The 98,023-nt window shown below is 67.1% G+C and carries 93 protein-coding genes, 5 tRNA genes and 1 rRNA gene (1 of these 99 running past the window's edge); 56 read left to right on the top strand and 43 right to left on the bottom strand.

Translation table 11 applies throughout. From position 1 onward, the window contains the following. Together KMW22_RS11570 and KMW22_RS11565 are read right to left on the bottom strand one after the other, a co-directional pair. Window positions 1-95: ribosomal RNA gene (locus KMW22_RS11570) — 23S ribosomal RNA — on the bottom strand; the annotation flags it as partial. A gap of 230 nt (window positions 96-325) precedes the next feature. Further along, entirely contained in the window at window positions 326-793 is a 468-nt protein-coding gene (locus KMW22_RS11565) for an S-ribosylhomocysteine lyase (RefSeq protein ID WP_221090188.1), read from the bottom strand. 132 nt (window positions 794-925) lie between these two features. Here KMW22_RS11565 and lspA point away from each other — a divergent pair, with 132 nt between their 5' ends. Next, the gene (gene lspA, locus KMW22_RS11560; RefSeq protein ID WP_328774676.1) at window positions 926-1,465 is read left to right on the top strand and encodes a signal peptidase II; all 540 of its coding nucleotides are present in this window, start codon (window positions 926-928) and stop codon (window positions 1,463-1,465) included. Between the two features lie 73 nt (window positions 1,466-1,538). Here the strand turns inward: lspA and rpmB are convergent, their stop codons facing one another. Both rpmB and KMW22_RS11550 read right to left on the bottom strand, forming a co-directional pair. Then, the gene (gene rpmB / locus KMW22_RS11555) at window positions 1,539-1,754 is read right to left on the bottom strand and encodes a 50S ribosomal protein L28 (RefSeq protein WP_221090187.1); all 216 of its coding nucleotides are present in this window, start codon (window positions 1,752-1,754) and stop codon (window positions 1,539-1,541) included. Between the two features lie 219 nt (window positions 1,755-1,973). Further along, window positions 1,974-2,243, bottom strand: a complete 270-nt coding sequence (locus KMW22_RS11550) for a GlsB/YeaQ/YmgE family stress response membrane protein (protein WP_221090186.1) — start codon at window positions 2,241-2,243, stop codon at window positions 1,974-1,976. A 378-nt stretch (window positions 2,244-2,621) separates the two neighbouring features. On the opposite strand from KMW22_RS11550, the gene thrC reads away from it, so the two are divergent. Together thrC and thrB are read left to right on the top strand one after the other, a co-directional pair. Beyond that, window positions 2,622-3,662, top strand: a complete 1,041-nt coding sequence (gene thrC / locus KMW22_RS11545) for a threonine synthase (RefSeq protein ID WP_221090185.1) — start codon at window positions 2,622-2,624, stop codon at window positions 3,660-3,662. 112 nt (window positions 3,663-3,774) lie between these two features. Next, window positions 3,775-4,692, top strand: coding sequence for a homoserine kinase (gene thrB / locus KMW22_RS11540; RefSeq protein WP_221090184.1), 918 nt, complete (start codon window positions 3,775-3,777; stop codon window positions 4,690-4,692). A 300-nt stretch (window positions 4,693-4,992) separates the two neighbouring features. Here the strand turns inward: thrB and KMW22_RS11535 are convergent, their stop codons facing one another. The 4 genes from KMW22_RS11535 to KMW22_RS11520 form a co-directional block, all read right to left on the bottom strand. Next, entirely contained in the window at window positions 4,993-5,703 is a 711-nt protein-coding gene (locus KMW22_RS11535; RefSeq protein WP_221090183.1) for a c-type cytochrome, read from the bottom strand. Window positions 5,704-5,776: 73 nt separating this feature from the next. Beyond that, entirely contained in the window at window positions 5,777-6,130 is a 354-nt protein-coding gene (locus KMW22_RS11530; protein WP_221090182.1) for an MGMT family protein, read from the bottom strand. A 146-nt stretch (window positions 6,131-6,276) separates the two neighbouring features. Continuing rightward, window positions 6,277-7,947: an N-acetylmuramoyl-L-alanine amidase family protein gene (locus KMW22_RS11525; protein WP_221090181.1), complete on the bottom strand. Its 1,671-nt coding sequence runs from the start codon at window positions 7,945-7,947 to the stop codon at window positions 6,277-6,279. Window positions 7,948-8,103: 156 nt separating this feature from the next. Then, window positions 8,104-8,934, bottom strand: coding sequence for a peptidoglycan-binding domain-containing protein (locus tag KMW22_RS11520; protein WP_235692871.1), 831 nt, complete (start codon window positions 8,932-8,934; stop codon window positions 8,104-8,106). 246 nt (window positions 8,935-9,180) lie between these two features. Here KMW22_RS11520 and KMW22_RS11515 point away from each other — a divergent pair, with 246 nt between their 5' ends. After that, on the top strand, window positions 9,181-9,942 hold the full coding sequence (locus tag KMW22_RS11515; RefSeq protein WP_221090180.1) for a DsbA family oxidoreductase: 762 nt from the start codon (window positions 9,181-9,183) through the stop codon (window positions 9,940-9,942). A 130-nt stretch (window positions 9,943-10,072) separates the two neighbouring features. Here the strand turns inward: KMW22_RS11515 and ftsH are convergent, their stop codons facing one another. Continuing rightward, window positions 10,073-11,920, bottom strand: a complete 1,848-nt coding sequence (gene ftsH, locus KMW22_RS11510; RefSeq protein WP_221090205.1) for an ATP-dependent zinc metalloprotease FtsH — start codon at window positions 11,918-11,920, stop codon at window positions 10,073-10,075. Window positions 11,921-12,111: 191 nt separating this feature from the next. On the opposite strand from ftsH, the gene KMW22_RS11505 reads away from it, so the two are divergent. After that, on the top strand, window positions 12,112-13,911 hold the full coding sequence (locus tag KMW22_RS11505; RefSeq protein ID WP_235692870.1) for a copper amine oxidase N-terminal domain-containing protein: 1,800 nt from the start codon (window positions 12,112-12,114) through the stop codon (window positions 13,909-13,911). Between the two features lie 60 nt (window positions 13,912-13,971). Here the strand turns inward: KMW22_RS11505 and KMW22_RS11500 are convergent, their stop codons facing one another. Then, window positions 13,972-14,529 carry a peroxiredoxin gene (locus KMW22_RS11500; protein WP_221090179.1) on the bottom strand — a complete coding sequence of 186 codons (558 nt, stop codon included), beginning with the start codon at window positions 14,527-14,529 and terminating at the stop codon, window positions 13,972-13,974. 35 nt (window positions 14,530-14,564) lie between these two features. Between KMW22_RS11500 and KMW22_RS11495 the strand changes: the two genes are divergently transcribed. Next, window positions 14,565-15,113 carry a VOC family protein gene (locus tag KMW22_RS11495; protein WP_221090178.1) on the top strand — a complete coding sequence of 183 codons (549 nt, stop codon included), beginning with the start codon at window positions 14,565-14,567 and terminating at the stop codon, window positions 15,111-15,113. A gap of 47 nt (window positions 15,114-15,160) precedes the next feature. Here the strand turns inward: KMW22_RS11495 and der are convergent, their stop codons facing one another. Together der and KMW22_RS11485 are read right to left on the bottom strand one after the other, a co-directional pair. Further along, on the bottom strand, window positions 15,161-16,480 hold the full coding sequence (gene der, locus KMW22_RS11490; protein ID WP_221090177.1) for a ribosome biogenesis GTPase Der: 1,320 nt from the start codon (window positions 16,478-16,480) through the stop codon (window positions 15,161-15,163). Between the two features lie 225 nt (window positions 16,481-16,705). After that, the gene (locus KMW22_RS11485; protein ID WP_221090176.1) at window positions 16,706-17,113 is read right to left on the bottom strand and encodes a hypothetical protein; all 408 of its coding nucleotides are present in this window, start codon (window positions 17,111-17,113) and stop codon (window positions 16,706-16,708) included. Between the two features lie 437 nt (window positions 17,114-17,550). On the opposite strand from KMW22_RS11485, the gene KMW22_RS11480 reads away from it, so the two are divergent. Together KMW22_RS11480 and KMW22_RS11475 are read left to right on the top strand one after the other, a co-directional pair. Then, window positions 17,551-18,423 (top strand): sulfurtransferase, encoded by an 873-nt coding sequence (locus KMW22_RS11480; protein WP_221090175.1) that lies wholly within the window; start codon window positions 17,551-17,553, stop codon window positions 18,421-18,423. A gap of 61 nt (window positions 18,424-18,484) precedes the next feature. Then, window positions 18,485-18,958 (top strand): hypothetical protein, encoded by a 474-nt coding sequence (locus KMW22_RS11475; RefSeq protein ID WP_221090174.1) that lies wholly within the window; start codon window positions 18,485-18,487, stop codon window positions 18,956-18,958. Between the two features lie 212 nt (window positions 18,959-19,170). Here the strand turns inward: KMW22_RS11475 and xseA are convergent, their stop codons facing one another. After that, window positions 19,171-20,370, bottom strand: a complete 1,200-nt coding sequence (gene xseA / locus KMW22_RS11470; RefSeq protein WP_328774675.1) for an exodeoxyribonuclease VII large subunit — start codon at window positions 20,368-20,370, stop codon at window positions 19,171-19,173. Next, a complete protein-coding gene (locus KMW22_RS11465) occupies window positions 20,367-20,735 on the bottom strand; it encodes a fluoride efflux transporter FluC (protein ID WP_221090173.1) in 369 nt (122 codons plus the stop codon). Before KMW22_RS11465 ends, xseA begins: the two co-directional genes overlap by 4 nt. 66 nt (window positions 20,736-20,801) lie before the next feature. Here KMW22_RS11465 and KMW22_RS11460 point away from each other — a divergent pair, with 66 nt between their 5' ends. After that, window positions 20,802-21,716: a magnesium transporter CorA family protein gene (locus KMW22_RS11460; protein WP_221090172.1), complete on the top strand. Its 915-nt coding sequence runs from the start codon at window positions 20,802-20,804 to the stop codon at window positions 21,714-21,716. Window positions 21,717-21,953: 237 nt separating this feature from the next. Here the strand turns inward: KMW22_RS11460 and KMW22_RS11455 are convergent, their stop codons facing one another. The 3 genes from KMW22_RS11455 to KMW22_RS11445 all read right to left on the bottom strand — a co-directional run bounded on the left by KMW22_RS11455 (window position 21,954) and on the right by KMW22_RS11445 (window position 24,104). Beyond that, complete coding sequence (locus tag KMW22_RS11455; protein ID WP_221090171.1) at window positions 21,954-23,108, bottom strand: helix-turn-helix domain-containing protein; 1,155 nt, start codon at window positions 23,106-23,108, stop codon at window positions 21,954-21,956. Window positions 23,109-23,113: 5 nt separating this feature from the next. After that, window positions 23,114-23,788 carry a hypothetical protein gene (locus tag KMW22_RS11450; RefSeq protein ID WP_221090170.1) on the bottom strand — a complete coding sequence of 225 codons (675 nt, stop codon included), beginning with the start codon at window positions 23,786-23,788 and terminating at the stop codon, window positions 23,114-23,116. 239 nt (window positions 23,789-24,027) lie between these two features. Further along, window positions 24,028-24,104 (bottom strand) — tRNA-Arg (locus KMW22_RS11445). Window positions 24,105-24,268: 164 nt separating this feature from the next. On the opposite strand from KMW22_RS11445, the gene KMW22_RS11440 reads away from it, so the two are divergent. The 12 genes from KMW22_RS11440 to KMW22_RS11385 all read left to right on the top strand — a co-directional run bounded on the left by KMW22_RS11440 (window position 24,269) and on the right by KMW22_RS11385 (window position 39,368). Further along, window positions 24,269-24,988: a roadblock/LC7 domain-containing protein gene (locus KMW22_RS11440; protein ID WP_221090169.1), complete on the top strand. Its 720-nt coding sequence runs from the start codon at window positions 24,269-24,271 to the stop codon at window positions 24,986-24,988. Continuing rightward, window positions 24,985-26,592 (top strand): hypothetical protein, encoded by a 1,608-nt coding sequence (locus KMW22_RS11435; RefSeq protein WP_221090168.1) that lies wholly within the window; start codon window positions 24,985-24,987, stop codon window positions 26,590-26,592. The genes KMW22_RS11440 and KMW22_RS11435 overlap by 4 nt, the downstream gene beginning before the upstream one ends. Next, complete coding sequence (locus KMW22_RS11430; RefSeq protein ID WP_221090167.1) at window positions 26,592-28,583, top strand: coiled-coil domain-containing protein; 1,992 nt, start codon at window positions 26,592-26,594, stop codon at window positions 28,581-28,583. Before KMW22_RS11435 ends, KMW22_RS11430 begins: the two co-directional genes overlap by 1 nt. After that, window positions 28,559-29,014 carry a tRNA (adenosine(37)-N6)-threonylcarbamoyltransferase complex ATPase subunit type 1 TsaE gene (gene tsaE / locus KMW22_RS11425; protein WP_328774674.1) on the top strand — a complete coding sequence of 152 codons (456 nt, stop codon included), beginning with the start codon at window positions 28,559-28,561 and terminating at the stop codon, window positions 29,012-29,014. Before KMW22_RS11430 ends, tsaE begins: the two co-directional genes overlap by 25 nt. A 155-nt stretch (window positions 29,015-29,169) precedes the next feature. Then, window positions 29,170-32,358: an eCIS core domain-containing protein gene (locus tag KMW22_RS11420; protein ID WP_328774673.1), complete on the top strand. Its 3,189-nt coding sequence runs from the start codon at window positions 29,170-29,172 to the stop codon at window positions 32,356-32,358. Window positions 32,359-32,360: 2 nt separating this feature from the next. Next, a complete protein-coding gene (locus KMW22_RS11415; RefSeq protein WP_221090166.1) occupies window positions 32,361-33,326 on the top strand; it encodes a hypothetical protein in 966 nt (321 codons plus the stop codon). Window positions 33,327-33,350: 24 nt separating this feature from the next. Beyond that, complete coding sequence (locus KMW22_RS11410; protein ID WP_221090165.1) at window positions 33,351-33,647, top strand: hypothetical protein; 297 nt, start codon at window positions 33,351-33,353, stop codon at window positions 33,645-33,647. A gap of 95 nt (window positions 33,648-33,742) precedes the next feature. Further along, a complete protein-coding gene (locus KMW22_RS11405) occupies window positions 33,743-34,933 on the top strand; it encodes an acetate kinase (protein ID WP_328774672.1) in 1,191 nt (396 codons plus the stop codon). Further along, entirely contained in the window at window positions 34,930-37,035 is a 2,106-nt protein-coding gene (gene pta / locus KMW22_RS11400; protein WP_221090163.1) for a phosphate acetyltransferase, read from the top strand. Before KMW22_RS11405 ends, pta begins: the two co-directional genes overlap by 4 nt. Window positions 37,036-37,043: 8 nt before the next feature. Continuing rightward, a tRNA-Ala gene (locus KMW22_RS11395) sits at window positions 37,044-37,115 on the top strand. A 214-nt stretch (window positions 37,116-37,329) separates the two neighbouring features. Then, complete coding sequence (locus tag KMW22_RS11390; RefSeq protein ID WP_221090162.1) at window positions 37,330-38,589, top strand: SDR family NAD(P)-dependent oxidoreductase; 1,260 nt, start codon at window positions 37,330-37,332, stop codon at window positions 38,587-38,589. Then, window positions 38,586-39,368, top strand: coding sequence for a ribonuclease H family protein (locus KMW22_RS11385; protein WP_221090161.1), 783 nt, complete (start codon window positions 38,586-38,588; stop codon window positions 39,366-39,368). The genes KMW22_RS11390 and KMW22_RS11385 overlap by 4 nt, the downstream gene beginning before the upstream one ends. Before the next feature lie 276 nt (window positions 39,369-39,644). On the opposite strand, the gene KMW22_RS11380 is transcribed toward KMW22_RS11385, so the two are convergent. Together KMW22_RS11380 and KMW22_RS11375 are read right to left on the bottom strand one after the other, a co-directional pair. Beyond that, window positions 39,645-40,610 carry an NADP-dependent oxidoreductase gene (locus tag KMW22_RS11380; protein WP_221090160.1) on the bottom strand — a complete coding sequence of 322 codons (966 nt, stop codon included), beginning with the start codon at window positions 40,608-40,610 and terminating at the stop codon, window positions 39,645-39,647. 27 nt (window positions 40,611-40,637) lie between these two features. Beyond that, on the bottom strand, window positions 40,638-41,258 hold the full coding sequence (locus KMW22_RS11375) for an NAD(P)-dependent oxidoreductase (protein ID WP_221090159.1): 621 nt from the start codon (window positions 41,256-41,258) through the stop codon (window positions 40,638-40,640). 143 nt (window positions 41,259-41,401) lie between these two features. Here KMW22_RS11375 and KMW22_RS11370 point away from each other — a divergent pair, with 143 nt between their 5' ends. Next, window positions 41,402-41,779 carry a winged helix-turn-helix transcriptional regulator gene (locus KMW22_RS11370; RefSeq protein WP_235692869.1) on the top strand — a complete coding sequence of 126 codons (378 nt, stop codon included), beginning with the start codon at window positions 41,402-41,404 and terminating at the stop codon, window positions 41,777-41,779. Here KMW22_RS11370 and KMW22_RS11365 read toward each other — a convergent pair. The 3 genes from KMW22_RS11365 to ddrC form a co-directional block, all read right to left on the bottom strand. Continuing rightward, complete coding sequence (locus KMW22_RS11365) at window positions 41,763-42,857, bottom strand: LptF/LptG family permease (protein WP_221090158.1); 1,095 nt, start codon at window positions 42,855-42,857, stop codon at window positions 41,763-41,765. The genes KMW22_RS11370 and KMW22_RS11365 overlap by 17 nt on opposite strands. After that, a complete protein-coding gene (locus tag KMW22_RS11360; protein WP_328774671.1) occupies window positions 42,854-43,900 on the bottom strand; it encodes an LptF/LptG family permease in 1,047 nt (348 codons plus the stop codon). Before KMW22_RS11360 ends, KMW22_RS11365 begins: the two co-directional genes overlap by 4 nt. 290 nt (window positions 43,901-44,190) lie before the next feature. Continuing rightward, window positions 44,191-44,886: a DNA damage response protein DdrC gene (gene ddrC / locus KMW22_RS11355; protein WP_221090157.1), complete on the bottom strand. Its 696-nt coding sequence runs from the start codon at window positions 44,884-44,886 to the stop codon at window positions 44,191-44,193. 236 nt (window positions 44,887-45,122) lie between these two features. On the opposite strand from ddrC, the gene KMW22_RS11350 reads away from it, so the two are divergent. From KMW22_RS11350 to KMW22_RS11330, 5 genes are all read left to right on the top strand, one after another. Beyond that, window positions 45,123-46,004 (top strand): heme/hemin ABC transporter substrate-binding protein, encoded by an 882-nt coding sequence (locus KMW22_RS11350; protein WP_221090156.1) that lies wholly within the window; start codon window positions 45,123-45,125, stop codon window positions 46,002-46,004. Then, the gene (locus tag KMW22_RS11345) at window positions 45,983-47,056 is read left to right on the top strand and encodes a FecCD family ABC transporter permease (RefSeq protein WP_328774670.1); all 1,074 of its coding nucleotides are present in this window, start codon (window positions 45,983-45,985) and stop codon (window positions 47,054-47,056) included. Before KMW22_RS11350 ends, KMW22_RS11345 begins: the two co-directional genes overlap by 22 nt. Before the next feature lie 35 nt (window positions 47,057-47,091). Next, the gene (locus KMW22_RS11340; RefSeq protein WP_407928443.1) at window positions 47,092-47,901 is read left to right on the top strand and encodes a heme ABC transporter ATP-binding protein; all 810 of its coding nucleotides are present in this window, start codon (window positions 47,092-47,094) and stop codon (window positions 47,899-47,901) included. 132 nt (window positions 47,902-48,033) lie between these two features. Further along, the gene (locus tag KMW22_RS11335; protein WP_221090155.1) at window positions 48,034-48,363 is read left to right on the top strand and encodes a hypothetical protein; all 330 of its coding nucleotides are present in this window, start codon (window positions 48,034-48,036) and stop codon (window positions 48,361-48,363) included. A gap of 43 nt (window positions 48,364-48,406) precedes the next feature. Next, a complete protein-coding gene (locus KMW22_RS11330; protein WP_221090154.1) occupies window positions 48,407-49,369 on the top strand; it encodes a siderophore-interacting protein in 963 nt (320 codons plus the stop codon). 203 nt (window positions 49,370-49,572) lie between these two features. Here KMW22_RS11330 and KMW22_RS11325 read toward each other — a convergent pair whose 3' ends face one another. The 5 genes from KMW22_RS11325 to KMW22_RS11305 all read right to left on the bottom strand — a co-directional run bounded on the left by KMW22_RS11325 (window position 49,573) and on the right by KMW22_RS11305 (window position 53,314). Next, window positions 49,573-50,097, bottom strand: a complete 525-nt coding sequence (locus KMW22_RS11325; RefSeq protein WP_221090153.1) for a macro domain-containing protein — start codon at window positions 50,095-50,097, stop codon at window positions 49,573-49,575. Between the two features lie 58 nt (window positions 50,098-50,155). Next, complete coding sequence (gmk, locus tag KMW22_RS11320) at window positions 50,156-50,872, bottom strand: guanylate kinase (protein ID WP_221090152.1); 717 nt, start codon at window positions 50,870-50,872, stop codon at window positions 50,156-50,158. Window positions 50,873-51,105: 233 nt separating this feature from the next. After that, window positions 51,106-51,540 (bottom strand): hypothetical protein, encoded by a 435-nt coding sequence (locus tag KMW22_RS11315; RefSeq protein ID WP_221090151.1) that lies wholly within the window; start codon window positions 51,538-51,540, stop codon window positions 51,106-51,108. Between the two features lie 457 nt (window positions 51,541-51,997). Then, window positions 51,998-52,393, bottom strand: a complete 396-nt coding sequence (locus tag KMW22_RS11310) for an HU family DNA-binding protein (RefSeq protein ID WP_221090150.1) — start codon at window positions 52,391-52,393, stop codon at window positions 51,998-52,000. 171 nt (window positions 52,394-52,564) lie between these two features. Continuing rightward, a complete protein-coding gene (locus KMW22_RS11305) occupies window positions 52,565-53,314 on the bottom strand; it encodes a HesA/MoeB/ThiF family protein (protein ID WP_221090149.1) in 750 nt (249 codons plus the stop codon). A gap of 44 nt (window positions 53,315-53,358) precedes the next feature. Between KMW22_RS11305 and KMW22_RS11300 the strand changes: the two genes are divergently transcribed. The 5 genes from KMW22_RS11300 to KMW22_RS11280 are packed head-to-tail and all read left to right on the top strand — an operon-like array spanning window position 53,359 to window position 58,142. Continuing rightward, window positions 53,359-53,946, top strand: a complete 588-nt coding sequence (locus KMW22_RS11300) for a glycerol-3-phosphate acyltransferase (protein WP_221090148.1) — start codon at window positions 53,359-53,361, stop codon at window positions 53,944-53,946. Further along, complete coding sequence (locus KMW22_RS11295; RefSeq protein WP_328774668.1) at window positions 53,943-56,060, top strand: hypothetical protein; 2,118 nt, start codon at window positions 53,943-53,945, stop codon at window positions 56,058-56,060. The genes KMW22_RS11300 and KMW22_RS11295 overlap by 4 nt, the downstream gene beginning before the upstream one ends. Next, entirely contained in the window at window positions 56,057-56,635 is a 579-nt protein-coding gene (locus tag KMW22_RS11290) for a UbiX family flavin prenyltransferase (RefSeq protein WP_221090147.1), read from the top strand. Before KMW22_RS11295 ends, KMW22_RS11290 begins: the two co-directional genes overlap by 4 nt. Further along, window positions 56,632-57,291 (top strand): 2-C-methyl-D-erythritol 4-phosphate cytidylyltransferase, encoded by a 660-nt coding sequence (gene ispD, locus KMW22_RS11285; protein WP_221090146.1) that lies wholly within the window; start codon window positions 56,632-56,634, stop codon window positions 57,289-57,291. Before KMW22_RS11290 ends, ispD begins: the two co-directional genes overlap by 4 nt. Next, window positions 57,288-58,142: a 4-(cytidine 5'-diphospho)-2-C-methyl-D-erythritol kinase gene (locus tag KMW22_RS11280; protein ID WP_221090145.1), complete on the top strand. Its 855-nt coding sequence runs from the start codon at window positions 57,288-57,290 to the stop codon at window positions 58,140-58,142. The genes ispD and KMW22_RS11280 overlap by 4 nt, the downstream gene beginning before the upstream one ends. 33 nt (window positions 58,143-58,175) lie before the next feature. Here KMW22_RS11280 and KMW22_RS11275 read toward each other — a convergent pair whose 3' ends face one another. Continuing rightward, window positions 58,176-59,324 (bottom strand): MFS transporter, encoded by a 1,149-nt coding sequence (locus KMW22_RS11275; RefSeq protein WP_221090144.1) that lies wholly within the window; start codon window positions 59,322-59,324, stop codon window positions 58,176-58,178. Window positions 59,325-59,431: 107 nt separating this feature from the next. Next, the gene (locus KMW22_RS11270) at window positions 59,432-60,361 is read right to left on the bottom strand and encodes a hypothetical protein (RefSeq protein WP_221090143.1); all 930 of its coding nucleotides are present in this window, start codon (window positions 60,359-60,361) and stop codon (window positions 59,432-59,434) included. Window positions 60,362-60,858: 497 nt separating this feature from the next. Here KMW22_RS11270 and KMW22_RS11265 point away from each other — a divergent pair, with 497 nt between their 5' ends. From KMW22_RS11265 to KMW22_RS11230, 8 genes are all read left to right on the top strand, one after another. After that, on the top strand, window positions 60,859-61,236 hold the full coding sequence (locus KMW22_RS11265; RefSeq protein WP_221090142.1) for a hypothetical protein: 378 nt from the start codon (window positions 60,859-60,861) through the stop codon (window positions 61,234-61,236). Between the two features lie 88 nt (window positions 61,237-61,324). Further along, complete coding sequence (locus KMW22_RS11260; RefSeq protein WP_221090141.1) at window positions 61,325-63,694, top strand: penicillin acylase family protein; 2,370 nt, start codon at window positions 61,325-61,327, stop codon at window positions 63,692-63,694. Between the two features lie 138 nt (window positions 63,695-63,832). After that, the gene (locus tag KMW22_RS11255) at window positions 63,833-64,432 is read left to right on the top strand and encodes a single-stranded DNA-binding protein (protein ID WP_221090140.1); all 600 of its coding nucleotides are present in this window, start codon (window positions 63,833-63,835) and stop codon (window positions 64,430-64,432) included. A gap of 98 nt (window positions 64,433-64,530) precedes the next feature. Then, on the top strand, window positions 64,531-65,292 hold the full coding sequence (locus KMW22_RS11250; RefSeq protein ID WP_221090139.1) for a metallophosphoesterase: 762 nt from the start codon (window positions 64,531-64,533) through the stop codon (window positions 65,290-65,292). 89 nt (window positions 65,293-65,381) lie between these two features. After that, window positions 65,382-65,457 (top strand) — tRNA-Asp (locus KMW22_RS11245). A 5-nt stretch (window positions 65,458-65,462) separates the two neighbouring features. Further along, window positions 65,463-65,538: transfer RNA gene (locus KMW22_RS11240), tRNA-Phe, on the top strand. Window positions 65,539-65,663: 125 nt separating this feature from the next. After that, entirely contained in the window at window positions 65,664-66,560 is an 897-nt protein-coding gene (locus KMW22_RS11235; protein WP_221090138.1) for a tyrosine-type recombinase/integrase, read from the top strand. 243 nt (window positions 66,561-66,803) lie between these two features. Continuing rightward, on the top strand, window positions 66,804-67,358 hold the full coding sequence (locus KMW22_RS11230) for a hypothetical protein (RefSeq protein ID WP_221090137.1): 555 nt from the start codon (window positions 66,804-66,806) through the stop codon (window positions 67,356-67,358). Here the strand turns inward: KMW22_RS11230 and KMW22_RS11225 are convergent, their stop codons facing one another. The 4 genes from KMW22_RS11225 to KMW22_RS11210 all read right to left on the bottom strand — a co-directional run bounded on the left by KMW22_RS11225 (window position 67,359) and on the right by KMW22_RS11210 (window position 75,620). Further along, the gene (locus KMW22_RS11225) at window positions 67,359-69,380 is read right to left on the bottom strand and encodes a hypothetical protein (protein ID WP_221090136.1); all 2,022 of its coding nucleotides are present in this window, start codon (window positions 69,378-69,380) and stop codon (window positions 67,359-67,361) included. Window positions 69,381-70,357: 977 nt separating this feature from the next. Next, window positions 70,358-70,789, bottom strand: a complete 432-nt coding sequence (locus KMW22_RS11220; protein ID WP_221090135.1) for a hypothetical protein — start codon at window positions 70,787-70,789, stop codon at window positions 70,358-70,360. A 145-nt stretch (window positions 70,790-70,934) separates the two neighbouring features. Beyond that, entirely contained in the window at window positions 70,935-73,874 is a 2,940-nt protein-coding gene (locus KMW22_RS11215) for a type I restriction endonuclease subunit R (protein ID WP_221090134.1), read from the bottom strand. Window positions 73,875-73,934: 60 nt separating this feature from the next. After that, window positions 73,935-75,620, bottom strand: coding sequence for a DUF262 domain-containing protein (locus KMW22_RS11210; protein WP_221090133.1), 1,686 nt, complete (start codon window positions 75,618-75,620; stop codon window positions 73,935-73,937). A 103-nt stretch (window positions 75,621-75,723) separates the two neighbouring features. Between KMW22_RS11210 and KMW22_RS11205 the strand changes: the two genes are divergently transcribed. Continuing rightward, the gene (locus KMW22_RS11205; RefSeq protein ID WP_221090132.1) at window positions 75,724-76,512 is read left to right on the top strand and encodes a hypothetical protein; all 789 of its coding nucleotides are present in this window, start codon (window positions 75,724-75,726) and stop codon (window positions 76,510-76,512) included. 8 nt (window positions 76,513-76,520) lie between these two features. On the opposite strand, the gene KMW22_RS11200 is transcribed toward KMW22_RS11205, so the two are convergent. The 5 genes from KMW22_RS11200 to KMW22_RS11180 all read right to left on the bottom strand — a co-directional run bounded on the left by KMW22_RS11200 (window position 76,521) and on the right by KMW22_RS11180 (window position 83,809). Continuing rightward, complete coding sequence (locus KMW22_RS11200; protein WP_221090131.1) at window positions 76,521-77,093, bottom strand: hypothetical protein; 573 nt, start codon at window positions 77,091-77,093, stop codon at window positions 76,521-76,523. A 68-nt stretch (window positions 77,094-77,161) separates the two neighbouring features. After that, on the bottom strand, window positions 77,162-78,517 hold the full coding sequence (locus tag KMW22_RS11195; RefSeq protein WP_221090130.1) for a restriction endonuclease subunit S: 1,356 nt from the start codon (window positions 78,515-78,517) through the stop codon (window positions 77,162-77,164). Beyond that, a complete protein-coding gene (locus KMW22_RS11190) occupies window positions 78,514-80,361 on the bottom strand; it encodes an ATP-binding protein (protein ID WP_221090129.1) in 1,848 nt (615 codons plus the stop codon). Before KMW22_RS11190 ends, KMW22_RS11195 begins: the two co-directional genes overlap by 4 nt. After that, complete coding sequence (locus tag KMW22_RS11185; protein WP_328774667.1) at window positions 80,358-82,394, bottom strand: type I restriction-modification system subunit M; 2,037 nt, start codon at window positions 82,392-82,394, stop codon at window positions 80,358-80,360. The genes KMW22_RS11190 and KMW22_RS11185 overlap by 4 nt, the downstream gene beginning before the upstream one ends. A gap of 113 nt (window positions 82,395-82,507) precedes the next feature. Then, on the bottom strand, window positions 82,508-83,809 hold the full coding sequence (locus KMW22_RS11180; RefSeq protein WP_221090128.1) for a hypothetical protein: 1,302 nt from the start codon (window positions 83,807-83,809) through the stop codon (window positions 82,508-82,510). A gap of 374 nt (window positions 83,810-84,183) precedes the next feature. Here KMW22_RS11180 and KMW22_RS11175 point away from each other — a divergent pair. The 6 genes from KMW22_RS11175 to KMW22_RS11150 all read left to right on the top strand — a co-directional run bounded on the left by KMW22_RS11175 (window position 84,184) and on the right by KMW22_RS11150 (window position 87,870). Continuing rightward, a tRNA-Phe gene (locus tag KMW22_RS11175) sits at window positions 84,184-84,251 on the top strand. A 196-nt stretch (window positions 84,252-84,447) separates the two neighbouring features. Then, a complete protein-coding gene (gene queF, locus KMW22_RS11170) occupies window positions 84,448-84,915 on the top strand; it encodes a preQ(1) synthase (protein ID WP_221090127.1) in 468 nt (155 codons plus the stop codon). A gap of 1 nt (window position 84,916) precedes the next feature. Further along, window positions 84,917-85,327, top strand: a complete 411-nt coding sequence (locus tag KMW22_RS11165) for a 6-pyruvoyl trahydropterin synthase family protein (RefSeq protein ID WP_221090126.1) — start codon at window positions 84,917-84,919, stop codon at window positions 85,325-85,327. Continuing rightward, complete coding sequence (locus KMW22_RS11160) at window positions 85,324-86,016, top strand: 7-carboxy-7-deazaguanine synthase QueE (RefSeq protein WP_221090125.1); 693 nt, start codon at window positions 85,324-85,326, stop codon at window positions 86,014-86,016. Before KMW22_RS11165 ends, KMW22_RS11160 begins: the two co-directional genes overlap by 4 nt. A gap of 2 nt (window positions 86,017-86,018) precedes the next feature. Further along, window positions 86,019-86,714: a 7-cyano-7-deazaguanine synthase QueC gene (gene queC / locus KMW22_RS11155; RefSeq protein ID WP_221090124.1), complete on the top strand. Its 696-nt coding sequence runs from the start codon at window positions 86,019-86,021 to the stop codon at window positions 86,712-86,714. A 337-nt stretch (window positions 86,715-87,051) separates the two neighbouring features. Continuing rightward, entirely contained in the window at window positions 87,052-87,870 is an 819-nt protein-coding gene (locus KMW22_RS11150) for a class I SAM-dependent methyltransferase (protein WP_221090123.1), read from the top strand. Window positions 87,871-87,877: 7 nt separating this feature from the next. On the opposite strand, the gene KMW22_RS11145 is transcribed toward KMW22_RS11150, so the two are convergent. After that, the gene (locus KMW22_RS11145; RefSeq protein ID WP_221090122.1) at window positions 87,878-88,411 is read right to left on the bottom strand and encodes a hypothetical protein; all 534 of its coding nucleotides are present in this window, start codon (window positions 88,409-88,411) and stop codon (window positions 87,878-87,880) included. A 103-nt stretch (window positions 88,412-88,514) separates the two neighbouring features. Between KMW22_RS11145 and KMW22_RS11140 the strand changes: the two genes are divergently transcribed. Then, on the top strand, window positions 88,515-89,174 hold the full coding sequence (locus tag KMW22_RS11140) for a class I SAM-dependent methyltransferase (RefSeq protein WP_221090121.1): 660 nt from the start codon (window positions 88,515-88,517) through the stop codon (window positions 89,172-89,174). Here the strand turns inward: KMW22_RS11140 and truA are convergent. Next, entirely contained in the window at window positions 89,129-89,968 is an 840-nt protein-coding gene (truA, locus tag KMW22_RS11135; protein ID WP_221090120.1) for a tRNA pseudouridine(38-40) synthase TruA, read from the bottom strand. The genes KMW22_RS11140 and truA overlap by 46 nt on opposite strands. 66 nt (window positions 89,969-90,034) lie before the next feature. Here truA and KMW22_RS11130 point away from each other — a divergent pair, with 66 nt between their 5' ends. The 7 genes from KMW22_RS11130 (at window position 90,035) to KMW22_RS11100 (ending at window position 95,180) form a co-directional block, all read left to right on the top strand. Then, window positions 90,035-90,865 carry a M23 family metallopeptidase gene (locus KMW22_RS11130; RefSeq protein ID WP_328774666.1) on the top strand — a complete coding sequence of 277 codons (831 nt, stop codon included), beginning with the start codon at window positions 90,035-90,037 and terminating at the stop codon, window positions 90,863-90,865. Continuing rightward, window positions 90,862-91,104, top strand: a complete 243-nt coding sequence (locus KMW22_RS11125) for an antibiotic biosynthesis monooxygenase family protein (RefSeq protein WP_221090119.1) — start codon at window positions 90,862-90,864, stop codon at window positions 91,102-91,104. The genes KMW22_RS11130 and KMW22_RS11125 overlap by 4 nt, the downstream gene beginning before the upstream one ends. Before the next feature lie 126 nt (window positions 91,105-91,230). Next, entirely contained in the window at window positions 91,231-91,560 is a 330-nt protein-coding gene (locus KMW22_RS11120; RefSeq protein ID WP_221090118.1) for a PadR family transcriptional regulator, read from the top strand. After that, a complete protein-coding gene (locus KMW22_RS11115; protein WP_221090117.1) occupies window positions 91,557-92,852 on the top strand; it encodes a hypothetical protein in 1,296 nt (431 codons plus the stop codon). The genes KMW22_RS11120 and KMW22_RS11115 overlap by 4 nt, the downstream gene beginning before the upstream one ends. After that, a complete protein-coding gene (locus KMW22_RS11110) occupies window positions 92,849-93,496 on the top strand; it encodes a hypothetical protein (RefSeq protein ID WP_221090116.1) in 648 nt (215 codons plus the stop codon). Before KMW22_RS11115 ends, KMW22_RS11110 begins: the two co-directional genes overlap by 4 nt. 205 nt (window positions 93,497-93,701) lie before the next feature. Next, window positions 93,702-94,505: a guanitoxin biosynthesis heme-dependent pre-guanitoxin N-hydroxylase GntA gene (gene gntA, locus KMW22_RS11105; protein WP_221090115.1), complete on the top strand. Its 804-nt coding sequence runs from the start codon at window positions 93,702-93,704 to the stop codon at window positions 94,503-94,505. 63 nt (window positions 94,506-94,568) lie between these two features. Next, entirely contained in the window at window positions 94,569-95,180 is a 612-nt protein-coding gene (locus tag KMW22_RS11100) for a DUF1989 domain-containing protein (RefSeq protein WP_221090114.1), read from the top strand. Between the two features lie 131 nt (window positions 95,181-95,311). Here KMW22_RS11100 and surE read toward each other — a convergent pair whose 3' ends face one another. Then, window positions 95,312-96,103 (bottom strand): 5'/3'-nucleotidase SurE, encoded by a 792-nt coding sequence (surE, locus tag KMW22_RS11095; RefSeq protein WP_221090113.1) that lies wholly within the window; start codon window positions 96,101-96,103, stop codon window positions 95,312-95,314. Window positions 96,104-96,172: 69 nt separating this feature from the next. Between surE and KMW22_RS11090 the strand changes: the two genes are divergently transcribed. Then, window positions 96,173-96,601 (top strand): hypothetical protein, encoded by a 429-nt coding sequence (locus tag KMW22_RS11090; RefSeq protein WP_221090112.1) that lies wholly within the window; start codon window positions 96,173-96,175, stop codon window positions 96,599-96,601. 110 nt (window positions 96,602-96,711) lie between these two features. On the opposite strand, the gene KMW22_RS11085 is transcribed toward KMW22_RS11090, so the two are convergent. Both KMW22_RS11085 and KMW22_RS11080 read right to left on the bottom strand, forming a co-directional pair. Then, complete coding sequence (locus KMW22_RS11085) at window positions 96,712-96,885, bottom strand: hypothetical protein (RefSeq protein ID WP_235692868.1); 174 nt, start codon at window positions 96,883-96,885, stop codon at window positions 96,712-96,714. Window positions 96,886-97,230: 345 nt separating this feature from the next. Continuing rightward, window positions 97,231-98,023: the 3' portion of a tetratricopeptide repeat protein gene (locus tag KMW22_RS11080; protein WP_221090110.1), read on the bottom strand. The gene runs 377 nt beyond the window's last position; the window shows 793 of its 1,170 coding nt (coding positions 378-1,170); its start codon lies beyond the right edge, outside the window — the gene reads right to left on this strand; its stop codon occupies window positions 97,231-97,233.

Raw genomic sequence — 98,023 nt, 5'->3', positions numbered from 1 at the left:
CCTATCTCCAGCTCGTCGGGGCTTTTCGCAGGTAATCGCGTCCTTCGTCGGCTCCAGTGCCAGGGCATCCACCGTGGACCCTTGTTCTCTTGACCTTCTGTTCTTCATCAGCGCTCAGCGCTGTGATTTCGCAATTTCTCGCTCGCGTTCATCGGTTGTCATGCGTCCCGCCTCGCTTGAGGCTCAGAAAAGATACAGGCCTTCCCTGAACTTGTCAACACCTTCTGTTCGCCTCTCCTTTCGGCTTGAATGCCCCCTGAAAAAATGCCGTCTGGAACGAGCAAAGCGGCAGCCTGACGGCCGCCGCCTTTTCCCTCGGATGCCCTTAGCGCTGGATCAGCACCGTCTCCTGAACCTTCAGGCCCTGGTCCAGCGCCGTGCGGGCCAGCTGCCGGGCGGTTGCCAGATCATGGTCCTGGTAGTTGCCGCACTCCAGTTCGCTCACACCCGGAATGGGGCGGTCATGCTCGGCCGTGTCTCGCAGGGCGGCCTGAAAAGCTTCCAGCACCCCTTCCTCGTTGGGCGCACCAATCACGGCCATATAAAGGCCAGTGCGGCAGCCCATCGGCGAGACATCCACCACATCCTGCAGGTGGTCGCGCAGGTAACCGGCGAGCAGGTGCTCCAGCGTGTGAAGGGCAGCCGGCTCAATAACACCCTGGTTGGGCTGCAGCAACCGCAGATCATATTTGCTGATGCTGTCGCCCCGGGGCGTGGTCTTGACCCCAGCCAGCCGGATATAAGGCGCGTGGACCCGGGTATGGTCCAGATCAAAGGACTCGACGTTTGCCATACCTCTTATTGTGCCGCGCTGGCCCAGGGAGAACAGCGAACCTCCAGACGAACAGGCAACATTCGTTTGCAGACAGCCACTCCTGGCTGCGCCTGAGCCAGATCCTCCCAACTGGGCCGAAAGCGGCTCTTTATACTGCGCGGCGTGCCCACACTCACTGACCGTTCGCGCCGCACGCCGCTGTGGCTGCCGCTGCTCATCGTCGCGCTTCTGGTGGCGGCGGATCAGGCCCTGAAATCCTGGGCGTTGGCGACCCTTCAGCCGTACGGGACGGCCCAACCGTTTATTCCCGGGTTGCTGGACTGGCAGCTGACCTTTAACACCGGCGCGGCCTGGAGTCTGTTCAGCGGCAGCGCTGTGCCCCTGGCAGTGGGGCGACTGCTGGTGGGTTTGGGCCTGCTGGTGTATCTGGCCGTGCGTCCACAGCCTCGCCTCCTCAGTGTGGTGCTGGCCATGATTGCAGCGGGCGCCATTGGCAACGCCATCGACGGTCTGCGACAGGGAAAAGTGACTGACATGCTGCACTCGCCCCTGCTGAGCAGCGTGACGCGGGCGCTGTACGGCGACGGCTTTCCCATCTTCAACATCGCCGATATCTGCGTGGTGATGGGCACCATCATTCTGATTGTCCTGAGCCTGCTGAGCGAACGCCGGGCCAAAGCCAGCGCCTGAAGAAGGCCCACACCCAAAGCGAAGTGGCCCCGTCAGACTGACTGGGGCCACTTTCGGAGTTGAGGGGCTGCGTTCAGGCCACGGCCTTACGGCACTTCCCGCAGACGCGCAGGCGCAGGGTCACGCCGCCACGGGTCACTTTCAGGGGCTGGAGGTTGGGCTTCTGGGCCCGCTTGGTAATACCCGTGACCTTGCGTCCCACGCCACCCGCTGCGCGGGCCTTACCACGGCGGATGACCGAGTTCACCACAATCGGCCCCTTGCCGCACACTTCGCACACTTTCGCCATGATGATTCTCCTTCTTCAGTCCAACCTTTTTCCTTGGGGGTCAGGGGCGCCGCTCCGCTGTTGGACACCGCGCCGCGCCGAGGCCCCAGGTCAGACAAGCCGTCCGACTGTAGCACATGGCCAGCGCTGCAAGCAAAGGGCCCCGCACCCCTATGGCCCGCAGGCCAAAAAAGATGGACGGCGCACGCGGCGCCGCCCGGAAGAAAAGCCTGACAAGGGTTAGCGAAGGATGCGCAGGGCCTTGAGGATGGCAATCAGCACCACGCTGCCCACCACGCCCCACACGATGCTCCAGAAGCTGAAGCCGTTGCCGGCCACGTCGGCCGAGCCAATGTTGAGCCAGCTGCCGAAGACGGCCTGGGCCAGCAGGCTGCCCACGATCCCGATCAGAATGTTGGCGATGGCGCCCTGCTGCGCGTTCGTCTTCATGATCAAGCTGGCCAGCCACCCCACCAGAGCACCCACGAGAATCGTAATAATCCAACCCATGATCTTGACCTCCCTTTTCTTGGTTCTTCTGCGAATTTGAAATCAACGATGACGTTCGTTGTGAAGGCAGCATGCGACCCCGCCAAACGGGCAATTGTAGAGGTCCGTACTTTCTCAAGAGGGGTTGAAGGTGGGATGGATGTCCCCCAAATCTGGGCTAAGGAGTGGGGCCACTTTTGCCCCCGGCAACGCTCATTTCTGACCTGACCAATAAGTCAGAACGTGGGGAGTCGAGCGGCCCGGATCGGTGCGCCTGACCCCTTGATGGGTTGCCCTGAACCCAGGGGCCGTTAGGCAAGCGCGGGCATTTGTCTTACCCCGGCTGGGGCGCGGGAGCCTGTGGCTGGGTAGCATGCCGGAAACGGAGGCCCCACCCTGATGCCTGGATTACTTGAACGCTACCGCGCCTACCTGCCCATAACGCCGCAGACGCCCCTTCTGAGCCTGAGTGAAGGCAGCACACCCCTGATTCACGCCCCGCGCCTGAGCGAGCACCTGGGCATTGAGTTGCACCTGAAATACGAGGGCCTGAACCCCACGGGCAGCTTTAAAGACCGGGGCATGGTGATGGCCGTGGCCAAGGCCGCCGAGGCCGGGGCCGATACCGTGATCTGCGCCAGCACCGGCAACACCAGTGCTGCCGCCGCCGCGTATGCCAGCCGCGCGGGCCTGAAGTGCATTGTGCTGATTCCCGACGGCAACATCGCCCTGGGCAAGCTGGCCCAGGCCGTGGCCTACGGCGCGCAGATCGTGGCGGTGCGCGGCAACTTCGATGAAGCCCTGCAGCTGGTGCGCGAAATCAGCGAGCAGCGGCCCATCGCCCTGGTCAATTCGGTCAATCCCCACCGCCTGCAGGGTCAGAAAACGGCGGCCTTTGAAATCGTGGATGAACTGGGTGCCGCTCCCGACATTCTGGCGCTGCCGGTGGGCAATGCCGGGAACATCAGTGCGTACTGGATGGGCTTCCGGGAGTACCGCAGCGCCGGGCAGATGGAGACCTTGCCGCGCATGTGGGGCTTTCAGGCTTCGGGCGCCGCGCCACTGGCCCGGGGCCTGGAACGGGTCGAGCAGCCCGAGACCCTGGCCACCGCCATTCGCATTGGCGCGCCTGCCAGCGCCCACCTCGCCCGCGCGGCCGTGCAGGAATCTGGCGGGCTCTTTGACCATGTCAGCGACGACGACATCATGACGGCCTACCACCTTGTGGCACGGGAGGGGGTCTTCTGTGAGCCGGCCAGCGCCGCCCCAGTGGCAGGCCTGCTGAAGCTGCACGCCGAGGGTCGCCTGAGCCCTGGGCAGCGGGTGGTGGCGGTCCTGACCGGCAACGGCCTGAAGGACCCGGGCAGCGCCATGCGCGCCGTGCAGGCCCCCGCCGCTGTGGACGCCACCATGAACGCGGTGCTGGCGAGCCTGGCATGAGGGGGGGTGAAGGGTCTAAGAGTCTAAGGGTCCAAGGGTCTAAGGAAGAGTCCCGGTCGTTCTTAGACCCTTGGACCCTCGACCCTTTGACGGGCCTCCGCAGGAGGTCCCCATGACCTTTACCGTGCGCGCACCGGCCAGCAGCGCGAACCTGGGACCGGGCTTCGACAGCCTGGGCCTCAGTGTGCCGCTGTACACCACGGTGCGCGTGACCCCGCAGGCCGTGACCGAAGTGGTGCCACTGGGCCCCGAACTGGCCGCGACGCCAGCGGACGAGAGCAACTACGTATACCGGGCTATGCAGCTGGCAGCGCGGCGGGTAGGGCGGCCCCTGCCGCCGGCCCGCGTGGAAATCGAGACCGAGGTGCCGCTGGCCCGGGGCCTGGGCAGCAGCGCCGCCGCACTGGTGGCGGGCATCGTGGCAGGCAACGAACTGCTGGGCCGCCCGCTGGACACGGAAACGGTACTGGACGTGGCGGCGCGGGAAGAAGGCCACCCCGACAACGTGGCCCCGGCCCTGCTGGGCGGCATTGTGGTGGCCACGCTGGACCGCCTGGGCACCCATTACGTCCGCCTGAGCCCCCCGGCCCACCTGGGGGTGACGGTGCTGGTGCCCGACTTTGAGCTGAGCACCAGCAAGGCCCGTGCAGTGCTGCCCAAGGAATACAGCCGCGCCGACGCGGTTCACGCCCTGTCGCACGCGGCGCTGCTGGTGGGGGCGCTGGCCCAGGGCCGCCTGGACCTGCTGCGCCACGCCATGCAGGACTACATACACCAGACGTGGCGCGCGCCGCTGGTGCCGGGCCTGAGCGACATTCTGGACGAGGCGTGGCGGCACGGCGCCCTGGGCGCGGCCCTGAGCGGCGCGGGCCCCACTGTGCTGTGCTTTCACGACACCCGGCAGCCCACAGCGGGTCTGCACGCCTACCTGCACGGGGTCATGGCCCGCAACAGCCTGAGCGGCGAGGTGATGGACTTTCCGATAGATGAGGCCGGCACGCTGGTGGAGCACGCGGCAAATCCCGCTTGAAGAGGTAGGACACTGGGAGAAGGCTGGCGTGGGCTTGATGAGGGGTGAGCGGCTCTACTCTGCACACGCCGCCTCTCTGCTTTACCAAGGGCTCCTGGGGACAGCAGTTCGCCAGATGAACACACCGGCAAGCCAACGCTTTGCTTCTTCCTTGCCGGTGTGACCGCACGACGCTCCAACTGAACGCACACAGATACGTCGGGGGGCATGGCTTCAGGACCACGCCCTTGCCCATCCATCTCCCCTCTTCCAAAAGCAAGCACCCGCAGCCTTGGCCACGGGTGCTGGGGAACGCTGTGTTCAGTTCAGGGTCTTGATGTAGGCCAGCAGATCGGCCACCTGGGGATCGCTGATCTGCTCTTCAGAGAAGCGGGGCATGGCCTGGCTGAGCTGACGGGTGGGGGTGCGGCCCTCACGCAGGGTGGCGGTGAACTGGGCCACCGACCAGCTCTGCACGCCTTCCTCGTTGACCAGCGACGGACCCAGGGCCCCTTCGCCCTGCGCGCCGTGGCAAGCCGCACAGTTGGCCGAGTAGATCGTCCGGCCGGCTTCGACGTTGCCGCCCTCGCCTTCGGCCTGGGCCGCGCCAGCCGCCTGGGTGTCGCCCGCTTCGCCGCCGGTCTGGGCGGTGCCCGCCTGCTCCTGCCCGGGGCCGGCCGCGCCGCTGCCGGCCCCAGCGTCTTCCTGCTGGTCGGTGGGTTCCTCGCCCTCGGCGGTGGCGGGGTCTTCGCCCTGGTTGCGGCTGTCCTGGGCCTCACCCTGGTCGCCCTGGGCGTCGCCAGTTTCGTTGCTGCCAGCGGCTTCCCGGCCACTGGCGGCCCCCGCCGAGCCCGAAGCCCCACCAGACGGCGTGCCCGAGGCCTCGGTCTGTCCCTCGCCCGTGGCGGCCAGGGTGGGCTTGGCCATCAGGCGAGGGGTCACGATCAGCATGGCGATGCCCAGGATGACCCCCAGCGTCACGCCCAGCGCCCAGGACAGCACGCTGCCAGCAGTTCGATTCCGTGCGTTCATGCCGGGAGCATACTCCGCCCGCCCGGGGACGTTCCGGCAGAGCAGGGTTGGCATTTCTTCATGCGCGCCGCGTTTACAGCAGGCTGGGGGGCGGTGCCAGGGGGGTCCCCTCGGGCCACCACTGCAGCCGCGCGAGGTCGCAGCGGCCCGATTCGTCGAACGTCACGCCCTCGGCGCGCAGCAACCCCTCCTGCAGGTCGCCGAAGCCCACCTTGTGCGTGCTCACGCGGCCCTGGGCGTTGATCACCCGCTGCCACGGCAGGTCCGAGCCTTCCATCAGGCTGTTCAGGACGTACCCGGCCTGCCGCGCGGCGCCGGGCTGCCCGGCCAGCAGGGCCAGTTGCCCGTAGGTCATCACGCGGCCCCGGGGAATCTGGGCCACCAGGGCCAGCACGCGGTCACGAAAGCCCGGAGCAGGATCACTCATGGGGCCATTGTGGCGCAGCCGCCGCATTCGCCGCACACGCCAGAGCCAGCCTCAATAGGTCTGGGGCGAACGAGGCTGGACAAGGCAGCGGTGTGGTGAGCAGGCAAGGGACGCGGCGGGCGCCGGGGTGGAACGGGCCGCTGCGCTCAGGGGCGCTTGGCGGCGGGCTGCGCAGGCTCCACCTGGGCCGTGACCCCTGTGACCAGCGCCTCGCGGATGCCCAGGGCAATGCCCAGCGCCACGCGGTCCAGGTAATTGCTGTCCATCAGGTTCAGGCCGTCCACCGGGTGACTGGTGTACCCGATTTCCACCAGCGCCGCTGGCACCCGGCTGTTGCGCAGTACCGACAGCGACTGCGAATTCTTCAGGCCCCGGTTGAACGCCCCTGTCACCTCGGTCATGTGGCGCTGCAGCAGGCCCGCCAGCGCGCTGCTCTGGGGGTGGTTGGGGTTCCACCACGTTTCGATGCCGTAGCCTCGCAGGGCCACATTCGCGTCCATGGCGTTCACGTGAATGGACACGAACAGCTGCGTGCCGGGCGTGCCCTGGGCCGCGCGCAAGGCCAGGTCCGTGTTCTTGACCGGGTGCAGTTCGCGGTCGCGGTCACGCGTCAGGACCACGTCCACGCCCGCCGCATTCAGCAGGTCCCGCACCCGCAGCGCCACCGCCAGGGTGACTTCCTTTTCCACCACGGTGCCCACGGCCCCGGGGTCACGCCCGCCGTGCCCGGCGTCCAGCACCACCCGGGGCCGCACAAAGTTGGCGCTGAGGGCCAGGATGGCGGTGCCGCGTGTGGCCAGCACCGGGGGCACGGCCGCCACCGTGCGCTCGGCGGGGGCCAGTGGGCTCAGGTCGGCCAGGGCCGGCGACAGGTCAATCACCAGCCGCCACGCAGAGCCCGAGGCGGGGGGCAGCAACTGCGCGCGCCAACCACTGCGCGCCGTGACCGGTGACGGGGTCAGCAGCGACACCACGCCGCCTGCCATTCCTGGGGTGAAGCGCCATTCCCGCACCTCCGGGCTTACGCTGCGCGCGGCCTGGGAGGCCAGGGTCACCCCGGTGAGTTCCACGTTCAGGCCCGCGCTGCCAGGCACCAAGCGGTAGCTGCTGCCGGGCGGCAGGTCCAGCACCACGCGCGTCTGTCCCGGGTTCTTGCCGATGCGTGGGGCGGCCAGCACCGCCGCCGTGGCCGCACCCGGCACGCGCCCCTGCAGCGGCATGGGCCCGCTGAGCGCCGGGCCGGGCAGCGCCGGGGCGGGGGGCAGCACCTTGGCCGGGGCCACCGTGTCGCCAGGGGGCAAGGCGGTGGGGCCAGTCAGGAGGGCCTGGGCACCCGGGGTATCCGGGGCGCTGCTGAGCACCTGCCCCTGCACGCCGGGCGCTGCCCCGCCGGCCACGGCCGGCCCCAGGTCCAGAATAAGCACGCGGGTGCCGGTGGCGAGGGTGGCCTCGGTGGCCTGCCAGCCGGCCGTAAACGACAGGGGGAACGGGGTAAACAGCGTAATCTGCCCAGCCCCGGCGCGCACCTCATTGACGCTGCTGCCGGGGTTCGTCAGCACGCTGGGCTGCACGCGGGCGCCCTGCACGTCCAGCCGTAGGCCACTGAAGGTGGGGGTCAGGGTGTAGCGCACCCCGGCTGGCAGGTCGAAGACTACGCGGGTGGTGCTGCCCTGGGTGTTAAACCGGGGCGGCCCAAAGGTCACGTTCTGCACCCCGGTCAGGTTCAGGGGCGCAGCCGGCACGGCGGTCTGGGCCAGTCCGGCGCCGCACAGCGCAAACAGCAGGCCAGATGAGAACAGGATGGCCGTTCGCTTCATGGTGCTCCATACTCTACGGCCGGGCAGTGAGAACTCCTGGCGCGGTCTCATGGCGGCACTCAGAGGAAAAATACTGTTTAGGCGGCCTTTTTTCAGCAGAGTATGAATAGGTATGGCGGCGCACTGACCCCGCGTCTCATGCACGGGGCCTGCTGGTCAAGGCGAGGGCGGCGGCGTAAAGGGTTTGGCCGAGGCGCTGAACAGGGCGTCCCAGGTGGCGCGGTCCACGCGGCCGCTGGCCGGCAGCCCGGCTGAGGTCTGAAAAGCCTTGACGGTGTTGGCCGTGACTGGGCCATACCAGCCGTCACCCTTGCCACTGCGCGCTGGGCGCATCAGGGCGATCAGGCGGTTTTGCACCGCCAGCACATCCGCACCGTTCAGACGTGGGCTCTGGACCTGCAGGGTGCGGCGGAAGGCCAGGGGTGCCACCGAGCGGGCAGCAGGGGCCGGCGCGGCGCTTTGCCCCCCCGGGGCCGTGGCCGCCGCCGAACTGGCCGGGCGGCTGGCTGCTGTCGAGGCCGCCGCCGTTCCAGTCGCTCCAGTCCCCACTGTCCCGCTGGGGGCTGAAGCCGCCGCGCTGCTGCCCGGGGGCACGTCCAGGTACAGCAGCGTCTGGGCGCGGCCTTCGGGGTCGGGTTGCAGCCGCAGGTACACGGTGCCCGCCGGGGTGCGCAGCCAGTTGTACACGCTGCGCTGGTCATCCTTGCTGCGCCACACGCCGTACAGTTCCTCGCCCAGCGCCGCCGTGAGGGCCACCCGCGTCTGCTCGACTGTTCGGGTGACGCCCACGCACTGCTTCCCCGATGTACCAATGGCCTGAAAGCTGGCCGGGCAGTTGCGCAGCACGCCGCCCAGCGTCTGGGTGAGGCGGGTGGCCGTGCGCTCCAGCACCGGGGCACTGGCTCCCTGCGTGGTGGGCGGCGCGGCCAGGGCCAGCCCCAGCAGGACCGGTCCCAACGCGAACAGTGGCCGAACAGACATACTCATGGCTGCAGTGGTAGCACGCGCAACCTGACGGCAGCTGAGCCTCTTCCCATCCGCTGTTCACACTTGCAGCGAAAGCCGGAAGTTTCACTTGTGCACGGCTCTTGGGGCACGACAGAGGGAAGAAAAGGAGGTGCCCGCAGCCAACGACTTCTCTACAGCTCTTCACCGGCCAGCTGGGAGGACCACCCTTCTCCGTCCTCACTTTATTTTCTCAAGCCCTTCACAACTTTTTGATAGACTGGAGCCATGACGGCTCTCTTCTCTCCTTCGGCGCCCGGGCAGCTGCGTGTGGACATCTGGTCGGACATCGCCTGCCCCTGGTGTTACATCGGCAAGCGGCGGCTTGAAAGCGCCCTGGCGCAGTTTGAGCACCGTGACCGCGTCGAGGTGGTCTGGCACAGCTTCGAGCTGGACCCCACCGCGCCGCCCGTGCTCGACCACACCATGGGCGAGGTGCTGGCCAGGAAGTATGGCCGCAGCCCCGGGCAGGTGCAGGCCATGATGGACCAGGTGACCGATGTGGCCGCCGCCGAGGGCCTGACCTACCGCTTTGAGCAGGCGCGGCTGGGCAGCACCTTTCTGGCCCACCAGCTGATTCATCACGCCGCCGCCCACGGCCTGCAGAGCGTCATGAAGGAGCGGCTGCTGCGCGCCTATTTCAGCGAGGGGGCCCGCATGGGGGATCTGGAGACGTTGGTGGGGCTGGCGGCAGAGGTGGGCGTGGACCCGGCCGCCGCCCGCACCGCGCTGGAAGAGGGCCGCCACGCCGATGCCGTACGCCAGGACGAACTGCAGGCCCAGGCCCTGGGCATTTCTGGGGTGCCCTTTTTCGTGCTGGGCGGCAAGTACGGCGTGAGCGGCGCCCAGGACCCGCAGATGCTGCTGGGCGCCTTGCAGCAGGCTTGGGCCGAGGTGCAGCCCCCGGCGCTGGTGACCCTGGGCAGCGCCGATGACGCCGGCGCCTGCGAGGATGGGGCCTGCGCCGTGCCGGAGCCGGCCGCTCGGTAAAGGTGGCAGGTGTAGCACCGGGGGAATGGCGCTGGACACAACACCGCCGGCCAGAGCCTTTGAAGCTCTGGCCGGCGTTCGTCTGGGTGGTGGTTTGATCTTCGCGTTACAGGGGCCCTACCCCAACCCCTTACGCCGGGTCCGGGCTCAGGCGGGGGGTAGGGGCCGGGTTGTCCTCGGCGGGGCGGGGCTCGGCCTCCTGTGGGGGGAGGGTGCCCCCGGCCAGGACCGTCTGCAGTTCCTCGCCGCTGAGGCTTTCGCGGGCCACCAGTTCATCGGTCAGGCGGTGCAGGATATGCACGTGCTCCTGCAGCAGGGCAACGGCGCGCTCGTACTGGCCGTTCAGCAACCTGGCCACCTCGGCGTCAATGCGCTCGGCGGTGTGGTCGCTGTACTGGCCCTGCACCGGGCCCCCGCCCAGGTACGCGCTGCCCTCCTGCGCCAGCGCCAGTTGCCCCACGTCGCTCATGCCCCACTCGGTGACCATGCGGCGTGCTAAGCCGGTGGCCTGCTGAAAGTCGTTGGCCGCCCCGGTGGTCACCTGCCCGGTGGCGACTTCCTCGGCGGCGTGCCCGGCCAGCGCCACACACAGACGGTCCAGCAGCGCGGCGCGGGTGTGGTGCATGCGGTCCTCGGGGGTGTACAGCGCGCTGCCCAGGCTGCGCCCACGTGGCACGATGGTGAGTTTGTGGGCCTTGTCCGCATGAGGCAGCAGTTGGGCGGCCAAGGCGTGACCGACCTCGTGGTAGGCGGTGACCTTGCGGTCGGCTTCGCGCACCACCAGCGAGCGCCGCTCGGGGCCCATCAGCACGCGGTCACGCGCCTCATCCACATCCCGCATCGTGATTCGCCCCCGCCCCGAGCGCGCCGCCAACAGCGCCGCCTCATTGAGCAGGTTCTCCAGATCCGCCCCCACCATCCCCGCTGTGCGCCGGGCCACTACGCCCAGGTCCACCCCCGCATCCAATGGTTTCTTGCGGGCATGAATGCGCAGGATCATCTCCCGGCCCCGCACATCCGGCGCGTCCACCACCACCTGTCGGTCAAAGCGCCCTGGACGCAGCAGGGCGGCGTCGAGCACATCCGGGCGGTTGGTGGCGGCCAGGATGATCACCTCCTGTCCACTGCTAAACCCATCCATTTCGACGAGTAATTGATTGAGGGTCTGTTCGCGTTCGTCGTTGCCGCCCTGGAAGCCCAGACCGCGCTTGCGGCCCACGGCGTCGATCTCGTCAATGAAGACGATGCAGGGGGCCGACTTGCGCGCCTGCTCGAACAGATCGCGGACGCGGGCAGCGCCGACGCCGACGAACATCTCGACGAAGTCCGAGCCCGAGATCGAGAAGTAGGGCACGCGGGCTTCGCCAGCGACGGCTTTGGCGAGCAGGGTTTTGCCGGAGCCGGGGGGACCGACGAGGAGGACGCCGTGGGGAATGCGGGCGCCGAGCTGGTGGTAGCGCTCGGGCTGGCGCAGGAAGTCCACCACTTCCTGCAGGTCAGTCTTGGCCTCGTCGCAGCCGGCGACGTCGGCGAAGGTCAGCTTGATCTGCCCCTCCCCAATTACCGACGCCTTCGACCGCCCGAAGTTTCCGGCAGCGTCATTGCCGCCGCCCTGACGCCCGCGCAGCAGCAGGATCACCAGCCCCACGATCAGGGCCAGGGTCAGCAGCAGGCTCAGGGTGCCCAGCAGGCTCAGGCGCGGCGGCGCGGCGTAGGAGACACTGACGCCCTTGGCCTGCAGGGCGTCCAGGTTCAGCAGGGGGTCGGCGGCCAGGGTGCGGGTCCGGTAGGGCTGGTCACCCAGCTGCCCACTCACCACCGCCGTGCCGTTCTGGTAGGCAATCACGGCACTCTGCACCTCGCCCCGGTTCAGGGCCTGGGCAAAATCGGTGAGGTTCAGGTCGTCCTGACGGCCACGCGGCCACAGGGCCAGCACCAGCAGCACCGTGACGGCGGCCGCCACGCCCCACAGCCACATGGGCCGCTTCAAACGCCCCCCCTGCCCGCGCCCTGCTTGTCTGGAACCATGCCCCAAGTGTAGGCCGCCCCCTGTCCCCCCAACTGCGAGACACCTTCCCACTCGCCTGTTCCCTTAAGGGTTCGGTCACAGTAGCTGGACAGGGGACGAAGCGGAAGACGCGCGTCAGCTTGACAGGCCATACTCGGCCGATGCGGTTTGCCCGTCTGCCCCTTTCCCTGTCGCCCCTGGCGGCTCAGCGCTTCCGAACGCGCGCCCTGGCCCTGCTGGGCCTGCTGGCCCCGGCGGCCCCGACCCTGACCTTCACCCTGGCGGCGCCCGGCGCCCACGCCGCGCAGCCCCTGCTGGGCTCGGTGCAATTGACCTTTACCCCAGATGACCGGGCAGCCTACGTGAACGGCGCCCCCACCCAGTGGTTGGCCCCGCCCCGGCTGCTGGGCGGGCGCACCATGCTGCCACTGCGCGAAACGGCGGCCCTGCTGGGCCAGAGCCTGCCCGGCAGCGGCACCGTGGTCCAGCTGGCCCGCCTGAGCATTGACACCCGCGCGAACACGGCGGCCCTGGCTGGGGTGCCGCAGCCCGCCGGCACCGTGGCCCTGGTGGGCGGCGTGACCTATGTGAGCGCCCGCACCCTGGCCGACGCCCTGAACGCCAACCTGACCACCGACGACGGCCGCACCTTCACCCTGACCGCGCTGCGCGACGGCGGCAACCCGCTGATTCCCCAGGCCCGCTTTTCTACCGACAAGACGGTCTACGCCCCGGGCGAGCGGGTGGTGTACACCGAATATCCCTTCGACCCCGACGGCGCCGACATCACGGCCCGCAAGTGGAACGGCCGTCAGGAGGTGTTCTTTCAGCCCGGCACCTACACCGTGGGCCTGACGGTTATGAACAGCCGGGGCCTGCAAAGCGCGCCCTTTACCCGCACCATCCGCGTGGAAGGCACGCCCATTGACACGCCGCTGACCTACGCCCTGAAGTACGCGCAGCCCGGCGACGCTTTCCCCGACCCGCAGATTTTGACCTACCCCTCGGCGCTGGCCACGCCCGTGGAAGGGCCCAGCTACCCGCTGCTGTTCAGCGACAGCCCCGAGGTCCCCGACCAGAGCGGCGTGCTGTACCAGGACAGCGTGGTGGGCCGCGCGCGGCTGCTGGCCTACCACCTGAACGGTCTGGGCAAGCCCGCGCGCGTGTACGTGCTGGCCCGCAACCTGGAAAGCCGCCCCGTGGAGGTGCGCACCGAGCGCCTGGGCGAAACGGCGCCCACCCGCCTGGAAAGCATTCTGGGGCAGGTGACCCTGCTGGAATACTTCGCCTCGGGCGGCGGCACCACCCTCACCCTGGCGCCGGGGCAGGCGGCGGCCGTGTACGCCAGCCCCACCCTGAACCCCGGCAGCGGCGTGAACGCCATGCAGGACCTGAGCACCTCGGGCCGGGTGGAGCTGACCTTCCTGATTCTGGAAGACGGCCTGCCCCCCACCGCGCAGGTGGCCCAGCAGTTGCCGTACCTGAAGCCCGACGGGCGCCATGTGCGCGGCACCTTTCCGGGCGCGGTGCGCAGCCTGCGCGTGAACCTGGGCGCGCTGCCCACCCGCATTGTCATTGGCGACGGCCGGGTGGACCCCGCCCTGACCGGCACCGACGCCCTGACCGGCCAGGGCGTGCGGCTGGCGGGCAACTACGGCGTGCTGTACGACCTGGAGGTGAACGGCGCGGCCGGCACCGTGGTGGCCCTGAGTCCCCGGGGCGGCCTGTACCGGGGCGCCATGAACATTCAGGACGGCCCGATTAACCAGACCATCAAGCTGCCGCGCGTGGGCAACGCCCTGAAGCCCGACGAGCCGGTGCTCCTGTGGCGCGCGCAGTCCGACCGCCTGAACATTGATTTCGTGCCCAGCAGCGGCTCGAACCTGCCCGTAAGTCTGGTATTTTACCGCCCGCGCAACCTGAGCGGGTTTGGCGGCGTGCTCAAGACGTACCAGCCGTAGGGGTGGATGATTGAAAGGTGATGGAGAAAGGAGCGGGGGCGTGGGCCTCCGCTTCTGGCGTTAGGGGTGGGCGGCCAGCCACGCCAGCACATCGGCGGCGTTGCGGTCTGGGGGGAAGACGGGGTAGAAGACGTGCTCCACCACGCCGCCGCGCACGATCAGGGTGGTGCGGCGCAGCAGCGTTTCGCCGCCCGCCTGGAAGGTGGGGAGTCCTAGGGCGCCGCTCCACTGCTGGTCGGCGTCCGACAGCAGGGGGAAAGGCAGATGAAGGCGCGCGGCGGCCTCCTGCTGGTAGGCGGTGGACTGCACGCTCAGGCCAAAGACCCGCGCCCCTGCGGCCTGAAGTTCCGCGTGGTGGTCCCGAAACGCGCAGCTTTGGGGGGTACAGCCCCGGGCGCCGGGGATCTGGTCCCAGTCATCGGGCATGACCCCATCCGGGCGGCCTGTCTTGGGATACACGTACAGCACCGTGCGGCGCGGCCATGCCGACAGATCGTGGAACTGGCCGTCGGTGCCCGGCAGGGGAACAGCCGGCAGCCGCTGGCCCCGCAGGTGGGCGCAGGCGCCGTCGTCCACGGGCGCGGGCAGGTCGGCAAGGAGGGCATGCAGGTCCGTCATAGGGGCAGGATAGGCCACCCTACACTGACAGGCATATGGACGAGACCCGCACTGTTGCTCTCCCCATTCACCTCCTGAAAGAGGTTCAGAGTGCGCTTGAGCCAGATCAGTCTGTTGAGGATTGGCTTATCAGTGCTATCTATCAAAGCCTCACGTTGCAGGAGAACCACGCCAGCTCCCCCCTCAACAGGGCCTTCTTCGAACCTTTGGCAGAATTCACGCCCTCTTTGCTTCTCCAGAGTCACGATCCAGCCGCATGTGCCCTCTTCTATCAGAAGCTGGGCTTTCGAATCGTCCAGCGTGCGGATTGGTATTACATTTTACGGTCAAAGGGTATGGAGTTAACAATCACGAAGTCAAATGACAACTGTGATCTAAAAGAGGCTTCTGAACTCTGTTTCAACTCCAAGATTAACTTTCGGCTTCTGATCGTTCCCCTTGAACAGATGGGCATTCCTGTCGAGATCGAGGAGAATGAGCTTGATCCCTGTTGCCTCAGAATCACTGATCCAGACGGCCGCCATATTGCCATCTACTCGGTCTGGCTTGACGAGATCGGCCTTATGCGCGCCGGCTACATGTAAATAGGACGCGGCTCTTACATATAGCAGCCGCGTACCATCACTTCCTTTCACTCCTCGTCGTTTTTCTTATCCTTCTTGTACGGCCCCTTTTCCTTCCACTTCAGACGCACCGGAATGCCGGCCAGTTGCAGGTCCTCGCGGATGCGGTTTTGCAGGAAGCCTTCGTAGGCGCGCGTCACGAAATCGGCGCGGTTGCAGAAGATGGCGAAAGTGGGCGGCGCCGTTTCCACCTGCGTCATGAAATACATCTTCAGCTTCTTGCCGTGGAAGTTGGGCACGGCCTGGCGCATCTGCCAGACCTCCAGCCAGCGGTTGAGTTCGCTGGTGGGAATGCGACTCTGCCATTTCTCGTGCAGCTTCATGGCCTCGGCCAGCATGTCGTGAATGCCGTACTCGTTGATCGCGCTGGTGTATACGCGCGGCGCGTAGGAAATATGGTGCAGCTTCTGGTTCAGGTCCTTTTCCGTGCGCTTGAGCTCCTCGTCGGGCACAAGGTCCCACTTGTTCACCACCACGATCACCGGCTTGCCGCTGTCGTAGGCCAGATTCGCCAGCTTCAGTTCATGGTCGCCCAGGTCTGTGGCGTTCACCACCAGCCAGATCAGGTCGCTGCGTTCAATCGCCGCCTGCGAGCGCTGAATGGCGTAGTCCTCAATGGCGGTGTCGGGCTTTTTGCGAATGCCCGCCGTGTCCACCAGCACGAAGCGCTGGCCGCCGTAATCCCATTCCACGTCCAGGCTGTCGCGGGTGGTGCCCGGCTGATCGGCCACGATGGCGCGCTCGCTCTGGGTGATGGCGTTCAGCAGGCTGCTTTTGCCCACGTTGGGGCGGCCAATCAGCGAAATGCGAATGGGCGCGATTTCCGGCACGTCCTCGTCGTCTTCGGGCAGGTGGGTCAGCACCCGGTCCATCAGTTCGTCCAGGCCGCGCGCGTGCTCGGCGCTGATGGCAATGGGCTCGCCAAAGCCCAGGCCCCACAGTTCGGCCATATAGACCTCGTGCTTGGGGCTGTCAATCTTGTTGGCGACCAGAATCACCGGCTTGCCCAGGCGGCGCAGCCAGTCGGCCACCTCGTAGTCGGCCGCCGAGAGGCCCTCGCGTGGGTCGAGGACGAACACCACAGCCTGGGCGCCTTCCATGGCCCACTCGGCCTTTTCGCGGATGGCGGCTTCCCACTCGTCTCCGCTCCACAGCCCGCCTGTATCAATCAGGGTGATGCGGTGGTTGTGGTACAGCATCAGCCCTTCCTTGGCGTCGCGCGTGACCCCAGGGAAGTCAGCGACCACGGCTTCGCGGCGGCCAATCAGGCGGTTAAACAGGCTGGATTTGCCGACGTTGGGTCGGCCCACAATGGCAACTTTATGCATCTGTGACGCTCCTTTGCGGTGTCGGCCCTGGGCGGCGTCTGCCTGGGTCCGCCGAAACTGGCCGGTCTTCTCACGGCGAGAAGTCGCCAACGAAAGGAGAGTCTAGCATGGGGGCGTAAGGGTCGAATGGGGCTTTGGACAGGGAGAGCCGGTCTTCCCAGGGGACCAAAACTTCGGGCGGTTGGGAGCCTTCCATCGCCCCCAACCGCCCGCCCCGGCCTGCCTTTAAGGCACTGGGTTCAGAATCACGTCGTCGCAGGGCATGTACCACGTGGAGCCGCCAAAGTTGCCGGTGGCGGCCGTGCGCTTGAAGCCCAGCACGCTGTTCACGCCGCTGAGCGTCAGGGTCATGCTGCCGCCGCTGCTGATCTGGCCACGCGGCACGTCGGCCCAGGTGCCCTTGACCGTGTTGCCGGTGCGGGTGCCGTGAAACACATTGGTCCACGACTTCCCGCTGTCGCTGCTCATGCCCACCCACCACACCTGGTTGCCCAGTTGCCGCACGTAGTAGGTGCCGCCGTCGTTGGCGCGCCACACGCCGTTCATGTCCTTGGGGGCGGCACAGCTGGCGTGGGCAGTGCCCAGCACAGCGGCGCAGAGGGTCAGCGAAGCGAGGGTCAGCAGTCTGTTCATGGTGGTGCCTCCTGTGGAGTGGGCGCCCTGTGGGGGCCCCGGGAACTGCCAGCACCTTAGGGGCGGCCCCATGATCGCCCCGTGATCAGGCAGGCGCATGGGTGCATACAGCGGCCGGAGAACTGTGAGATTCCACTCCTCCTGCACGGCTTTTTTCGACCCCGCCGGCTGACCTTGACCCCGGGTGCATACCGCGCTATCTTGTTTTCATCACCGCCGAAGAAGGCGGCTTTTTTGTTTCTGGGATCAGGCCAGTTTGAAGAGGCTGGCGCTATGCAGAAGCTGGCCATAGGCATCACTGCCAATGCCGCCGGCAACAGTCTTTTTCACCCTCACCGGCTGAGCTTGACCCCGGGTGCATACCGCGCTATCTTGTTCTTATCACCGCCGAAGAAGGCGGGTTTTTTCTTTTGGTCCGGCTCGCGGTAGGCTGCCGCATGACCCCGCTGCCCACCCCACTGGTGCCCACGGACTGGCTCATGGCCCATCTGCACGACCCCCAGGTGCGGGTGCTGGACTGCCGGTATGCCCTGAGCGATCCGCTGCTGGGGCGGCTGGCCTACCTGGAAGGCCATGTGCCCGGCGCCATCTATGCCGACCTGGAAACTGACCTGAGTGGGCCCGTGCAGCCGGACGGTGCGGGTGGGCGCCACCCCCTCCCCAACCCAGAGACGCTGGCCGCATGGCTGGGCTCGGTGGGGATTGGCAACGACATGGCGGTGGTGTGCTACGACGATTCCCGTAATGGTCAGGGCTTTTATGCGACCCGGGCGTGGTGGCTGCTGCGCTGGCTGGGCCACATGCAGGTGGCGGTGCTGGACGGCGGCTGGCCCGCCTGGGTGCAGGCCAGCGGCACGGTAACGCTGACGGAAGCCGAGCATACCCCCGTCACCTTCCAGCATCAAGTTCAGGCCGACTTTGTGGCCACGGCGGCCGACGTGCAGGCGCGCCCCAGCGGCACCCTGCTGCTGGACGCCCGCGCCCCCGCGCGCTACCGGGGCGAGGTGGAACCCATTGACGCCAGGGCCGGGCATATTCCCGGTGCGGTCAACCGCGACTGGAGCGGCGCCCTGAACGAACAGGGCCACTGGCGCCCCGCTGGGGACCAAGCGGCGCGGCTGGCGGCCGGAGAACAGCCCACCATCACCTACTGCGGCAGTGGGGTGAGTGCCACGCCCAACCTGCTGGCCCGCGAACTGGCGGGGGTGCCCCTGGGCCCCGACAACCGCCTGTATGCCGGGTCCTGGAGCGACTGGATCAGCGACCCGGCGCGGCCGGTGGCGACGGGTGAAGACGTGAACAGCAAGTGACCCGCTGTCGCGCGTCAAATCCGCCCCATGGCTCTTCTCCCTTGTGCTTTCTTAGAGGGTGATGAAAAAGATTCTCATTTTCTCCACCCTTCTCCTGGCGGGCTGCGCCGCGACTCAACCTCAACCGCCGTTTAAGGTCGGTGAGGCCATTCAACTCGCCGGCACGACAAAGGAAGGCGCGAAAGTTCAACAACGCTACGTCCTGAACCGCCCTGGTACGTTCGCAGACGGGCTTTGGCGTTACCGCGTCCTGAATCTTGCGGGCACATTCGGCGTGGGGGAGGTCTGGGTTGATGATACGGACATCGTCGTTATTGAATACACCGATCTAGGCGCAGCCAATACAGAGCCCACGAAGACCTTATGTATCGCCTTTCCGCAAGATACCAACTGGCGCTCTGTTGATGGCGCTCTGATACACGGCGCACTCGACAAAATGAACAAGCTGAACGAGCAGCTTGAGGCTCTCAATGACGAGGCAGCAGTCGGCCGACTATTTTCTGATGCCGGCACCTGCACGCTGACCCGGCAATAGGTGCAGCCGACTCCCGTTCTGGTCCTGTTGTGGTTTACAGGGCTTCTCCACTTCCCCCAGCAGGTCACAACCCAGCAGGCCGCTCGTGCAGCAGGCTCTTTGATTCACTCAGCGCACAAGTTGAGAGGGTGTCTCTGACACTCTTATGATCGCTCGGCACAAGAGCATTTCTCCTGTGTCACAACCTCAATTCGAAATGGGCCTGCCCAACCCTAAGAACGCGTCATCACTTCTGTCTGACCATCGCTGAATTCCAGGGTCAGGGGCTGGCCGGGCTGCACCTGGGCCGCGCGGGTTACCGGGCGGCCCGCTGCGTCGCGCACCAGGGCGTAGCCCCGGCCCAGCGTGCGCGCGGGGGTCAGGCCCAGGGCCTGCTTCATCAGGGCGTCCACGCTGGCGGCGGCGGCGTCCACCTGCCGCCCGGCGGCACGGCGGGCGCGGTCCAGGACCCACTGCGCGCCGGCCTCGGCCTCGACCAGCGCCTGGGCAGCCTGAGTGCGGATGGTGCGCACGTCTTCCTGGGCCTGCGCGGCGGCCTCCACCACTGTTCGCACAATCAGGGCGGCCGCCTTGCTGGGCGTGTCGGTGCGCACACAGGCCACCTCGTCGGGCAGGGTGTCGTCGCGGGCGTGGCCCAGCCCGGTGATCACGGGGACCGGAAAGGTCGCCAGCGCGCGGGCAAACGGCAGGTCGTTCAGCCACGCCAGATCGGTCACGGCGCCGCCGCCCCGGATCACCACCAGAGCGTCCAGCGGCTCGGCCTCGTGCAGGGCCAGGGCGTCCTGCACCCCCCGGCGCAGGCTGGCGGCGGCGGCCGGGCCCTGAAAAGTGGCTTCCAGATACACCGGGCGCAGCACCCCGGCACGCTCCAGCGGATCAATCTCGCGGCGGAAATCGCCCAGCCCAGCGGCCTCGCGCGGCGACAGCACCGCAAAGCGGAAGAAGTCGGGGGGCAGGGCCAGCAGGCGATTCAGGCCGTACACGCCCTCGCGCACCAGGGTTTCGCGCCCCTCGGCCAGCCGCAGGGCCGCGTCGCCCAGGGTGAATTCGGGGGCAATGTCCAGCACGTTCAGCGCAAAGCCGTACTGCTCGTGAAAGGTGGCCTCGCCAAAGAGCAGCACCTTCAGGCCCGCTGTCAGGCCCCCGCCCGTGGCGCGGCGGAATTTGGCTTCCAGGCCAAAGCGCTCGCGGGCCCACACGGTGGCGCGGCAGCGGGCCACCTCGCCTTCGTCGCCGCTTTGCACAAGGTCCAGGTACAGATGGCGCCGGTCGGTCACGGCGGCAATCTCGGCGCGCACCCACACGGCGCCCGGCAGGCCCCGGGCAATCACCTGCCCCACGTAGGCCAGCAGTTCCGAGAGCTCCAGAAACTGCTCGGGGGGGCGGGTCTCCCCTTTCTTGCGCCGCGTCACAGCCGCCCTCCCCAGGCGCGGCCCAGCAGCGCCCCGGCCAGCCCCAGACCCACGCTAAGCCCGGCATAGCCCGCTGCCCGGACCGGGGAGGCCAGCAGGTCGCCCAGTCCGGCACTGAAGGCCGAAAAGGTGGTGAACCCCCCCAGCAAGCCGCTGCCCACCGCCAGCCGCGCCGCCTCGGGCCACAGGCCACGGTCCACCAGCGCCAGCGTGACGCCCAGCGCGAACGAGCCGCTCACATTGATCAGCAGGGTGGTCACGGGAAAGCCGCTGCGGCTGTCCAGCCCCGCGCCCAGCAGGCCCAGGCCGTACCGCGCGCCCGCACCCAGCGCGCCCCCCACCATGACCCACAGCCAGGACCCCATGCGCACAGGATGGCAGATTCCCCCCCGGCCTCCGTGGGGCCCGCGCACTCTGGCATCCTGGGGCCCATGATTCAGGCGCGGCAACTGAGTACAGGTCAGCCCCTGGCGTGGGCCGGGGAAACCCAGGATGTCTGGGTGGACGTGCAGGGGGCGACCCCGGAGGAACTGGCTGGCCTGCGCGCCGCCTTTCCCATCAACCGGCTGGCGCTGGAAGACGTGCTGGAACACGGCCACTGGAGCCGGGCCGAGGTGTACCCGGAGCACGCCTTTATCACGCTGCGCTCGTACGCCCGCCCCGAGGAGCTGGACGAGTTCACCGAGCGCCTGAGCATCCTGATTTTTGGCGGCGCGGTGCTGACCATGAGTACGGCGGGTACGCGCGCCCTGTCCACGGTGTGGCCCATGACCGGCCGCGAGAGCGTGAACACCCCCCAGGAGGTGGCCTATGAGCTGCTGGACGCCACCGCCGAGACCTTCTTTACCGTGGTTGACGCCTTGGAAGAACGCGCCGATCTGCTGGAGGAACGCGTTTTTCAGGGCCAGCAGAACCCGGTGGCGGATGTGTTCGCCATGAAGCACCTGATCACCCACGCCCGGCGCCTGACCTCGGAAGCGCGTGAGGCCACCGCGCTGCTGGGCCGCCACGCGAACGGCACCGCCAGCGACCTTGTGCGCTACCGCGACGTCCAGGACTCGTTTACCCGCGCCAGTGGGCAGCTGGACGGCCTGCGCGACCTGTTGACCAGCCTGCTGGACCTGCACCTGGGCCTGCAGGGCCAACGCATGAACGAGGTCATGCGCACCCTGACGGCCGTGAGCGTGGTCTTTTTGCCGCTCACCTTTCTGGCCGGGGTCTGGGGGATGAATTTTGAGCACATGCCGGAACTGAAAAGTCCCTACGGCTACCTGCTGGCGTGGCTGAGTTTCCTTGTGGTGGGGGGCACCCTGGCGGCCCTGTTCAAACGGCGCGGGTGGTGGTGAGAGGGAGGCGGGGCGTGAAAGGTGGCACCCGCACGCCTCTCTGACGTTGCGCCGGAGCGTGCTGCTGGAAGTAGTCAGCCAGAAGCTGGGGCACTCGCGGCCCAGCTTCACAGCGGACGTCTATCGCACGGTTTACCAGAGCGAGCGTGAAGAGTGGGCTGTAAATTTGTCTAATCTGCTGACTGCAGCCCAAAGGACAATAAATTAGAAAGGCTGACATCTTAGTCAGCCTTTATATTATCTTGCGAGCTTGAGGTTGACTGGCGACTGCTTAACCGAAACAACTGGCACTGGCCTGTAGAACTCAGGATCCAAATTGGTGAATTTGGCTAAGTAATTTTCGTCGGGGAAAAGTCTTTCTAGGAGTTGCATTCGATTATATGACTCACTTTCTATAAGCAACTCAACAGCTTCCTTCAACAAGACGGGAGATTCAGCTTCCCATTCCTTATCAAAAGGCTCTTCGGTTTTCCAGCCCCGCCTATTATAGTTAGCCCAGATCCTTCGAGATTCATCTTTGTCAATGATATTGAGAGATTCCAGTCTCTTTATCATGGCCGCAATAGATACTTTCCAGTATGCTTTTAAGGCACGCAGTTCGAGCATGGAGATTGTAAATAATTGCTGCTTAAAAGGCTCTTCTGGCAGTAGCAGGCATGAGGCAAAGTAATGCGCCTGCCTTTCGAGCTCCTTATCATATGCCTTTAAATCATCTTTCGAGATCCAACGGTGCATGACTAAATGCCCTAATTCATGAGCAGCATCAAACCTTGACCTAACGGCAGAAGCCTTATCTGAGTTAAGCACAACAATAGGCCTATCTATTTTCTTATCCCAAACAGAGAATCCATCAACATCGTGGGAATGAAAATTCATTCTTACAACGATAATTCCATTCGCCTCCAACAGCGCGATAACATTCTCCACTGGCAGATCTGCTAGGCACCAATATGAACGCAGATTATTTGCCGCCAGCTCGATCTCTTCATCGGTGATTTGAAGAGGGTTTTTATGCCGGATTAGGTTCCGCGGCAGATTAACTTCTGGAAAGTTAATCTCTTCATCTAAGAGGCAAACCACCTCTCCAATCCAGTCCGCAATTGACCTAGCGCTCTTGATCTCCACAGCCGGAGCTTTCTTCAGCTTTCTGAAGAAGATAGTCTCATCTGCGTAAGATGCGGTTACTGGCCTGACAAAGTAACTCGTAGGCTTGTTCAAGATTGAGCACAACTTTAGAAGAACTTCCAAACTAGGCTCTTTGCCTTTTTCAAACTGGTCAACAGCTTGTCTACTTACACCAAGCATGTCACCAAGGGACTCGACTGAGAGGCCAAAAACCTCACGAGCTTGTTTGAGACGAGTCCCAACGAAGGCGGTGGGAACCTCAGACATATACGTTACTCCTCGTTCTGCTGCTTAGCGCGCCTCTTAAGCGACACCTGACGCTCCAGCTGCGCGCCAGCAGCAGGAGTGATAGGGGTCTTTGGTGTGGGAATGACCAGATTCGTTCCAGGGTGCTGCCGCAGGTCGTACTTATCCAAGTACCGCGTGCCACAGGGACTGGGTTTGGTGGCCAAGATAAAGCCAGGCCGAGTCATATCACCCTTTGCTGCTCCGTGGGTTACCAAAATGTGCTGCTCGGGCCCGTCCCCAGTGATGGACTCGACCAACGTCCACTGGTTAAGACGGCGCAGGACTGCCCTGAACTCCGCCTTCCGAGGCAGGGCCTCTTCATTGCGTACGCAGGCAACACAGATTAAGGCGTTCAAAATACGGAGAAGAACGAAGCTGCCGTTGCCCGTCTTGTAGGGCTGATCGGTTGCAGTCACGTCTGAAAACCGAATGGACAGTTTCCTGGTCTCTTCCTCGATCAATGCTTGCCGAATATGAGGTATTACCCTCTTCCTATCCGGCAGAGAGCCAACCAGCTTTTTGCCCTCATCCACGGAAACGTCATAAACCCTCTCAATGATCCCTGCAAGGCCGAAAAACGCTGGATGGGCAACTACTGCCCTGAAAGCGAGGTCAGGTTTAGGGCCGAGGTCAGGAAACAAAGGGATAGAGGACGTCATGGACAAATGGTGATGATTTTCGACCAATTTGTCAACCAAAGTGCAGATATGCAAACCCAAGAGACTGCTTATGACGTATCCATGGTTTCAATTATGTCCGTACCATACGGACTTTTCTGTGGGCGTCTCGACACTGATTCAGTCTAGACAAGAGCCCAGGGGCAGGTATGGTTGGTCACAGAACCATTTAGGCAAGTAAACCTAACAGAAAAGAACCGCGCTCTAGGCGCGGTTCCTCGTGGTGCACTCGCCGCGATTCGAACGCGGGGCCTGCCCCTTAGGAGGGGGCCGCTCTATCCAGCTGAGCTACGAGTGCAGGCAGGTGAGGCTGGTCGTCGGCCAGTCGGCCCGGACCGCGCCGGGAGTATAGCAGGGCCCTTTTTCGGCGCGCGCCCCTGCACCCTGGGGGCCCAATTGCGGCACAATCCAGATGAGACAAAAATGTAAGCGCGGCCTTTCTATACTTCCTTGAGGTTCCTCATGACCAACGCTGTGTACACCATGATTGTCCGCGCCTTGTCGGGCGTCGTCTCTGATCGTGCGGCCGAGACCATGCTGCGCTCGGTGCTGCGCGAGCAGGGCCTCGCGGCCGAAACCGTGACGGCGCAGGACATGCAGAAGGTGCTGTCCGGGCCGCTGCTCGCGCGCCTGAGCACCGTGCTGCCCCCCGCCCGCGCCCGCAAGGAACTGCTGAGTCTGGCCGGGCAACTGGAAGCGCAGTACCCCAAAGCGCCCACCCTGTTCACCCAGAACGTGCCGCTGGCCACCTGGGACGAGCCCCAGACCGACACCACCTTCGACGACCTGGGCCTGAGCGCCGACGACTTCGAGTTCGACGATCCTGAATACGGCGCGCTGCCCACCGCCCGCACCTACGATCTGGCGCAGGCAGGTGACCAGGACGCCCTGATTCAGGCGCTGGGGCGCTTCAGCGGGGTGCAGGGGGTGATGGTCTGCCGCGCCAGCGGCGAGGTGCTGCGGGTCAAGGCGGTGCGCGACCCGGCGGGGCTGGGCGGCGTGGTGGCTGCCAGCGCCATGCTGTTTCAGAAACGGGCGCTGAAGCTGCTCTCGGCGGACCTGGGAGGCCAGACCGTCTGCGTGTGCCCGCTGGGCGGCTACTGCGTGGCGGTGGTCGCCACCTCGCAGGCCAATGTGGGGCGCCTGATCGTGGAACTGCAGCAGCTGCGGGTGGCGGCATGAAGCGCGCGGCCCAGTGGAGCCTGCTGGCCGCCCTGAGCCTGGGCACGGCCGGCGCCCAGGACCTCACGGCGTATAGCGCCCTGGCCAGCAACCTGGACGGCGCGGTGACGGCGCGCGCCCAGTCGGCGCAGGCGGCCCTGAACCGCCTGGACGCCGCGCAAAAGGCGCTGGACACCCTGGCGCCCACCCTGCGCAACCAGCAGATCGTGCGCGGCCTGACCGACGCCCTGGGCAGCGCCCGCGCCGCGCTGGCCCGCACCCCGGCCGAACTGGAAGCCCAGGTGCTGCTGGCGCGCGGCCTGATGCGCAAGGCCCTGTACGACCAGACCCTGGCCGCCCTGAGCGCCGCCCCCGAAAACGGCGACGCCCAGCTGCGCCTGCTGGCGCGCGAATTTGGCGTGGGCGGGGAAGGCGCGCAGGCGCTGGCCCAGGACGCCCGGGCCGGCCGCCTGGAACGCACCGCGTGGCGCCTGCAGCGTGCCGCTGCCGCCAAGGTCTCGGCCGCCCTGCAGGCCACCCGCGCCGAGCAGACCACCACGTCGTACGTGAATCTGGCGCGTGCCACGGGCTGGTTTACCACCGTGCAGGACGCCGAGGGCGTGGGCACGCTGCGGGTGTCACAGTTTGGCGACGCCCTGCGCCAGCTGGCGGGTGGCGACACGGCGGCCCTGGCCACCTCGCTGGGTACCCTGCGCCAGGGCACCGCCGCGCTGAACCGCACCCTGGCTGCCCCCCCAGCTGCCAGCGGCGCGGGGAACAGTGGCGGCACCGCCCAGACCACCACCCCCCCGGCCCAGGGCACCCCGGCGCCCACGCCCGACCCCACCCCAACCCCCACGCCCCAGCCCCGTCCGCAGCCGGCCCCGGCGGCCACGGCCAGCGCGGCGGGCGCCCTGGCCACGGCTTATGCCGAACTGGGCCGCGCCCAGGCGGCGGCTGGCCACAGCGACGCGGCCACGGCGCGCGAGGCCCTGACCCGCGCTTCGGCGGCGCTGGCACGCGTGCCTGCCCCGCTGCGCGACACCGAGGCCTTTGCCCAGGTCACGGCCGCCACCGAGCGCGCCCAGGGCCGCAGCGCCCTGCGGGTCAGCGACGTGCAGGCTCTGATCGGTGGCCTCGCGAACGCCGAGCGCCAGCAGGCCGGGCAGGGCGCCAGCGCCCTGGACACCACCTCGCTGGGCATCAGCCGCTGGTTCTCGGGCTGGCTGCGGGTGCTGGTGTTCCTGCTGCTGGCGCTGGCCACCGCTGCGCCGCTGTACCTGCTGAACCTCGCCTTCGGGGGCCGCAACACCTACTGGCGCGCCATCATGACGGGCCTGGCCCTGTTGATGCTGCCGCTGATGCTTGAAGGGATCTTTGGCTTCCTCGGCGCCCTGGGCGACGTGTTCGGGGCGGGCGCCCTGCGCGGCCTGACCAACCTGACGCTGACCCAGAGCGCCTACGCCCTGCCCATCTGGGCCCTGCTGAGCGCCGTGGCCATCGGCCTGATGGCCTTCGGGTTCCGGGGCCTGTGCGAGCAGTTCGGGCTGCTGGGCGCGGGCAGCTCGTCCAAGAACACCACCGTGGAGAGCGCCGCCACCGTTGATTGGGACGAGGAACTCTGATGGCGACCCTCAGCCGACTGCCGGTGAAGATGCTGGGCGATCTGGTCTCGCCCCGCGCGCTGGAACGCATTCTGCAGGACGCTGCCCAGGCGCGCGGCGGCTCGCTGGACACCATTGACCCCGGGATGCTTGAAGACATCCTGAAAAAGGAAGTTTTCAAACGGCTGCAGCTGAGCGTGCCCGCGCCGCTGGCCAAAAAGCGCGTCTCGGAAGTGCTCAATGAGATCATGAAGTCCACGCAGGAGCGCCTCTTGCCCAACCAGCTCAGCTCTTTGCTGGGGCTGGAGGAAGGCGCGCGGCGCTTCTCGCTGTACTTTGACTGGCCCGAAACCCAGCGCCTGCGCGGCGTGCTCAGTGTGGCCCGCCAGGAAGAAAAAGAGGGCCGCGACATCAGCGCCCTGGTGCAAGAAGGCCAGAACCTGATTGACACCATGGACCGCCGCCTGCAAGAAGGGCTGGTGGAACAGGGCCAGGACCTCGCGGAACTGCGCGCCACCTACGTGCGGGTGCAGGGCATGGGCGGCAAGGACGTGCGGCGCCTGGACACCTTGATCGGACAGATTGACGAGGCCCAGAAACAGGGCACGCTGCTGCCCGGCGAGGTGGAGCGCGCGCGCAACCTCACTTTCAATCTGCGCAAGGCCCTGGAATCCTCGGTGGTGCAGACGGTGGAAAACCCAGCCGTGCCCACCTCGGCGACCATTCTGGACCCGGATGCCCAGGCGCGCGTGCTGGCGCTGGAACAGGAGCACGCCGCGCAGCAGCTGGCCAGCGTGGAGCGCGAATTCACTGCCCTGCTGCAGGCCCGCCCTGACCTGCGCGAGCGCCACGAGGGCCTGCGCGCCCTGCAGACCCAGGCCAAGCTGACCGAGGATGTGGTGAGCGGCTGGCGCGAGGCCCTGAAGACCGAGCGCGACGCCCTGCTGGCCCAGCAGCGCGAGCAGTTTGCCCGCCTGGAAGCCGAACTGAGCCGGGTGCAGGCCGGGGCCGACACCCGCATTGCCCTGGATTCGGCCCGCCACCTGCTGGACAGCGGCAGCCTCGCCACCGATGAACTGCAGGAACTGCAGGCCATGCACGAGGCCCTGCAGGCCGGCGTGGACGCCCGCGCCCAGCTGGAACTGCAGCGCGAACTGCTGGAAATCGAGCGCTCGGCGCGCAACGTGCCCGGCGCCAGCGCCGAACTGGCGCCCCTGCTGGCCGAGGCCCGCGCCCGGCTGGCCCAGGGCGGCAGCGTGGACCCCGCCACCCTGTGGAGCGTGCTGGAGCGCCGCATGGGCGCCGCCGCCCAGGAACGCGAGGACTTCGACGCCCGCGCTGACCGGGTGGTGCAGGAGTACGACACGGTGCGTCACCTCGCCGGGGAAACCACCCAGCGTCTGGGGCGGCTGGCCGACACCCTGCGCGCCCAGCGCCGCCTGGGGCAGCTGAGCGCCCAGGCCCGGGAACGCTACGCCCAGACCCTGGCCGACGCCGAGGCCCTGCTGGCCGAGGCCCACGCCGAATACCGCGCCGCGCAGGAAGTCACCTCGACCTTCGGCCAGGACGCCCTGAGCGGCCTGCTGGACGTGTTCGATTTCGAGGAAAGCACCCCCCCGCTGGCCAGCAACCCGGACCCCGCCCTGGCCCCGCCCCCGCCACCCCCCAGCGGTGGCAGCAGCCCTGCGTCTATTTTCGACACGCTGCTCTCGGCCCCGGCCACGCCGCCCACCCCGGCGCCCGTCCCGGTGGCGAGCGCCGAACCGGCAGAAACCTGGACCCTGGAAGGCGGCCAGATTCGCCAGGGCGCCCAGACCCTCTCGGCGCAGGGCATGGCGGCGCTGCTGGCCCAGGCCACGGCACTGGGACTGCACCGCCTGGACATGGGCGACGCCACCCACGTCTGGTCGGCGCGCAGCACGGTGCCCGGCGAGTGGCGCCTGGGCCGCGCCCAGAACTGGACCGAACTGGATGAGCAGGTGGGCGCGTGGCTGGACACCGGGTTGCCGTGACCCTGCCGCTGGCCGTGGGCGAGCGCCGCGTGTTGCGTGGCCTGACAGAGCAGCAGGCGTTCGGCGCCGCCTGGACCGCCCTGGCCCCCGGCGCGGTGCTGTTTCTGGAAGGTGAACTGGGCGCTGGCAAAACCAGCTTCTCGCAGGGCCTGGTGGCGGCCCTGGGCTTTGACGGCGCGGTGACCAGCCCCACCTACGCCCTGATGAACCTCTACCCCACCCCGGCCGGGCCGGTGCTGCACGTGGACGCCTACCGCGTGCGCGACGTGGCCGAACTGTACGAGATGGACTTGGACGAGCAGGTGCAGAGCAGCCGCCTGAGCCTGATTGAATGGGGCGAAGGGCTGTATGCCGATTACCCGGACGCCCCGGTGCTTCGCCTGGACCACATGAACGATCCCGAAACGCGGCAGGTGACCCGGATTCGCTAAGCAGCCCATGCTTCCGGGGCGCAAATGACTTATTGTCAAGCTTAAGTCCCGGAGGTTACGGCATGTTTGAACACCAGGGTGCGTCCCTGACCAAGAAAGCAGCGCGGCGTGGCCCCGCCCCCGTGCAGGCCCCAGACCTTGCACCCCACCCGGCGGTGAGCGGCACCCAGGCCCACCTCTGGCGTCCCCAGGTGTTGCAGCGGCAAGCGGCGGGGCCGGTGCTGCGGGCGTCGGGGCTGGAACAGGCGGAGGTGGCACGAGTCCAGCTGCAGCGCCAAGCGGTGAGCGAGCAATTGGCCGCCCTGCCCCAGATGGAGGGTGTGGCGGTCCAGCGGCAGACCCAGCCCGTGCCGGCCAAGCCCCAAAGCCCAGCCGACTGGGTCACGGTGATGCGCCATCAGGCCGAGCAGGTCGAAGGCCAAGCCCTGGACACGCGGCAATACGCCCAGTTCACCGCCCTGCAACGGCAGGTGGCCAATACCTTGGTGCAAGGCTTCCGTTCAGATCGAGGCCCCGCCCAAGCGAGATACGACACCTACGGCGAGCATTTAGCGACGCTGCAGAGGCACGAGATCAGTGCGCCAGTCAGCCGGGTCGTTCTGGGCCTGGTGCCCGCTGGGGAACGGCTGGCCCTTCAGCGAGCTGTGGATACCGCTGTTCAACGCTATGAAGCCGAGGCAGGTGTAGCAGCGACCGCTGCCCAACGACAGACCTTGCAGCGGCAGTTGGTGGAACTGGACGCCGAAGCGACGCAACCCGTCTTGCAACGGATTCAAGCGAGACGAGGCGCAGGCAATCCCTTGCCCGAAGCGATTCAACGGCACCTCGAACAAGGCTTGAACCATGACCTGTCCCGGGTGCGCATCCATGATGATGCGGAAGCGGACACGCTGGCCAAGGGGGTCAATGCCCTGGCCTTTACGACGGGCAGTGACATTTTCTTCCAGAGTGGCAAGTTCAATCCGAACAGCCAGAGTGGGCTGGAACTGCTGGCGCACGAGGTGACCCATACCGTGCAGCAGTCTCAAGGACGCGTCGGACCGGGCGTGGACCCTGATGCTGGGCTGGAAAGCGAAGCTCGGTCAATGGGCGCCAAGCTGGCCGCTGCCCCCATGCCTCAGAAGGCGCACCCGGTGCAGCGTCAGGTGGCCTCCCCGGCCCCCGCAGCCGCCGTACAACGCTGGGGCCTGGGCGACCTGAAAAAGCTGGCCGGCTCTGCCCGGGACAAACTGAAGAGTGCGGTCGGCACCGTGCAGAAAGCTGCCCAGCAGCGGATTCAGAAGACGGTGGCCCGCGTGCAGAAGGCAGCGGCCCCAGCGATCAAAGCAGCGCGCGAGGCGGCCAGTCAGACACTGAAGCAGGCCCAGACGCTGCGTGCCAGGGTCCGCACCCAGATCAAGGCGGCGGGCAAGACCGCCCGCGAGTACGGTCGCAAAACGCTGCAAACAGTCAAAGGCAAAGCGCAACAGGCGGTACAGAGTGCCAGAGCTAAGGCCGCGCAACTGCGTGTCCGGGCGCACCAGCTGGCCTTCCGCGCCGCTTCCACGGTCGCGCAGGTGCAGACAAAGCTGAAAGACAAAGCGAGGACGATCTCGGGCACGCTGCGGCAAGCGGCGTCTACGGCGGCGCTCAACCTGCGAGACAAGGCCACAGCGGCCCGCACCAAGCTCAAGACGGCCGCCACGAGGCTGCTGAACAACGTCAAGACCCGTGCCCAGAACGCCTGGACGCAGGCCAAAGCGGCCGGGCAGCAGGTCCGCCAGCGTCTGACCGCAGCGGCAGCAAGCGCGAAAACCAGGATTGCTGCGCTGGCCAAGACCGCCACCACCAAGGCCCAGAGCTTGAAACGCCGGATTGGTGCCAAAGCCACCCGCGCGATACGAACGGCCAAGGGTGGACTGGGCAAGTTCCTGAAAAACCGCCCCGCCACCGCATTGCTACTGGGCACGGGCGCTGCGTTTACCGCTTTTCAAGCCATTAAGAAGGGCGGCGTGAAGGGCCTCTGGAATGCCGCCAAAGGCAAGGCCTCCGAAGCGTGGAAATGGGCCACCTCCACCGAGGGCAAGGCCACCCTGGCGCGTCTGGCCGTGACCGTGGGGGTCACTGTAGGCGCAGCGGCCCTCACGGGCCTCACTGGGGGCCTGGCTGCACCGCTGCTGATCATGGCAGCGGGCGGCGCGGCAGGGGGAGCCCTGGGCCGCCTTGCTCAGAACAAAGTCCTGCTGCGAGACGAGAAGTACCAGGGCAAGATGAGCCTGATGCAGGGAGTGCTGGATCCCAAGGCGATGGCGTTTGACGCTGCGCTGGGCGTGGTGATGGGCCCGGGCGCCGCACTGGCTGGCGGCCTGGCCAAAGGCGCTGCCGGCAACCTGGGCCGCTACGCACTGAGTCCTATGGGCAAGGGGCTGGCTCAGGGGGCACGGCGGCTGGTTGCTGGACGTTCAACAGTCGTCACTGGCCGTGCCGCGAGTGCGGCTGGGGCCCCTGCCAGATTGACCAACAGGGCCCTGACAGATCGTGCTCGTCTGGTCTGGAAAGACATGAAGCAGTACAACGCCAAGCTGGCCCGGGAGACCTGGGCAGATATGCAGCAAAGTCTGTATAGCAGCGCAGGCGTCGCCGGACGTGCCACGAAGGAAACGAAGCAGCTCCTCGGTGGCCGCAAGGCCCTAAAGGCCAAACAGTTCGATGCGGCCCACAGAGCCGTGGATGCCATGCTGCCCCGGCAGGTCACCCAGTTGGCCGCCTCCCTCAAACTTCCCACCCACTTCAGCCAGGACAAATTGAGGAAGTTGCTGGCGCAGCGACTGGTGCAGACCAATCACCGGGTTGTGGCGCGGCCCATTGCTCAGCAGGCTCTGGCAGCGTCTCGCAAGCAATCCTGGGCCGACTTGAAGCGTGCCGCTGTCGGGGCACCTCGCCGGAGAGGAGAAACGACGGGCCGTCGCGTGCTGCGGGGGATAGGAAGCCTCTTGGCCATCGGACCTCGCGCCACCTACCGCACCATTCTGGAAAAAGATGCTGGATGGAGCAAAGCCATTCAGTCGGGGGCAGGCACGGGCCACATGATTGCTTCAATCACCAGTGAGGCTACGAAAGGCGCCGTGCTGGCGGCTAAGACCGAGATGGTCAAGCCAGATGACCAACAGCAGCCGCTGAAACCACTCAAAATCGGCTGGGAGGCTTACCTCAACTCCCTGGGTTTCAATCCTGACTATCTGAATGAAAAGATGATTGGTGCAGGGCTGACTGACGCCGGGAAAGGGCTGAACACCAGTGTTGGTGCAGGCGGTATGAACGATCCGGTGCAGCTTGAAGACGGGCCACAGGTAGGGGCACCGTAACTATGTTTTGGAAGAAGAAGAAATTTGAAGTTGCCCCACCCTTCCTAGGTTCGGCTTTCGACTTGGCCGTCGACTACTGCCAAAGACATGAAGTGGTAAAGCACTTAGACGCTTCCGAGATTCATGTGCAACTTGGAAGACACATCATCTGCATTTACAAAGGCCATGATCATTCCTGGCTGAACGCCAAGGCGAAGCTGGCACCCGATAATCTTGATGTTGCCCAAAGGGAAAAGTATCTGAACCTAACCAAGGTTCAGTTCGAAAATATAACTGCCATTCTCGACCATGAGGGCAGCGGTCTGACTGCCAGATATCACCAAATGATGAGGTATCAGGGCAAGCCAGAGATGCACGTTTTCAATATGCTCTCGACCTTCGACTATCTTCTCAACAAAGATGACTCCAGGCTCTATCCCCCGGAAGAGGTTCGTTTCGTTTGCGACGGCCGCTCCTTTGATAATGCTTCAGAAGCCCTTGTTCACTATATGAAGCATGTTCGGCGTTGCCGGGTCAGGGAAGTTCAGCCGGAATACATTGCGTTTGATACCGCAGGAGCTTATGCGATAGTTGGACTGAAACACCTGTCACATGAGTTTAGTATCAGATATGGTTTTTCTGACTTTGTGCCTCTAATTGAAAAATCGAAGCACAGTCTCACGCCACATTACTTTGCCGCTGCGTACCGGAAAGCTCCCCTCCCCACTGCTTCCTATTGCTTCGACGATGGAGTCTCGGAGCTCGCCATTTCCGGCACCCTCACTGCAGGCACTGAGGCGCGGCCTATCTTCACCGCCACGCTCAGCGCCCTGTATCAGGTCCTTCTGGACAGCACCGAACGCATCAAAATGAACCCTGACCTGCTGACCGGCAAGCAACAGCTGCACTCGGAAGAAGAGTCCATTCAGCAGGCCAGGAAGTACGAAGGCGACAAGACCGGCGGCGTGGAATTTCTTTCCGACGCCTGATACCCAGCCCCCACAGGAGACCCCATGACCCAGACCATCAAATTTGGCCGTCAGGCCACCCAGCGCCCGCCCTTCGAGATCAATGGCCTCTCGTTTGCCTCCTTGCCCCTGTCGCTCGCAGAAGAACGCGACCTGGCCTCGGCTGGCCAGGACGCCGAGAGCGATGACGCCGTGATGGACGCCCTGCTGGAGAAACTGGCCGACCTGTTGAACACCCGCGCCCAGGGCCAGTCCGTGACCGTGGCGTGGCTGATGGAGCATCTGACCCCAGGCGATCTGGAAGGCATCGTGGCCCATCTGCGCGGCGAAGACACCGAATAACCGCACCGGCAGGCGGCGGGAGGACCCCCATCCTCCCGCCTTCGCCATTCCTTGAGAAATCCGCCTTGCTGGCCCCCGCTGTCAGAATGCAGCTCATGTGGACGCTGGTGCTCAACTGCGGCTCAAGCAGCGTGAAGTTTGCCCTGCTGAATCTGGACGATGATCGCGTGGGCCTCTCCGGGCTGGCCGAGCGGCTGGGGTCGGCAGGAGCCTCGGCACGGCTGGACGTGGGGGGTGAGCGGCGGACCGCCGAGCTGGGGGGCGGCAGCTACGCCGAAGCCTTTGCGGTGCTGGCCGGGGCGCTGGACGACCTGGGCGTGCGGGCGCAGGTGGGCGCGGTCGGCCACCGCGTGGTGCACGGCGGCGAGCGCTTTCACGCCCCGGTGCGCCTGACGGACGAAGTGCTGGGCGAGATCCGCGCCTGCGTGCCGCTGGCGCCGCTGCACAACCCCGCCAACATCGCTGGGATTGAGGCGGCGCAGGCGGCCTTTCCCGACGCGGCCCATGTGGCGGTCTTCGACACGGCCTTTCACCAGACCATGCCGGAAGTGGCCTACCGCTACCCGGTGCCGGGGGACTGGTACCGCCAGCATGGGGTGCGCCGCTACGGCTTTCACGGCACCAGCCACGCCTACGTGGCCGCCCGCGCCGCCGAGGTGCTCGGTCGCCCGCTGGCCGAGCTGAACCTCGTCACCGCGCATCTGGGCAACGGCTGCAGCGTGTGTGCCGTGGCGGGCGGGCGCAGCGTGGACACCAGCATGGGCCTGACCCCCCTGGAAGGGCTGGTCATGGGCACCCGCAGCGGCGATGTGGACCCAGGCTTGCACGATTACATTGCGCGGCAGGCGGGCCTGAGCCTTTCGGAAGTCACCTCGGCCCTGAACAAGGAGAGCGGCCTGCTGGGGCTCTCGGGCCTCAGCAACGACATGCGCGAACTGGAAGAGGCCGCCGGGCGGGGACACGCGGGCGCGCGGCTGGCGCTGGATGTGTTCGTCTACCGGCTGGCCAAGCAGATGGCCGGCATGGCGGTGGCCCTGGGCCGGGTGGACGCCCTGGTGTTCACTGGCGGAATTGGGGAGAACAGCGCACCTGTGCGCGCGGCGGTGCTGGCGCGCCTGGGCGTGCTGGGGGCAGCGGCCGACGAGGCGGCCAACCGGGCGGCGGTCCGGGGGCAATCGGGCCTGATCAGTGCGCCGGGGGCGCTGCCGGCGCTGGTGATCAACACGAACGAGGAACGCATGATCGCCGAGCAGACCCGCGCCCTGCTGGCCGAGGTGAAGGCATGAAAACCCTGTTTGTGGCGCCCACCCGCAACGGCGTGGGCCTGACCAGCACCGCCCTGGGCCTCACCCGCGCGCTGGAACGCCAGGGCCTGAAGGTGGCGTTTCTGAAGCCCATTGCCCAGACGCATGAGACCCGTACCGATGACAGCGTACATTTTGCCCGCACCCTGGCGCATCTGAGTACGCCTGACCCCATTGCCCTGGCGCAGGCCGAAGAACAGCTGAGCCACGGCGGCGAAGAAGACCTGATGGAAAGCGTGGTGGCCCTCGCCCGCGAGGCGACGGCGGGCAGCGCCGACGTGCTGGTGGCCGAGGGGCTGGCGCTGACCGAGCGCAACACCTACGCCGCAGCCCTGAATGCCAGCCTCGCGCGCAACCTGGAAGCCGACACCGTGCTGGTGTCGAGCCTCGCCGGGGTGGGCGCGGGCGAACTGGCCGACGAACTGGAGATCACCGCGCAGGGCTACCGCCGCAGCGACGGCAGCGGCCTGAGCGGCTACGTGCTGAACTTTGCGCCGCCCGCGCTGGACTACGGCACCCTGATGGCCGAGTTGCGCTCCCGCAGCCGCGTGCTGGCCAGCGGCGAACTGCCGCTGCTGGGCGTGGTGTCCAGTTCGGCCGACCTCACGGCCCCGCGCACCCTGGACGTGGCCCGGCACCTGCAGGCCGAGGTGGTCAACGAAGGCGAGGCCGCCCTGCGCCGCGTAACCAGCACCGTGGTCACGGCGCGCACGGTACCCAAGATGGCGCACCTGTTCGTGCCCGGCGCCCTGGTGGTCACGCCTGGGGACCGCGAGGACGTAATCATGGCCGCCGCCCTGTCGCACCTCAGCGGGGTGCCGCTGGCGGGGCTGATGTTCACCTCGGGCAGCGCACCCGAGGACTCCATTGACCGGCTGTGCCGCGCGGCGCTGGGCAGCACCCTGCCGGTGCTGCGGGTGGAGACAAACTCGTTTCAGACCGCCTCGCGGCTCTCGCGGCTGGACGCCCGGGTGCCGCACGACGACCTGAGCCGCATGGAACGCATTCTGGACTTCATGGCTGACCGCCTGGACACGGTGCCGCTGGGCACCCGCCTGCGCGCGCCTGTCCGCAGCGGCGAGCGGCGCCTGCCCCCCAGCGCCTTTCGCTACGAGCTGATTCAGAAGGCGCGCGCCGCCGGCAAACGCATCGTGCTGCCCGAGGGCGACGAGCCGCGCACGGTCAAGGCCGCCATTCGCTGCACCGAGAAGGGCATTGCCCGCTGCGTGCTGCTGGCCAAGCCGGACCGGGTGCGGCAGGTGGCCGAGGGGCAGGGCCTCGTGCTGCCCGATGGTCTGGAGATTCTGGACCCGGACACCGTGCGCCACCAGTACGTGGCCCCCATGGTGGAGTTGCGCAAGAACAAGGGCCTGACCGCCCCGCAGGCCGAAGCGCAGCTGGAAGACACCGTGGTGCTGGGCACCATGATGCTGGCGCTGGGCGAGGTGGACGGGCTGGTGTCTGGCGCCATTCACACCACCGCCAACACCGTGCGCCCGGCCCTGCAGCTGATCAAGACCGCGCCGGGCGCCGGGCTGGTGAGTTCGGTGTTTTTCATGCTGATGCCTGAACAGGTGCTGGTGTACGGCGACGCCGCCATCAACCCCAACCCGGGCGCCGAGGAACTGGCCGATATCGCCATTCAGAGCGCCGACAGTGCGCGCGCCTTCGGGATTACGCCCCGGGTGGCGATGCTGTCGTATTCCACCGGGGAATCGGGCAGTGGCGAGGACGTGGAGAAGGTCAAGGCCGCCACCGCACTGGTGCGCGAGCGCCGCCCCGACATCGTGGTGGACGGCCCCATGCAGTACGACGCCGCCAGCGTGCTATCGGTGGGCCAGCAGAAGGCGCCGGGCAGCCCGGTGGCCGGGCGCGCCACCGTCTTTATCTTCCCGGACCTGAACACCGGCAACACCACCTACAAGGCCGTGCAGCGCGCCGCCGGGGTGGTGGCGGTGGGCCCCATGTTGCAGGGCCTGCGCAAGCCGGTCAATGACCTCTCGCGCGGCGCGCTGGTGGATGACATCGTGTACACCATCGCCCTGACCGCTATTCAGGCGACACAGGTGGCGGGGCAGGGGTAAAATGAAGCTGTTCGGTAGCTCAGGGGAAGAGCACTCGCTTTGCAAGCGAGGGGTCAGCGGTTCGAGTCCGCTCTGAACGCCGGGGGCCGCCCACCTTGCCAAGGTGACGCGGCCCCCACCTTTTGGGCAAACGAGCGCCGCAGACGACCCGGGCCCGCTACACTGCAGAGGTCCGGTAACTCAGGGGAAGAGCATCCGACTGCAGATCGGGTGGCCGGCGGTTCGAGTCCGTCCCGGACAGCGGAGGTGGCCCGTTTTCATAAAGCGGTGCCCACCTCCACCTCTCTTTGACCTATGGACCCCGATCTGACCCCCCTTGACTGGCAAACAGCGCAGCGCGTGTTGAAAGCGGTGCTGCGTAACCCAGCCCTGGCCGATGATCAGCCCGCCTTCCGCACGCTGGTGGCCGGCGTGAATCGCCTGGGGCGCAAGCACGCCCGGCAGGCAGAAGAGGCCGCCCGGCGCCCACCGCCAAAACCAGACGCGGGGCAGCGCTGCTACATGTGCCGGCAACCCTTCGGGCTGGCCGACGCGGGGAATCCGGCCCTGTGCGCTCCATGCGGTCAGCTGAACCACCGCAAGCGCCATGCGCGCGCCGACCTGAGCGGCCGTGTGGCCCTGCTGACCGGTGGCCGGGTGAACATTGGGCACGCGGCGGCCCTGCGGCTGCTGCGCAGTGGGGCCCAGGTGATCGTGACCACCCGATTTCCACAGGACGCGGCGCGGCGATTTGCCCAGGAGCCAGACGCCGCCGAGTGGCAGGGCCGGCTGACCCTGTACGGCCTGGACCTGCGGGATCTGCGCGCTGTACAGGCGTTTATAGAGGAACTGAGCCGCACCCAGCCCCATCTGGACCTGCTGATCAACAACGCCGCGCAGACCATTGCGCGGCCACCCGGCTTCTATGCCGCGCTGCTGCAGGGGGAGCGGCAGGCCCTGCCCGGCTCCCGGCTGGCCCTGAAGATCGCGTGGCCTGCGCCCAGCTTGCCGGACAGCTCTGGTGCCCCTTCACTGTTCACCCCACCCGAGCCCCTGGACCGCCACGGTCAAGCCCTGGACCTGCGCCCCCACAATAGCTGGACAGCCCGGCTGGACGAGGTCGAGGCCCGCGAGCTGCTGGAGGTGCAGCTGGTGAACACCACGGCGCCCTACCTGCTGTGCAGCGGCCTACTGCCCCTGCTGCGGCGCTCGCCATTCGAGCGGCGGTTTGTTGTGAACGTGAGCGCTGTGGAGGGCCAGTTTTCACGGGCCGACAAGAGTGACCGCCACCCCCACACCAACATGGCCAAGGCGGCGCTGAACATGTTGACCCGCACCAGCGGGCCACGGCTGGCACGCGAGGGCATTTACATGACCAGCGTGGACCCCGGCTGGGTGTCGCACCAGGAGCCGCATCCCCAGCAAGAGCGCATGGCGGCTCAGGGCTTCCGGCTACCCCTGGACCTGGACGACGCGGCGGCCCGGCTGTGCGATCCCATGTTCAGCGGTCTGAATGAGCCTGGGCGGCCCCTGGCCGGCGTGTTCCTGAAAGACTACCGGGTGCAGCCCTGGTGACCGTTCCCCGCCACCAGCGCGCCACCCTCAGCGTGGCCGAGACCCCGGATGGCGCGGGCTACGTGTTGGACGGCGTGCCTTACGGCCTGCCTTCTCCCCTGCCCCTGAGCGCCGCCGAACTGGCGGCCCGGCACGCGGCGGCGCTGGATTTCCGGGCGCTGATCCCAGGAGCAGGGGAAGAGGACCGCGCCCAGCAGGCCGCCGCACTGGCCGGGGCCCTGGCACGACTGGCGGCTGGACAGCCCCTGGACACGGCGGCGCAGGCGGCGCTGCAGGCCGACCACCCCCACGCCACTGGCCCTGTCCTGATTCGCACCGATGGCAGCGCCGACAAGCAGAGCGGCTCGCTGAGCCTGGGCTATCTGCTGGGGGACCGCCCCTACGGGGCCGTGCTGCGCGGGGCCCTGGGCCACGAAGGGCTGGCCGAGCGCGAGGCCATCCGCGTGGCCCTGACCCACGCCCGCGCGCTGGGCCACACAGCCTTTCAGGTGCAGAGCGACCACAAGTTTCATGTGCGCCGCTACGACGAGGCCCTGATTCACCGGGGCCGCCGCAAGTCGCCGTCGCTGGAGCGGCTGTACGCCCTGGTGGACGAACTGGGCTCAGCCGTGACCTTCACCTACACCCCCACCCTGGACACCGACGCCCCACACCGACTGGCCCTGCACGCCCGCGCCCTGGAGCGGCTTTCGCGCGGGCTGCCGCTCTCGCGGGCACAGGCAGTGGCGCTGCGCCGGGTGCACTACGCACTGAAAGCTGGAGGAAAGGGGCTGTACTGAAGAGGGGAATGCCGGCCGCCCTGGGGCCACGTGAGCGACAGCGAAGGGCTCTCGTTTGGCCCGCAGGCAGAAGGGTCCACTGCCGTGAACAGCAGGTTACACGAACTGCGGTTCATCTCAGGCACCTCCAGAGGAGAACTGGATAGTTCCCATCTTTGGCGCTCTTCCAACTCCACTCCCGGAAAGCCGTCGTTTTGCCTTCCTGCTGCGTCACGCTGCAAGTCCTTTCAGTCAGAACGCTGCCGTCACGCATTGCGGCATGTATCGGAAGGCCTCTCAGTTCTCAGCCACCCCCACCACCACCTTGCCGCGTACTTCGTCGCCCTCGGCGTAGCGGTGGGCTGCAGCAATATCCTGCAGTGGAAACACCCGGTCTACCGGCACGGACAATTCGCCGCCGTCAATCAGGCGGGCCAGAAAAGCGAGGTCCAGGCCGCGTTCGGCGGTGTGGATGGTCGCCAAGCGGGGGTGGGGGCCGCGCCAGGGCAGCATGGCGGCTGCGTCGCCCAGGCGGGTGGGCAGCGGGCGGGTGCTGACCAGAACGCCGCGCGGGCCCAGTGCCGGGCGCACCGCCGCAAAGCCCAGGGCGGGTGGCGTGTCCAGCACCACGTCCCAGGGGCCAGCCTGGGTCCAGTCCAGGTCAGCCGGCGCCAGCACCTCGTCGGCACCCAGGGCCTGCACGAAGGTGTGCTTTTCAGGGCGGGCCACGCCAGTCACCTGGGCGCCCAGCACGCGGGCCAGCCCCACGGCGAAGGAACCAATGCCGCCCGCCGCGCCGTACACCAGCACCCGGGGGCGGGGACCCGTGCTGTGGGGCTGCAAGCCACCCTGGGCACGCAGGGCCTGCAGGGCCGTCAGACCGGCCAGGGGCACGGCCGCCGCCTGCACCGCCGACACCGTGGCAGGCGCCCGCGCGGCCCGGCCCTGCCGCACGGTGACATACTCAGCGCTGCCGCCAGCGCGCAGGCCCAGCAGGGCGTACACCCGCTCGCCGGGCCGGAAGGCCGTCACACGCGGCCCGCAGGCCACCACCTCGCCGCACACGTCAAAGCCCACGGTCAGGGGCAGTTGCCGCGCGGCCAGTGGACCCAGGCTGCCTGAGCGAAGTGCCAGATCAGTTGCGTTGATGCTGCTGGCCGCCACACGCACCAGCAGTTCGTCGCCCTGGGGGGCGGGCCAGGGCACCTCCTCCACGCGCAGCACCTCGGGGCCCCCGAAGTGGTGCACCCGGGCGGCCCTCACCGGCCCCCCGGGCCCAGGCACACCGGGCTACGCACTGACGGCCGGCGCCTGGCGCGAGAAGGTGCCCTGCTCGGCGGCGTCCAGCATGAAGGCGGCCACACTGGCGCGCGGCACACGCGGGCCCGTGCGCCCCACCGGCCCGGAGCGCACGGGTCCGGCCGGCCCATCGGTGAGCATCGGCGCGCGCACCACGGTCCAGTCCAGGTCCGAGGTCCTCAGCAGACGCACGTGTTCCGTGGCGTCACGCAGCACGTCGCCCTGCAGGACCCTCAGCAGCGTGCGGAAGATGTGGTCCACCGGGCCCGGCACGTCCCCGGCGAAGGGCACGCCAGCCCCGGTCAGGCTGACCACCCGGCGCACCCCCGCTTCGGGCATACGGCGCACCAGCACCTGGGCGGCCTGGGTCATCACGCCGCCCGCATCGCCCTTGACCGGGCCCAGCGCGCTGAGCACCGCGTCGGCCCCGCGCAGCACGGCCTGAAGGGCGGCCTCGTCCTTCAGGTGACCCGCCACCACCGTCAGCCCCGGGCGAGTGCTCAGCACTTCGGGGCGGCGTGCCAGCGCCTGCACCTCGTGGCCCCGGGCCAGCGCCTGATCCAGCACCAAGCGCCCGGTGCGGCCAGTGGCACCCAGCAGGGCCAGCTTCATAGGAAACCTCGGACAGGAAAAAGGCTCATGGCCCCACGCTAAAGAACATCCCCCCGCCAGCGGAAGCAGGGGGAAAGGCAAAAGCCAGTATGGTTTTGGAAACTGTCATGACTTCCGTTACGGAAGCGGTCTAGTCTGGGCCCATGAAATACGGCCATGCGGTGGTCAGCCGCCCGGAATGCGGCGTGGAGCGCACCATGCAGGTGATCGGCGGCAAGTGGACCACCCTGATTCTGCGCGACCTGCTGGGCGGCCGGCGGCGCTTCAGCGACCTGAAACGCACCCTGGGGCGCGTGTCGCCCAAGACCCTCACCGAGCGGCTGCGGCAGCTCGAAGCCCAGGGCCTCGTGACCCGCACCGTTTACGCCGAGGTGCCCCCCCGGGTGGAATACGCCCTGACCGAGCAGGGCCAGAGCCTGGGCGAGATCATTGCGGCGATGGCCCGCTGGGGCAGCCGCTGGACCCCGCCCGGCGGCCCCGGGGAAGCGGCAGAGCACCAGCCGGTCAGCGCCGCGCCATGAACCACAGCAGGCCCAGCCCCGCCAGCACCGCGATCAGGTCCGGTGCGTAGGCGGCCACGGCACCGGGCACCGCGCCGTTCTCGCCCATCACGCGGAACACGCTGAAGGTGGCGTAGTAGGCAAAGGTGAGCAGCAGCGCCCACACCAGCCCCAGGTCACGCCCGCTGCGGAAGGAGTACACCGCCAGGGTCACAGCAAAAAAGGCCAGGGCCAGCGCCGCCAGTGGCCCGGCAAACTTCTGGTGCAGGGCGGTGAAATCGGCCGGCGCGCTGATGTTCTGCTGGCGGTAGGTCTGCACCCGGGCCCACAGCACCGGCAGGGTGTCGTAACGGGCCAGCGATCCCTGGCCCTGGCCGCCCAGGTCGGTGCCAGTGTCCTGCAGGGGCAGTTCGCCGCGCTCGAAACTCAGGATGGTGGAGGGCCGGGGGTCGCCGTTCTGGTAGGTCATGCGCTGGCCCTGACGCAGCTCCAGCACGTTGGTGCCTGGGCGCAGCCGCCCTGCCTCGGCTGTGATCACCTCACTGGGCAGGGTGTTTTCCACCATGGTCACGATCCGCAGGTCGCGCAGTTCGCCGCCCGGGCGCACCTGGCCCACGCTGATCGCGCGGTTCAGGGTGTCGCGCAGCACCACGTTCTGGCCCAGGCCCAGCACCCGGGGGTTATCCAGCACGATCTGGCGCTGCACGGCGCGCGCTTCCACCTGGGCGCGCGGCACCAGGCCCTCGCCCAGCGCAAAGGCCAGCAGCGCCACGGCGGCCCCCAGGCCCAGCACGGGCCGGAACAGCCGCGACGCCGGAATGCCCGAGGCCACCGCGCTCTTGATCTCGCTGTCGGCCGCCAGCCGCGACAGGCCCAGCAGCACGGCGAACATCAGGGCGATGGGCAGGGCGGTGGCGGTGGCCTCGGGGACATTCAGGGCCAGCAGGCGGGCCACCAGCAGCGGATCGGCGCCCTTGGCCAGCAGCGGGGCAATCACCCCTTCCAGGCCGGCCAGCAGCAGCAGCGTGATCACAGCCGCTACCCCCCCGGCCAGGAACGGCAGAATTTCCGAGAGCACGTACCGTTCAAAGGTCTTCACCGCAGCCTCCAGGCCAGGGCGGCGGCCAGCAGCACAAAGACCACATTGGGCAGCCACGCCGCCAGGGCAGGCGACAGCGCCCCGGCCCGCGCCAGCCCCGGCACGGTAGTCCACAGCACGTAGAAGCTCACCAGAAACACCAGCACCGCCGCAAAGGCCGCCGCGCGGTTGCGCAGCAGCAGCCCCAGGGCCCCGGCTGCCAAGGCGAACACCACAGCCGTCAGCGGGTCGGCCATGCGGCGGACAATCTGGAAGGCCGCCTCGCGCTGATCAGCGGGCAGCATCTGGGGATCGGCGGCGCGCGCGCGCAGTTCGGGGGTGGTGGTCTGCTCGGCCTTGGCGGGTGGGGGGCGCAGGGCGTCGGTCTGGGGCACGGTGACGGGTTTGTTCAGCGGTTGGGGGTTCTGGCCGGGGACAGCGCGCCAGGGGTTCAGCAGGGTCCAGGTCTGGGCCTTGCTGTCCCAGGTGCCGCTGCTGGCCGTCAGCACCGCGCCGTCCCGCTGCACCATCACGCCCTGCAGCTGCGCGGTGGTGCCGTCGCCCGTGCTGATCACGCTGCCCGCGTAGTACAGGGCGCCGGGGGGGGCATAGGTGTACTTTTTCTGCGTCTGCGGGGGCAGCGGCATGTTGTAGATGTTGAACCAGGTGGCGTCCCAGCGGGCCAGATTGGACGGCACGATGCGGTCGCCGTTCACGTACGCCAGCGCCGCCACCAGGACAAAGGGCAGGGCCAGCGGCCACACCAGCCGCAGCGGCGCCACCCCCCCGGCGCTGATCGCCTTGAGTTCGCTGTCGCGCTGCATCCGCGAAAAGGCCAGCAGAATGGCAAACGGCACCGCCAGCACCAGACTCTTGTTCAGAATCCCCGGGCCGATGCTGAAAAAGGCCAGGGCAGCTTTATCCAGGGGTGGGCGGTACTGGATCAGCTTGGCCACGGTGCTGCTCAGGGCGTCCACCATCTGCAGCGACATGAACAGCGCCACGCCCGCCACATACCAGCGGGTGACCTCGGCCAGGACGAGGCGAATCAGGAGGAGCGGCACGTGCCGGATTCTAGCGGGGCTGGATGAGGGATAGGGCGGCAGATGGCGGGTGTCAGAGGGTCTATGGCAGAGGGCAAAAGCGAACACCACGCAGACCCGGGACGACTAGGACGCTGCTTTGCCCTCCTTGCCGGGGCCTGCAGAGGGTGGAGCGTGCCCTGCGTCCCAGACGACATTCCACCCATACCCCGCTTGCCTCACTTGACCACTGGCCCGACCACTGGACAAAAGAGAAGGCAGACGGCCTGTGTTCAGCCATCTGCCATCTGCTTTCCGCCATCGGCCCCTGCTTAGCTCGCCTGGGTCGGAATTGGCGTTTCCCAGCCGGCGCGCTCGCGGCGGGCGACATGCTCGTGGAGCTTCAGGATCGCATCGTTGCCGTGGGCGCCGCGCTCCTGAATGGCGCGGGTGGTGGCGGTGTCCAGGTAGGCGAGGCGCAGCAGCTCGGTGGCGCTCAGGCCGTCGCGGGTCTGCTTGACCCCGCGCTCGCGGCGGATGGCCGCGCTGTTGGTGCCCAGCACGCTGCGGTTGCTGATGCTCCCCAGTTGCCCGAACACCGGGCCCTCGCCACCGTGGCGGGCGACTGTGCTCATCAGTTCGCGCCGGGCCTGGGTGCTTTCCAGGCGGGCGGCCAGCCAGCGCCGGGCTTCAGGGTCGGGGTTGCGCTCGGCAATCTGGGCCGACAGGCGCACGTCGCCCTGCAGGGCGCGGGTCAGCAGGTCCTGGGCCCGCTTGCGCCAGCGCCGGGCCTGCGGGGTGTCCAGCGTAAAGGCCAGACGGGTGAAGTCGGGAATAGACAGGGCCAGTTCGGGGCCAGCGCCGTAGTCGCGGGTGTCGGTCTCTACCTTCAGGGCGTCCAGGGTGGCCTGGAAGCGGTCATCGGACAGGCCCAGGTGCTTCAGGGCCGTGGGGGCGTGCAGCAGTCCGTCCGCGCTGATGGGCAGCCGGACGGTGCCAAAGTCAAGGGTCAGCGGAGCGTTCTTCATACTCAAGAGTTTAGCATATTTTCTGCCAAAAACATAATGACTCGATGAGGATTTGGGGACTTTTGGACGCCAATTTAGACTGCTCCAGACGGGTTTTTTCGAGCAAACATTTTGAGGCTTTTCCGACGAGCTCAACAAGGCTCCTACTCAGCTTTTTTGCTCAATCCAGAATCCACCCTCCAACCACCATACACATATTCTTGACTAATTAACTCGGATTACTTAGGTTTTGGAGGATGAAACGAACCCTTCTGGCGCTGTCTGCCCTCTCCCTGCTTTCGTCTGCTCTGGCCGTCACCGTCAAGGGGGCCGACGGCGTGACCGTCGAGTTGGGCACACCCCGGCGTGTGGTGGCGCTAAATGCCACGACTGTCGAACTGATCTACCGCCTGGGCCAGCAGGGCAGCCTCGTGGGCACCGATGTCACCGGCACTTACCCGCCCAACAAGCTGCCCAGCGTGGGGCACTGGGCCCAGTTGCCCGCCGAGGGCATCCTGGCGCTGCAGCCTGACCTCGTGATTGGTACCGCCGACAACTTCGCCATGCCCAGCAACGTCAAGACCGTGCAGCAGCTGCGCGCGGCGGGCGTGAAGGTGCTGGTGCTGCCCGCCAGCGACACCGGGGGCCTGGACGGCGTGAAGGCGCGGCTGAACCTGCTGGCCCAGGTGTACGGCGTGCCCGGCGCCGCCGCCAGCCTGACCCGCAGCTTCGACACCACGGTGCAGGCGGTCAAAGCCAACCGGCCAAAGGTGGCCCCCAGGGTCATCTTCCTGTACGCCCACGGCCCCAACGACGCCAGCATCTACGGCACCGAGGGCGGCGCCAACGATCTGATCACCCTGGCGGGAGGGCGCAACATTGCGCCGTTCAAGGACACCAAGACCCTGACGGCCGAGGCCCTGGTGGCCCTGAACCCCGACGCGATCATTCTGCTGGAGCGCGGCCTGGAGGCCGTGGGTGGCGTGGACGGTGCCCTAAAGCTGCCCGGCGTGGCCCAGACGAACGCGGGCCGGGCCCGGCGCATCTATGCGGTGGACAACTCGGTGCGCTGGATCGGGCCGCGCCTGCCCGAATTTGCCCTGAAGCTGGCCCGGCAGTGGAAGGCCGACTTCCGGTGACCGTCACGGCCGCCCCCGCGCCCTGGCCCTGGCGCGCCCGCACCCTCACGCTGCTGGCACTGCCGCCGCTGCTGGTGGGCGCGGCGGTGCTGGCGGTGGGCACGGGCGCCGTGGGCATCGCGCCGGGGCAGGTGCTCAGCATTCTGCTGGCGCCACTGGGGGTGCCGCCGCTGCAGACCTACGAGCCGCAGCAGGCGGCGGTGCTGTGGGCCATTCGTCTGCCGCGCGTGGTGCTGGGGCTGCTGGTGGGCGCGGGGCTGGGCGCCGCAGGCGCCGCCATGCAGGGCCTGTTTCGCAATCCCCTGGCCGACCCTGGCCTGCTGGGGATTTCCAGCGGCGCCAGTCTGGCCGCTGCCGCCAGCGTGGTGCTGGGGTTTCAGGCCTTTGGCCCGTACTCACTGCCCCTGGCTGCCTTTACCGGTGCACTGCTGGCGACCGCGCTCATTTCTTTGCTGGCGCAGGAACGCGGGCGGGTGCAGGTGGCCACCATGCTGCTGGCCGGCATTGCGGTCAACGCGCTCTGTGGGGCCGGCACCGGCCTGATGACCTTTCTGGCCACCGATGACCAGCTGCGGTCCCTGACCTTCTGGAACCTGGGCTCGCTGGGCGGCGCCACCTGGCCCACGGTGCTCAGCGCGCTGCCGCCCCTGGCGGTGGGGGTGCTGGGCCTGCCCCTGGCCGCGCGCGCCCTGAACGCCTTCATGCTGGGCGAGACCGGCGCGGCGCACCTGGGCCTGCCGGTGCAGGGCGTGAAGTGGCTGATCGTTTCGCTGGTGGCCCTGGGCGTGGGCGCCGGGGTAGCGGTGGCAGGCACCATTGGCTTTGTGGGGCTGGTGGTGCCGCACCTGCTGCGGCTGCTGACCGGGCCCAACCACCGCACGCTGCTGCCGGCCTCGGCGCTGCTGGGGGCCACGCTGCTGGTCCTGGCCGACCTGCTGTCGCGCACCGTGGTCGTGCCAGCCGAGTTGCCCCTGGGTATTGTGACGGCCCTGCTGGGGGCGCCCTTCTTTCTCTTTCTGCTGCGGCCGGGCCGCCAGGGCGCAGGGCTGTGAAAGGCGCGCTGCTGGACCACCCCCGGGCCGATGCACTGCCGACCCATGACGCGCCGCCGGCCACCCCGCGCGCCCCGGTGGCCCAGGTGGCAGCGCTGGACTACACGGTGGCCGGGCGCGAGGTACTGCGCGGGGTGTCGCTGTCGCTGCAGGCGGGCGAACTGCTGGCTGTGCTGGGGCGCAACGGGGCCGGCAAAAGCACCCTGCTGGCTCACCTCAGCGGCGATCTGCGCGCCCGGGGGGTACAGCTGTTCGGCCAGCCGCTGCCCCCGCGCCGCCCCCGCGAACTGGCACGGCGCCGCGCGGTGTTGCCGCAGCACACCGCCGTGCCCTTTGCCGCCGAGGTGCTGGACATAGTGCTGCTGGGCCGCATTCCGCACGGGCGGCGCGAAACCCCGGCCGACCGCGCCATGGCCGCCGACTGTCTGGCCCGCGTGGGGCTGGCGGGGTTCGGTGCGCGCTCTATTCAGACGCTCTCGGGCGGGGAGCAGCAGCGGGTGCATCTGGCGCGCACCCTGGCGCAATTAAGCGGCACGGCGGGCGACCGGGTGCTGCTGCTGGACGAACCCACCGCCAGCCTGGACCTGGCCCACCAGCACGCGACCCTGCGGCTGGCCCGCGACCTGTGCGCCGAGGGCGTGGGCGTGCTGGCGGTGCTGCACGACCTGAATCTGGCCGCCCAGTACGCCGACCGGGTGCTGCTGCTGGCCGGGGGCGAGGTGCTGGCCTGGGGCCCGCCCGCCGCCGCCCTGACCCCCGCCCACATTCAGGCTGCCTACGGCCACGAGGTGCTGGTGACCCGCCACCCCTGCCTGGACTGTCCCCTGATCGTCAGCGCCGGCTGATCCGGGCGCCCTCGCCCCTGGCCAGGGTATCCGCCCCTCCCTCCCTGCTCCTTTTCCCTGAGGTGTTCCCATGAAGCTCCTGCAGCCCATTGTTTCCCTGCTGGCCCTGCCCAACCCCCTGGAGAGCGCGCCATGTGCCAGAGCCTGACGCCCCTGGTGATCCACGCTCCACGCCGCAAGGTGCTGCGCTGCTCGTGCGGGGCGCTGCATGTGGTCTGGGAGAGCCTAAATCTGTCCCTGCACGACGAGGAGTTTCTGGACCTGCAAGCGCTCACGGCAGACCCGCATGACCGCCTGCTGGGCCACTGGCAGACCCACCACACCGCGCAGGGCGTGGGGCTGTGGTACGGCCCCATGGGCACCACCCTGCGGCCCGATGACTGGCAGGCCCTGCGCACCCTGCTTCAGGCCACGACCGTGCTAACCCAGCCACCACACCGGCCGCTGTACGCCCTGAATTGATCGCTTACCCCTGGCCCGGCCTAGGGCCCAAGGAGCACCCACCATGACCACCCTGACCCCCACCCGCCCACTGCCCATGACGGACGAGATGCAGGACCTCATCCTGCATGTCAACGAGGGGCATGTGCCCGAACTGCTGCACTGTGTCAGGGCCTTTACCCCGGTGCAGGACGCCACGCAGGCCCAGATCACGGCCCTGTTCGAAGACGGCATGGAACTGGCAGTCACAGCCCCGGCAGGCGTGTCGCGCCGCTTCGTGCCCTTCGCCGTGCCGGGCCCCGTCCACGAGGCGATTCGCGGCACCGTGGGGGCGGCCATGAAGAAGCTGGGCCTGAACCCCGAAGGCCGCGTGGCCGCGTGGCAGGTGACCGACAACCGCCCCCTGACCGCCCATATGCGCCGCCTCGTGCTGCACCTGGATCAGGACGAGCGCCCCGCCTGGCGCCCGGGGGACGCCTGCCGCTTTGACGTGCCGGGCCAGGACCACGGCCGCCCCTACACCCTGCGCCGCGTGCAGGGCGCGCTGGCCCACGTTGACGTGTATTGCCATGACCAGAGCCCCGGCAGCGTGTGGGCCCAGGGCCTGCAACCCGGCGACCTCGTGACGGTGCGCGGCGAGCGCCACGAGCCCTTCCCCGACTTCACAGGTGGCCCCGCGCTGCTGCTGGGCGACGAAACCGCGCTGCCCACCATTGCGGCCCTGCTGGAAGGCTGGGCCGATGAACACCCTGTCCGCGTGCTGCTGGAGGTGGGCGACGCCGCCGAGCAGCGTTATCTGGACGAGGTGCCGCTGCCCGCCGGAACCCACGTGAGCTGGCTACCGCGCGTGGGAGACAGCGGCGCCGCGCTGCTGGCTGTGCTGGACACCCTGGCCGTGGCCCCGGCGGCCGTGTGGGGCGCCCTGGAAACAGGGGCGGCCAAGCGCCTGCGCAAACATCTGCGCGCCGAATACCCCCAGGCCGATGTCCGCCTCACCGGCTACTGGCGCCGGAGCGAGGGCTCATAAAGGGCGGCTCTGCCGCGTTGCCCTGAGGTTGCGCGGCTCTACCCTCACTCCAGGCAGAGCGGTGGCCTCGCTGCCGAGCCGGGCAGGCCGGCCAGGACACCGAGGCACACAGGCCCCTCTGCGCCTCCCTTCCCAAACAAGAAAAACCGCCTCTTGGGCGGTGATGTCGAAAACTATAGCGTGATATGCAGGCGCGGTCAAGCCTATGCGGACGGTGCCACCCGGGCCAGCGCCCGCTGAAACACGTTCAGGGGCCCGGCGCCGTACAGCACCAGCCGCACCTGAAGGGCGGGGTGATCCCACAGGAACGTGGTGATCGCCCGCAGGCTCACCTCGGCGGCCTGATCCAGCGGATAGCCGTAGACCCCGGTGCTGATCGCCGGAAAAGCCACGCTGTCGCAGCCGTGCTGCACGGCCAGTTCCAGGCTGTGGCGGTAGGCGCTGGCCAGCAGGTCGGCCTCGCTCGCGTGGCCACCGCGCCAGATGGGGCCCACGGCATGAATCACGTGCCGCACCCCCTGGCCAGAGAGCCCAAAAGCAGGCGTGATGACGGCCGTGCCCGTGGGCGTGCCCCCCAGCTGCCGGATGGCGCGCAGCAGTTCGGGGCCAGCGGCGCGGTGAATCACGCCGTCCACGCCCCCACCGCCCATTAATTCCTTGTTGGCAGCAGTCACCACGGCGCAGGTGGTCTGCGCGGCAATATCGCCCTGGATCAGTTCAAGTGGCATAAGGTTCCCTCGGGTCTGGTCGTGCAAAGAAGGGCCGGGCCGCACCGTGGGCCACTTCTCAGTGGGTCGCCACCTCGTTCAGCTGGGCGTCGGTCAGGGTATAGCTGCGCAGGGTGTCGGCACGCACGCGGGCCTCGCGGTCTTCCTCGGTCCATTCGGTCTCGGGGCGCTGCCGGGCCCGCTCGGCGCGCTGAATGGCGTGCAGGTCATCCACGGCGCGGTCCAGGTCGTCGTTGACCACCACGTAGCGGAATTCGTGGGCTTCGCGGATTTCCTCGCGGGCGCGGGCCAGCCGCTTTTCAATGCGCTCGGGGGTCTCGGTGGCGCGGCCCTCCAGGCGGCGGCGCAGTTCCGAGAGGCTAGGCGGCATGATGAAAATCAGGATGGCCTCGTCGCCCATGCGCGCCTTGACCTGCATGGCGCCTTCCACCTCAATTTCCAGAATCACGTCCTGCCCACGCGAGAGTGCCGCTTCAATAGGCTCCATGGGCGTGCCGTAGCGGTTGCCCACAAAGGCGGCGTGTTCGAGAAAGCCGTTCGCCTGGGCCTTGGCCTCGAAATCGTCGGGGGTGACGAAAACATAGTGCACGCCGTGCTCCTCGCCGGGCCGGGCCTCGCGGGTGGTCCAGGAGGTGCTGTAAAACACGTCCTGACCCGCCAGCCAGCGCTCGCGCAGGGTGCCCTTGCCCACGCCGGACGCGCCCGTCATCACGAGCAGCAGCCCCCGGCGCGGCGGGGTGCTGAGGGGCATATCAGAAAAGGGGCCAGCCGTCATCCCGCCACGATAGCGAATGCTGGCGGCCCAAGAGCACAGACGAGAGAACAGGCGGCCTCCGCAAGGGAAGGCCGCCACATAGGAGACAAGCTGCTTTGGGGGACGCTGGCTGGTGGCTGAACACCCTGGACCAAGCTGGTCACGCGACGCCCCAAGCCCGCCAAACTTCTGCTCGCTTCGCCCTAAGAGAACCGTCGAGGTTCACGATTTCAAGCGAAGAAATCTTCCTGCTCTTACTTCTTCTTGCCTTTGCTGGTGCTGGCCTTGGAACGGCTCTTGCCCAGGGCCTGCCCTTTTTCATAGCTGGCCTGCATCTTGCGCCGGGTCTCTTCGGCCATCGTCTTGAAATCCACAAGGCCCGCTTCAATGGCTTCCACGCTGGGCTTTACGGTGCCGCCGCGCCGGGCCGAAGCCAGCGCGCGGTTGGTTTCATCAAACCACGCGTCGAAGGCTTTGGTCTGTTCAAACAGCATCTCGCGCGTGTCACGCTCGTAGGTGCCTTCGGCGCCGCGCCGGCTGAACTGCTTGGGCATGGTGAAGCGTTCAGGCATGTACGCCGCATCGAATTTACCCTGACGCACCGCTTCACGAAACAGTTTGATAAACGTATCGCTGCGCTGGGGGTTGCTGAGTTCCTGCACCTGTTCACTGAGTTTTTTGTAAGCCATCTTGGACGCCTCCTTTTCAGGAGTATGCGGGTCTGCCCTCTTCATTGTAAAGACTGGTCTTTTCAATACAGTCCTGGGGCCTGAAAAACAGCGGGTCGCAAACCAGTGGGGAACACGATGAACAGCTTGTTTCTGAGCACGGCGATTAGGAGGCACCGTACCCTTGATCAGGCCTTTGCGGTCGTCACTCGTCGTGGCTTTCCCATTCTCGTTTTGAGTCCAGAGAATGGAATGAAGCTCGCAGCGGGTCTGGGCACCGTCTTCTTATTCAGTCGGCCCTTGAGCAAGGACCAGCGCGTGTGAGCGCATCTTCAACACACTTTTGCCAACATTCAACAAGGGTCTCGTCTTACTGTCATGGCACCCCCAGAACTTGAATACACGAACCAAGATTGACCTCCACACGTCATAAAAAAGAGCGGCGCCACGTGGGCGCCGCTGCGGCCGAATGCAGACTTTACAGGCTGCCTTTGAGGGTGGTCGCCACCTTGAAGCGCACCTTCTTGCCGGCCGGAATGGTGATGCGCTCGGAGGTGCCGGGGCGCACGCCGCTGCGCTCGGCGGTCTGGGCAATGCTCAGGGTGCCCAGGCCGGGCAGGCCCACGCTCTGGCCCGAACGCAGCGCCGAGACCACGCAGTCGAGCATGGTCGCCACCGCGTCGCCCGCCTGCTTCTTGTTCAGCGAGGTGCGCTCGGCCACCATGTCAATAATCTGGGTTTTGGCGATCTTGCCGTCGCCGCGCGCGTTGTCCTCGCCGCGTGACGAGGCGGCGCTCCCCCGGCGGTCGGCGCTGCCGCTCCGGGCGGCATTGCGGGCGGGCTGCTTCGCGGCGGACTTGGTGCTCTTGGTCATGGGAAGAACCTCCGAGAACTGAAGTCGAGCTGGATTGTCGGCTCAGGCGCACAGTAACACACCCGTACGGCGCGTCAAGCCGCCCTGGACGGGGTCTTTAGGGGGGATGAAGGGGGGATTGGCCTCCCAGGTGGGCACTGAGTCACCAGCAGGCCACCGATTGGCCTTAGCTCAAGTCGCCCGGCCATCTGCCTGGGGCACCCCCAGGCGCAAAACCCGCGTGTGGCCGCTCAGGGCGTCATAGGTCCACAGGCGCCCGCGCAGGGGCTCGCCCACGCCCCCCAACACCTTCAGGGCCTCGGTCGCCATCAGGGCGCCCACCACGCCGGGGACCGGGCCCAGCACCCCCGCCTCGTCGCAGGAGGCCGCGTCGCTGGGTTCGGGGAACACGTCGCGCAGGCCCAGGGCCGGGCCAAACACGCTGACCATGCCACTGGTACCGCTGGCCGCGCCCCACACCCATTCGCGCCCTAGGGCGGTGCAGGCATCGGCCAGGCGGTAGCGGGTCTCAAAGTTGTCGGTGGCGTCGATGAGCAGCGTGGCGCCCGCCAGCAGTTCTGGCAGGTTCTGGTCGTCCACAGGCGGCGATGTGCGCACCCGCACATGGGGATTGAGCTGCTGGGCGCGGGCGGCGGCGCGCTCGGCCTTGGGGCGGCCCACATCCGGGGTGGTGTACAGATTCTGGCGGTGCAGATTGCTGAGGTCCACGGTGTCGCCCTCGGCAATCACCAGTTCGCCTACCCCGGCGCCCGCCAGCGCAGCAATGACCGGGCTCCCCAGGCCGCCGGCCCCCACCACGACCACCCGTGCGGCCCCCACGCGGGCCTGCGCCCCAGCCTCCTGCCATTCCGGCACCAGCAGCGCACGGCTGTAGCGGCGCAGTTCGGCGCGGCTGAGTGGGGGCGGCGGCAGGGCACTCATGCGGCCAAGTCTAGAGGGCGCGGCCCCGCTAGAATGGCCGCCGTATGCCCCCAACCGCCGCGCCCGTGCTTGTGGCCCTCGCCGCGTACCTGCTGGGGTCCCTGGTGGCCGGGGTGCTGTACTCGCGGGCCCAGGGCGCCGATATTCGGGACCGGGACCTGCCAGGCGGCAGCGGCACCTTCCGGCAGTATGGCCGCCGGGCCGCCATACTGGTGACCGCGCTCGACATCGCCAAGGGTGCCCTGGCGGCCCTGCTGGCGCGGGCGCTGGCCCCGGAATGGGGCTGGCTGGCCATGGGGGCCGTGGTGGCGGGCCACTGCTATCCCCTCTTTTTCGGCTTCCGGGGTGGCGGGGGCATTGCGCCGCTGCTGGGCGCACTGCTGGTGCTGGCCCCGGTAACCCTGCTGGGCACCCTGGGCACGGCGCTGCTGTTTATCCCCCTGTACCGCGCCACGCTGCAGCGCCGCGTGGGCCTGAATGCGGTGCCGGCCGCCACAGTGGTGGCCTTGCCGGTGGGCCTGCTGCTGGCCACCCGGTACGGTGGCCTGGGCGAACTGCTGGCCGGCGGCGTGGTGATGGCCGTGCGCAGCGCGCACCTGCTGGCCCGCCCCGGGCGCCCGGAGGGCGCGTGAGGCGCGCACCCAGCCCTAGGGGGCTGGCGCGCGCAGGCCTGCTGCTGGCCCTGCTGACCGGCGCCGCCCAGGCCACGGCCACGCTGAACGGCCGCACGCTGGTGGTAGAGCCGGACGGCACTGGCACCCGCTGGCAGCGCACCTTTCCGGCCTCGTGGGGCCCCCTGACTGGGCCGCTGGAACTGGACGGGCGCCTGCTGCTGGGCGCCGGGCCCACCGTGTACGAACTGGGGGCAGGCGGCGTGGCCGCCGCCCGCGCCGACCTGAGCGGCGTGGTGACCTCGCTGGACGCCTCGGGCGGCGTGGTGCGCGTGAGCACCGAACTGAACGGGCTGACCGAGCGCTTCACCCTGGACCCGGCCAGCGGCCTGACCGTGCAGGAGCGGGTGGTGCCCCCACCCGTGCCGCAGATCACCGGCTGGCTGGCGCGCACCGCCGACACCACCCCCGCCGCCGAGGTGGCGCGCGCCGCTGCCCTGGACCCGCTGAACCCCTTCCTGGCGGTGCGCGAGGCCAGTGCCCGGCGGGCCGACCCCTACGCCGCCCTGAGCGCCGTGCGCCGCGCCCTGGGGGGCAATCTGCCCTTTCCCGCCTGGGTGGCGCTGGCCGCGCGGCTGGACAGCGCAGGCTTTCCCTCGGCGGCTGATCTGGCCCTGGACCGCGCCCGGCGCGACGCAGCGGCGCGCGGCTTCGACCCGGCGGTAAGCATGAACCGGGAGGCGCTAAAGGCCTACGGCGACCCGGCGGGCTACGTGAGCACCCTGCTGGACCAGCGGCGACTGGCCCGCGCCGGGGTGTGGATGGCCTACCTGCGCGAACTGCACCCCCGCTTTGAAGGCGGCGAGGCGCTCTACGCCCGCTACGCCCTGGCCCTGGAGCAGCAGGGCCGCGAGGGCGAGGCAGGCGAGTGGCGGCAGTTCTCGCGTTCGCTGCGCGCCGGCACCCTGTACAACCTGGGCCCCGAGGGCCTGCGCGAGGTGCGCGACGCCGCCCGGCTGGCCATGCTGGGCTTGGGCGCAGCCCTCCTCTCGGGGCTGCTGGCCCTGGCGGTGCGCGCGTGGCGGCCCCAGGCCCAGGACACGCGGGCCCTGGGGGGCCGCTACCGCTCGTGGCTGCGCCATCCACTGTCGCGCGCGCGGCGGGTGTTCGTGGCCTACGCCACCCCCGGCGAGCGCCTCACGCTGTTTTTGCTGGCCCTGAGCCTGCTGGTGGTCACCGGCGGGCTGCACTGGGCCAATCTGGCGGGCGCGGGGCTGCGCTCGCCCGCGCTGGCCAGCGGCACCTACGGCGGCGGCTGGGGCGGAGCACAGCTGTCCGCGCTGGCCCTGCGCCCCGGCGCCGACGCCGCGCTGCTCTCGGGCCTGAGCGCGCAGCTTGACGGCGAGGACGCCCAGGCCAGAGAGCGCTACGCCGCCGCCGACACCGACCCCTGCGTGCGCAACAACCTGGGCGTGATTGCCCAGACGCGCGGCGACGAGCCCCAGGCGCGCGAACTCTACCGCGCGGCCCTGTCGGCCCGGCCTGATCTGGAAGCGGCGGCCTTTAACCTGGGCCTGAACCCCGGTACCCCCGAAGCCGCCTTTCAGCGCACCTACCGCCCCGGGGCGCCCCGGCTGTGCTACCCCGACCAGCGCCGCCTGACCCGCGCCGTGACCGGCGACCTGAGCGTGACGCTGCGCGGCGCCCTGCGCGAGCCGCTGTCGGTGCTGGACCCCTCGGGCGGGGGCTCGCCGCGCCTGGGACTGGCGCTGCTGGGTTCGGGGCTGCTGGCCGCGCTGCTGGCGCTGGCGCTGCTGCTGCCGGCCTCGGCGGTGGCCCTGGCGCAGGCGCGGCCACTGGCCTACCGCGCGCTGGCGCTGCTGCTGCCGGGGGCCTCGCTGCTGGACAGCCCCTGGGGCAGCATGCTGCTGCTGGCCTGGGGCGCGCTGATTGCGGCGCTGTTTCCCGCCACCGGGCTGGTGACGGTGCCCTTTCTGCCGGTGCTGGGTCAGGAGAACACGCGCGCGGCCCTGGTGGCGGGGCTGGTGCTGGTGTACGCCCTGAACCTGCTGGCCTTTATTGCCGCCGAACTGCGCCACGCCCGCCGCCTGCGGCGCGAAGCGAGCGGCGCATGAGGCTGGTCGTGGGGGTCTCGGGCGGCAGCGGCATGCCGTATGCCCTCTCGGCGCTGCAGGCCCTACGTGCCCTGAACGTGGAGACGCACCTCGTGGTGAGCAGCGGCGCCAAGCGGGTGATGACCGCCGAGGGCGCTGGGCCCCAGCTGCCCGACCTCGTGGCCCAGGCAGCCTATGTGCACGAGGACCGCGATCTGGCCGCCAGCGTGGCCAGCGGCTCCTTTCGCACCGACGGCATGCTGCTCATTCCCTGCAGCGCGGGCACCCTGGCGAAGGTGGCGCACGGCTTTGCCGACACGCTGCTCACCCGCGCGGCGCACGTCACCCTGAAAGAGCGCCGCCCCCTGGTGCTGGTGGTGCGCGAGGACCCGCTGCCCCGCCCCATGCTGGTGAACCTGCTGGCCGCCCACGACGCGGGCGCCACCGTGATGACCGCCAGCCCCGGCTTCTACCACGCGCCGCAGGATGTGGACGAACTGCTGCATTTCGTGACCGCGCGGGTGCTGGACCAGTTCAGGCTGGACGTGCCCGGCTTTCGCCGCTGGCGCGAGGACGACCCAGGACCAGCCCGGTGAAGGTCGCCGCCCTGATTCCTGCCGCTGGCAGCGGCACCCGGCTGGGCCTGGGCCCCAAGGCGTTCGTGGAGGTGGCCGGGCGCTCGCTGCTGGCCCGCAGCGTGGCCGCGCTGGCCCCCCACGTGGCCGAGGTGCTGGTGGCGCTGCCCGAAGGCAGCGCCCTGCCCCCAGGGGTGCCCGCGCGCGCCCTGACCGGCGGCGCCACCCGTCAGGCCACCGTCCATGCCCTGCTGGGGGCCACCGACGCGGACGTGGTGCTTATCCACGACGCCGCGCGGCCCTTCGTGCCCACCGCCGTGATTCACGCGCTGCGCGGCGCCGCCGACACCCAGGGCGCCGCTACCGCCGCCCTGCCAGTGGCCGACACGCTGGTGCAGGCCGGAGAGGGGGCGCAGCACTGGGGCCACCTTGTGCCGCGTGGGGGCCTGTGGGCGGTGCAGACCCCGCAGGCGTTCCGGCGCGAACTGATCCTGCGCGCCCACGAGGCGGCGCGGCGCAGCGGCGAGAGCGCCACCGACGACGCCGGGCTGGTGGCGCGGCTGGGGCACCCGGTGGCACTCATTCCCGGCGACGCGCGGCTGTTCAAGGTGACCACCCCCGGCGACCTGCAATTGGCCCTGGCCCTGGCCCCGGTGTGGGATGCTGAGGCCCCATGACGACCGGCCCCTCCGCCACGGCTCCCGTCACGTACTTCGCGCCCGCCAAGGTCAACCTGGGCCTGAGCGTGCGCTCACAGCGCGCTGACGGCTACCACGACCTGCACTCGCTGATGGTACCGCTGAATGTGGGCGACGACCTGGAGATTGCCCCGGCCTCCACCCTGAGCCTGCGCGTGGAGGGCGCCGATCTACCCACCGACGAGGGCAATCTGGTCTACCGCGCGGCGCGGGCCTACCTGGACGCCGCCGGGGTGAGCGGGGGCGCGGCTATCACGCTGCACAAGCGCCTGCCGCTGGCTTCCGGGCTGGGGGGCGGCAGCAGCGACGCCGCCACCACCCTGATGGCCCTGGCGCGGCTGTATCCGTCTGGGGTGGCCCTGGCCCCGCTGGCCCGGCGCCTGGGGGCCGACGTGCCCTTTTTTCTGCTGGGCCACGCGGCCACCGCCGCCGGCACCGGCGAGATCCTCTCCCCCACCCCGGTGCCGCGCACGGCACTGGTGCTGGTGAACCCCGGCGTGCCCGTGAGCGCGCGCGACGCGTACAGGTGGCTGGACGCCGAGGAAGCCTTTACCACCGCCCTGGATATTGAGGCGATTGTGGCTGCCCTGTCCAATGGCCGCCCGGTGCCCTACCTGAACGCCCTCCAGGGCCCGGTGGCCGCCCGCCACGCCCCCATCCGCGAGGTGCTGCGGGCCCTGGATCACGCCGACCTGCACTCGCCCCTGATGAGCGGTTCAGGCAGCACCTGCTTCGCCCTGGCCCGCGACGACGCCCACGCCCACGACGCCGCCCACGCCCTGGCCCGCGCCCACCCCCACTGGTGGGTGACGGCCGCCTGCACCCTGTAACCCGCTGAGGAAAACTGGCTCATGGCTCATGGCTCATGGCTCATGGCTCATGGCGGCCCCTTGCTGCCCAAAGGCCACGTACAGCAGCGCCCCGCCAAAGGCCAGCGTGCCCAGGCCGAACACCCCGGCCACGCCCCACACCTGCCACGCCGCGCCGCCCAGCATGGGGCCAGCGGCGGCGCCCAGGGCCTCGGCCGTCATGACCGCGCCCCAGGCGGCGGCGCGCTGCCCCTGCGGCAGGGTGCGGGCCACCAGGCCATTCCAGCCGGTGAGAAAGGCGCCGAAGCCCACGCCCGCCAGCGCAGCCAGCCCCCACAGGAACTGGGCGCCCGTCAGCGCGGCCAGCGCAAAGCCAGCGGCCAGCAGCGCCAGCCCCGGCAGCAGCGCCCGGCGCGGGTGGTCGCGGTCGGCCACGCGGCCCAACAGGGCGGCGCTGGCGCCAATCAGGGCCCCAGTGAGGGCGCCCGGCAGCAGCAGGTCATCCAGGCCCAGCCCCAGCGCGGCCAGCATGGGATACAGAGTGGTCACCAGCAGGCCCGGCGCCAGCGTCTGCACAAAGGCGGTGGGCAGCAGCGCCGCCACTGGTCGCCACTCGCGCCAGGGCACCGGCACCGGGCGCAGCGGCACGGCGGCCCGCCACAGGCTCAGGGCCAGGGCGGCGGCGGCGCCCTGCAGCAGCAGCAAACCGCTCCACACCGCCTGCGGCCAGTGCTGCATGAGGGGCCCGGCCACCAGCGCGCCCGTCAACACGGCGGGCACGGCCGTCAGGTTGGTCACCGTCAGGGCGCGGGCGGTGCGCGCCGGGTGGGCCAGCGCCTGCGAGGCACTCATGACGGCCGGCCACAGCGCCGCCGTGCCCAGCCCCCACAGCGCACACACCAGCACCGCGCCCAGCGCCCCCAGGCCCTGGCGGGCCAGCAGCAGCGTCAGGGCCCCCAGCAGCGCGCCTGCCAGCAGGCTGGGCCCCAGGCCCAAGCGCGCCACCAGCGCCCCGGCCGGCCCGCGCCCCAGGGCGTCGGCCAGGTAGTGGGCGCCGGCCATCAGGCCAATCACGGCGGCGCCCAGCCCCAGCCCCGGGCCAGCCAGGGGCAACACCCCCACGAACAGCGCGGCGCGCACCGTCTCGCTCAGGGCCAGCAGCGCCAGCAGCCGCAACATGGTCAGGGGCCGCTGCCAGAGCATCGCGCCGATTGTACCCGTGGGCGCGGTCGGCTGGGGCCTGCCTTGCACACCAACCACACCAGCCGCCCCATAAGGCGGCCGGTGAAGGGGCGGGGGTTCGGGGCCGGTCAGGGCTGGGCAGGCCCGCTGGGTGCGCCGGGTGCCGGGGTCGTTTCCTCTGACGGCCCAGATGTAGTGGTGTCCGGCTCCGTGCTCTCGGGAGCCGTTTCGGAATCCGGGGCGGGCTCAGCATCGGGGGCTGTCTCTTCCGGTGCCGCTTCGCCTTCCCCGGCGTCCTCTGGGGCTGCAGGCGCGCTCTGGTCAGGCGTCGCCTCTGATTCATCGGCGGGCGTGGTGGCCGGGGCCGGTTCGCTGGATTCGGGTGCGCTGGCGTCTGGCTCACTGGCGTCTGGGGAGCCTTCACCGGCAGCCGGGGCCGGGCTGTCCATCACCCGGGCCAGGGCCACCACCGTCAGGCCCACCTGGGTGCGCCCGCTCAGTTCGTAGGTCTGGTCCTCTTTCTGCAGCCGAACCGTCTGCGCGTCCTCGCCGCTCATGCCTTCCGTCACCCGGGTGTAGCCCTGGGCCTCCAGGGCCTGCACGGTTCGGGTCAGCGCGTTCTGGGTGGCGGGGGCATAGATCACCGCCTCGCCCAGCACCGTGGTCACCGTTTTCAGGGCCCGCTCGCCGTCCAGCACGGGCACCTTCACCTCACCCGTGGCCGGAAGGGGACTGTCCGGTGCTGTGCTGGCGGGGGCCACGTCGGCCGCTTCCGGGGCCGTGGTGTCGGTCTCGGCGGCGTCGGTTGGCTCGGTCGCGGGGGTCTCGGTGGGGGCCGCGTCGCCGCTGGGCTGGGCGCTGTCTGCGCTGCCGCTCTGAGAGGTCGCCGGCGCACTCTGGGTCGGGGCGGCGCGGCCCGGCAGGCCCAGGTTGGGTGTGGTCTGGGCCGGCACTGGGGTGGTCTGCGCCTGTGCAGCGGGGGCAGCCAGCAGGCCCAGGGTCAGGGACGCCAGCAACAGGCGGGGAAGAGCGGTCGAGCGGAAACGGGGTTGACGCATGCAGGCACCTCGGCCAGCCGCACCAGAAAAGGGCAAGCTGGCGGTGAACAGGGAGTGGCCAGGGTGGCGCTCCTGCCGCCTACCTTGCGGGGCGAACCCCCGGCTTTTTCTGCAGGGACAGCCAAGGTCGCCTGTGGCCTTTGCTCAGGGCCCTGTGGGGTGGCCCTCACGCCCCTCAGTACTGGGTCAGGGTCCACTCACGGGCGCGGGGTGGGGCCGGGCTGCAGACAGGGCCAGCGGGCCGCCCGTTACCACACCCGCCCGCCCAGGGGATGCGCCGGTTTCTCATGGCCGGGCCGCGTAGACCACGCCCCAGCGCCGGTTCCCACGCTGCGTCCTTCTCATCCTCGGCCCTCGCTGTATTCATTCCGGCGGCCTTGAACTTGTGCGCCGTAAGGCCCATGTCAGTTGCGCAGCGCAAGATTACTCAGACTGACGGTGCGCAGTTCCGGTGACAGAAACCGGCGACAGGCCGGCAAAAGGAGGCGGTTTTCACCATGACCCTGCATGACCCGAGCGGGTTTTCGATCAACCCTTTGCTGTTCGTGCCGGCGGCGGCCTTTCCCCAGGTCACGGCCCTGCCCGAGCGCCACACCCTGCCCGGCGCTGAGCTGCTGGTCTTCCGCTTTGCCAACGGCTACGGTGCCGCCGTGACCCGCCAGATGTCGCGCCCCGAGGACAGCGCCTTTGAGTTCTGCGTGCTGGACTGCACCCTGCCCGAGCCGCAGCCCTGCTTTACCACCCCGGTGGCGGCCAGCTTCCGCTCCGGGCTCTCGCACACCGATGTCCACGCGCTGCTGATGCTGGCCGAGCGCCTGCCGCTGCATGGCCGCTGCGCCCAGGCCAACGCCGCGCTGGCGAGCGAAGAGTTCTAGGCCAAAAGGGGGTCGTTCCCGGCCCACCCTGCCGCGCCGCTCCACCCACCGGGGGCGGCGCGAACTTCGCTATGCTGCCCGGTACCACATGAACAGTACACAGGGCACAAGGCGCCCCTCCTGGGGCAAGCGGGCCGCGCTCGGGCTTCTGGTCACGCTGGGGCTGCTGGGGGCGGCGGGGGCAGGCGGCTACGCGTGGCTGCGCGCCACCTCGGAACCCCGCACCGCCGGCACCCTGCAGGCCCCGGGACTGGGCGGGCCCGTGCAGATTACCCGCGACGCCTGGGGCGTGCCGCACATCCGCGCCCAGCGCGACGAGGACGCCGTGTTTGCCCTGGGCTTCGTGCACTGGCAGGACCGGGCGTGGCAGATGGATTTTCAGCGCCGCGTGGCGCAGGGCCGCCTCGCGGAGGTGCTGGGCGAGGCGGCCCTGCCCCAGGACAAATTCCTGCGCACCTGGGGCTTTCAGCGCGCCGCCCTCTCGGCCCTGCCGGCCCTGGAAGACCGCTCGCGGCGCCTGATCCGCGCCTACACGGCGGGCGTGAATGCCGCCCAGGCCCAGGGCAAGGTGGCCCCGGAATTCCGCATTCTGGGCTACACCCCTGAACCCTGGCAGGACGTGGACAGCCTGTCGTGGAGCAAGCTGATGGCCTTTGACCTGGGCGGCAACTACGACGAGGAGGTGCTGAATGCCCGCGTGGCGCAGCGCCTGGGCGAAGGCGGCCTGGATCAGGTCACCGCACCCTATCCAGCGGGTGCCCCGACCATTCTCAGCGAGGATGAACTGCCCGCCCGCACCGGCCGCACGGCAGCGGCGCCCACGGCCCCTGTTCTCCCCGAGAGCACGCTGGCCGAGCTGCGCGCCCACCTCGCCGCCGCGCGGGCCCTGGGCCTGCAGGCTGTGCCGGGCAAGGGCAGCAACAACTGGGTGGTGTCGGGGCGCCGCACGGTCAGCGGCAAACCGCTGCTGGCCGACGATCCCCACCTCGCCCTTACCGCGCCCATGCTGTGGTATCTGGCCGACATTCAGGGCGGCGCGCTGAAGTCCATTGGGGCCAGCATTCCCGGCCTGCCTGCCATCGTGATTGGGCGCAATGACCGCGTGGCCTGGGGCGTGACCAACGTGAACCCCGACGTGCAGGACCTGTACCTGGAGCCGGAAGGCGCCCCCCTGCGCAGCCGCACCGAAACGATCCAGGTCAAGGGGCAGCCCGCCGTGACGCTAACGGTGCGCGAAAGTGCGCATGGGCCGGTGATCAGCGGCGCCGGGGCCGAGGACCTGGGCCCGCGCGTGGCTCTGAAGTGGACGGCCCTGCAGCCGCGCGACACTACGATGGACGCCTTTGTGGGCCTGAACTACGCGCAGAATTGGAGCGACTTTACCCGGGCCCTCTCGCGCTACGTGGCCCCCAGCCAGAGCTTCGTGTACGCCGATGTGGACGGCAACACCGGCTACTACGCCCCGGGCCGCGTGCCCATCCGTGCGGGCTGGGACGGCAGCCTGCCGGTGCCCGGCGACGGCACGCGCGAGTGGCAGGGGTTTATCCCCTTTGCCCAGCTGCCACACGTGTACAACCCCGCCGACGGACTGGTGGTCACGGCCAACAACCAGGTGGTGCCCCAGACCTACCCCTTCAATCTGGGCAACCCGCGCAACTGGGCCGAGCCCTACCGCGCCGAGCGCATCACGCAGTTGCTGAGCGCCAAGCCCAGGCTCAGCGTGGCCGATTTTCAGGCCGCCCAGCTGGACACCCAGAGCCTCGTGTGGCGCGATTTCCGCACCCTACTGCTGGCCACGGCCCCCGGCAGCGACGACGCCCGGCGCGCCCTGGCCGACCTGCGCGCCTGGGACGGTCAGATGACGGTGGACAGCCGCCCGGCTCTGCTGTTCGAGGCGTGGCTGATGGGCCTGCAGGAGATGGCCCGCGACGAACTGGGCAATGACACGGTGATGAACAGTCTGTCGGTGCTGCGGCAACTGCAGGGCGGCGGTGAACTGTGCGCCGTGCAGGGCCGGGGCGACTGCGCCGCGCTGCTCACCCGCAGCCTGGACGCGGCCCTGGCCGACCTGCGCACGCGGCTGGGAGACGACATGATCCGCTGGACCTACGGCCGGCTGCATCAGGTGGCCAGCAACCACCGCGCCTTTGGCAAGGTGGGCGCCCTGGCGTGGCTGTTCAACCACGCGGCCCCCACCCCGGGCGGCACGAACACGGTGAACGTGGCCCGCCCCGAACACGGCACCTTCCGCCAGACCCACGGCGCCAGCTACCGCCAGATTGTGGACCTGAGCGAGCCAGACCGCAGCCTGTACATCGGCAGCCTGGGGCAGGCGGGCAGCCCGCTGGCGCCGCATGCCGCCGACCAGATGAACCGCTGGATTGCCGGTGAGTACCTCCCCATGAGCACCCGTCCCGCCGACTGGGGCAAGACCCGCCTCCTGACCCTGAAGCCGTAAACCGGGGCCGGCTTTGGGCACGGTCGGGCCTGCCCCGCCGGACCTGCAGGGTGCAGGGAAAAGGCACAGACGGCAGCCCTCTGCAGAATCTGGAAAACCTTCAGCTGGCCTGGGCCCGGAAGCCGGTACACTGCCCGCATGGCAGAACCTCACCGCGTGCGCGACGCGCTGCGCGCCAGCATGACCGCCTGGGCCACCCTGAGCGTGCGGGGCGACCAGGCCCGCGTGACCCTGGCCCCCGATCTGGACGTGCTGGCCCCGCAGCTGGACGCCATTGACCCCGGCTGGAGCCTGACCTGGGCCTGCGACCACCCCGAGCCCCCCATCGTGCGCGCCCGCCTGAGCGTGCTGGGCGCCACGCGCGAGGGGTTGGCCACCGCCCACACCCTGGCCGACGCCAAACTGGCTGCTCTGGCCGAACTGGCACGCACCTACGGCGTGCAGCCCAGCAGCGATCCGGTCTGGGTGGAATACGACCCTGAAGACGGCGCCAATACCTCGGAGCTGGAAACCGAGACCCCGGCCCCCCGCGCCGCCTCGGCCCGGCCCCTGCCGAAAGAACCCCCCCGCGATCCCCAGATGGACAAGGCCCGGCGCCACATTGAAGACCTGCTGGAGCAGTTGAAGGTGGCCGGCAAGGGCGGCGACGCCGCCCGCATTCTGATGCGCGGCTACGGCGAGACCGTGGAAGAGAGCCGGGCGATTTACAAGGAACTGCACGCGCTGCTCAAGGGGTAGCCCGGGACATTCACTGCCCCGCTTCACAAATGACAGGTGAATGATGGCCAGGCCCTGGTCCATGCCAGCGGCCTGGCGCACCCGCTATGCTGGGGGCAATGCGCAAGTTCCTGGCTTTCGGTGACGTGCACGCCGATTTCGACACGCTGTGGGCCGCGCTGCGCGCCGCCAGCTGTGTGGACGGCAGCGGGCAGCCCACGCCGCCGGTGCTGGCCGGGCTGTATCAGGTGATTCTGATTGGCGACCTGGTGCACCCGAAAAACGAGCGCGAATACAGCCGCCTGACGGGGGTGCCGCGCTTCGATCCCCGCAACCCGGACCACCTGTTTCTGGCGGCGCGCGAACAGGTCAAGCACCTCGAGCGCCTCAAGGCCTACCAGGCGGCGGCCCCGCACGCCATTCACATCATCCTGGGCAACCACGACGACGCGGTACTGAACACCAGCTACATGCTGGGCACCAGCGGCGGCCTGATTCACGCCGAGTTCGACCCGGAGCACGGCGGCCTGCACCTGCCCGACCATCTGGCCGCCTGGATGCGCACCTTTCCCCGGGAAATCCGCGTGGGGGGCGTGCAGTTTGCCCACGTCTCGCCCCTGCCGGCCCACGCGTACTATGACGACCTGTTCTATGCCGATCACAGTTCCAAGCGCTGGTACAAGCAGTCGCCCGAATACGTGCAAATGGCCGGCCTCGCTTTCGGCGTGTACGGCCACACCCAGATGGAAGGCGGCATCCTGCTGCCCGAAGAGCACCCCTTCGCCATGATTGACGCCCTGCAGAGCCGCGAATATCTGGAACTGATGCTGGACCCCACTCAGGACCACCCGGTGCAGAATGTCCGCGCCGCGCCGTTCTGAAGCGGGGCCTGGGCGGGGGCGCGTTGACAAGGGCCGCCCCCCCCAGTATCCTTAACCCCGCTGCTTTTGCAGCTCCTTTCAAGGCGACTGGTCCGGTAGTGTAGCGGTTAGCATATCTGCCTGTCACGCAGAAGGTCGCGGGTTCAAATCCCGTCCGGACCGCCAAGGAAGGCTAGGTAGCTCAGCTGGTAGAGCAAACGACTGAAAATCGTTGGGTCGCCGGTTCAAGTCCGGCCCTGGCCACCAAGCGAAAGAATCCTCGTCTAAGACGAGGATTTTTCGTTTTGAACCAAGTTCATGAACTTGGTCCAACGAGCAGTGATCGTTTGCTCCAGAACCTGCCAGCTCAGGCTCGTCAGAGGAGGGTCGCCATGACCTGGGATGAACTCTGGGAGCACTTCTACTACCACCTGCGGATCAAACGCCGCGCCAAGACGACGCTGCACTTCTACAAGACCACCCAACGCTCCCTGGCGCGCTACGCCAAGGCCACAGGCGCGCTGCCGGCCTCCCCGGAGGCGCTGACGGTCGCCCACCTGCGGGCCTTCCTGATCTGGCTGGAAGGGCAGGGATTGGCTCCAGGCGGCATTCACGCCTATGTACGGGGACTTAAAGCGCTGTGCGGGTGGGCGCACCAGGAGGAATTCCTGTCACGCAACCCAGCGGCGCGGCTGGAACGCCCGACCCTGCCGCGCCGTCGCCTGCCGACAATGACCCCGCAGGCTGTGAGTCGCCTGCTGACAGCCGCCAGGGACACCGACCAGCCGCTTCGTGACACGGCGATCGTGATGACCCTGTTCGACACCGGCATCCGCCTCGCGGAACTGATCGGCCTCACCTTGGAGGACCTGCAACCGGACCGGGGCGTGCTGCGCGTGATCGGCAAGGGCGACCGGGAAAGGTCTGTGCCGATCGGCACCCGTGCGCTGAGTGCCGTCACGGCATACATCCGCCGGGAGCGGCGGGCGCGCCATGCGGGCGTGAAACACCTCTTCCTGAGCCGGCACGGTCAGCCGCTGACCCGGAGCGGCATCTCCATCCGTCTGTCCCGCCTCGCAGAGGCGGGGGGCTTCGCCCGGGAGGAGACCTCGCCCCACACGTTCCGGCGCGGTTTCGCAGTGGAGTTCCTCCGCAATGGCGGGGACGTGTTCACGCTGCAGCAGATCTTGGGGCACACCAGCCTGGAGATGACACGGAAGTACGTGAACTTCCTCGACGAGGACTTGAAGGCCGCGCACCTGCGGTTCTCGCCGGGGGACCGGCTCTGATCGGAAGGAAGGCGCCCTGCGGGCGCAAGAACAATCGTGAGTCCCTGTGCGGACCTGGTCGCCAGTACTGTTGAAAGAACAACCGTGAGGCATGTCCCCGCGTCCTGCTGATTGCAGGTCGGACCGGTCAGCTCAAGAACAACATTGGTGGCCTCGCGCCACGCCATCCCATCACTGAGGGGGAAGCCGTTTTGGTTTCCCCCTTCTGCTCTGGCGGTCACGTCAGCGCGGAAAGGAGGCCCCATGGCCATTACTCAAGTTCAACAGCAGGCCCTCATCGACGCCTACACCCTCGGCCACCCGGACGCACGTGTGGCTGCTCTGGCCGGGATCAGCCTCTCGACGGTCAAGCGGTACCGGTCGAAGCTCGGCCTGACGACCCGCAATCTCAAGGCCCGCCGCGCCAGGTTCGGCGAGCAGTTTGTGGCTACGCAGGCGTGTCGCCTCGGCTTACATGTGAGCTGGCGGGAAGAGGAGAATGGTCCCTTTGACCTCAGGGTTGAAGGTCTGCGAATCGACGTGAAAACCGCGGCAGTTGGAAAGGACGGAAAGTGGCGGTTCCGCCTCAATCGGGAGCGCAGCAGTTTCCATAACCGCTACCGATACCGGAAGAATTACGCCGTTGACTGCGACGTGGTGGCGCTGGTGTGCCTCCAACCTTCCGGTGAGGCGCCGGAGGTCTATTTCCTGGCAAGCGGGCAGCTTCCCACCGACGTCCGCATCAAACCAGGGGGACGCTGGGAGGCGTACCGGGAAGCTTGGGAATTGTTCCGCCCGAGGCTCCCTCAGGCCGCGTGACTAGCTCCGGTGCAGCAGCTTCTTGCAGGCGGCTTCCGCCGCCTGTTGGGAGACCGCGAGGACCGGGTGGTGGCGCAGGGGGTACCGGGCGTGCGGGAGCGTGACGTGAAACCGGCGCAGCCCGCGCTCCTGCTCGAGTCGTTTCAGGTAGTCGTCTGGTATCCGCGCGAGCGGGTGAACCAGCTCGTGCCGGCTGAGGCTGCCTCGCAGCTTCCAGTCATGGAGGAGTGGCGTGGAGCTCCGGGCCAGGCGCTTGAGCTGGCTGGCCGCCCGCCGCGTCAGGTCCGGAGAGGTGGCCTTGACCAGGCCGAGGGCCTGCAGGCTGGCCAGCGGGACGCCATCAAGCCGGTTCAGGAGTTCCGGCAGGATCTCTTGGAGGGCCTGGCGTGCTGAGGGATTCTTGCTGTTGCGCGTGTACTCGATCTGAGGGGTGAACGCCTCGACTTGCACGTCCTTCACGTGGTCTGCGCCGAGCACAGCCTGAACATCGAACCCAGCCACGATCAGCGGAGCGTGCTCTGCGAAGGGCTGGCGGGTGCGGTGCAGCATCTGCAGGCACTCGCTGCGCAGGTCATGGGCGTAGAGCCTGGCCCGCGCGTCCGCATCCGTGGGCGCCAGCGCAGCGAGGGTGTGGTCCTCGTGTCGGCGCGGCAGGTGCGGCTGCTCCAGGGCGAACAGGTGGTAGCCCTCGTAGGCGTTCACGCCGCGACCGGCATGCCAGTGCGCGAAAGCGATCCGGTCTTCGGCCAGGTCGGCGGCCGTCAGTTCCTTTCTCGCGAGGGCGCGCAGGTGACCGGAAGCGACGGCCTTGCTGGCCAGCAGCAGAACCGGGCGGCGCTGGGGGTCCTGCTGAATGACCCGGATCGCCTCCCTCACGATGCGCTGCCGGTGCGCCTGACGGCGGGGTTGCCGCCCGGAGCTGCCCTCGTCGCGGGCATCCATTCTCAAGGCCGAACTGACCCTGACCTTGAGGGGGGTTGGGGGCTGGAATCCGTGCCAGGTCAGGTCGGCGTTGGGGAATGTCAGTGCGTACGCTTCCCGGTTGGCGTACGCATCAAGCACAATGACCGGCGACGGAAAGGACACGTCCGGTTTGACATCGTACCGGAGGCTGCACTCGTCCTCCTGCCCCTGCGTCCACTCGATGCCGAGGGCGTGGCTGTCGGGTGACTGCTGCCTTAGTAGGGCCGTGACCCACGGGAGGGGTGCCTGCCGTTTCTGCTTTTGGGCGAGCTCTTCCAGCGTCTGGATGAAGAGATTCCAGTCGCTGTCATCCGCTCCTTCCAGGACGGCGCGGAAAAACGCTTCCCCGCAGAGGCTGTAGCGTTCCCGCGTGCGTCCTGGGAGCGCGGCGTAGGTCCTCACGCCGGGAAGCGCGGCGCCTTGCTCGACCTGCTCCATCAGGGCCAGTAGTCGGCTGCTGATGGAGCCTAGAGCATCGAGGTCTCGCAGCGCCTGACGGGTCACCCGCACAGGCTGGTACTGCCGCTCAGTACCGGCGTCGTTGACGGGTGAGCTGCGCAGCAGCGAAGTGCGCGGATCCTCGTCGATGACGATCAGGTCCACCGTACGCAGAAGAAGGTCTTCCTCGCTGGAAGGTGGTCCGAACACTCGGCTCAGGCGGGCGTGGCTGATGACCTTGATGGCCGGGGTTCCTGCAGGCCAGGCGAAGCGTGCTGCGCGCTCCACAGGCTTCAGTTTCTGTTTTCGGGCGATGTGCTGGCCGACAACCAGGGTGACCTCTGCACTTGCCCCCTGGTCCTGCAAGGTCTCCTGAAGCTTGCGGAGCGCTTCCTGCCCGAGAGAGCAGTCCTGCGCGAGGTCCTTCACGGCCCACAGGACGCGGGTGTACCGGCCTTCTCGCAGCGCCTGCGCGAGGGCGAGCATGGCGGCCTTAGATTTTCCGAGGCCGGGAGGCGCCTGGATGACGTGCATGCCTTGCAAGGGGGCGCCAAGCAGGCTTGAGAGGCAAGCATTGAGGGTCTGGCGTTCGTGCATGAGTTCGGATTTCAGGGATACCACCTCCGGGGTGTGCGGCGCCGCCGTGTTCGTGGAGGGCGGACCGGTGAGAGAGCGTCTGTGGCTGACGTGTCTGACCCGCACTCCCGGAGCACTGGCCGGTAGAGTCGCCGGAGGGCTGGGGAAGCGCGGGAGAAAAACCCGCGGCGGCGGCTTTGCCGTCGACGCGATCTTTTTGGGTCAGGCACAAAAGCGGCTGCGTACAGGAAAAGATTGCCGGTGGCGGAACGTCCGCCAGACACCGGCAGGGGAAAGAAGGAGCGGGACGGCCGCCTTCACGCTTGTTCTTCTCTGGCGGGCAGACTAAGAACCGGAGATTGGTAATCAGAGAATAAGAGGGCATGAAACGCAGGGAAGATCTATAAAAATCACGTGCTGGTGGAATTTTTTCCAGATCTGCTTGGTTGAATTCTGAAGTGGCTGACCGTTGAGGCCCCCCTACCCTCCGCCACGTTGTGGGGACGTTGCCTCGCAACCCTCGCGGGACAGGGTTGTAGGGATGCCCCCCTACCCAGGGGGGTCACCAACGAAGCACACTGCCTGACTTGGAGAGCCTTTCTCACAGCATGTGCGGCAGCACTGGCTGGCTCCCAATCAAGGCCTTCGGCCTTATTCACCTTGCTTGAGGCCATACACGGCCTGGCATTGCCAGCGCCCCCTGCTCCTGAGAGGCCAGACGCGATGTACAGCGCACGGCGCTGTCTCCTGCAATGCGTACGTCTCCTGCCCTTGCCCTACGGGAGTGGTAAGCCGGTCACTTCAGCTCAGCTGCTGGAGACTGAAATGCGCGAGGACAACCCGTGAAGCGCCTGCGGAGCATCCAGGCAGAGGTCATGCGCTGCCTCTCTCCTGCTGCCCCAGGCAGGCTGCTCCACGCCCCTGTTTTGCCTTCTTCGTGGCGGAGCCACACCTTCCAGCCGTCAAGGCTGGAAAAGGCGGGCAAAGGCGGTTTTCCTACAGGAAAGGAGTCCTGCCTTGCTTCAGCTGGGTTCCGGTGTGGCGGGCTGAGGTTTCAGCCGTTCCAGGCGTTGCTGGTAGGCGTCGAACATGGCCTGAAAGGCGCTGGTGCGGGCTTCTGCGGTGACGTCGTCAATGCAGGCGTGGAAGTTTCCCAGGTCGTCTCGCCGGACAGACCAGGTCAGGCCGAGTTCCTGACAACACCACTGCAGTTTGCCCTGGAGGAGGAGCAGGATGCCGTCGTCCGGTGTGCACCAGCGTCCCTGAGGATCAAGTTCGAACCTGAAGGTCAGGGGCTGCCACTGGCTGCCATACAACCCGTCGGCTTCCTCTCCGGTGGAGAAGGTGATGGTGACGGGCAGGATGCTGCGCTGGCTGTTGACATACTTTGATGGCTGGCAGGTGACGGTCGCTTCCAGGGCGCTCCAGGCGTGCAGGCGATCACGCATGTACATGGGGTCGGTTGTACGGCATTTCAGCCCTCAACCAACAAATGCAGCACACGACTTTCGTCGTGTGCTGCTGAGGATGCTGTTAGCTCCAACTTCGTGAGGCGGCGTCTGTAAACGCACATCACCTGGGGCGCTGGGCCGTATCGGCTTACCTCGGCTCAGGACCCGCCGGGCTCGGCTCTCCTTTCAGGATCTGCGCGTACACCAAGCCGAACACGGCTTCCTTCACATGACGGTTGAACTTCTCGTCATCGACGAACCGCTTGTACAGGTCGAAACTGCGGGTAATCACGTCCTGGAACTTCTCCTCCAGAAGCTCGTCATGCACCAGTCGGGCATTGTCCTCGGAGTTCACCCGCACGGATTCCACCAGCTCCGGGTCGGCGATCAGGGAGTCCATGACCTGCTGAATGGTGACCCGGTCCTCCGGCGTGAAGTCCGTCCCGAACCGGTCGTTGAGGCTGTGAATGATCTTGGAGAGCTGCTCCTTCTCGTCCTCTGTGAGCCCCTGACCGTCCCCTGGCGCGATGGGCTTGAACGGCTCACCCCCCTGAAGCTTGATGGCCTCCTCGTTCTTGCGCTGCACGCGGTAGGACTCCATGTCTACGCGTTCCAGCAGATCGTGCGGGAGCGTGTCGTCCTTGAGTTTCGGGAGCTTGGGCAGGAGAAGCCTCAGGAAGCTGTAGCTGACTTCCAGGTCCTCGTCCTTGAAGGTGATTACCTGGGAGAGGAAGGCGTAGAGCCGCAGGTAGTCCCGCGTGCGGGCCTTGAAGTTCACCTGCTCTTCTAGCGGCAAGAGACGGAACTCCTGCGTGACCTGATCGAGCACGGGATGCAGCTTGGCGACGCTGGCGTCGGAGTAGAACACGGTCTTGAAGGCTTCCAGCGTGTCGGTATCGTAGATGCCCGCGTCCTGTAGGTGGCTGAGCAGGTCGTACAGGAGGTTGGGGTCCGTGTCACCACTCAGGATCGTGGTTTCGTAGTACGGCGTGAACGCCTTCTTGATGTCCTCTGCTTGGTTAGCGAAGTCGAGCACCATCGTGTCGTCCTTGCCTGGGTGGATGCGGTTCAGCCGGGACAGGGTCTGCACAGCAGCGACGCTGGAGAGCAGCTTGTCCACGTACATCGTGTGCAGCAGCGACTGGCTGAAGCCCGTTTGGAACTTGTTCGCGGCGATCAGGATGCGGTACTCAGGCTTCTTGAACTCCTCGGCTGTGCGGGTTTCGGGAAGATCGCCGTTCATACTGAACTCGGTGTGGTCGATGCCGCCGTCCGTAACAGTCCCGGAGAACGCCACAAGCACCTTGAAGGGCAGCTCGCGGTCCTGGATCAGCTGGTCGAACATCTTCTTGTACCGCACGGCGTGCAGGCGCGAACTCGTGACCAGCATGGCCTTGGCCTTCCCGCCGATCTTCGCCTGGGTGTGGTGCTGGAAGTGATCCAGCATGATCTCCGTCTTCTTCTTGAAGGCATGCTCGTGTAGATCCGCGTAAGCCGTGAGCGCACGTACCGCGGCGCGGGTGTTGTATTCCGGGTCGTCTTCCAGGCGCTTGTGAAGGGCGAAGTACACCTTGTAGGTGGTGTAGTTCGCCAGGACATCCATGATGAACTTCTCCTCGATGGCCTGCCGCATGGGGTAGAGGCTGTGCGCTTCGAAGCCCCCGTCGCTCCTCTGGCGGCCGAACAGCCGCAGCGTCTTGGGTTTAGGGGTAGCGGTGAAGGCGAAGTAACTCAGGTTCGCCTGACGCCCCCGCGCCTCGATGTCCTGCTGGATGCGCTCCGCCACGTCCGGCTGCTCCGCCTCGTCCTCGGTGTCCGCCATGTCTGGCCCCGCGCCGCTGCCGAGCGCGCTCTTGAGGGCCTTGGTGCTCTCCCCGGTCTGTGACGAGTGCGCCTCATCCACGATCACCGCGAAGCGCTTCCCGGCCAGGCCCAGCTCCCGGAGTTTTTCCAGGGCGTATGGGAACTTTTGCAGGGTGGTGACGATGATGGGCCGGCCCTCGTTCAGGGCGGCGGCGAGTTGCGCCGCGTTCTGATCGATGGCCTCGACCACTCCACGCACCTGCTGGAACTGCTGAACGGTTTCCCGCAGCTGCCGGTCCAGGATGCGGCGGTCCGTGATCACCAGCACCGAATCGAAGACCTTCTCGTCTTCGGCGTTGTGCAGGCTGCTCAGGCCGTGTGCCAGCCAGGCAATCGAGTTGCTCTTCCCTGACCCGGCAGAGTGTTCGATCAGGTACGAGTATCCGGCCCCGCGCGCCTGCGCGTCGTCGAGCAGCTCACGCACGACCGTGAGCTGGTGGTACCGGGGGAACAGCACCTTCTGGCTCTCCCCGTCGACGTACAGGAAGTTCTGCAGCAGGTCCAGCCAGGAGTCCGGCTGCCAGATCTGCTCCCACAGGTACGCTGTTTTTGGACCGTGCGGGTTGACGGGGTTGCCTGCACCGTAGTTCACACCCCGGTTGAATGGGAGGAAGAACGTGGCTTCCCCCGCCAGGTGGGTGGTCATGTAGACCAGATCCGGGTCAACCGCGAAGTGAACCAGCGTGCGCCGGAACAGATCCTCTTTTGGACTGCGGTCCGTGCGGTACTGCAGCATGGCGTGCTCGACCGTCTGCCCTGTGTGGGGATTCTTCAATTCGGCCGTGGCGAGCGGAAGGCCGTTCAGGAAGAGGGTCAGGTCAAGCGCGTCCCCGCTCGTGGCGCTATACCGCAGCTGGCGCACCACACTGAACCGGTTGCGCTGGTACAGCTGCTGGTGGTGCGGGTTCTTGCTGTTGGCCGGTTTGAAGAACGCCAGGCGCAGCGTCACGCCGCGGTCTTTGACGCCCTTGCGGAGCACGGACAGCAGGCCGGACTTGGTGATCGCGGCGTGCACGCGCTCCCCGACTTTCTGCATGGTGTCCGGGGCGTACTGTGTATCCAGCTTCTGCCATTCCTGAGGCTGCGTTTCCTTGATGAACGTGACCAGCAGCTCGAGGTCAAGCTGCAGAGGCTGCACGAAGTCCTTCGGGAGCCTCTTGGCGTACCCGCTGGCGAGCAGCTGCTCTTCGATCAGCGTTTCAAAGGCTTTCTCGGTGGTGTCCATGCGGCTCCTTCGGAATGCGGGATGAGGGTAAGGGTTGACCGGCGTTCAAGTGCTTGGCGCCTAGAGCTTCCAGAGCCTGGCCAGCACGGCCACACTCTCCTGTTGGCGCTGCTGCAGCACCTGCAACGTCCACGTGGTGGCGTTCGTGACCTGTGACGTCAGGGCGAACGGCGTGACGCCGCCCTTGCCCTGGAAGTATGTGGTCTTCTTCTTGTCGAAGTCGTAATTCCCTGCCTGACTGTTTTTCGTCTTGGCCAGCAGCACGAGGTTTCCGAGCCGGTGGGTCCAGGCCTCCCGCTCCTCAGGATCCGGGAACCATTGCAGCCACAGGCTCCCAGGCTTGGGGTTCTGCGGGAGGACGTGCTCGATCGTGATGATCTTATGGTCGTACGTGGCCCCGGCGCCGCTCAGAGCACTGTCAAGGCGCATCAGCACGTATCGGTTAATCTTCTTGGCGTTGTACATGTCGGCATTCAGTGCCGCCAGCGCGCGGCTCACCTCATCCGCGCGGAGGTCCATCGGCCCGCCTGGCCGCGTGACCGGGCGGCCTGATTCGATCTCGCCAAGCACCTCGGCATACCGGCCGATGCGTTTGTTCACGTCGGCGCGAATCACCATCATCACCGCCGCAAGCCGTTCGAGAGCCTGAAAAAACTCTGCGAGAGCCGGGGGGTTGTTGCGGTGCCGCACGAAGTATGCCAGCGCAGGCGGTACCCAGTCCTCGTTGTCGATGCGGCTCAGCCAGCCGGTCAGTTCGTTCACAGCCTCAGCGCCGTGCGTCGCCTCGTACTCTTGGTTCCGGATAATCCGGTAGACGTCCGCGTATGGCTGCAGGGTGTCGTCCATGAAGCCGGCCGGGTTGTCCTGCGGCCGGACGAACTGTCGGATCTCCTTGAGCAGGGTGTCCTGCGCCTTAACCTTCCGGAACACGGTCCGCAGGTGCGAGAACAGGTTCTCGAACGACGCGCGCCCCAGCGTCTCCTCAGTCGACTCCCATGTCTGCGTGTACGCCTCCCGCTTCGCTTCGGGAATTGCGCCGATGATTTCCGACTTCAGGATGTCGGTGTACGACAGGTCCATCCCCCGGTCGTTCATGACCGAGAAGATCCGGTACGCCGACTCCATGTTCGGCGTGCTGACCGCCACAAGGAAGCAGTTGGTCAGGATGTACCGGCTCAGCCGCAGGCAGGTCTCCTGCCCCAGCGCCTCCAGGCGCCTGCGGAACAGCTGGTGGTTCTCCAGAATGTTGCGCTGTGGGTCCGGCAGGACGACCGCCTGCAAGGAGGCTAGGTCGAGGCTAGCGTCCTGCACGGCCTTGCGGAAGAACCCGTTGTCACGCTCCCGGATGCTCAACCGCGGCTGATCCGGCGTTCCCGTAAAAGCGTCACCCTCCTGGAAGAGGTATTTGTTCAGGCCCTTGGCACCGGTATACCCGAGGGCGCTGAGGGTGTCGCGCATGGCGGCAAAGAGGATGGTCAGCGTGGTAAGGCGCTGCTGCCCGTCAATCACCTCGGCCGGCGGCTTTCCGTCCTGCTTGATGAGGACGATGCTTCCCAGGAAGTACGGCTCCCCCTCCTGAACCTGCTCGTTGGTGGCAGGCAACGCCTCGATCAGGTCACTGAGCAGCTCTTCGGCCTGCTCGGTCGTCCACGAGTACGGCCGCTGGTACAGCGGAATGGTGAACGCGAATTCGTCACTGAAAATCTTCTGGATCGGGTGCTCGCCCCCGTGAATGCGTGCGCTCATGTGCCGGGCATTCTTTCAGGTTCCCAGAATCGTTTGTTGCACAAAAAGCCTGCTGGTACACGTAGACAGCAGGTCGGCGGACCCGCCCCCCTTACCATGAGGTATGCGTGCACTCCTCCTCGTCTCACTGATGACCTGCTCTGCGCTGGCGGCCCCTGCCCCCGTCACGTACAAGATCTCGTCAGATATGAGGCGGCTGACAGCAACTGCCGGAGGACAGACATTGACGCTTATCGACACGATAAAACAACTGCCGCGCGCGTACTTCCATGAAGATCGCGCGGACGGGTTTGTTGAGGGCATGGCGATTCTTGACCTCGTGGTACGGGATTTCGATGGCGACGGTATCAACGACGCGCTGATTTCCTACAGTCTCGGAGGCAATTGCTGCGCACCCTCCTACGCTTTTGTGTCCTACAAGCCTGGCAATGTTCAGCGCATCTCCAACTCCTTCACCTCCTGGCGCACTCCCCCCATTGAACTCTTCAAAGGCAAAGTGGCCGTCAAGGTGCGCGACGAGGAGGAGGGAGTAGTCACCCGCTTCGGGTTCGCTGGTGGGAAGGCTGTGGTCCTAGATGAACAGCCTATTCCTGAGCTGACAGCACTGATTGAGATGCGTATTGAGTCGTTCAATGTGGCGAAATCCTCAGTGAGTTTCAACGTCGGCGGTGACTCGCAGAAAGAACTGATGACCTGTCGCGTCTGGGACCGCTGGAATACCCTCCTGTGCGGTATCAAGGACCGCCAGGGCCGCGTCCTGCTAGAGGAAAGCTTGGGATGCGACCGGTACGGCATCTTGGCCAGCAAGACCCGCGGATACAACGACCTCGTGTGTGGCCTCGACAGCGTGGGTCGCTGGAACGGAAAGACTTGGGTGTTCCCACAGAACTGAGTGGTACTTCAATCAGTCGCTTCCTGTTTCGTTGGCTTGACGCCTGAAGCAAGCCCTTCGTCAAGCAGAAGAGCGAACCATGCGAGCAGCAGCTTGCGAAAATCCTGGACTGATAACGTCACAAATTCGTAATCGTCGCTGTCTCTGATAACGCTTTGACCAAAGGTCAAAGAAGCAATCTCTCGGTTGGGATCCCCTTTCACAAAGATGTTGCCGTGAGCAAGACCATTCCTCAGGATGTCAAAGAAACGCTCCGTGATCATGTTGTCGGGTATCGCGCCGAGAGCAGATAACTCGACGCCAGCGGGCCTCAGGAGCTTCTGATATTGCACAGATGGCTGTACCAACGCCCAAAAGCTTCCTGCCTTAAGTGGAAGTTTGAATTCCTGATGAATAGTATCGGCGAGACCCAGGAAAGCGGCCACATCAGGATGATTGGCGACGATTGCCCCGCCGGCTCGACGCTTTGGTCTGTGACCCGGCTCCAGGGTGTTATTCCGGTCCTTGAGCCGTTCGCGTGGGATGACGAATCCGCTAGAGGCCACCAGCAAGAGCTGAGTTACTTCAAGGTCGAAGTTCATCCTCTCGCTTCGCTGAAGCAGATCAAGGCACCGTTTGGGAAAATCTCGAACGAAATCCTTGTATACACTCATCCCTGATTTGTCGCCTCTCTTACGTCAATCTGGCCGGTGACTGCCGCTGTGATTAGCGCGGCGCGGTACTCCCGCAAGCGCGTAATACTCTGCTCAAGCTTCTGCCCTAGCGCGTCGAGTTTAGCGTTCTCCACATTGAGATAAATGGCGATGGCTTGCTGCTCAGAAGTAGGAGGCAGCGGTACAGGAAGTGTACCTAAGACCCCCATACCGATATTGGGCTGTGTACCATAGCTTGCTGAAAGTGAGACGTTTATTTGGAAAAAACTGGATCGTAATGCGTAATAAGCATAACTAGAAAGCAAATCTTTTTGATTTGCTCTAATAAGCGCTAATGGAGACCAAATACTGAATTCTTCATCTGTGTCGACCAGTGCAACATTCCCAGTAGTATTACCTGACTTAACCATCAGCAGATCATTGCGTTGGACTCTGGTCTTTTTACTATATGACAGATGCATCTCGCGGGAGATATTTCCCCAGCGCCTGGAGAAGTCGAGGCGGCCATTCTTTACAGCCTCTGCAGACACAAACGGAACACCATCCTCAACTGCCTCAGGAGTCTCATGTGGGCCGTCAGAGATAGGTACCGCAAGAACATGTTTGAGGGCGGTACGACGCCACCCCTCCGGCACCGGTCCCAGCCAGGACACACCGGAATCCTTCAGTGCCACATCTGGATTCAGGCCTCGTGTTACTGCCTGTGAAATCACGGCCTGCCGTTGCTCCTCCAGCAGCTCCAGCAGCCGCTCCTTGCGCTTGATCAGTCCGTCAAGGTGTACTGTCTCACGATCGAGAAAGGCAACAATGGCACGCTGCTCGAGAAGCGGTGGAAGGGGCAACTCTAGGACCTTGAACTCTGAGAAACGAAAGTCTGTGGAGCGCTCACGAATACCTTTCGAAAGAGATGTGATGAAGCCTGTCCGCGCCATGTTTTGGAGCATGTACCCATAGAAGTGCGGGAGTGCATCGGAGGCTGGCTTGCACACTGAATACACAGGTGAGCATTTGCCGTCTGAATCAGATACCCCGATAGCGCCTGCAAAGGCATCCATAGCGCTAATCACCAAGTCGTCTTTGCGGACACCCTGGTAACCAATCTCTTTGGCCGCAAATGTGTAACCCTCTTCACGGCGCAGCCGCCGCAATGTCACCTGCCCATCTCGGAACGCGGTAATAACTTCATCTTCATTCCGCGTTGGGCGCTGCATCCTAGTGAATAAATACTGAGCCTTTCTAGAATCCCAGTGTGTAGGTATTTCTTTGAGCCAACTGATACTAGATGGCTTATATGTGGCGTAAGGTTGAATGGACTGCAAATGTTTTTCGTTTTTGGGGAGTGTAATCGTCATTCTTCGTCCTTCTTTACAGCTCTATACGCCTGCTTGGGGTGCTTGGGCTGATCTGGGATGGTGTACTCCAACACGGCAGCGTGGAGTAGAGGGCGCACGTACTCAGCTAGGACGTAACGAGGGTTGCGACCCACCATTTGCCCTAGGGCTTCAGCAGTCTGCGGCGCGAGTCGGCACAGCTCCACGATTACGGCGCGGATGCTGTCGCGGTCGCTGCGCTCCCCCAGCTCGGCAATCTGCTGTGTCAGGGACTCAGGCATAGCAGGTAAGCCACTAGGCATGGCAGGTAAGGTATCGGGCATGGCAGATAGCAATGCAGCATCTGCCTGAGTTGAACTTATGGTGACCTGTGCCCACCCGTCTGCTAGTTCGTAGTAGGTTGCACGGCCCTTGTGCCGGGACTCCAGCACGCCTTGACTGCATAAATACTTCAGGCGCCTGCTGGCAGTTAGGGTATCCACCCTGTTCAGATCGCGGTATGCCGCGTTTGTGACGGCCCCTGTCTCACGGGCATAGATCAGCGCACGGGCATCCTCATCTGTGAGCTGCGCGCCCTGAAATTGCCGGAGCCATTGCTGATCCTCCGCACTCAGGAAGTGGTGGAACAGGTACGTGGCGATGAATCGGTTGTCAGGGCGGTCTGACTCGAAGTGGGGCGGCGTGAGTCCGCTTGCCTCCATCAGTTTGCGCATCACGCGAATGCCGCTGCCCTTGGTTTCCGCGAAATTCGTATCGTGCAGTGCGGCAGCAATCTTGGGGTTACGCGTCTCACTGCCAGGCTCTCCCAGTCGCTCCTCGTACTTCAGCGAGTAACCGGGGTTGCGGAACTCTAGGCGGTTGGCATACCGGATGACCTGTACTGGGCTGTGCTGCCGGTAGCTACGGTGCATTAGCGCGTTGACCAGCCCCTCGCGAATCACCCGCTGAGGGATGGCTGGTGTGTGCTGTGCCTGAAGCTGGCCTTCTGGCAGACGGAAGCTTTTCACCAGGTCGTCGAGGATGGCCGCTTCGGTGCGGCGCACCAGCCGCATCAGGGGCGCGCGGAGCTCCACGGTATCGAACCGGTGTTCAGGGTCTTCGATCCACTGCTTGCCGATGATACGGATGTAATCCACACGCATTAGCGGAAAAAAGCGCCGCAGGGCGATGCCCGTTCCGAACAGCAGAAGGCCCGCAACCGTGGGCCGCCAGCTGCCCTTGCTGTCCTGGCGAATGCCACTCAGGGCTTTGAGTAGATCTGTGTCGCTGTACTCGAGTTCCTCCGCAATCGGATTCACCTTGCGCCGCTCGGCGCGGTAGTCTTCCAGCGCAGCCGGATCAATGTCCTCAAGCGTGGCATCAGGAACGATGGTGTCGTCGTAACTCCCCGTGGCCCGGCCCTGGTACAGCTCATTTAAGTCTTCCTCGGTGCAGCGCTGGTCGCTGTTTCCGATCCGGCGAAAGGCTCCGCCGGGCAGCCCGGTTTTCTTGAAAAACACCGGCTTCTGCTCCGCGGATGCCTCGCGCACATACAGGCCGACGACGAGCTTGCCCCCAATACGCTCCTGCCACACCTCGGGCCGGACCGGGACATTGAACGCCTCCCGCGTCTGCGTGACTAGGGTGTTAATCAGGTTGTCGGGGTCCTCTACGCCCACAGGCGCATATACATCCAGGAGCGCGCTACTGTCCTTCTCGACCCCGAGGAGGATGAATCCCCCGTCGAGGCCTGGCTCGTTGCTGAACGCGCAGATGGTCTCGAGGATGGACTTCCCAGCCTGCTGGCCTCGCTTTGCCTCAATGCGCTCCCCTTCATCCAGCTCTCCGAGGCGTTCTAAGAGTTCAGCGATGCTGGGTCGGGTCATACGTTCAGGTCCCGCAGCATCTCCATAATCTCCGCCTCCAGCGTGCGGATGTCTGCCTGAATGGCCTCAAGGGGCCGCGGCGGGGTGTAGGTGTAGAAGTACCGCGTGAAGCTGATCTCGTACCCGACCTTGCCGGGAAGTCCGTCCTTATGGTCACAGATCTCTGTGTTGATCCAGGCATCTGGCACGTAAGGGCGCACCTCACGCTCGAAGTACGCCTGCACGTCTTCGTTCAGCGGCACGCTCTCGGTATCCCGCAAATCAGGGTCGGGGAGGGGGCGACCGTCCTTATCGGTCACGATCTCCCCGGCCTCGTCCCGCTCGCTCAGAGCCTCCAGGACCGCTTTTAGTTCGGGCGTCTTGAGCTTGACCCTCGCCTTGAGGAGCGCCCCGTGCAGCTGGCGTTCGAAAACCTTGTGGTCGCGGTAGACGTCCTCTCCCAGATCCACCAGGGCAGTCACGAGGCCCTGCCGCGTTTCCGCAGCGAGCTTCTGAAGGGACTTCTTCGCGTTGAGCCGCTCGATGCGTTCCAGACTCGCCTGATAGTTCAGGCGCAGAGGACGCTCGACCGTCACCTTGCGGTAGCCGAAGTCGGTGGTGTCGAAGATCTTCACGAGGTCGCTCTGCGCCTCACCCGCCTCGCGGTACAGCCGCACGATCTCCCTAATCTGCTCGGGACTGATCTCGTTGCGCTTGTCGCCCAGGCTCTTGCGTATCTTGCGCGAGAACCCTGCCGCGTTGATCAATTGCACCTTGCCGCGTCGCGACTCCGGCTTGGCATTATCGAGCACCCAGATATATGTACTGATTCCGGTGTTGTAGAACAGCTGGTCCGGTAGGGCAATGAGCGCGTCAAGCCAATCATTTTCCAGGATCCAGCGGCGGATCTCGCTCTCGCCGCTGCCAGCATCGCCCGTAAACAGCGGACTGCCGTTCAGGACGATGGCAATCCGGCTGCCTTCCGGTTTCATCTTACTGATGAGGTGCTGCAGGAACAGCAGGCTGCCGTCGCTGACGCGGGGCGTGCCTGCACCGAAGCGCCCCTCAAATCCCTGCTGGCTGTGCTCCTCCTCAATAGCTGTCTGGATCTTCTTCCAGTCCACACCGAACGGAGGGTTAGAGAGCATGTAGTCAAAGGTCTTTGGGCGACCTTCACGGCCGTTGAGCTGGTCTTGCGTCAGGCTGTTTCCGAGATATATGCGGCTGTCGTCCTCCCCGACGATCAACAGGTCGCTCTTACAGACTGCGTAGGACTTGGGGTTCAGCTCCTGGCCGAACAGGCGGATGTTCGCCTTGGCATTCACCTGCTCCCGCACGTGCTCCTTGGCGATACTGAGCATGCCACCTGTCCCGGCCGTCGGGTCGTACACAGTACGAACCACGCCGGGCACGTTCAGAGCGTCCTCGTCACCTGTGAACAGAAGGCTGACCATCAGGCGGATCACTTCGCGGGGCGTGAAGTGCTCCCCGGCTGTTTCGTTGCTCTGCTCGTTGAACTTCCGGATCAGCTCTTCGAACACGTACCCCATTTCCAGATTGCTGACCTGGGCCGGGGACAGGTCCACCGTGCTGAACTTCTGTAGGACCAGGTAGAGCAGGTCAGCGCTGTCAAGGCGATCAATCTGCGTCATGAACCCGAAGTGATCCGTGAACAGCTCCCGGACGTTCTGACTGAACCCCTGAATATAGGCGCGCAGGTTCACCGCGTGATCCTTGGTGCTTGTGGCAATGTCCGTGAACGTCAGGCGGCTGGTGTTGTAGAACTTCTGCCCGGACGCGCGCGTCAACACAGGGTCCAGATTGTCAAGCTTGTCCTTGAACCCCAGGTACTGCTCCTGCACGCGTGCATGCGTCGGAGCCAGCACGCTGTCGAGACGGCGCATGACCGTCAGTGGCAGGATGACATCTGCATACTCGTACTGCTTGAAGTCACCCCGCAACAGGTCTGCAATATTCCAGATGAGACTGGCCTGATTGTTGATGGTGTTCAACGCTGCTGGCGCAGCGTTCGGTGTATCCACGGAACTCGTCACAGTGCCATGTAGGGTAGCGGGTACACAAGCGTGAAACCGTTACAAGCGCTTGCGGTGCGTAGCGGGGCTGCCGACCACGTGTAGATGAAGGCAGGCCGTCCGTTGTTACGCTCTTACCTTACGAAGCGAGCGCGATTGTTCAGGGGGCGTGTGAACTGAAGAATCCGCTCTTCCCGAACAGGCTGAAGGCGGCTTTTCTGCGCCTTCTCCGCTGCGCGGAATAGATTGGCGTAAAGCAAGCGGATATGCTCGAAGTTCTTGCGTCCTATAACGGCTTTTGAGCTTGTCACGATGTCTGAAAAGTAATGAGGGAGATCGCGGGCAAGTTCAGTGAGGGTCCCTTGCCTACCATTGATCAACCACAGGGAAGCGTCTTTACTCACGCCCTGAACGTGGTATCGCCCCACCCGCACATCAACCAGCCGGATGAGTTCGTTGCTGGCGCCCTTGGGTTTCTTGATGTCTCGTCGTGGCTCAGCGCGATTGACTTGAGCAGTCCGGGTTGGTTGACTTGCGGATTTTTCCGCCTTGCGTTGAGCCGGTTTCGCCAGGCTCGAATCAGCACTCCGTTTTCGCTCCTTGAAGGGTGGTGACCCCAAGAAGCTTTCGACCTCTGGTGTGCCCTCAGTGGCCTCAGTTGCACGGCTCACGTGCGGCTTCTGTTGACCTGTGTCCGATGCACGCTTCTTTGGTGGCTGTCCGGACACACCTACAGCATCCTCTCGACCTCGTTCCCTGAAGGGCTGGAGTCCCAGGTCGCCGTCCACATCAGCCAGAGCAGCTGGCAAGAAATCTGTAGGTAAACCCTGTTGAGGAAGCTCTCCACGCGGTGGAAGAGGCAGATTGAACCCTCCCAGTCCCTGCTCCTGCCGAAAGTTCGAGATCATCCTCCGGAGCCCCTTGGCCTTCTGCGGGTACAAGCCGAGTACGACTTCCACGTCGACCCTCTGTCCATCCACCATCAAAACCATGCCACTGGCAACAAGACCTTGAACCTTCAGCTGCCCGTCGCGCCACGGCTTTTTCAGATAAATCATCGGCTCACGGTTGAGGGGCCGTGATCCTCCATCCACGTCGTACAGGTCTATTTGCCTCACTGGTCGCGGTGCTGGGATTTCCTGATCGACGATCGAGAGTTTGGCTGCATCTCGCTGAGGAAGGTTCTTGAACGCCCGTTTTTTCTTTCGAACCAGACTTGCAGGACAATGGATTTCCACGAGAGACCAGAGTTTTTCTCTTTGTTCCACGTTGTGCAGGGCAAGCGCCTCCACCGTCAATCTCACTGTCTTTTGGCCTTCAATCCATAACTCAACTTCGCCCGTACTCCAGAAGCGATGCAGCACTGCCGTCTGACTCTCATAAAGGACGGCAAGCTGCATATCATGAGCTTCTTTCGCGTCTTCTTTGCGTGCCATTCTCTCCCCCGGGTTTAGTTCGCTAAGGGCTATCGGATGAGGCGCTGTTGATACTTGTCAAGCAGGCGATTGGCGAAGTGAGCGCCGAGGGGGCAAGAGCAGAGCGCACAGGGGAATCGGTGAATGGCGTTCACAGAGATGATGCGGCTAGTTAAGTCGTGAAGAGGTTGTTCCATAAGCTACAACGAGTGGCGCCCTTCGGTGAAAAGAAATTGGCTGAAAGCTAGGCTGCAGGCATAGAGTGCAGGCCTGGCTGTGTTATCCCTCCCGTTCATGTAGCGACTCCCTGCTGAGATTTCTGGAGCAATCATTTGCTCTAACGCAAGATTGACAGTCCAAAATGAGCAGGATATGCTGTCTGGGACGAGGTAAATAGCTCAGCTGGTAGAGCAAACGACTGAAAATCGTTGGGTCGCCGGTTCAAGTCCGGCCCTGGCCACCACGAGAAGCCCCCACCCCTGCGGTGGGGCTTTTTGCTGTGCCTCTCTATCCCTGCTTGGTTTCTGCCCCCTGGCCCCGGATAATGCCCCCGAGCCCGCCCGGCGCCCGTCACGGCGCTGGCGGCTCCCAACAAGGACAACCTGTGCTGTTGTCCCAGTTCCCCCGTACCAAGCGGGCGGGCTGCACCGGGAGACCTCATGACCAACCTGACCACCGGGGCCGACTGCGGACCCCAGAACCCCGGCTTTGACCGCCGCTACGACGTGCAGGGCCTGGACGCCATTGACGTGGCCGTGCTGGGCACCTTCCCATACGTGCGCGAGGACGACCCCGTGCGCTACCCCGGCGAGCCCATGCAAATTGAAATCGTGACCGACGAGTTCAGCCCGGTCTGCCCCTGGAGCGGCCTGCCGGACTTTGGACGGCTGGAAATCCGCTACCTGCCGCGCGAAACCTGCGTGGAGCTGAAAAGCCTGAAGTACTACCTCACCAGCTACCGCTTTGTGGGCATCTACCACGAGCACGCCACCCGGCGCGTGCTGGCCGATCTGGTGGCGCTGCTGAATCCCCTGCGCATGGAGCTCCGCTGCGACTACGGCATGCGCGGCGGCCTGAACACCATCTGCACCGTGCGCTACGTGGCCCCCGACCACCAGGCCCGCTGAGATGCCCTGGACCCTGACGACCGAGTTCACCTTCGACTCGGCGCACGTGATCGTGGGCTACGACGGCCCCTGCGGGCGCCTGCACGGCCACACCTACCGCGTGCGCCTGGCACTGACCAGCGAGCGGCTGCGCCCCAGTGCCCATGTGAAGCGCGCGGTCATGGTGGCCGACTTCAAGACCCTGAAGTGGGCCAAGAAAGATGTGGAGGCCGGCGGCCTGGACCACGCCTTCCTGAACGACCTGCCCGAACTGGGGGACGACACCACCGCCGAGGTGATTGCCGCCTACCTGCACCGCCACACCCTGGCGCGGGTGCGCACGGACCTGCCGGACGGGGACGACGGCGCAGACCTGAAACTGCGCGTCACGCTGTGGGAAACCCCGGACAGCTGCTGCGAGTACTGGGAATGAAGTACCCCATCTACGAGCGCTTCTACACCTGGCAGGGCGAGGGGGTGCATCTGGGGCGGGCGGCCTACTTCATCCGGCTGTACGGCTGCCCGCAGGCCTGCCCGTGGTGCGACAGTGCCGGCACCTGGCACCCGGCGTTCCGGCCCCAGGGGGTCACGCTGCTGGGGGCGCCGGCCCTGGCGGACCTCGTGCGCGCCGAGAGCCCGGACGGCGCCGTCGTGGTGATCACCGGAGGTGAGCCCATTCTGTTTGACTTGGCGCACCTCACCGACGCCCTGCACGCGCTGGGGCGCCGCGTTCACCTGGAAACCAGCGGCATTGCCCCCCTGCGTGGCGAGCTGGACTGGGTGACCCTCTCGCCCAAGCCGTTCGGGCAATGGCCCGAGCCCAGCGTGGTGGCCCGCGCCGACGAAGTAAAGCTCATCGTGCAGGAGGCCGGCGATATCGCGGCGGGGCTGGCCACGCTGACCGGCCTGCGGGACGACGCCGTGATCTGGCTGCACCCCGAATGGAGCCGGGCGCGCGACCGGGACGCGGCCGTGCTGAACGCGATTACCGAAGCGGTGAAGACCAACCCCCGCCTGCGCGCGGGCTACCAGATGCACAAGCTGTACCGCGCCGACGAACTGGACGCGGGCAGCGACCGACGCCTCATTCCGCTGGGCGGCAATCCCGCCCTGGGGTACTGACCATGACCGAACCCGCCAAACGCGCCGTGGTGCTGCTTTCCGGCGGCCTGGATTCCAGCACCGTGCTGGGCCTGGCCACCCGGGACGGCTACGCCTGCACCGCCCTGTCTTTCCGCTACGGCCAGCGCCACACTGTGGAACTGGAGCGCGCCGCCCAGGTGGCACAGCACTTTGGGGCCCAGCACCGCGTGATTGACATCAACATCGGGTCGTTCGGGGGCAGCGCCCTGACCGACGACACCATCGCCGTGCCCACCGATGGCACCGAGGACGGCGTGATTCCGCCCACCTACGTCCCGGGGCGCAACACCGTGTTCATTGCGGTGGGGCTCAGTCTGGCCGAGGCGATGGGGGCCGAGCGGCTGTTTCTGGGGATCAACGCCGTGGATTACAGCGGCTATCCCGACTGCCGCCCGGAGTATCTGGCGGCGTTTCAAACGCTGGCGGACCTGGCCACGAAGGCGGGGCTGGAAGGGCGTGGGGCGGTGCTCTGTGCGCCGCTGGTGCACATGACCAAGGTGGACATTGTGCGGGCGGCGCTGGAGGTCGGGGTGCCGGTGGCGGTGACGTGGAGCTGCTATCAGGGGGGGGCGGAGCCGTGTGGGGTGTGTGATTCTTGCCGGATTCGGGATAGGGCGTTGGTGGAGGCGGGGTACCCCGAGCTGGCGACGGGGGTGGGGTTCGGTTTCTCGCAGTAGCCCCACCCCCCAGCCCCCTACCCCAGAGGGGCAGGGGGAGCAAACGTTCGCACTGGGCAAGAGTTTTTACTGATGTTGGCGGGTTCGCTCTATCCGTTGACGTGTCCGGCTTCGACGCCAGCCTCCGCCCCAGCGCAATGGCCCGCGCCCTTCGGGCACGACGGCCTCGGCTGGACCTGGGCGGTAGCGGGGCACTGGCAACTTGGTGTGGGCCCGAAAGTTCTACTTTTTAGAACATGGGCCAAAGCTCTCACGGCATTGGCTGACCTCTTTTCTCTCTGAAGGCATAAGCCACCCGGCGCAGGTCTTTGGGGGGTGGTCTCCTCTAGGCTGCTGCATGACCGAGATCAGCGCGTATTACGGGCAGGACCGGGAGCATGACCGTTTAACGCGCGGGCTGGGCACGGTGGAATTCGTGCGGACAGTGGAGTTACTGGGCCGGTTGTTGCCGCCGGCGCCGGCCACGGTGGTGGATGTGGGGGCTGGGGCAGGCGCCTATGCACGGGAACTGCTGGGGCAGGGGTACGTGGTGCACGCGCTGGACGCCATGCCAGGGCATGTCGAACGGCTGCGCGCCGATCCCACGCTGGCGGGGCTGGCTTCGGTGACGCTGGGGGACGCGCGGAGGCTGCCCTACCCAGACGAAGAGGCCGACGCCGCGCTGCTGCTGGGCCCGCTGTACCACCTGCCCGCAGAGGCCGACCGGGCCCAGGCCCTGGCCGAAGCGCGCCGGGTGCTGAAGCCGGGTGGGCGGGTGCTGGTGGCGGCCATCTCGCGGGCCGCCGCCATAGCGGGCGACTTCTCGCGCCTGGACATAGATGAGGCCTACGCCCGGTCCATCCGGGAAACCGCCTACGAAACGGGCGTCTACCACAACCCAGAAGGCCGCCCCGGCTTCTTTACCACTGCCTATTTTCACCACCCGCAAGAACTGGCCGCTGAAGTGCAGGCTGCTGGCTTTGCGGGGGTGGAGGTGCTGGCCATTGAAGGGCCTACGAACCTGCTGCGCGACCCCGAACAGGCGCTGGCCGACCCCGCCCGGCGCGCGGGGATCCTGCGGGCGCTGCGGCAGGTGGAGCGTGACCCGGCCTTACTGGGCATCAGCCCGCATCTGCTGGCGGTGGGCACCGTGCCGGCCTCAAGCGCTGCTCCGTGAAGTTGGATCAGGGCGCAGGTTCCACCCAGAACACGCCGCCCAGGCCCAGGCGGGGGCTCAGCTCCAAGGGCTCGCCCGTCGCGTTCAGCACGGCGCGCAGCTCACCGCCCGGCTGGTAGGCGCGCAGCACCCCGTAATGCTGCTGCCGGGGGCTGAATTCCAGGCCCACCACAGGAAGGCCCTGGGCAAACAGCCGCTCCAGATGGACTTCCAAGGCAGGCCCCCGGCGCACACCCCACAGCCCCCGGGCGCGCAGGGGCAGGTTCCGGGCGGCCAGATAGCCGTTGACCCCGCCCAGCCAGCGCCACGGCCAGGTGGCCCGCCAGCCGCCGGTCAGGGGCACCCGGAAGGCCCCCTGCCACGCAGCCAGTTCGCCAGCCAGCTCGTCCCGTGGGGGCAGGTCCAGAGCCTGCCGCTCGGCCTGCACACGCAGCAGGGTCGCCGCGCTCAGGGCGCCGCAGCCCACCAGCCCGCCGCGCCACGGGGGCTGGGCGCCGTCTTTGGGCAGGCGGGGTCCCGGAAACACCACCAGTTCGGGCATGGCCCTAGGCTAACGGGCAGGCGCGCCGGGCCGCATGAGGGGCACCCGGGCCTGCGCTTCATGGCCGATGCGCACCCAGGCCCGCGCAGGGTACGGTGCGGCCGTGACGGAGCGCCCCCATTCCCCCGCGTGGTACGCCCGGCTGGCCCAGGAACGCGGCGAATACCGCCACCCCTGGACCCGCACCCTGGACGGCCCCGACCCCGAACAGACCTTCGACCTGCTGCTGATGGGGCAGCTGACCGCGCAGACGCGCGTGCTGGAAGCGGGCTGCGGCCACGGCCCGGACGCTACGCGCTTTGGCCCCCTGGCCGCGCGCTGGGTGGGCTACGACGCGGCCCCAGACTTTCTGGCCCAGGCCCAGGTGCAGGCCCCCGGCGCCGAGTTCGTGGCCTGGAACGGCAAGGGCGAGGTGCCCCAAGCCCTGGGGGGCCCTTTCGATCTGATCGTGTCGCGGCGCGGGCCCACCAGTGTCATCCTGCGCCTTCCCGAACTGGCGGCCCCGGGCGCCCGCTTTCTGTATGTGGGGCCCCGGCTGCATGTGCCGCAGGTGCCTGAACGGCTGGCGGCGGTGGGCTGGCCGGTGCTGGGCGAATGGCAGGTGAGTGTGCAGGCGCGTGTGCCCACCCGCGAAGACTGGGCCACGCGCTGCGCCTGGATGCAGGAACCCGGGCGCCTGGGCGACTGGGACGCACAGGCCGGGCCCCAGGGCCTCCTCTACCGCGAGGAACGGGTGGTGGTGCTGGCCGGGTCTCCGGGGTAAAGCGCGCCCGCGAAGTAGAGCCCGCTGGCCGCCACGTTCGCCCCCGCCTGCGCACGCTGGCGGCTGTGCAAGATGCCCTGCACCCCGGCCGGGTCCAGCTTGCCCTGCCCCACCAGCAGCAGGGTGCCCACCAGCCCGCGCACCATGTGGCGCAAGAAGCTTTCGCCGTGGACGTGAATGACCCAGAGCCCGGCCCCGTCTGGGGCGACCCCGGGCACCACGGTCAGGTGCCGCAGCTCGCGCACGGTCTGGCGGTCTTCCTGGGTGGCAAAGGCGGCGAAGTCATGGGTGCCGGTCAGGGCCTGCGCGGCGGCGTTCATGGCCGCCACGTCCAGGGCCGGCGGCACATGCAGCGCCCGACCCGCCCACAGCGGATGGCGCTGCGGCGCGCACCACAGGCGGTAGACATAGCGCCGCTCCAGGCACGAAAAGCGGGCGTGAAAGCCAGAGGGGGCAGGCTGGGCGTCCAGCACCGCCACCGTCGGCGGCAGCCACGCATTCAGCGCGCGGGCCAGCCGCTCCGGGGGCACGCGGAAGGTCCCGGGCACGTCCACATGCACGGGCATGGCCTCGGCGTGCACCCCGGCGTCAGTGCGGCCGGCCGCCACCGGGCGGAAGCGGTCGGCACCCAGCCCGGCGAACGCCGCGTGCAATGTGTCCTGCACGCTGGGGGCGTTGGCCTGGGCCTGCCAGCCGGCGTAAGGGGCGCCGTCCCAGGCCACGGTCAGGCGAAGGCGGCGGTGGCCGTCGGGGGGACGAAAGGCCGGGGACAGGGGGGCGGGCGAGCGGGTCATGGGGAAGAGGGCCAAGCGCGGGCTTTCTCACGGTGCGCGGCGGGCATGAGACCTATGCTACGCGGCGTGAAGCCTTTCTTCATGGTGGGCCTGCTGCTGCTGGGCACCGTGGCCGGGGCCGCGTCTTACCGCGTGAAGCCCGGCGATACCCTCAGTGGCATTGCCGCCCGGTACGGTCTGAGCACGGCCCAGGTGCAGGCGGCCAACCCCAGGCTGCGCGGCGGCGCGCTGCAGGCCGGCTGGGTCTTAACCGTGCCCGAGCGCCCCACCCCCGGCCGCGCCTACACCGTGGCGCCGGGCGAGACTCTGAGCAGCATCGCGGCGCGCGCCGGGGTGAGCCTGGGGGCGCTGCTACAGGCCAACCCGCAGTACAAGGGGGGCCGGGCCGTGTGGGCCGGGGCCAAGCTGAAGATTCCGGCGCGGGGCAGCGTAGCCGCACCCGCCAGGACCAGCGGGGGCGCCGTGGTCCGCACCGCCAGCAGTGGCCGGGGCCAGTGGGTGTGGCCGGTGGTGGGCCACCACCGCGTCAGCAGCGGGTATGGCGAGCGCGAACTGCTGGGCGAGCGGGAAATGCACTACGGCATAGACATCAGCGCGCCGGTGGGCACGCCTGTGGTGGCGGCCCGCGCCGGGCGAGTGCTCGAAGCCCGCGCCGACTTTGCCCGGGGCTGGGGCTGGACCGTGGTGCTGCAGCACGAGGGCGGCTGGGTCACCCGCTACGCCCACCTGAGTGCCACGCTGGTGCGTGCGGGCGAACCCGTGGTGCAGGGGCAGGCGGTGGGCCGGGTGGGCGACACGGGGCGCAGCACCGGCCCCCACCTGCATTTCGGCACCTACTTGCGCTGGGGCCCGGGCGAAAGCTGGACGCCGCGCGATCCCCTCAGCTTCTACCCATGAGCGCCTGGGTGCACTACGCCGAGGGTCAGGGCGACGCCGCCCGCGCGGCCCTGCATGGCTTACTGGACGCGCTGCCCGCGCAGCCCGGCTTTCTGGGCGCGGAGCTGCTGCTCAGCCCCGGGCAACCCGCCCTGACCCTGGTGGCCAGCCGCTGGGCCGGCGAGGTGCCGCCGCTGCCGGTCCCTGAAGGCGTGCGCGCCTGGACCTTTCAGGTGCTGGACCAGCGCCAGCCGCAGTAACGCGTTGAGGGTCACCGGTCACACTTCTGTGCGCGGTCACTTGCCCTTGCATCCCGATGCCCCTCGCTTTACGATGCCAGCACATCGGAAACCGAGGCTGCCCTAGCAGTCCCGGAAAGGAGCTCTATGGACGCGCAGCAACTCAAAGGCCACCTCGACCTGCTTCTCCTGGCCAGCCTGGAGCATGGCCCCCGCTACGGCGGCCAGATCATCGCCGACGTGCAGGCCGCCACCGACGGCTACTTCTCTCTGCGCGAGGGCACCCTGTACCCGGCGCTGCACCGCCTGGAAAAGCAGGGCTTTCTGCGCGGCGAATTTCAGGTGTTGCCCCGGGGCGGCAGTCCGGTGAAGGTGTACACCCTGACCCCAGCCGGCCAGCAGGAACTGCGTGCCCAGCGCGAGCGCTACGAGCAGTTTGCCCGCGCCGTGCGCGGCGTGATTGGGAGCCCGGCATGAGCGCCACCGACCGGTTTGTGCGGCAGGCCACCCGGGGGCTGTGGGGCCAGAAAAGGCGCGACGCCCAGCTGGAACTGCGCGGCGCGGTGGAAGACAAGGTGTACCGCTACGGGCTGTGCGGCCTGAGCCCCGAGGATGCCGAACGCGCTGCCCTGCGCGATCTGGGCCGCCCCGGCGCGATTGCCCGGGACCTCAGCCGGGTGCACAGCGTGCCTGTCGCCCTGCGCGGCGCCCTGGCCCTGGGCGTGGCCGGACTGCTGAGCCTGCAGGCCGCCGCGCAGGTGGGCACGGTGCAGGCCATCCTTGACCCCCGCATGGCCCCGGCCTGCACCCTGGAGGAACTGTATGTGCAACTGGTGCCTGGGGCCACGGCGGCGGCCACCCAGCGGCTGCAGGCCACGCCCGCTGGCCGGGCCCAGGTGCAGGCCAGTGTGCTGGGACGCTTGCCAGCCGACGAAGCCGCCCATCTCCGTAGCCGGCTGAACGAACCCGGCGGTCTAGAAGCCTTAGTCAGCGAATGCCGCCAGAACATGCCCAGCTACGCCGCCAATCTCCTCAGACTGGACGATGTGCTCTCGGCCCTGGAGGCCGGCGGCGTGACAATTACTTCGGTGCAAGGCGCGGAGATGTTTCAGGTGTCGTTCCCCGGTGAGGAGCCGTTTCAGGGGGTCAATCTGGAGTACAGCACTCAGAGGATTAACGGTGCGACATATGTGAACGGCGGCGTGCTGCTAATGGCCCTCAAACGCAGTGTGACAGTGCCATTGATGCTCAGCGGTTTGCGCAATCCCACCCTGACGGTGGGCCCCGCCCGTCTACAGTTAGGCACCGACCAGCACCCGGTACTGCTCACTGACCTGCTCGGCCCGACAGTGCTTGACCAACTCAGCCCTCTGTTTCCACAAGCGCGGGGACAGCTATACCCAGCCTTAACAGCGACTCCGAGCGCCACTGATCATCGAAAGGTACAGCCTCAAGTCCAGGTGAAGGCAGCCGATGGCACCCTGTATGCCGCTATCAGTAATGTATTGTTCCTGCACAAACCGCAAAGCCCAACGCCACCCCTCTATGTGTTGTCCATTCAGGCACTCCACGGCGGGCGATTCACTACGGCCTCCATATATGAGAGTCCTGAATCTGCCACGCGTCTTGTGGACACTGTGCGCGAACTTCTGGCAGCTACGGCGAGAGGCGAACGCGCGCTGCTTGTCTACCGCTTGGACGGCAGCGACTTGCACCGCCTGACTCTGACGCCTATGCCCGCTGCTCAGCTGCGGATGGCGCAGCCATGAAGGCCCTGAGCCTGCTGCTGTGCGCTGGCCTGCTGGCGGGCGTGGCCCAGGCAGGTGGGGGACCACGCGCGCCGACCGTGCTCACGCTGAATGACACGGGGTGTCGCCCGACCATTGGCCGCGTGGTCTTTGGCCTGACCCCGGACCCGGCGGCCTCGGCGCAACTGGCGCAGATTGTGCAGGCCGATCAGGCAGCGCGGACGGGCAACCCGGCGCAGATGGACTGGAAGGCCCTGGCCGCCCAGGACGAGGCCCGGCGGGTGCAGACGCTGGCCCTGCTGCGTTCTGGCCGCCTGGGCAGTGCCCGGGACGCCTTTTCAGCGGCGCTGGTGTTTCAGCACGGCGACTGCTCCGCGCACTACCAGCTGGCGCACTGGCTGGCCGCGCAGGCCCTGGCCCAGGGCGGCATCCGGGAAGCGGGCTGGCTGTACGGCGCCACCTTCGACCGCTGGCAGATGAGCCTGGGCCGGCCCCAGCGCTACGGCACGCAGTTTGTAGAGGTGCGCCCCTGCGACATTCAGCTGGCGCCCGTGGCTGCCGGCACCACCGACCGCGAACGCGAGCGCCTGGGCATCCCAGCCCTGGGGCTGGCCCGGGCACAGGCGGACATCCTGAGTGACCGCTGCCGGCGCGGTCTGCCCTAGCCCGCGCCTGCATCTTCCCCAACTTCTCAGCTTCCTCAGTGGCGCCGCCTGTTTTCCACGGCGGCGCTTAAGCCAGGGTTGACCGGGCATTTAGACCTGAGGGAGATTCCGGGATTTCTTCCTGATGAGCCTGGGCCCTCTTTTCTAGGGTGACCTCCTGACCGGCGCGCCCTGCGTGCCCTGTGCCCACCCAGGAGGCCACCCCATGACCCAGTACATTTCCCGGCGCCCGGCGCGCTTGCCCACGATTGCCCCGTCTTCCGCCAGCAGCTATCACCTCATCTGCAGCGGTGAGCCCCAGGCCACGGGCGGCCCCGTCACCGCCGAGGTGCAGGCCCGGCATGGGGCGCTGCGCGAGGCCATCCTGGCCCCCACCTTTTCCTGCGTGGCGGCGCGCGCCTCGCTGAACACCAGTTGCTACGCCCTGGGCTGCTACGGCGCCCTTTCCGACGAGGCCAGTGTTCAGGCGCTGGCCCAGGATCTGGCCCGCTTTGTGCTTGACCAGGACCGCATGGATTCAGACTTCACCAGCATGATCGCCACGTTCGGCGGCGAGGCCCCAACCTCGGAAGAGGAATTCGAAGCCCAGCTGTGGGCCCTGCTGCGCGCCCTGCACCGCCTGGACACCGTGCCCTACAGTCCGGAGGTCAGCGCCAATCCCCAGGACCCGCGCTTCGGATTCTCGTTCGGGGGCCGGGCCTTTTTCATCATTGGCCTGCACCCGCGCAGCAGCCGCGTGGCGCGTACCCTCCCCTTTCCGGCGCTGGTGTTCAACGCCCACCGTCAGTTTCAGGCGCTGCGCGACTCGGGGCGGTTCCCCCGCATGCAGCAGACCATCCGCGCCCGCGAACTGAAGCTGCAGGGCAGCCTGAACCCCAACCTGGCCAACCACGGCGAGGTCACCGAAGCCCGCCAGTATTCCGGCCGCGCGGTCGAGGCGGATTGGGCAGCGCCGTTCCCGCACGAGCCCCAGGCCCCCAAGGGCCGCTGCCCCTTTGGACACAGCTGAGGCGCCCATGACCCACAAGATTGCCTACAGTGTGCCCGGCGGCGCCGCCGCTAGGGTGCAGCCATGACCCTCTCCACCCACCGTATTCCTCCCCAGAGCGGGACCGGCTTTCAGCTGCGTCGCGGCGACGTGCTGGTGGTCATTGACCCGCAGGGCGAGCAGGTGGCCGACCTGATGGCCTTTGCCGAGGGCAACCGCGAGGAATGGCTGTCGTCGGGGCGCACCTTCGACTACAACGAGACGATTTACCTCACCACCGGGCACGTGCTGTACAGCAACCGCAGCCGCCCCATGTTCACCCTGCTGCGCGACGATGTGGGCCAGCACGATTTTCTGCTGACCCCCTGCTCGACCGAAACCTTTGAACTGCTGTACCCGCCCGGCACCGCCGAGGGCCACCCCAGCTGCTTTTCCAATCTGGTCTCGGCGTTCGCGCCCTACGGCATTGCCCCGGACCAGATTCCCACCACCCTGAACATCTTCATGAACGTGCGGGTGGACGAGCGCGGGCGCGTGGTGATCGCCCCGCCCCTGTCGCGCGCCGGGCAGCGCCTGGAACTGCGCGCCGAGATGGACCTTGTGGTGGGCCTGACCGCCTGCTCCGCCGAGGGCAGCAACAACGGCACCTTCAAGCCGATTGACTACCAGATCATTCGTGCAGAAAGCGAAGGCTGAGTCAGGAGGTTGAGAGAGGCGCAGGGGGCAACGTTTCCGCCCCCTGCGCCTCTCTGCGAGATACGAGGCAAGCCACATGCACGGCTCTGCTCACTCACCCCGCGCACCCGCGTTCTCCCAGCCTCAACCCTTTACCCCAACCCGGGCAGGTAGCCTTCCACCTCGGCCAGCAGGTCGCGGGCGGTCAGGTCAATACGCACGGGCGAGACACTGATGTATCCGGCCTGAATGGCGCCGTAGTCGGTGGTTTCATCGTGGGCGTCGGCCGCGCGGCTGGTGCCCGCCACCCAGTGGTAATCGCGGCCTTCGGGGTCGTGACGCGTCACGATGGTGTCTTCCCAGCGGTGCTCGCCCACCCGGGTTACCCGTACGCCGCGCGGGGTGCCGTGCGGGAAATTGACGTTCAGCAGGGTGCGGGGCGGCAGGCCGCGCGCCAGCACCGCCTGGGCCAGCTGCGCGGCGTACCCGGCGCTGGCCTGGAAGTCGTACTCGCCGCTCGGGGTGGCCTGCTGGCTAAAGGCGATGGCGGGCAGGCCCAGGGTCATGCCCTCAATGGCCGCCGCCACCGTGCCGGAGTGGGTGAGGTCGTCCCCCAGGTTCAGGCCCAGGTTGATGCCGCTGACCACCAGATCCGGCCGCCCGGTGAGGTGGGTGCCCAGCACCACGCAGTCGGCTGGGGTGCCGTCCACCCGGTAGGCCGGAATCTCCCCAAAACCAGCGGCGGCCGTGTGCTTGAACCGCAGCGGGCGCCGGATGGTGATGCCGTGCCCCACCGCACTCTGCTCCACGTCCGGCGCGCTGATCACCACATCCGCAAAGCTGCCCATGGCCAAGCCCAGCGCCTTGATCCCGGGGCTGAAAATACCGTCGTCATTGGCCACCAGCACGGCCTTGCGGCCGGGAATACGGCGAAGTTCATCCATGCTGCAGGCTAGAGCATGGAGCGCCCGCTCTGCCCTGGCCGCTGACCGTGGGCCGACGTATCGTGGTGCATGACGGCAAGGCAGACAGCAGCGGCCCTGGGCCTGTGCGCCGCCCTGGGCGCGGGCGGGCTGGCAAGGGGCACCCCCGGCGCAGGCCACCTGACCCAGACGGTACAGGTGCGCGTGCCCACCGGGCGGCTGCAGGTGCGGCAGGTGGCCTGCGCCACGCCGGGCCGCCCGGACCTGCGGGCTGCCCTGACGCTGCAAGAACGGGGCCCTTTCTCCTGGGAGGTGGTGCGCCTGGACACCAACGCTGCCGGGGCCCAGGTGCTGACAGTGGGCCGCAACCTGCCGCAGATTCAACCGCACTATCAGCGCTACGTGGTGCAGGGCCAGCCCCTGGGGCGGGTGACCTTCGCCGCGCTGCTGGGCGCGTGGCAGCTGTTCGGCCTGAAATTCGACTGGGAGAAGGTCACTTACCGCTGCACCCTGTCCTGAGCACAGGCGTGGGACAGGGCCTGGAGACCAGCACGACAAGCAGGCGGCCCTTGCAATCAAGGCCGCCCCAAGTGTTTTCTACCCGCCGCCGCGCAGCGTGAGGAGGAAGCTCAGGAGATCATGCGGGGACGGTTCAGGGCCTCGTACTGCAGGAGAAGCACATGGCCGGCGCTGCCGCAGGCCAGCCGGCCCGTGGCATAGAGGGCGCGCAGGGTGGGCAGGTGGAACCAGTTGCCCTGTTCATCCTGAATCAGATCCTGGCGGGTGAAAGAAACTGCAGTCAATGGCTTGCCCGACCCTTCCATACGCACATCCTCTGCCCTGCATGCCGAACATGAAGGTCTTTTTAAGTAATCTAAATTATTCCCATTTTTTCTCTCCAAACCCTGACAAAAACAGCAGCCCTCTAGGCAGGAGGGCGGTGAAAAAGGGCAGCTCTGGTGTCTGCGAGTCGGTGGATCTGTCCAGGCGAGGCCGCAACAGAAGGTCAATCGCTGCCTCTGCGCCCAGACGCCCTTGAGCCACCGCGCGTCAGCGTCAAGGCCTATCCGCCCAACGATCTCTTTCCCTTTTCTGGACAGCAGACATAGGCCCAGGGGCTTCCCCCCGGGCCTCTACCAGCCTCTTGCTTATTTCTTCTGCTCGGCTAGGCGCAGCTGGTAGGCACTGCTCTTGTCGGTGGGGTCCAGCTTCACGGCCTGGGTGTAGGCCTCGGCGGCGCCCGCAAAGTTCCCAGCTTCAAAGCGCACGCGGCCCAGCCACGCCCAGGCCTTGGCGTATCTGGGATTCTGCGTGGTGGCGGCCGTGAATCCTGCCTCGGCGCCAGCGCTGTCCCCAGCGGCGTAGCGCGCGTAGGCGGCCCGGAAGGTCTGCACCGCCTGCAGGCCGTATTGCCCGGCTTCCTGCACCAGCCCCAGGTTGTAGCGGTCAGCGTCGGTGGCCCCGGGCAGGGCACCCAGTGCGGTATACGCGGCCTGCGCGGCGCCCAGGTCGCCCAGCGCCAGCGCGAGGCGGCCGGCTTCACGGTGCGCCTCGGCAAAGGTGGGGGCGCGGCGGGCGGCCTCCTGAAACCCGACCAGGGCCTGGGGGCGCCGCCCGCCTTCCAGGTCCGCATAGGCGCGGCTGAAAGCGCGGGTGGCGTCCGGGCCGTACTGGGCCGCCTTGCCGGCAAGGCGGCGGAAATAGGTGAGGCCAGCGTCGCCAGGTTTCAGGGCCAGCGCGCGGTCATACAGGGTCTGGGCCTGGGCAAAGTTACCCTGCTCCAGCGCCGTGCGCGCGGCCCACGAGGCACAGAGACCATTGTTCGCATCCAGCGTCAGGCAGCGGGCGAAAAAGGCGGCGGCCTGGTCCAGCTGGCCCCGGGTGAAGGCGGCGTAACCCAGGTTGTACTGCACGGTGGCGGCTTCGCGGGCGTCGGTTTGT

This window comes from Deinococcus aquaedulcis (genome assembly GCF_019693445.1).
Classification (GTDB): domain Bacteria; phylum Deinococcota; class Deinococci; order Deinococcales; family Deinococcaceae; genus Deinococcus; species Deinococcus aquaedulcis.
This window is presented reverse-complemented; position numbering and strand designations above follow the sequence as displayed.

Coding starts and splice junctions, on each gene's coding strand:
- KMW22_RS11565 (WP_221090188.1), bottom strand. CDS start 793: ATGGCAAACGTCGAGTCCTTTGATCTGGACCATACCCGGGTCCACGCG.
- rpmB (WP_221090187.1), bottom strand. CDS start 1,754: ATGGCGAAAGTGTGCGAAGTGTGCGGCAAGGGGCCGATTGTGGTGAAC.
- KMW22_RS11550 (WP_221090186.1), bottom strand. CDS start 2,243: ATGGGTTGGATTATTACGATTCTCGTGGGTGCTCTGGTGGGGTGGCTG.
- thrC (WP_221090185.1), top strand. CDS start 2,622: ATGCCTGGATTACTTGAACGCTACCGCGCCTACCTGCCCATAACGCCG.
- thrB (WP_221090184.1), top strand. CDS start 3,775: ATGACCTTTACCGTGCGCGCACCGGCCAGCAGCGCGAACCTGGGACCG.
- KMW22_RS11535 (WP_221090183.1), bottom strand. CDS start 5,703: ATGAACGCACGGAATCGAACTGCTGGCAGCGTGCTGTCCTGGGCGCTG.
- KMW22_RS11530 (WP_221090182.1), bottom strand. CDS start 6,130: ATGAGTGATCCTGCTCCGGGCTTTCGTGACCGCGTGCTGGCCCTGGTG.
- KMW22_RS11525 (WP_221090181.1), bottom strand. CDS start 7,947: ATGAAGCGAACGGCCATCCTGTTCTCATCTGGCCTGCTGTTTGCGCTG.
- KMW22_RS11520 (WP_235692871.1), bottom strand. CDS start 8,934: ATGAGTATGTCTGTTCGGCCACTGTTCGCGTTGGGACCGGTCCTGCTG.
- KMW22_RS11515 (WP_221090180.1), top strand. CDS start 9,181: ATGACGGCTCTCTTCTCTCCTTCGGCGCCCGGGCAGCTGCGTGTGGAC.
- ftsH (WP_221090205.1), bottom strand. CDS start 11,920: ATGTGGCTGTGGGGCGTGGCGGCCGCCGTCACGGTGCTGCTGGTGCTG.
- KMW22_RS11505 (WP_235692870.1), top strand. CDS start 12,112: ATGCGGTTTGCCCGTCTGCCCCTTTCCCTGTCGCCCCTGGCGGCTCAG.
- KMW22_RS11500 (WP_221090179.1), bottom strand. CDS start 14,529: ATGACGGACCTGCATGCCCTCCTTGCCGACCTGCCCGCGCCCGTGGAC.
- KMW22_RS11495 (WP_221090178.1), top strand. CDS start 14,565: ATGGACGAGACCCGCACTGTTGCTCTCCCCATTCACCTCCTGAAAGAG.
- der (WP_221090177.1), bottom strand. CDS start 16,480: ATGCATAAAGTTGCCATTGTGGGCCGACCCAACGTCGGCAAATCCAGC.
- KMW22_RS11485 (WP_221090176.1), bottom strand. CDS start 17,113: ATGAACAGACTGCTGACCCTCGCTTCGCTGACCCTCTGCGCCGCTGTG.
- KMW22_RS11480 (WP_221090175.1), top strand. CDS start 17,551: ATGACCCCGCTGCCCACCCCACTGGTGCCCACGGACTGGCTCATGGCC.
- KMW22_RS11475 (WP_221090174.1), top strand. CDS start 18,485: ATGAAAAAGATTCTCATTTTCTCCACCCTTCTCCTGGCGGGCTGCGCC.
- KMW22_RS11465 (WP_221090173.1), bottom strand. CDS start 20,735: ATGGGGTCCTGGCTGTGGGTCATGGTGGGGGGCGCGCTGGGTGCGGGC.
- KMW22_RS11460 (WP_221090172.1), top strand. CDS start 20,802: ATGATTCAGGCGCGGCAACTGAGTACAGGTCAGCCCCTGGCGTGGGCC.
- KMW22_RS11455 (WP_221090171.1), bottom strand. CDS start 23,108: ATGTCTGAGGTTCCCACCGCCTTCGTTGGGACTCGTCTCAAACAAGCT.
- KMW22_RS11450 (WP_221090170.1), bottom strand. CDS start 23,788: ATGACGTCCTCTATCCCTTTGTTTCCTGACCTCGGCCCTAAACCTGAC.
- KMW22_RS11440 (WP_221090169.1), top strand. CDS start 24,269: ATGACCAACGCTGTGTACACCATGATTGTCCGCGCCTTGTCGGGCGTC.
- KMW22_RS11435 (WP_221090168.1), top strand. CDS start 24,985: ATGAAGCGCGCGGCCCAGTGGAGCCTGCTGGCCGCCCTGAGCCTGGGC.
- KMW22_RS11430 (WP_221090167.1), top strand. CDS start 26,592: ATGGCGACCCTCAGCCGACTGCCGGTGAAGATGCTGGGCGATCTGGTC.
- KMW22_RS11415 (WP_221090166.1), top strand. CDS start 32,361: ATGTTTTGGAAGAAGAAGAAATTTGAAGTTGCCCCACCCTTCCTAGGT.
- KMW22_RS11410 (WP_221090165.1), top strand. CDS start 33,351: ATGACCCAGACCATCAAATTTGGCCGTCAGGCCACCCAGCGCCCGCCC.
- KMW22_RS11405 (WP_328774672.1), top strand. CDS start 33,743: ATGTGGACGCTGGTGCTCAACTGCGGCTCAAGCAGCGTGAAGTTTGCC.
- pta (WP_221090163.1), top strand. CDS start 34,930: ATGAAAACCCTGTTTGTGGCGCCCACCCGCAACGGCGTGGGCCTGACC.
- KMW22_RS11390 (WP_221090162.1), top strand. CDS start 37,330: ATGGACCCCGATCTGACCCCCCTTGACTGGCAAACAGCGCAGCGCGTG.
- KMW22_RS11375 (WP_221090159.1), bottom strand. CDS start 41,258: ATGAAGCTGGCCCTGCTGGGTGCCACTGGCCGCACCGGGCGCTTGGTG.
- KMW22_RS11370 (WP_235692869.1), top strand. CDS start 41,402: ATGAAATACGGCCATGCGGTGGTCAGCCGCCCGGAATGCGGCGTGGAG.
- ddrC (WP_221090157.1), bottom strand. CDS start 44,886: ATGAAGAACGCTCCGCTGACCCTTGACTTTGGCACCGTCCGGCTGCCC.
- KMW22_RS11350 (WP_221090156.1), top strand. CDS start 45,123: ATGAAACGAACCCTTCTGGCGCTGTCTGCCCTCTCCCTGCTTTCGTCT.
- KMW22_RS11335 (WP_221090155.1), top strand. CDS start 48,034: ATGTGCCAGAGCCTGACGCCCCTGGTGATCCACGCTCCACGCCGCAAG.
- KMW22_RS11330 (WP_221090154.1), top strand. CDS start 48,407: ATGACCACCCTGACCCCCACCCGCCCACTGCCCATGACGGACGAGATG.
- KMW22_RS11325 (WP_221090153.1), bottom strand. CDS start 50,097: ATGCCACTTGAACTGATCCAGGGCGATATTGCCGCGCAGACCACCTGC.
- gmk (WP_221090152.1), bottom strand. CDS start 50,872: ATGACGGCTGGCCCCTTTTCTGATATGCCCCTCAGCACCCCGCCGCGC.
- KMW22_RS11315 (WP_221090151.1), bottom strand. CDS start 51,540: ATGGCTTACAAAAAACTCAGTGAACAGGTGCAGGAACTCAGCAACCCC.
- KMW22_RS11310 (WP_221090150.1), bottom strand. CDS start 52,393: ATGACCAAGAGCACCAAGTCCGCCGCGAAGCAGCCCGCCCGCAATGCC.
- KMW22_RS11305 (WP_221090149.1), bottom strand. CDS start 53,314: ATGAGTGCCCTGCCGCCGCCCCCACTCAGCCGCGCCGAACTGCGCCGC.
- KMW22_RS11300 (WP_221090148.1), top strand. CDS start 53,359: ATGCCCCCAACCGCCGCGCCCGTGCTTGTGGCCCTCGCCGCGTACCTG.
- KMW22_RS11290 (WP_221090147.1), top strand. CDS start 56,057: ATGAGGCTGGTCGTGGGGGTCTCGGGCGGCAGCGGCATGCCGTATGCC.
- KMW22_RS11280 (WP_221090145.1), top strand. CDS start 57,288: ATGACGACCGGCCCCTCCGCCACGGCTCCCGTCACGTACTTCGCGCCC.
- KMW22_RS11275 (WP_221090144.1), bottom strand. CDS start 59,324: ATGCTCTGGCAGCGGCCCCTGACCATGTTGCGGCTGCTGGCGCTGCTG.
- KMW22_RS11270 (WP_221090143.1), bottom strand. CDS start 60,361: ATGCGTCAACCCCGTTTCCGCTCGACCGCTCTTCCCCGCCTGTTGCTG.
- KMW22_RS11265 (WP_221090142.1), top strand. CDS start 60,859: ATGACCCTGCATGACCCGAGCGGGTTTTCGATCAACCCTTTGCTGTTC.
- KMW22_RS11260 (WP_221090141.1), top strand. CDS start 61,325: ATGAACAGTACACAGGGCACAAGGCGCCCCTCCTGGGGCAAGCGGGCC.
- KMW22_RS11255 (WP_221090140.1), top strand. CDS start 63,833: ATGGCAGAACCTCACCGCGTGCGCGACGCGCTGCGCGCCAGCATGACC.
- KMW22_RS11250 (WP_221090139.1), top strand. CDS start 64,531: ATGCGCAAGTTCCTGGCTTTCGGTGACGTGCACGCCGATTTCGACACG.
- KMW22_RS11235 (WP_221090138.1), top strand. CDS start 65,664: ATGACCTGGGATGAACTCTGGGAGCACTTCTACTACCACCTGCGGATC.
- KMW22_RS11230 (WP_221090137.1), top strand. CDS start 66,804: ATGGCCATTACTCAAGTTCAACAGCAGGCCCTCATCGACGCCTACACC.
- KMW22_RS11220 (WP_221090135.1), bottom strand. CDS start 70,789: ATGTACATGCGTGATCGCCTGCACGCCTGGAGCGCCCTGGAAGCGACC.
- KMW22_RS11215 (WP_221090134.1), bottom strand. CDS start 73,874: ATGGACACCACCGAGAAAGCCTTTGAAACGCTGATCGAAGAGCAGCTG.
- KMW22_RS11210 (WP_221090133.1), bottom strand. CDS start 75,620: ATGAGCGCACGCATTCACGGGGGCGAGCACCCGATCCAGAAGATTTTC.
- KMW22_RS11205 (WP_221090132.1), top strand. CDS start 75,724: ATGCGTGCACTCCTCCTCGTCTCACTGATGACCTGCTCTGCGCTGGCG.
- KMW22_RS11200 (WP_221090131.1), bottom strand. CDS start 77,093: ATGAACTTCGACCTTGAAGTAACTCAGCTCTTGCTGGTGGCCTCTAGC.
- KMW22_RS11195 (WP_221090130.1), bottom strand. CDS start 78,517: ATGACGATTACACTCCCCAAAAACGAAAAACATTTGCAGTCCATTCAA.
- KMW22_RS11190 (WP_221090129.1), bottom strand. CDS start 80,361: ATGACCCGACCCAGCATCGCTGAACTCTTAGAACGCCTCGGAGAGCTG.
- KMW22_RS11180 (WP_221090128.1), bottom strand. CDS start 83,809: ATGGCACGCAAAGAAGACGCGAAAGAAGCTCATGATATGCAGCTTGCC.
- queF (WP_221090127.1), top strand. CDS start 84,448: ATGACCAACCTGACCACCGGGGCCGACTGCGGACCCCAGAACCCCGGC.
- KMW22_RS11165 (WP_221090126.1), top strand. CDS start 84,917: ATGCCCTGGACCCTGACGACCGAGTTCACCTTCGACTCGGCGCACGTG.
- KMW22_RS11160 (WP_221090125.1), top strand. CDS start 85,324: ATGAAGTACCCCATCTACGAGCGCTTCTACACCTGGCAGGGCGAGGGG.
- queC (WP_221090124.1), top strand. CDS start 86,019: ATGACCGAACCCGCCAAACGCGCCGTGGTGCTGCTTTCCGGCGGCCTG.
- KMW22_RS11150 (WP_221090123.1), top strand. CDS start 87,052: ATGACCGAGATCAGCGCGTATTACGGGCAGGACCGGGAGCATGACCGT.
- KMW22_RS11145 (WP_221090122.1), bottom strand. CDS start 88,411: ATGCCCGAACTGGTGGTGTTTCCGGGACCCCGCCTGCCCAAAGACGGC.
- truA (WP_221090120.1), bottom strand. CDS start 89,968: ATGACCCGCTCGCCCGCCCCCCTGTCCCCGGCCTTTCGTCCCCCCGAC.
- KMW22_RS11125 (WP_221090119.1), top strand. CDS start 90,862: ATGAGCGCCTGGGTGCACTACGCCGAGGGTCAGGGCGACGCCGCCCGC.
- KMW22_RS11120 (WP_221090118.1), top strand. CDS start 91,231: ATGGACGCGCAGCAACTCAAAGGCCACCTCGACCTGCTTCTCCTGGCC.
- KMW22_RS11115 (WP_221090117.1), top strand. CDS start 91,557: ATGAGCGCCACCGACCGGTTTGTGCGGCAGGCCACCCGGGGGCTGTGG.
- KMW22_RS11110 (WP_221090116.1), top strand. CDS start 92,849: ATGAAGGCCCTGAGCCTGCTGCTGTGCGCTGGCCTGCTGGCGGGCGTG.
- gntA (WP_221090115.1), top strand. CDS start 93,702: ATGACCCAGTACATTTCCCGGCGCCCGGCGCGCTTGCCCACGATTGCC.
- KMW22_RS11100 (WP_221090114.1), top strand. CDS start 94,569: ATGACCCTCTCCACCCACCGTATTCCTCCCCAGAGCGGGACCGGCTTT.
- surE (WP_221090113.1), bottom strand. CDS start 96,103: ATGGATGAACTTCGCCGTATTCCCGGCCGCAAGGCCGTGCTGGTGGCC.
- KMW22_RS11090 (WP_221090112.1), top strand. CDS start 96,173: ATGACGGCAAGGCAGACAGCAGCGGCCCTGGGCCTGTGCGCCGCCCTG.